This window comes from Verrucomicrobium sp. BvORR034, from assembly GCF_000739635.1.
Taxonomy (GTDB): Bacteria; Verrucomicrobiota; Verrucomicrobiia; order Verrucomicrobiales; family Verrucomicrobiaceae; genus Verrucomicrobium.
Window position 1 is genome coordinate 1 of record NZ_BATQ01000185.1, and the last position, 106,463, is coordinate 106,463.

General features: G+C 60.2%; 74 protein-coding genes. 27 read left to right on the forward strand and 47 right to left on the reverse strand.

What is annotated here, in order from left to right; translation table 11 throughout:
* Nucleotides 1-880 (forward strand): hypothetical protein (locus BV034_RS33415; protein WP_050031274.1); only part of this gene is annotated, 880 nt, incomplete at its 5' end.
* 1,007 nt (nt 881-1,887) lie between these two features.
* On the opposite strand, the gene BV034_RS36680 is transcribed toward BV034_RS33415, so the two are convergent.
* The 5 genes from BV034_RS36680 to BV034_RS36685 form a co-directional block, all read right to left on the reverse strand.
* On the reverse strand, nt 1,888-2,373 hold the full coding sequence (locus BV034_RS36680; protein WP_265593768.1) for a nucleotide kinase domain-containing protein: 486 nt from the start codon (nt 2,371-2,373) through the stop codon (nt 1,888-1,890).
* Complete coding sequence (locus BV034_RS36955; RefSeq protein ID WP_343123306.1) at nt 2,274-3,539, reverse strand: nucleotide kinase domain-containing protein; 1,266 nt, start codon at nt 3,537-3,539, stop codon at nt 2,274-2,276. Before BV034_RS36955 ends, BV034_RS36680 begins: the two co-directional genes overlap by 100 nt.
* Nucleotides 3,529-4,389, reverse strand: a complete 861-nt coding sequence (locus tag BV034_RS33430) for a hypothetical protein (protein WP_265593769.1) — start codon at nt 4,387-4,389, stop codon at nt 3,529-3,531. The genes BV034_RS36955 and BV034_RS33430 overlap by 11 nt, the downstream gene beginning before the upstream one ends.
* A gap of 831 nt (nt 4,390-5,220) precedes the next feature.
* The gene (locus BV034_RS35480; RefSeq protein ID WP_081888330.1) at nt 5,221-5,556 is read right to left on the reverse strand and encodes a helix-turn-helix transcriptional regulator; all 336 of its coding nucleotides are present in this window, start codon (nt 5,554-5,556) and stop codon (nt 5,221-5,223) included.
* Between the two features lie 337 nt (nt 5,557-5,893).
* Entirely contained in the window at nt 5,894-6,355 is a 462-nt protein-coding gene (locus tag BV034_RS36685) for a hypothetical protein (RefSeq protein WP_265593770.1), read from the reverse strand.
* A gap of 1,111 nt (nt 6,356-7,466) precedes the next feature.
* Between BV034_RS36685 and BV034_RS33445 the strand changes: the two genes are divergently transcribed.
* Nucleotides 7,467-8,198 carry a hypothetical protein gene (locus tag BV034_RS33445; protein WP_050031279.1) on the forward strand — a complete coding sequence of 244 codons (732 nt, stop codon included), beginning with the start codon at nt 7,467-7,469 and terminating at the stop codon, nt 8,196-8,198.
* A gap of 172 nt (nt 8,199-8,370) precedes the next feature.
* Here BV034_RS33445 and BV034_RS33450 read toward each other — a convergent pair whose 3' ends face one another.
* On the reverse strand, nt 8,371-9,054 hold the full coding sequence (locus BV034_RS33450) for a hypothetical protein (RefSeq protein WP_050031280.1): 684 nt from the start codon (nt 9,052-9,054) through the stop codon (nt 8,371-8,373).
* A 640-nt stretch (nt 9,055-9,694) separates the two neighbouring features.
* Nucleotides 9,695-9,955: a hypothetical protein gene (locus BV034_RS33455; RefSeq protein WP_265593771.1), complete on the reverse strand. Its 261-nt coding sequence runs from the start codon at nt 9,953-9,955 to the stop codon at nt 9,695-9,697.
* Between the two features lie 65 nt (nt 9,956-10,020).
* On the opposite strand from BV034_RS33455, the gene BV034_RS33460 reads away from it, so the two are divergent.
* From BV034_RS33460 to BV034_RS33470, 3 genes are all read left to right on the forward strand, one after another.
* Nucleotides 10,021-10,662 carry a hypothetical protein gene (locus BV034_RS33460; protein ID WP_050031282.1) on the forward strand — a complete coding sequence of 214 codons (642 nt, stop codon included), beginning with the start codon at nt 10,021-10,023 and terminating at the stop codon, nt 10,660-10,662.
* 77 nt (nt 10,663-10,739) lie between these two features.
* Nucleotides 10,740-11,390 carry a hypothetical protein gene (locus BV034_RS33465; RefSeq protein ID WP_050031283.1) on the forward strand — a complete coding sequence of 217 codons (651 nt, stop codon included), beginning with the start codon at nt 10,740-10,742 and terminating at the stop codon, nt 11,388-11,390.
* Nucleotides 11,387-12,097 (forward strand): hypothetical protein, encoded by a 711-nt coding sequence (locus BV034_RS33470; RefSeq protein WP_050031284.1) that lies wholly within the window; start codon nt 11,387-11,389, stop codon nt 12,095-12,097. The genes BV034_RS33465 and BV034_RS33470 overlap by 4 nt, the downstream gene beginning before the upstream one ends.
* A 263-nt stretch (nt 12,098-12,360) precedes the next feature.
* On the opposite strand, the gene BV034_RS33475 is transcribed toward BV034_RS33470, so the two are convergent.
* Nucleotides 12,361-13,014, reverse strand: a complete 654-nt coding sequence (locus BV034_RS33475; RefSeq protein ID WP_050031285.1) for an FMN-binding negative transcriptional regulator — start codon at nt 13,012-13,014, stop codon at nt 12,361-12,363.
* 173 nt (nt 13,015-13,187) lie between these two features.
* On the opposite strand from BV034_RS33475, the gene BV034_RS33480 reads away from it, so the two are divergent.
* Nucleotides 13,188-13,865 (forward strand): hypothetical protein, encoded by a 678-nt coding sequence (locus BV034_RS33480; protein WP_050031286.1) that lies wholly within the window; start codon nt 13,188-13,190, stop codon nt 13,863-13,865.
* A gap of 82 nt (nt 13,866-13,947) precedes the next feature.
* Here BV034_RS33480 and BV034_RS33485 read toward each other — a convergent pair whose 3' ends face one another.
* The 10 genes from BV034_RS33485 to BV034_RS33530 all read right to left on the reverse strand — a co-directional run bounded on the left by BV034_RS33485 (nt 13,948) and on the right by BV034_RS33530 (nt 25,589).
* Nucleotides 13,948-14,418: a type III secretion system chaperone gene (locus tag BV034_RS33485; protein ID WP_050031287.1), complete on the reverse strand. Its 471-nt coding sequence runs from the start codon at nt 14,416-14,418 to the stop codon at nt 13,948-13,950.
* Nucleotides 14,419-14,508: 90 nt separating this feature from the next.
* Complete coding sequence (locus BV034_RS33490; protein ID WP_050031288.1) at nt 14,509-15,639, reverse strand: hypothetical protein; 1,131 nt, start codon at nt 15,637-15,639, stop codon at nt 14,509-14,511.
* A gap of 883 nt (nt 15,640-16,522) precedes the next feature.
* Complete coding sequence (locus BV034_RS33495) at nt 16,523-16,951, reverse strand: response regulator (protein ID WP_050031289.1); 429 nt, start codon at nt 16,949-16,951, stop codon at nt 16,523-16,525.
* Nucleotides 16,948-17,985, reverse strand: a complete 1,038-nt coding sequence (locus tag BV034_RS33500) for a chemotaxis response regulator protein-glutamate methylesterase (RefSeq protein ID WP_050031290.1) — start codon at nt 17,983-17,985, stop codon at nt 16,948-16,950. Before BV034_RS33500 ends, BV034_RS33495 begins: the two co-directional genes overlap by 4 nt.
* Nucleotides 17,982-20,330: a hybrid sensor histidine kinase/response regulator gene (locus BV034_RS33505; RefSeq protein ID WP_050031291.1), complete on the reverse strand. Its 2,349-nt coding sequence runs from the start codon at nt 20,328-20,330 to the stop codon at nt 17,982-17,984. Before BV034_RS33505 ends, BV034_RS33500 begins: the two co-directional genes overlap by 4 nt.
* Nucleotides 20,327-20,938, reverse strand: a complete 612-nt coding sequence (locus tag BV034_RS33510; RefSeq protein ID WP_050031292.1) for a chemotaxis protein CheW — start codon at nt 20,936-20,938, stop codon at nt 20,327-20,329. Before BV034_RS33510 ends, BV034_RS33505 begins: the two co-directional genes overlap by 4 nt.
* Complete coding sequence (locus tag BV034_RS33515; RefSeq protein WP_050031293.1) at nt 20,935-22,230, reverse strand: CheR family methyltransferase; 1,296 nt, start codon at nt 22,228-22,230, stop codon at nt 20,935-20,937. The genes BV034_RS33510 and BV034_RS33515 overlap by 4 nt, the downstream gene beginning before the upstream one ends.
* Complete coding sequence (locus BV034_RS33520; protein ID WP_050031294.1) at nt 22,230-22,691, reverse strand: chemotaxis protein CheW; 462 nt, start codon at nt 22,689-22,691, stop codon at nt 22,230-22,232. Before BV034_RS33520 ends, BV034_RS33515 begins: the two co-directional genes overlap by 1 nt.
* A gap of 18 nt (nt 22,692-22,709) precedes the next feature.
* Nucleotides 22,710-24,425 carry a methyl-accepting chemotaxis protein gene (locus BV034_RS33525; RefSeq protein WP_050031295.1) on the reverse strand — a complete coding sequence of 572 codons (1,716 nt, stop codon included), beginning with the start codon at nt 24,423-24,425 and terminating at the stop codon, nt 22,710-22,712.
* 255 nt (nt 24,426-24,680) lie between these two features.
* Nucleotides 24,681-25,589, reverse strand: a complete 909-nt coding sequence (locus BV034_RS33530) for an AraC family transcriptional regulator (RefSeq protein WP_050031296.1) — start codon at nt 25,587-25,589, stop codon at nt 24,681-24,683.
* A gap of 152 nt (nt 25,590-25,741) precedes the next feature.
* On the opposite strand from BV034_RS33530, the gene BV034_RS33535 reads away from it, so the two are divergent.
* Nucleotides 25,742-26,503 carry an SDR family oxidoreductase gene (locus tag BV034_RS33535; RefSeq protein ID WP_050031297.1) on the forward strand — a complete coding sequence of 254 codons (762 nt, stop codon included), beginning with the start codon at nt 25,742-25,744 and terminating at the stop codon, nt 26,501-26,503.
* Nucleotides 26,504-26,605: 102 nt separating this feature from the next.
* Here the strand turns inward: BV034_RS33535 and BV034_RS33540 are convergent, their stop codons facing one another.
* Entirely contained in the window at nt 26,606-27,106 is a 501-nt protein-coding gene (locus tag BV034_RS33540; protein WP_050031298.1) for a hypothetical protein, read from the reverse strand.
* 235 nt (nt 27,107-27,341) lie between these two features.
* Here BV034_RS33540 and BV034_RS33545 point away from each other — a divergent pair, with 235 nt between their 5' ends.
* The 3 genes from BV034_RS33545 to BV034_RS33555 all read left to right on the forward strand — a co-directional run bounded on the left by BV034_RS33545 (nt 27,342) and on the right by BV034_RS33555 (nt 28,698).
* Nucleotides 27,342-27,740 carry a hypothetical protein gene (locus BV034_RS33545; protein ID WP_050031299.1) on the forward strand — a complete coding sequence of 133 codons (399 nt, stop codon included), beginning with the start codon at nt 27,342-27,344 and terminating at the stop codon, nt 27,738-27,740.
* A 65-nt stretch (nt 27,741-27,805) separates the two neighbouring features.
* Nucleotides 27,806-28,348 carry a metalloprotease family protein gene (locus BV034_RS33550; RefSeq protein WP_050031300.1) on the forward strand — a complete coding sequence of 181 codons (543 nt, stop codon included), beginning with the start codon at nt 27,806-27,808 and terminating at the stop codon, nt 28,346-28,348.
* Between the two features lie 23 nt (nt 28,349-28,371).
* Nucleotides 28,372-28,698, forward strand: a complete 327-nt coding sequence (locus tag BV034_RS33555; RefSeq protein WP_050031344.1) for a hypothetical protein — start codon at nt 28,372-28,374, stop codon at nt 28,696-28,698.
* 26 nt (nt 28,699-28,724) lie between these two features.
* Here the strand turns inward: BV034_RS33555 and BV034_RS35485 are convergent, their stop codons facing one another.
* Nucleotides 28,725-29,414, reverse strand: coding sequence for a DUF5329 family protein (locus BV034_RS35485; protein WP_050031301.1), 690 nt, complete (start codon nt 29,412-29,414; stop codon nt 28,725-28,727).
* A gap of 822 nt (nt 29,415-30,236) precedes the next feature.
* On the reverse strand, nt 30,237-33,194 hold the full coding sequence (locus BV034_RS33565) for a PQQ-dependent sugar dehydrogenase (RefSeq protein WP_265593773.1): 2,958 nt from the start codon (nt 33,192-33,194) through the stop codon (nt 30,237-30,239).
* A 233-nt stretch (nt 33,195-33,427) separates the two neighbouring features.
* Here BV034_RS33565 and BV034_RS33570 point away from each other — a divergent pair, with 233 nt between their 5' ends.
* From BV034_RS33570 to BV034_RS33580, 3 genes are all read left to right on the forward strand, one after another.
* Nucleotides 33,428-33,922 (forward strand): nuclear transport factor 2 family protein, encoded by a 495-nt coding sequence (locus BV034_RS33570; protein WP_063768980.1) that lies wholly within the window; start codon nt 33,428-33,430, stop codon nt 33,920-33,922.
* Nucleotides 33,923-34,006: 84 nt separating this feature from the next.
* Nucleotides 34,007-34,876 (forward strand): aldo/keto reductase, encoded by an 870-nt coding sequence (locus tag BV034_RS33575; RefSeq protein WP_050031303.1) that lies wholly within the window; start codon nt 34,007-34,009, stop codon nt 34,874-34,876.
* A 757-nt stretch (nt 34,877-35,633) separates the two neighbouring features.
* Nucleotides 35,634-36,689 (forward strand): alcohol dehydrogenase catalytic domain-containing protein, encoded by a 1,056-nt coding sequence (locus tag BV034_RS33580; protein ID WP_050031345.1) that lies wholly within the window; start codon nt 35,634-35,636, stop codon nt 36,687-36,689.
* Nucleotides 36,690-36,872: 183 nt separating this feature from the next.
* Here the strand turns inward: BV034_RS33580 and BV034_RS33585 are convergent, their stop codons facing one another.
* The 4 genes from BV034_RS33585 to BV034_RS33600 all read right to left on the reverse strand — a co-directional run bounded on the left by BV034_RS33585 (nt 36,873) and on the right by BV034_RS33600 (nt 42,015).
* Nucleotides 36,873-37,115 (reverse strand): hypothetical protein, encoded by a 243-nt coding sequence (locus tag BV034_RS33585; protein ID WP_265593775.1) that lies wholly within the window; start codon nt 37,113-37,115, stop codon nt 36,873-36,875.
* A 220-nt stretch (nt 37,116-37,335) separates the two neighbouring features.
* Nucleotides 37,336-38,541: a sialate O-acetylesterase gene (locus BV034_RS33590; protein WP_050031305.1), complete on the reverse strand. Its 1,206-nt coding sequence runs from the start codon at nt 38,539-38,541 to the stop codon at nt 37,336-37,338.
* A 36-nt stretch (nt 38,542-38,577) separates the two neighbouring features.
* Nucleotides 38,578-39,981 (reverse strand): DUF1552 domain-containing protein, encoded by a 1,404-nt coding sequence (locus tag BV034_RS33595; protein WP_050031306.1) that lies wholly within the window; start codon nt 39,979-39,981, stop codon nt 38,578-38,580.
* A 30-nt stretch (nt 39,982-40,011) separates the two neighbouring features.
* The gene (locus tag BV034_RS33600) at nt 40,012-42,015 is read right to left on the reverse strand and encodes a DUF1592 domain-containing protein (protein ID WP_265593776.1); all 2,004 of its coding nucleotides are present in this window, start codon (nt 42,013-42,015) and stop codon (nt 40,012-40,014) included.
* A 180-nt stretch (nt 42,016-42,195) separates the two neighbouring features.
* Between BV034_RS33600 and BV034_RS33605 the strand changes: the two genes are divergently transcribed.
* Nucleotides 42,196-43,668, forward strand: a complete 1,473-nt coding sequence (locus BV034_RS33605; protein WP_050031308.1) for a YdiU family protein — start codon at nt 42,196-42,198, stop codon at nt 43,666-43,668.
* 498 nt (nt 43,669-44,166) lie between these two features.
* On the opposite strand, the gene BV034_RS33610 is transcribed toward BV034_RS33605, so the two are convergent.
* The gene (locus tag BV034_RS33610; protein ID WP_265593777.1) at nt 44,167-45,537 is read right to left on the reverse strand and encodes an SGNH/GDSL hydrolase family protein; all 1,371 of its coding nucleotides are present in this window, start codon (nt 45,535-45,537) and stop codon (nt 44,167-44,169) included.
* 68 nt (nt 45,538-45,605) lie between these two features.
* A complete protein-coding gene (locus tag BV034_RS33615; RefSeq protein WP_050031310.1) occupies nt 45,606-46,904 on the reverse strand; it encodes a hypothetical protein in 1,299 nt (432 codons plus the stop codon).
* Nucleotides 46,905-47,449: 545 nt separating this feature from the next.
* Here BV034_RS33615 and BV034_RS33620 point away from each other — a divergent pair.
* From BV034_RS33620 to BV034_RS33645, 6 genes are all read left to right on the forward strand, one after another.
* The gene (locus BV034_RS33620) at nt 47,450-53,056 is read left to right on the forward strand and encodes a BACON domain-containing carbohydrate-binding protein (RefSeq protein WP_050031311.1); all 5,607 of its coding nucleotides are present in this window, start codon (nt 47,450-47,452) and stop codon (nt 53,054-53,056) included.
* A 1,355-nt stretch (nt 53,057-54,411) separates the two neighbouring features.
* On the forward strand, nt 54,412-56,085 hold the full coding sequence (locus BV034_RS33625; RefSeq protein ID WP_050031312.1) for a sensor histidine kinase: 1,674 nt from the start codon (nt 54,412-54,414) through the stop codon (nt 56,083-56,085).
* Nucleotides 56,086-56,089: 4 nt separating this feature from the next.
* Nucleotides 56,090-56,728 (forward strand): response regulator transcription factor, encoded by a 639-nt coding sequence (locus BV034_RS33630; RefSeq protein WP_050031313.1) that lies wholly within the window; start codon nt 56,090-56,092, stop codon nt 56,726-56,728.
* Between the two features lie 141 nt (nt 56,729-56,869).
* Nucleotides 56,870-60,373, forward strand: coding sequence for a ThuA domain-containing protein (locus BV034_RS33635; RefSeq protein WP_050031314.1), 3,504 nt, complete (start codon nt 56,870-56,872; stop codon nt 60,371-60,373).
* A gap of 1,282 nt (nt 60,374-61,655) precedes the next feature.
* Nucleotides 61,656-62,036 carry a BlaI/MecI/CopY family transcriptional regulator gene (locus tag BV034_RS33640; protein ID WP_050031315.1) on the forward strand — a complete coding sequence of 127 codons (381 nt, stop codon included), beginning with the start codon at nt 61,656-61,658 and terminating at the stop codon, nt 62,034-62,036.
* A gap of 6 nt (nt 62,037-62,042) precedes the next feature.
* Nucleotides 62,043-63,710 carry a M56 family metallopeptidase gene (locus BV034_RS33645; protein ID WP_050031316.1) on the forward strand — a complete coding sequence of 556 codons (1,668 nt, stop codon included), beginning with the start codon at nt 62,043-62,045 and terminating at the stop codon, nt 63,708-63,710.
* 31 nt (nt 63,711-63,741) lie between these two features.
* Here BV034_RS33645 and BV034_RS33650 read toward each other — a convergent pair whose 3' ends face one another.
* The 7 genes from BV034_RS33650 to BV034_RS36690 form a co-directional block, all read right to left on the reverse strand.
* Nucleotides 63,742-67,752, reverse strand: coding sequence for an autotransporter-associated beta strand repeat-containing protein (locus BV034_RS33650; RefSeq protein ID WP_050031317.1), 4,011 nt, complete (start codon nt 67,750-67,752; stop codon nt 63,742-63,744).
* 156 nt (nt 67,753-67,908) lie between these two features.
* The gene (locus BV034_RS33655) at nt 67,909-69,261 is read right to left on the reverse strand and encodes a right-handed parallel beta-helix repeat-containing protein (RefSeq protein ID WP_265593778.1); all 1,353 of its coding nucleotides are present in this window, start codon (nt 69,259-69,261) and stop codon (nt 67,909-67,911) included.
* A gap of 159 nt (nt 69,262-69,420) precedes the next feature.
* Entirely contained in the window at nt 69,421-71,478 is a 2,058-nt protein-coding gene (locus BV034_RS33660) for an arylsulfatase (protein ID WP_050031320.1), read from the reverse strand.
* A 194-nt stretch (nt 71,479-71,672) separates the two neighbouring features.
* Nucleotides 71,673-72,443 carry a hypothetical protein gene (locus BV034_RS33665; RefSeq protein ID WP_265593779.1) on the reverse strand — a complete coding sequence of 257 codons (771 nt, stop codon included), beginning with the start codon at nt 72,441-72,443 and terminating at the stop codon, nt 71,673-71,675.
* Nucleotides 72,444-72,646: 203 nt separating this feature from the next.
* Nucleotides 72,647-73,636 carry a hypothetical protein gene (locus BV034_RS33670; RefSeq protein ID WP_050031322.1) on the reverse strand — a complete coding sequence of 330 codons (990 nt, stop codon included), beginning with the start codon at nt 73,634-73,636 and terminating at the stop codon, nt 72,647-72,649.
* A gap of 223 nt (nt 73,637-73,859) precedes the next feature.
* Nucleotides 73,860-75,209 (reverse strand): hypothetical protein, encoded by a 1,350-nt coding sequence (locus BV034_RS33675; RefSeq protein WP_265593780.1) that lies wholly within the window; start codon nt 75,207-75,209, stop codon nt 73,860-73,862.
* A gap of 562 nt (nt 75,210-75,771) precedes the next feature.
* Entirely contained in the window at nt 75,772-75,960 is a 189-nt protein-coding gene (locus BV034_RS36690; protein WP_265593781.1) for a hypothetical protein, read from the reverse strand.
* A gap of 93 nt (nt 75,961-76,053) precedes the next feature.
* Here BV034_RS36690 and BV034_RS33680 point away from each other — a divergent pair, with 93 nt between their 5' ends.
* Nucleotides 76,054-77,484 carry an FAD-dependent oxidoreductase gene (locus BV034_RS33680; RefSeq protein WP_050031324.1) on the forward strand — a complete coding sequence of 477 codons (1,431 nt, stop codon included), beginning with the start codon at nt 76,054-76,056 and terminating at the stop codon, nt 77,482-77,484.
* A gap of 76 nt (nt 77,485-77,560) precedes the next feature.
* Here BV034_RS33680 and BV034_RS33685 read toward each other — a convergent pair whose 3' ends face one another.
* From BV034_RS33685 to BV034_RS33740, 12 genes are all read right to left on the reverse strand, one after another.
* Nucleotides 77,561-78,304, reverse strand: coding sequence for a hypothetical protein (locus tag BV034_RS33685; protein ID WP_265593782.1), 744 nt, complete (start codon nt 78,302-78,304; stop codon nt 77,561-77,563).
* A 141-nt stretch (nt 78,305-78,445) separates the two neighbouring features.
* Entirely contained in the window at nt 78,446-78,838 is a 393-nt protein-coding gene (locus BV034_RS33690) for a VOC family protein (RefSeq protein ID WP_050031326.1), read from the reverse strand.
* A 32-nt stretch (nt 78,839-78,870) separates the two neighbouring features.
* The gene (locus BV034_RS33695) at nt 78,871-79,293 is read right to left on the reverse strand and encodes an AraC family transcriptional regulator (protein WP_265593783.1); all 423 of its coding nucleotides are present in this window, start codon (nt 79,291-79,293) and stop codon (nt 78,871-78,873) included.
* Nucleotides 79,294-79,423: 130 nt separating this feature from the next.
* A complete protein-coding gene (rnhA, locus tag BV034_RS33700) occupies nt 79,424-79,930 on the reverse strand; it encodes a ribonuclease HI (protein ID WP_050031328.1) in 507 nt (168 codons plus the stop codon).
* Between the two features lie 241 nt (nt 79,931-80,171).
* Nucleotides 80,172-80,825 (reverse strand): hypothetical protein, encoded by a 654-nt coding sequence (locus BV034_RS33705; RefSeq protein ID WP_050031329.1) that lies wholly within the window; start codon nt 80,823-80,825, stop codon nt 80,172-80,174.
* Between the two features lie 181 nt (nt 80,826-81,006).
* On the reverse strand, nt 81,007-81,756 hold the full coding sequence (locus BV034_RS33710; protein ID WP_050031330.1) for a hypothetical protein: 750 nt from the start codon (nt 81,754-81,756) through the stop codon (nt 81,007-81,009).
* Between the two features lie 159 nt (nt 81,757-81,915).
* The gene (locus tag BV034_RS33715) at nt 81,916-82,677 is read right to left on the reverse strand and encodes a hypothetical protein (protein WP_050031331.1); all 762 of its coding nucleotides are present in this window, start codon (nt 82,675-82,677) and stop codon (nt 81,916-81,918) included.
* A 9-nt stretch (nt 82,678-82,686) separates the two neighbouring features.
* Complete coding sequence (locus BV034_RS33720) at nt 82,687-94,512, reverse strand: Ig-like domain-containing protein (protein ID WP_050031332.1); 11,826 nt, start codon at nt 94,510-94,512, stop codon at nt 82,687-82,689.
* Nucleotides 94,513-94,672: 160 nt separating this feature from the next.
* Nucleotides 94,673-95,053, reverse strand: coding sequence for a hypothetical protein (locus BV034_RS33725; RefSeq protein WP_265593784.1), 381 nt, complete (start codon nt 95,051-95,053; stop codon nt 94,673-94,675).
* A gap of 479 nt (nt 95,054-95,532) precedes the next feature.
* Nucleotides 95,533-98,157 carry a DUF1592 domain-containing protein gene (locus BV034_RS33730; RefSeq protein WP_050031334.1) on the reverse strand — a complete coding sequence of 875 codons (2,625 nt, stop codon included), beginning with the start codon at nt 98,155-98,157 and terminating at the stop codon, nt 95,533-95,535.
* 44 nt (nt 98,158-98,201) lie between these two features.
* A complete protein-coding gene (locus BV034_RS33735; RefSeq protein WP_050031335.1) occupies nt 98,202-99,473 on the reverse strand; it encodes a DUF1552 domain-containing protein in 1,272 nt (423 codons plus the stop codon).
* A 170-nt stretch (nt 99,474-99,643) separates the two neighbouring features.
* The gene (locus BV034_RS33740) at nt 99,644-101,077 is read right to left on the reverse strand and encodes a Gfo/Idh/MocA family oxidoreductase (RefSeq protein ID WP_050031336.1); all 1,434 of its coding nucleotides are present in this window, start codon (nt 101,075-101,077) and stop codon (nt 99,644-99,646) included.
* Nucleotides 101,078-101,344: 267 nt separating this feature from the next.
* Here BV034_RS33740 and BV034_RS33745 point away from each other — a divergent pair, with 267 nt between their 5' ends.
* The 3 genes from BV034_RS33745 to BV034_RS33755 all read left to right on the forward strand — a co-directional run bounded on the left by BV034_RS33745 (nt 101,345) and on the right by BV034_RS33755 (nt 104,052).
* Nucleotides 101,345-102,454, forward strand: a complete 1,110-nt coding sequence (locus tag BV034_RS33745; protein WP_050031337.1) for an endo-1,4-beta-xylanase — start codon at nt 101,345-101,347, stop codon at nt 102,452-102,454.
* 51 nt (nt 102,455-102,505) lie between these two features.
* A complete protein-coding gene (locus BV034_RS33750) occupies nt 102,506-103,426 on the forward strand; it encodes an alpha/beta hydrolase-fold protein (protein WP_050031338.1) in 921 nt (306 codons plus the stop codon).
* Nucleotides 103,427-103,656: 230 nt separating this feature from the next.
* Nucleotides 103,657-104,052, forward strand: a complete 396-nt coding sequence (locus BV034_RS33755) for a nuclear transport factor 2 family protein (protein WP_050031339.1) — start codon at nt 103,657-103,659, stop codon at nt 104,050-104,052.
* Between the two features lie 26 nt (nt 104,053-104,078).
* Here BV034_RS33755 and BV034_RS33760 read toward each other — a convergent pair whose 3' ends face one another.
* A complete protein-coding gene (locus BV034_RS33760; protein ID WP_050031340.1) occupies nt 104,079-104,591 on the reverse strand; it encodes a TetR/AcrR family transcriptional regulator in 513 nt (170 codons plus the stop codon).
* A 145-nt stretch (nt 104,592-104,736) separates the two neighbouring features.
* Here BV034_RS33760 and BV034_RS33765 point away from each other — a divergent pair, with 145 nt between their 5' ends.
* From BV034_RS33765 to BV034_RS33775, 3 genes are all read left to right on the forward strand, one after another.
* Nucleotides 104,737-105,180, forward strand: a complete 444-nt coding sequence (locus BV034_RS33765; protein WP_050031341.1) for a DUF5069 domain-containing protein — start codon at nt 104,737-104,739, stop codon at nt 105,178-105,180.
* 26 nt (nt 105,181-105,206) lie between these two features.
* The gene (locus tag BV034_RS33770) at nt 105,207-105,590 is read left to right on the forward strand and encodes a DoxX family protein (RefSeq protein WP_050031342.1); all 384 of its coding nucleotides are present in this window, start codon (nt 105,207-105,209) and stop codon (nt 105,588-105,590) included.
* A 151-nt stretch (nt 105,591-105,741) separates the two neighbouring features.
* Nucleotides 105,742-106,143 carry a VOC family protein gene (locus BV034_RS33775; protein ID WP_050031343.1) on the forward strand — a complete coding sequence of 134 codons (402 nt, stop codon included), beginning with the start codon at nt 105,742-105,744 and terminating at the stop codon, nt 106,141-106,143.
* The last annotated feature ends 320 nt before the right edge of the window (nt 106,144-106,463 follow it).

The window sequence follows — 106,463 nt, forward strand, 5'->3', positions numbered from 1 at the left end:
CGAAGGCAAGTCCTTGCCCAAAATAGATTCAGTCGAGTTTGAAATGGCTCTAATTGTCTTGGCTTCCGAGGTCGGCGTGCTTTTGGGGTGGCTCGCTCACCCCCGCGACAATATCTCAAGAGAAACCATTCTCGAGATTCTAAGAAACATACTCCATGCATTACTCTCTTCATCGAACGCCTATGGCATCAACCTTAACGACGCCGTATGGTCCAATCTGGTGAAGATCTGCGATCATAGACCACCAGTCCAACATCGACGAGAAACCCCTCTATTCGACGATGGTTTTTCTTATCTCGAGCAGTTCCCAGACTGTATTCGAATGGATATTTTCGACGTTTTACGTGGGACCAAACAAATTTCGTTTCAACAGTGCAATAGCATTAACATAGGCAAGCAACTTTCCGATAACAAGAGAGAGCGAGATGGATACAGATTTCATGATGTCTTCCACCTAGCATACGCCGCAATATTAGGTTGGTCCCCCACTCTTAGAGCACTTTTGCGCATCAAAAGGAAGAGCAACGGCGACATTGACGATGCCGAAGACGGGCAACGCGCTGGATTCCTGGAGGAAGGTTTGATTGCGTTAATTTTTCAATACGCTCAAGGTGTTAACTTTTTTGATGGCATGACAAAAGTCGACTATTCTCTACTTAAACTCATTCCTGATTTTGTTAGAGGGTACGAGGTGGAAAGATGCGCATTATGGGAATGGGAGAATGCGATCCTAAAAGGATTCGAAGTCTTCAGGCAACTCCGATCCTATGAACGAGGAACAATCGTAGCGAACATTAAGGAGCGGACCATCTCCTTCGAAGAGTTACCCGCCAACCATCTGCCCGAGCCACGGACAATAGCTTCGTCGATCACATCTTAAATTGGGTGCGTTCAAGCCATTTCTCGTACATCGTTCGGTAAGTCTCACTCTTGCAGGAAGCGAGAACATCAAGCACAGTTCCCGGCTCCTTCCGCCGACGGAGACCTTCGCATAGAAGGATTGCGCCAATATCATGAATGCTGTCAGGATTAGTAAATGAACTCCAAAATTTCAGCGCAGCCGCAGCCGTACATTTTGGGTCTATTAGCTTCAAGATTAGCGAGTCTAGCCGTCTAAACATTTCGTCTGAGACTTCTTTTCCAAAAGCCAAATTGCCCGACGATTGCGCTTTGCCAACTATTTGGGTTCTCTCAATTTTTTGAAAATGCTTTTGATAAACATGAAGACTGTCACTGTAGTGATAGTATGACCCAACCTCGACACCAAGCCAACCCGACACTATTTCCTGCAAGCACGTAAACTGCACGATATTGTGGACGAAGCCCAGGAACAAATCGTTGCTTCTCATTATCTGCGTCCACTCGAGTTTATCCCCTCTTATTTTTAACAGGGAAACTAGATTGCACGGCACATCCTTGGAAGACGGTTGGCCCTCAGAGTCTGGCAGATCGACTTGACCATTCCAGATCTGAAGTACGACTTGTCTTGACACTGGATTTGAACTAAGAGCATCATAAGCTCTCTGTAGCTGATCGAAGTTGAAACCAGACCTCAATCGATGACCGTAAGCTCCGGGGTAAGTTGGTGTTTCGCCTGCATACTTGGGAAGCTCTCTGTTGAAGTAATTAAGGTACTCAGCCTCATTTCTGCCTCGAACAATCCAAACTACTTCGGCAAGAGCAAAAGCAATGTTAATGGGTGGCCGTCTGGAAGTCACCCACCTCAACCGAGGATTTCGAAGCTCTAGGCAAGCATGCAGTATCTCCCTCGTCCCCCCCAACCTACTCGGTTGTGGAGCCTGATATTTCTCTTCATGGAATGCCTCAACAGCTTGACTCCATAATTCATCGGCTGAGTCTGCACTAAAAGTTCTAAACATAGTACGATCAGTATTTGATGCACTCGTTTATACCCCATTTTGGCGGATACCAGTAACTAATTTTTCCAGGTTGAGGCGTAAATTTCTGTTTGATTCTAGTTCGCCCGTTGCGCCCCGCAATATCAGGATGTGAAACACGAGTGTATTTGCTGACCTCACAAAACAAATTCTGGCAGTCAATAAGCTGAAGTCGTCGTCCCCAGAGATCTCTAAAATTTAGGCCAAGCCTCTCAAACTCAGATTCCTGCATTTTGGCCATCTTCCGTATTATCTCAGCCTCCGAGAAAGCTTCAGCGTTAGAAAAACATTTGTGTATTCCATCTACGGCGCCGGGACCAGCCACTACAAACTCCATCTCATCAAACTTAAGTGCACTTGAGTAGTTGAGATCCGTTATGTATTGATATGCCAGAAAATTCCCAATTGATGGATAGGAGCGTAGTGAATGAAACCCCTCCTCCATACTTGCACTTTCCAGGATTGGGGCAGACACTCCCCCATCATCCGTTGAAGCAGTCGAAGGTGCATCTGATGCTTTCTTGGAAACGAGGTTCCAGGCCCTCCTGTTGGCATAATATACGCCGCCGAATAGATCCTTTGCCCCTTCGAAAGTGCCCCTTCTAGCACTTTGTCATATCGCTCGAAACTAAAATCCCTCCAGGACAAAACGCCTAGCGCAGACTCAAGAAGCTGCCAAGTTTCAATCTTATTGAAAAACTTGAACAACAGGGTTCGGAAGAAAACTTCATTGAAATTTTGTTCGCCGCTATATATAACATTCTTAATCAGGAACTGGCTGACCCTATCAGACGCTCGGTAAGCATTCGTAAATTTGTGATTCTGTATGATATTGTCGTTCGTCCATGGAGGTTTGCGCCCCTCCAATCTCTGGAAAAAAACGTCTTGCCGTCTAGTCGCAAATGTCCAGTAAACATCAAGAATTTCAGTCGGACACAATGGCGCCCATGCGTTAGCGACTGAATCTGAAGATGCTTTCCTTGAACACAGCTGGCTTATCGACAATTCAAGCTGGGCTTGTGGCTTTTTCTTAACTTTTGTAATTCTGTTTACGATCATATTCTGCACTAGTGCCAACGTCGACTGAGAATTTGGAGAGTCTTTGACTATTTCAACCGGGTACTTACACTTTTCAAGCTCAGCGCAACTAAGATATTCCACCTTACACGACGCCCAAGTGTCCAAAGGCTCCTCGCGCAGGGGGCTCTCTCGATCAAGCAAAAAAACTATTGCTGGGCGCACCCCTGCCCATACCTGCTTTTCGGCACGTATCAATGCCGTAAGCACCTTCTTGTCAATTCCCGCAACTGCGCCGTATACAAAGGTCGACCACCAATATCGATCCAAAATCACGGTCACACCATCGTCGAGGGCGGGCAATATAACTGTCGAAATCGTTTCGAAATGTGCTGCAACATGCAAGCATTGGAGCGAAGTAGGCTCGACGCTAGATAGCCCCAGCTCGCCCGGAGAGTGGTGTAGTTTGTATACGAGACCTCCGAGGGAATTCGGTTTCCGCCCCGGAAAGGAGACCGAACTGACATTATGCCCCAATAAGCGAAGACTTGCCACCAAGCCCTCACATAGGGTGCTCTTGCCGGTTCCATCACAACCCTCCACTACAAAAAGGTTACCCTTCATTGAGGACAGCTTTTAATTCCATTTTCTCAGGAACTTTTTGCTCAAAAAGATCGGCAAAATCCTGCTTCAAAGAGTTTTTCGTGGACTTTGGCGGCTCGCCAAGTAGGGGATGAGCGCAGATGCAATTGACTCGAACAAGCTTCCGCTTCATTGCCCTGGCAATGTACCAGCCCAAGTGTGCGATTCCCAAGTAGTTGCCGTATGCCCTCGTAAAAATGTACTGTGTGGGATAGTACCCTGTAATAGCAATGCCTCCATGTGTGTCATAAGACAAACTCACTTGTTGCAGGCAGGGGAAGAATGGCCGCGGGTTGCGATTTAGGTCCACTTTGGGATGCCTAATGGCCAACTGGAGAGACGATTGAGCGATATGTGGATTCTCCGCCCAGATTTCAAGCATCCTGGCTAGTTGATTATCTCCTTCTTCGTCCGGGTGATTAAGGTTTCCCCCATAGTTTGTCAACCGCAGAAAATAAGTCCCGCGCCCATTTGCTTTCGCATTCTGTGCCTTTAGTTTCGGATAGACGCGACGACGATAATACTCCCCCAATTCCTTTGCTTCAACTTCCCGTTGAAGGCGCGATTCCATTAGTTGCAGTGTAGCGATCGGAAAAATGGTTGACGCGCAAATCTCGGTGTTCACTTTATTGTGACTTAGCAGCACTTCGTCTAAGCGTTTCCTAATTATCTCCACTTCGTCGGGGAACCCTTCTGTTCCAAACCCCGTAAAGCTAACCGTCAATGGAGATCCAGAATCCGTTCCCTTTGAGCATAACAGCTCAAACGCTCTCAACCAAGCTTCGGAGAGATTTGCCGCTTCAATAATGGGTCTAGGAGTCGCTGTAGACATTGTTGTGCGTTGGATATCTAAATTGAGCGTAGCCTCTAAATCCGGATTCGGCCACGCGAATTAGGGGAGTCCTACCGCTCGAAAGATTTGTAAGTTGACTCACTCCAGCCGCACTCGCGACTCCAGAGTTGCGCGACCGGCATTCAATCAAACCTGCACTATCTATCGCACCGGAAGGAAACATAAGAGCGTCACCAACCTCTAGGTCGATTGGTCGACTGAGCCAATGCTCATCAACTACGATCAGGTTTGGAGCGCTAAGCTCCGGGCATAGGTGCTTTCTAAGATCCTTCGGCTCTACCTCAGATAGTTTCTCAAATGCAGACTGCTCTAGCGAGCGGAGAGCGTAACACATGTGTCCAAGAAAACCAGCGTAGCTAACTCCGAAGTAGCTTGCCAATGCGTAGGCTTGCACTGCTGTTAGTTTGCTTGGAGACCACTTTCGAGTCTCCAGCGTGCTTGCAACCCCGCATGGTGGCATCAAAAGATGCCCTGCGAATTGATTTGCGGCATTTTCTTCCGGCTGGTTTCGGTCAGGCGTTCTAGTAGACACCAATTCGTCAGCTCTCGTTCCATGGTCGAAGTGCCAATGCCCTAGCTCATGCGCACACGTAAAAGCCCTCCGTCCAGCTGGACGGAGTGAGGAGAGCACAATTGCTTTCTTTTCGCGGCACCAGATGCCTTCCACGGAAGACAGATGCTCGATACTAACATGAATCTTCAGATGCATCGCGGCGTCGATAACCGCAATTGGCTCGGCCAGGTCGATTCCGAGGCTTTTGCGAGTTTGATAGGCACCACGCAAGGCGACCCTGGCAAGTTCATATGGGCTCACGGCTTTGAATCAGGCGCACGTAAGCTGTTTAATAGTTCGAGAATCTTGTCTAGATCATCGTCTCTGAGCTTCGACAAGCCGCGTGCCGCTATTTCCAATTTTGTGGAATTATCATTGGATTCGGTAGTCAACCATTGCATCGAGACATTATAAAGTTCCGATAAGAGCGCCAACTCGTCGGCCCTCACGCGGCGTCTGCCGGCTTCGATTTCAGAAATTGCTGGCCTTTTCAATCCTAGACGGCTAGCCACAACTTCTTGACTCAGTCCAGATTGTTCGCGAGCGGAGCGAAGTCTACGGGCGAGCAACTGCGTTGGGGCATCTTCTGGCATGAATTATTGGGAGGCTTCAATGAAGTTAAAAATTCTTTCCGCTGACTGTCTAATCGACAGCGCGCGATTTTCCTCATACAGCATAGTCTGATCAGAAGGAAGTTCAATTCCAAGAAGAACTTCGACCTCACATGCGATATTCACGTCATGCATGCTGTCCATGCCCAAGTCTGGATAGGGTCGTGTGCTGTGAGTGACCTCTTTCAATCTACATCTTGCGTATAGTGACGCATGTCTGCGCACTGCATCCCCAATTGCATTGGCGATTTCTTCGGTAGTCATTGGAGGCACCCACATTTAGTCCATCGGACGATTGCCCCCATTAAATGGTTTCACATCATCGATTGCAAGAATTTTTTCCACCGGCAGTCGTCGAAGCCACTCTCAAGGCTGGTTCTACTTCTGCCAGCAGATCAGCACGACTAAATGCTCCGCTCAGATCAGGAAGCGTGCTGGATGTTTTTTCAACACCCCATTCATCTAACTGACGACCTAGTGTAGAATGCAGCAGCATCCCCCCATCTTCGATCAGCACTCTCAATATCTGATTTGGAGGTGTGTTGAGAAGACTTAACCTCACATCCTCACTCACTCGAGAGGATTCATGCGTGCGTTGTGATTCAATTACAAGCGTTAGGGTTGTCGTCCCAATACTGGTGTCTGAGCAATTTTTTTCATGCCTGCCGATAAAGCACTTGTTCGGAAAATGGCAAGAAAGGCGTTCAACCAGCTGTATGGCGGGCGCACAATCGACTTCTGCGAACGTGACGAATATTCTTACGTGGTGTATTTTTTTCATGTCTCTAGTTTGCAGTGAATAATGTTCCTTGAGCCCCGCATTCAGGGCATAGCTTTAGGCGCGCCTTGCTTTTGCAGGTCCAGCCGCATTTGACACAAGCCCAAGTATCAGTTGCTGCAGAGTTGCTGACTCTTCTGATTGACGAGTGGACACCTAAGGATGTCATTTTCTCTGCCACCGACCAGTCGAACTGATCCCTCTTTCCAAAGTTGATGTATCTAAGGCCGTTCGCATTTCTTGCGTTAACCTTTTCAAGCCTGTGAATTTCTTCGATATACAATGTTGTTGCGTCTTCCTGTGCGTGTAAGATCTGAACCAACTTCTCACTCTCGGAGGGGGCCAACTTAGCGGTCAGCCTAGGTGAACGTGACGATAACCGTGTCCCCAAATGTCTATTTACTTCATCAAAACGAATAGGATGTTCAACAAAGTGAACCCGATCAGCAGCTAGACAATAATCGTCTTGATATGTCCCCCCATGAGAATACCACTTCAAACGATAGTACCCAGTGACTCCTCTTTTATTGCTTTCGACGGCATTGTTGCCAAAGAAGAAGAGATATGGAGACCTGTTTTTCACAGCCCCTCTGCGCGCCGCATCCTGACAGGTCGAAAACAATCCGAAAGTTTGCGTTTCCCAATTGGGGTCAGATTTACAGTCAGCAATGCAGTGCGTGGAGGATCCTACAACTCGGTTAACATCGCGTACGGGCAAGCGGCTGAGCAAACTACTATAATAGAAGCAGAGATAGGAATGAGCTTCCGAACTGGAGTTCAGTTCAAGCCAAGGAGGGCCTGGGGGAACTCCTTTCATGGTTTCGGGCATTTCTTGATGTGTCATTTTCAACATGGTAAGAATTTCTTACCTCACCGTAAGAATGTCAAGTTTTTGTTTTCCTTGAGCCTAAAGGTCATAAAGGACATTGTGTGCCCTGCAGAGCATGGGGCGAAGGCCGCCAGGATCCAAAGTGAGAGGCTTTCGTTTGTTTTTTTGCCTTTGGGCTTGTCTGTTGTGCGCCCTCTCACATCCTTTTGACACCTCCAATAGGCGCTTCTGCGCCCCAATCGTCACCCCCGGCCCCATTCACCTTCTCCCTTGTTCGTTACGACCATGAAACCCTCCCCCCTGGGCCTCATCTTTGGTGTACTGTGCACCATTGCGCCTTTTGCTGTGGCTGCGGACGATTTCGCGGCGCAGTTGGTGAAGGTGACCACGACGCGTGGCGAGACCTTTCACAATTGCAAGGTGTTGAACTTCACACCGGATACGATCACCCTCATGCATGACGATGGGGTGAAGAAGGTGAAGATGCACCAGCTTCCCGAGGCACTGCAGCAGCGGTTCCACTACAACGAAGACCGGGCCACGGCCTATGCCGATGCGGAGCGGGTACAGCGGAAAGCTCAAGAAGAGCAGGCCCGGAAGCAGGAGGCTGAGGGGGCACGCCAGGCGCAGATCGCAGCGGCTGACTACCTGTCCCGGATGCCGATCTATCAGGATCAGTCCTCCAGCGTCGCTGGCCTGGAGCGACAGGTGCTGGCGGCGGCCGGATACAACAACCGGCCCTACACTGGCAACAGCAGCTACTACGTCCCTGATTTCAACGACTACACCAGTCGGTACTATGCCCGGCGCAGCGCCAGCGCCTACCGGGCCTCGTCGTACTACTATTCCTCAGTGCGGCGGCCGGTGGTGATCTACTACACCGCGCCAAGCTGCTACGCCTATTCGAGCTACGTCAACACTCCCTGCCGGTCTCACTCCGGAGGGCGTTCGGCGTCGGTTCAGCGAACCTCACGGCCGCGGACGTCCGTGCAACGCTGGGTGAGTAGGCCGAGGTAGGAAGAAAGACACAAGACTGGAAGACGAAAGACAGAAGACCTGAGGTCGGGGATGGTTGGGCACTTGGCGGGGAATGGAGCTGGGTGCCCCAGTCTTAACGTTACCGAAGGTCTGTGTGCCCCCAAGGAGCGGATGAAGCCAGCGTCAACTCTATTCAATGAGGCCCGATTCGTCAGCGTTCCTGCGACTTGGCTACTTCGTCTTCCCCTTCCCCTTTATCCTCCTCCTCGCCCCAATGGGCGGGATCCTCGTCAATGATCCGGACGGGGCCCATGTGAAGGCCGTAGACGACCATGAGCTTGCGCTTCGGATTGCGGATGAAGAGCATGTAGCCGGTGTCGTTGGGCTTCTCAAACTCCTCCTTGCCGCCCAGCTGGTCCAGAAACCAGTTCAGCTTGCGGGAGCGCTGACGTTCTGTGCGGTTGAACTGGTCGGTCAGGTAGTTGGTGAAACGTACCCGCCCGTCCCAGATGCCCACGTCGATCCGCGTCTCTGAATTGGTCGCAACAAGGACGCGCTGACTGATCCTTTGATCGCCTTCCGGCTCCTCCACCGACACCGGACCAAGCTGCTCCAGCAGCTGCCGCGCCTCGTTCTCGGTGGCATAGAGCGGGATGATCGGGAAGCTGGGTTGGAACGGCTGGGGCTTCAGAATGATCACCACCACCACGATCAGGGCGCAGAGGGTGAGGAAGGAGACGACGAACTTCATGGGGCTGGTGCTGGTGCCAGGGATGGGGCGGAGGTCGGACGGACCTACTACTGCAAAGATGGACTGGCCTGTAAAGCTTGGATGCGGGGGCGCAAAAGAGGGTCGGAACAGGTGGCGCACCTTGACTCGCTGAACATAGCTCATGGCGGAAGCCCCACGCCGACGGCGTGATACACAACAGCCCGGGGTAAGACCGCGAAGCGGCCGCTACCCCGGGTATCGATGAAATAGCGTAGAACTCCAAGGGAGTTCAACAAACCGACCAGAACACCTGTAAACAACAGTTCGGCATGCACTGGCGGTGGATGCCTCACGTATGCTGCCACGTTCTGTAGAACTCAATTCGGGGTTCTGGTGCGCCCGCCCGTGTACCCAGGGTGGCGGCTCGTGCCTTGCCTTACCCTGGGCTGACTTGTTTGACACCCTTGGCGTCAGCGAGCTCGCGCGTGGCAACGGTGAAGCATTCAACTTGACGCAAAGGCGTGATGCGGGAGAGGCGGTTGTATCTTCTCCTGCTTCAACTGTTTTTCAGGCAGGTGGCATCGACCACGAGGATGACGATGAATGATGCTCATGAGTGCGAGGAGAGCCTACCAGAGAATGCCTGGGACGTGATTGGACCTTGCTGCCATCCCTTCAGGATGGAGCTGCTTATCTCATCTACCGGGGGTATCAGTCGCTACGCTCCTTCAACCGCCCGGCTACCTTCTGTGATGCCTTCGGCATCTTGAGGGACGTGTGCAAAATATGGTCAAGCAGCAACGGTCAAGGCGACGCGATGGTGCTACTGCCGCCTTTTGCTCTGGATGTCTTTCCACAGTACGGCAACGCACAGTCCGGGGATGGCCCCGATGACGAAGTTCAAGATGGCCACCGCCCCCATCACTGCGGGCGGCGAGTGCAGGGCGTAGAAGTAACTACTAAGGAACTGGAGATGGGAATAGCCGGAGCTGTAGTGAAACCCTTCCACCTTGAACAGCTCCAGGCCGAGGCCGAGCGTCATCGTGAGGAAACCGGAGATGGCGGCGGTGAGGAGAGGGTTCATGAGCATTTGGTGTTGTCGGGTTCACCGTGGTTGTCTAGGCTAAACACGACTTCTGTGGTACGACGATGAAAAGTACATACATCCCCTTCTGGTGTCTGCTGGCGGCAGGCGCATTCCAGTCCGTCTGTCTGGGGGAAGAAATCAACAGAGCCGTCGGAAAGACCGGCCTGCACCAGCTTGTGCTCAAGGAGTTCAAGGCTCAAGAGGTGCCATTTCTTGAGGTGTTGCAGAGCATTCGCACGAAATGGTTTGCCTCGCATCCGGATCAATCGTTTCCCGTGGTCATGATGGAGTCGGGCACCTACGATCTCATTGGGACGCTGACCTGCGAGCTGCATGACGTTCCGGGTTATTTCGTCGTTGAGTCCGCCGCTTTGAACGCGGGTTTCAAGGTGTCAGCGCGCCTGGATACTCTGGAGCTTAAGTCCGTCACAGCGCTGGAAGGTGAAACGGCGATTGGGACGGTCGAACTTTCGGATGCGATGCTCAAGAGACTCGGCTTGCCCATCCCATCCACCGACCAGGCCACTACTGAAACGACCTTCCAGGAGCGACTGGCATCGTTGGGGGTTCAGTTAGCAGAGGACTCACAACTCTACTGGGTGGGAAACGAGCTTGTGATGAAGCTGCGGATCCGCGAATTTGCAAAAATGCGGGCCTTGGTGAGCTACGCTGAAGAAGGCTACACCATCGTGAAGGCACCGTAAGAAGATCAATGCCAGTGAATGGGCTGACATTGGGGAATTGTCAGCGAGGTCTCGTTCTCCAAGAATCCTTGTCTCGTATGAATGGCACATTCATTTTCGGCCTGGCGCTCCTGATCGCCGCGTTGCCCGGTCAGGCCGAAGAGCGCGATCCGCATGACGGCATCCTCAAGCTCCGACAGCTGGTGCTAAGCGAATTCAAAGTCAAATCAGAATGGCTGCCCGAGGCGATGGACACGCTGCGAGCATCCTGGTTTGCGGTGTATCCCGACCAGTCCTTTCCGGTGATTCTGATGGAACCCGAAGACCATAGGGGAAGCATGCCCATGAATCTGGATCTCAAAGAGGTGACCGCGTATGAGGCCGTGGAAACGGTGGCGGTCTTGAACGGCATGAGCCATGTCATGCGGCTGGACATGCTTCACCTGCGCACGCTATTTAGTTTGGATGGTGACGTCTACACCTGGTCTCCCCGGATCCCTGCCTCCGTCTGCAAAAGTCTTGGGTTGCCAACCGGGGCTTCCGCAGACAAGAGCACGAATGCACAAGCGCTCAACCGGCTGAAGGAACTGGGCATCACCTTCGAAGAGGGCATGCACGCCTCCTGGTTGATGGACAACATGTTTCAGATCAGAAACCAGGACACTGAGATCATGAAACTCACGGAGCTGATCAAGTATGCAGAAGATGGTTACATCGTGAAAAAACTCCCTCGACCCTCACCCCCATGAACCGCCGCCATCCTGGACCCTGCATCCTGTTTTCCCTGCCCTGGGCTCTCGCTCTGACTCTGGCGCTCTTTGTTCATGCAGCCCTCGGGGCTGTTCCAGATCGCAATCCGGCCCGGCTTTTCCATGACCTCATATTGCCGGAGTTCAATTTGCGGAAGTCCACTTTTGAGAATGGAGTGGAGCAGATCAAGAAGGCCTGGGCGAAGCAACATCCCGATGTCCCCTTTCCAGTGGTGCTGGCTGAGCCTGTGAAACACACGCCTCCGATGTTTATCAGCATGGACCTGCGAAACGTCAGCGCGCTGGATGCGCTGACTTATCTGGCCGACTACTATGGTCTGGTCGTTCGTCATGCCTTGAGCGAGGTGATCCTCCAGCCCAAGTCCATGGATGATAATGGTATGTGGCGGGCCTCGCTCATCGACGTGTCACCTCGTGCAGCCGCCCATCTCGGGCTGGTGGCGGGGTCGGGACAGCGGGCGGATGACAAGGTGAACCAGGAACTGAGGCGAAAGCTGGAAGGTCTGGGCCTCAAGTTTGAAGGAGATTTTGAAGTCCGCTGGATGCCGGACACCAAACAGGTCTATTTCCGCAACACCCCCGCACAAGAGGCAAGGCTGGAGACCCTGCTCATGCTGCTGAATGCCGGCTACACGGTGGAAAAGGATCCCAACGCAGGGAAGGAGCGGAAGGCGGGGGACAAGTAAGGGGACGGATTGGGAGATTGCGCGTGAGATGAAGTCAAGGAAGAGGCGAACAGCTCTGCCATCCCTTCAGGATGGAACGTTTTGTCGCTGGTACCGGGGGTATCACTCGCTACGCTCCCTCAACCGCCCGGCTACCTTCTGTGATGCCTTCGGCATCGCGCCGGAAGCCATGCTCCAGATGATGCCACCGAAACAAGAACCGGGACGGTTCTTCCACAGTAGGGGCGCTGGGTGGAGTGAGGTCGTCTTGGCACATAGCCTCATCAGGCGGGCGAATCAGTTCTGGATTCAGACGCTCCGCCGATCAACCCTGCCATCACGGGACAACCACCCTCATAGGTCAGCCCCGCACGAACGCCGGCTTGATCGGCGTCGGAACGGTTCTGGCTGACCTTCCATTTGCCCTCAATGTGGGAGATGGGGATTTCGACCCCGACGATGGCGTTCAGTTGCGCGGCAACAAAAGGCTCTGGGGCATCCGCCACGGCCCAGGGCTCGGGGCGGGCTTGTTCTTGGAAAGTGGTCAGCAGGTCGATTTGATCGCGGATCCAGGCGGGATCATCCATGACACGTGGCACTCCGCGGGCCTGGACCATGGCGTAGTTCCATGTGGGGACGACCTTGCCGTGCTCAGCCTTGGAGGCGTACCACGACGGCGTGATATAGGCCTCGGGCCCTTGGAAGATCACCAGGGCTTCTGCGCCGGCGCGCAGGTCGTTCAACTGGGAATTGGCGCGGGCCAGATGGGCGAGGAGAATGCCCTGGTCACGCTCCCCGCCCTCCACGAGGACGAAGGGGATGAGATTGGCCTGGATCCCCTGCTCCCCATGCGTGATGAGCGTGGCCAGAGGGTGCTCACGAATCAGGGCGTGGAGCACGCTGAGCCGCTCCTCGCGGAACATCTTGGGGTTGTACATGGTGGTCAGGGGCCTTTGTCCGGCAATCATGCAACGGGAGATCCGGAGACTCAAGGCGGCACGGGCTGTGACTGAGATACGAAACTCGAGACCGGACGGGCGAGACGGGATGATTGATCGGACAGAATTGGAATTGTCAGAGCCACTTCCAGTCTCTAGCATCGGTCCTCTGCATGAAGCGCCTCGCCCCCACGGTGTTTTTGGGATTTCTGCTGTCTGGTCTGTCCCTGTTCGCCGGAGAACGGGATCAGGACGGAGCCAGGCATGATGGCATCGCCAAATTGAAGGAGCTGATCATCGACGATCTCACCGTGAAGGAGGCCCGCGCTCCGGAAGTCCTTGATCGGTTGCGGGCCATCTGGTTCGAAGCACATCCCAGCCAGTCCTTCCCTTTGGTTTGCCTGGAGTTCGAGGAGGCACGTAAGGATCGGTTGGACAGTTTCTCTCTCAGGAACATGTCCGCCTATGAAGCGCTCAGAGGGGTCTTGGATTGCTACCCTCTAAGGATGACGACGCAACTGGACATGATCCTGGCGACACCGCTTTACCAGTTGGACGGAGACGGGCCCATCGGTTGGGGGCACTTTATCGCCGAATGGCAATGCAAGGCGTTGGGACTACCACCAGCCGGTGCTTCGCGTGAGGACGACCAGGCTGCGGCTTTGCGGCGACGCCTTGAGGATCTGGGATTGGACTTCACCAGGAACGGCGAGGTGCTCTCCTATTACGTCGCTTCCGGTGAACCCATGATTCACATGCGAAACATGCTGGCGGAGCGGAAGAAATACTTTGGACTGCTCCAGTACGTCAAAGACGGATACATCGTCAAAAAGCTACTGGACAAGCCCTGACAGATGCTGGTGCCCCTGCGGACCGACACCCTTTCTCGATCCCGCCTTGCCCAGAATACAGGCCGAATTTCGACGCGTTACTCTACGCGGGAATCCCCACCGGATGCCCCAGAGTGGAGGCACTGTCCGCGGCATTGGGCAGAGCTTCCCCCTGGATCAGAGCGGTCCAGGCTTCGGCGGTGTCCACGAACTGACCGACCAGATCCGTGAAGCTCACGGGATTGAGGGCGGCCAGGGAAGCCTGCCGCCACAGGCACACATTGCCGGTCTCGGGTTCAAGGCTGAGAGTGGCTCCGTGGGTGCCGGTACCGAGCCAGTTGGCCTCCAGCAGACAACGTTGGAAAGCGGCACCTTCCACATCCGGACTGGGAGTTCCCAGGTCGCTCACCAGACGAATCGCTGCCTCCTTCTCGAGTTCCACGAGATACACGGTGATGCGGTCATCGAACTGCAGAGCACAAGCCCCGTTTTCATCGAGCCCAAGCTGGTCCAGGCCGGTCTGCTCTGCCAGCGCGGTGAGCAAGTATTTGAAGTCGTCGGAGATGGCGGTCATACAAGTAACGGATTGAGGGGTGCGGAGGGAGATCCAAAACCCATGCCGCTGAATGAACGGCATGGGTTTCAGGAGTCGGATGAGGTGGTCTTACTGAAGGGACTGGAAGAAGGGATTGTCCGTGAAGGTGGCCTTGAACTGGGCGTAGTCGGGGTCGAAGGGATCCACACGTTTTGTGGCCGGCTCACCGCGCACGCCACTGGGGCCCATGCTGCGCAGTGCAACTTCGTATCCTTCCTCACCGGGCTGGTAGGTCCGCGATCCGATGCGGAAGCTGGAGTACTCCATGTTCGGAAGAGGTTCGTCTGATTCCGGGCGATCGCTGGTGCGAATGCCGGCCTCACGAAGGGCGTCTTCCATCTCCCGGAGCACCGCGGCCACCTCCGGGCCATCCTGCCCGGGCATGGCGTAGAGGGTGAAATGGGCACCTTCGTGCAACCGCTCGGCATCGTTCAGCTTGCGCTGCAGTTCCTGCCGCTTCGCCGGATCCGTCTCCGTGCTCAACTGGTCGGTCAGTTTGATGATTTCAATGCGAGCCTCGTTGATGTCCACCACCTTCCACCGATGGATGGGGCAGTCGGGCCGGTTGAGAATGGGGGCCAGCACATCATAGGCCTTGCCCACGTCGTCCGGGTGCACGGAGAGGTGCACTTTCTCGTTCCGGGGGTCAGGAGGATTCATGCCGTACTCCATGCGGTGAAACTCGGCAAAGGAGCCGTCTCCCACGCTGTTCTTCACATACACGCCGTTGTTGACCTTTTCCGGCTTGAGCGTGCCTTCGTAAGTCTCGAGTTCCGTGGAGTTTGTCTCACCAAACTTGTTTTGGAGGGTGCTCTTCACCTTGTCCGTGATGGTGTCCATCCCGAAGTCCTCCTGGAACTTTTTGGCCTTGCCAGGATTGACCAGCACCTTCTGGAGGCGGTGCATGGTGAGCTCTTTTCCGCCTTCGATATAGCTTTTCAGGCGGGCGCTTTTGGGATTGAGATCGAGCGCTTCCGCCGCCGCCCTCCAGGCCTTGGCATTCTTCGTAGACCCGGTGGCGCCGGTGAAGAAATGCTTGATGCTGCGGATGACATCACGGCCGCCCCCCTGGCGGCTGGCGCGGAAACCGTGCTTGCCGAGCACGATCTTGTCCCGCTCACCGAGGTTGCCATCGGTGGCACCGGTACGATGAAGCAGGGTCTGACCCAGGTTGTGGACGGAATGACTGGTGGCGTTCATGGCGATGACTGGCTTTCTATCTCTGACACTGACAGGATGGCTTTTCTTTCTGCTCCATACTCTTGCCGGATGGGCGAGAAGGTTACAGAGAGGTGGGATGAAAATTTTGTGGGAAGAAGGCGAGGATCGGGGGCATGATGCCTGGAGGAGAGATGCGTTGAGGACAGCGCCACGAGTGCCAGAAGCAAAATCTAATGTTAGTTCCTGAAATCTCGCAATTAGACCACCCCTCCTGCATGAGCCCAGTACAAAGCGACCTGTGCCGGAGAAGCCAGGGGAGCGCACGCATCTTGCGTGCTGTTTCCGGCATCTTGCCGGGAACGTCAGTCAGCGGGTGGCCTCGCGCGGTGCAACCCCACATTCGTGCAATATCGCATTCGAGCGACGTGGAGGTGTTGATGGCAGTGAGGAGAAAGCAGATGCTGTTGGCCTTCCCACCTGATCACCCTGCGCGGAGGTACCCAACGTTGACTCGCTTAGGGCTCGTCCAACGTTGGGCTGTGTTAGAGATTCCCGCTGGGGATCAGCTTCGGACTGGGGCGGGCGCTTCAAGGTGGCTCCTTGGTGACCACCTCAAACGCTCAGTCGAAGTTCTTCCTCGAAGAGGATGCGGCTACAAGCCCAACGTTGACGAGCTTCCAGCGAGTCTATGTTGGGTACGGGTGTTGGAGGTTCTTACTCCGAAGGAGTTGTGGCGGTCTGAGAACCTTTCGCATCCAAAGTTCCTTGGCAGGCACTAGCTGAAGCTTCTGCAAGCTTCGCCTTCTGGCCGACGTCACCAAGTTTTCAGAGGTGCCAGACTGCGAAGGACAAGGATTCGTATCCTGAAGCGACGCTACGAGTCGTCCGACGGATTCCATCCGCTCAAACACCCCCTGACTTCTCACGCCGCGCCCAGCAGAGCACGAATGCGCTCGATGAGGGCGGCTTTTGGTGGAGGCTTGACCATGAACTCATTCGCCCCGGCTTCGGCAGCACGGGTGCGGGTGGCGGCATCTTCCGCAGCAGAGAGGACGATCACCGGGGTGGTGCGGGAGCACTCCTGGGCGCGGTACTGGCGGACGAGCTCAACGCCGTCGACCTCCGGCAGGACGAGGTCCTGGAGGATGACATCGGGCTTAATTTCCTGAACCCTGGCCACGGCCTGGGTGCCATCTGCACAGTAGTGGAAGGTGATGTCTGGCTGGTCCAGGAACATGCGGCGCACCACTTCCCCGATGATGCGCTGGTCGTCCACCAGCAGCACCGTGATGGTACTGGCGGAGGAGGGCGTATCGGGGTTCTCTGGCGGGAAAGCTTCAGTGCTCATCATGCGGGGGAGGGGTCTTTTACGTGAGAAAAGTGGCGGGTCAGGCGCGGGCCGATCTGGCTCAGAGGGAGGACCTCCACAGCTGCGCCGAGCGCCACCGCCGCCTTGGGCATGCCATAGACAATGCAGCTGGCCTGATCCTGCGCAATCGTGAATGCGCCGCGGTCGCGGAGGGCTTTCAGCCCCTTGGCACCGTCCCGCCCCATGCCGGTGAGCAGGGCGGCGGCAACATCGCCTTTCCAGTGGCGGACCACGCTCTCGAAGAACACGTCCACCGAGGGGCGGTAGGAGCAGTTGCGCGGCTCAGAGTGGTAGCAGAGCAGGCGGGGCCCATCAAAGACGAGGTGGTCATTCGTGCCGGCCAGGAGGGCCACGCCGGGCTCCGGGCGGTCGCCATCCTCTGCCAGACGCACGGGAATGCGGGACTGACCGTGGAGCCACTTGGCCATGAGGCTGGCGAACTGGGCGTCCACATGCTGCACAATGATGAGGGAGGCGGCAAAATCCCGCGGCAGGTTCCCCAGCACCTCAGCCAAAGCGGCGGGACCTCCGGCGGAAGCCCCGATGACCACCAGCCGGCTCTGCGCCATGGCCAGTGCTGGGGTCTCCGGCGGCGGGGCGGCATGGGCCTTGGGAGCTCGACCAGTAATGAGGCGGCTGAGCACGCCGATCTTCGCCAGCAGGGCGGGGCCACCGTCCCCCCGGCCATCCGGCCCAAGGACCGGAGTGGTCACCACATCCAGGGCGCCAGCACCGAGCGCCTCAAACACCTTGGACGTGTGGCTCTCCACACTGGCGGTGACGATGAGGATGGGGCACGGCGATTGCACCATGATCTGCCGGGTGGCCTCCACGCCATCCATTACGGGCATGAAGATATCCATGAGGATGAGGTCCGGCCGATCCTCACCACAGCGGCGCACGCCCTCCGCTCCGTCCCGGGCGATCCAGGCCACCTGATGCTCGCCGGACTTGGTGAGCACACGGGAGACGGCCTCCACCGCCATGGCCATGTCGTTGATGATCGCAATCCTCACGCTCCGGCCTCCCCGATCAAGTCTTGCAGCGCACGGAGCAGCGTCTCATCGTGGAAGCTGCCCTTCGTGAGGTAGTAGTCCGCTCCGGCCTCCAGGCCCCGCTGGCGGTCTTCTTCTCGATCTTTATAGGAAACAATCATCACAGGCAGGGAGTGCAAACGGGTGTCTTTCTTGATGTGGTTCACCAGTTCAATGCCATCCATGCGGGGCATGTCCACATCTGTCACCACCAGATCGTAGTTGCCCGTGCGAACGGCGTTCCAACCGTCCATGCCGTCCACGGCAACCTCCACGACATACCCCTTGCTGCTGATGAGCTTGCGCACCAGCTCCCGCACGGTGAGGGAGTCATCCACCACCAGCACCCGCTTGCGCGACTTCCGGCCCTGGGTGGCATCGCCACGGGACACGTGGGCCAGACGCCCGCCGGAGACGAGGAGCTCAATGGAACGGACCATGTCATCCACATCCACAATGAGCACAGGTGATTGATCCGGCAGGAGAGCCGCGGCACTGATGTCCTTGATCTTGCCCAGGCGCGGATCCAGCGGCAGCACCACCAGCTCCCGCTCGTTCAGGAAGCGGTCCATGACCACGCCGTAGCGGCTGTTCTTGTCCCCCAGCACCAGCACGGGCACCTCCTCCTCTGCAGCAGGCACGTCCGGCACGCCCAGAACCTGATGCGCCGTGACCAGACCCACCTGCTGATCGCCAAAGCGGAAGTGCTCCCGCCCCTCCACAGACTCGATCTGCGCCCGAGATACCTTCAATGCGCCGGCGATGCGGGCGAGCGGAAAGGCATACGTCTCCCCACCCACCTCCACGATCAGCGTGCGCAGCACGGACAGGGTGAGCGGCAGCTGCAGCTGGAACTGCGTGCCGCTGCCGAGGTTCGATGAAATGCGGGCACCCCCGCCCACCTCCTTGGCCATGGTCTGCACCACATCCAGCCCGACCCCGCGGCCGGAGAGATGGGTGACAGTGTCCTTCATGCTGAAGCCCGGGAGGAAAAGGAACTCCAGCAGCTCCGCGTCAGACAGCTCTGCGGCCAGGGCGGCGGTGGTGAGGTTCTTCCGCACCACGGCAGACCGGATCATCTCCAGATCGATGCCGCGGCCGTCATCGGTGACCTCGATCATGAGCATGCCAGCGCTGTGGCGCGCCTCCAGTCGGAGGGTGCTGAGAGCGGGTTTCCCGGCCTGAAGCCGGTCCGCCGGCGGCTCGATGGCGTGGTCCACCGCATTGCGCAGGAGGTGGCCCAGCGGGGCCTCCACGCGTTCCAGCACCTCGCGGTCCACGGGGGTGGAGCCGCCCACGATGTCCAGCCGCACCTCCTTGCCCAGCGAGCGCGCGGCATCCCGCACCAGCCGGGGGAAGCCCTGCACCCCGTCTGAGAAGGGGCGCATGCGGCAGTCCAGCACCTCCTGGTAAAGGCGCTTGGAGAGATTGTAGAAGCGGCGGTCAAAAAGGTCCAGGTCCGTGAGCTGGCCGGTCAGCAAATCCAGGCAATCCCCGGTGCGGCGCTGCAGCTCCATGCACTGGGCCTGCACCCGCTCATCCATGCCGGCACCGGCCAGCGTCTGGCGCAGGTTGGCGATGGACTGGCTGATCGTGTTCTGCAGCTGCTTCATCCGCAGCAGGTCGCTCGCGAAGGTGTTCACCCAGCGGGAGGCCACCACCGACTCTCCGGCGAAGGCGAGCAGGCGGTTGAGGTTCTCCGCCGTGACCCGCAGGGAACGCGCGGCCGCATCCGCTCCACGCACGGCACCGGGTGCCGCATTTCCTTGAACTGCGCTCCGGGCATCCGCGACCTCGACCGGCTCCAGCTCATCCGCCGCCACCACGGCCGCGGCCGGTTCCACGGGAGGCGATGAAACAACGGCCGCAGACGCTGATGCTTGAGGCGCAGGAGGCGCAGTGGCTGCCGGCGCCGCGATGGAGCTGGCGAGGGAGTCCAGGAAGGTCTCAATCTCCCGGTGGTGGGTGGTCTGCCACCTCTCAAGGTTCTCCTCCGCCACCTTGGACAGGCGGGAGAGCAGGTCCACGCCGTCCAGCAGCAGATCGATGCGCTCCTGCGGCAGGGAGATGTGGCCGTGCTGCGCCGCGACGAAGCAGTCCTCCATGCCGTGGGCAATGCGCGCCGCAGCCTTGTTGTCCACAATGCCTGCCGCCCCCTTCAGAGAGTGCGCACTGCGCATGAGCTCCTCATAGTGGCGGGCGACATCGGGCTCACGCTCCAGGGCCAGGAGGTGCTCCGTCATCACGACCGTCTGCGTCTCCACCTCCATGCGGAAGAGATCCGCCAGGGAGAAGTCGCCCAGGTCGCCGCCGTCAGTTGCGCTCATGAAAGACTCCGGTTGAGGGTGTAGAAGAGCAGTTCGTCATCCAGGCAGCCCACGGTGCGGTCCCGCCAGGGGAGCAGGCCCTGGGTATAGGAAACACGGCTCTCCGCCAGGGTGGAGGGCAGGGGGCGCAGGGCACCGGGATGGTAGCGGTGCACCCCTAGAACCTCATCCACGGGAAAGGCAAGGCGGTTGCCGCTCCGGTTGGCCACCAGCAGCCGGGGGTAGACCCTGCGGCCGCCCTCCCGTACGGTGGCGGGCTCTTTGTCGATACCTAGTACCGAGCCCAGGGACACGCACACCAGCAGCTCCCCGCGGATGTTCACCACCCCGCGGACGATGCCGTCCATGCGGTGCGGCAGGCTGTGCACGGGGCACTGGTCTGCCACCTGCTGGAAGATCTGCGTGGGCAGGGCCAGCCATTCCACGCCGATGCGGAAGATCAATGCGGAGGTGGTGCCGGTATCGGCCGCCCGTTTTTCACTGGCGATCCGCTCCGTCCACTCGCGCAGATAGTCCTCCGGCGGGGCACGATCCAGCAGGAACTGGGCGCCCGAGGTGCCGCCGCTGGGCGGAGGCGGAGCAGGCGCATCTGCGTGGGGCTGGGTCATCGGGCCACCTCCTCACTGCGGCGGGCGCGTTGTTGCAGGCGGCGGGCCTCAGCCAGATCGCCCTGGTTCTCTGCCAGCAGCGCGAGGTGCAGCAGGGCCTCGGAATGGTTGGGATCGAGGTACAACACTTTGCGGTAGCATTTGGCGGCCTCGGCAGTGCTGCCCAGCATGTCGCGGATGAGCGCCAGCAGGTAGTACGCCTCCACTGAGGGGCCGTGATCACGCAGATGGCCCTCACAGGCGGTGACCGCCTCCGCCAGATGGCCGGCATCCGCCAGCCGCGTGATGGCGGCAAGCCCGGGGGCTGCCGCTGGCGGCGCTGCGGCAGCCGTGGCGGGGGTGGGTACAGGAGCCAACTTCCTGGCGGCGGGCTTGGCCGCCGGGGCAGGCACAGGTTTCCTGGGCTCGGCGCGGAGCGCGGTCGGCGCCGTGAACGGACGGAAGGCGGGTGCCGCAGTGGACGCGGTCCCAGGAGCATGGACCCCGCTCTTCCTGGTCGAGCGACGACAGGCGAATGCGGAGGGAAAATCCACCGAGGTGTAGCCGACGCTGCGGGTGAGAAAGGTCTCCGCCGGACCGACAAAGAGCAGGCCCTGGGGTGCCAGCAGCCGGTCCAGCGCCCGGATCACGCGCTCCTGAGTCGGCGCATCGAAGTAGATGAGCACGTTCCGGCAGAAGATGGCGTCATAGCTGCCAGCCCCCGGCAGCGGGGCATCGGACACCAGATTGGCCTGGCGGAAATCCACACACTCCCGCACCAGCGGAGTGATCCGGTGCAGCCCCTTTTCCTCCCTGAAATACCGTTCACGGAAACTCACGTCGCTGCCGCGGAAAGCGTTCCGGCCATAGACAGCCCGGCGCGCCTGAGCGAGGGCACGCTCGCTGATGTCGATGGCATCGATCTGGAACCGCATCGCCGGCAGGCCGGCATCCAGCAGTGCCATGGCGATGGTGTAGGGCTCCTCTCCGGTGGAGCACGGGGCGCTGAGCACACGGAACCGCCCGGTGGCATGAGCGGGCCCCCACTCCTGCCGTACATGATGCACCAGCGCGGCAAAGGCCTCCGCATCGCGGAAGAACCAGGTCTCCGGCACCACCACCAGTTCCACCAGCTGGGCCAGCTCCTCATCAGAACGGCGCAGCACGTTCCAGTAGGCCTCTGTTTCCTGCAACCCACAGGCGGCCATGCGCTGGCGCACGGCATTCGTCACCACAGACTTCCCCATCGTGGCGGCATCCACGCCGATCGATTCCTTCAGCAGATTCGTGATGTGATTGTAGCTGTGGGGCATTACGAAATCTCAAGCGGTTGCCGGAACAGCACGGCGCGGACTTCCTCAGAGAGCAAGGCGGACACCTCCACGCGCTGGATCATGCCGCGGGCGTCATGCGTCACCGGCCCAAGATAGGGGGCGGAGTCGAGCGTCACGCCCGTCGTGGCAAAGTCGGCCTCGGTGCGACGGAGGGTCTCGGTGGTCTTCTCCGCCAGCAGGCCGAGCAGGTGGGTCTCCGCCCCATCCACATAATTCACCAGGATGATGCGGGTGCTCATACGCTGCTGGGAGGGCTCTCCCAGGGCGATGGCCGCCAGATCAATGAGCGGCACAGGCCGGCCATGGTAGGCAAACACACCTGCCACCCCGGCCGGAGCCTGGGGCAGGGGCCGGTGGTGCACCAGAGGCAGCACCTCCGCCACCTGGCGCGTGTCCAGCGCAAAGCGATGCTGACCCAGTTGGAAGACGAGAAGCAACATGATCACACCTCGCACTGCCTAGCTTGTCACCTTGAACCGTGACACCCCGCTCTGGAGCGCGGCGGTGACGTCCGTAAGCTGCTGGATGGCCAGATTCGATTGCGTGAGGGACTCCACAGTCTGCTGGGCCGCCTCGCCCAACTGCACCAGCGCCTCGCTGATCTGCTGCGCCCCCAAGGACTGGGACTGCATGCCCTCGTTCACCGTCTCGAAGCTGGGCGTGAGCGTCTGCACCTTCTCGATGATCTCCGTGAGCTGGGTGCCCACCTGGTCCACCACCTCCGCGCCGCGGCGGACTTCCTCAGAGAAGCGGTCCATGCCCATGACCCCGGCAGATACAGCGGACTGCATCTCCTTGACCATCTGCTCGATATCCGACGTGGCCACCGCGGTCTGGTCCGCCAGACGGCGGATCTCCGTGGCCACCACGGCGAAGCCGCGCCCGTATTCGCCCGCCTTCTCCGCCTCGATGGCGGCGTTCAGGGAAAGGAGGTTGGTCTGGTCTGCCACTTTCGTGATGGTGGTGACGACCTTGTTGATGTTCCCCGCCTTCTCACTGAGCACAGCGAGCCGGGCATTGATGGAGCCGGAGGCCTCCATGATCTGCGTCATGGTGGCCTCCATGCGGGTGAGGCCAGTCTGGCCGCTGGCGGCCAGTGTCGCGGTTTCCTCAGCCGTTTCCGTCACGGACTTCATGGCCTTCACCAGCTCCTTGGCAGTGGCGGAGATTTCCTTGGCCGTGGCACCGATCTCCGTGGTGGTGGAGGAAATCTCACTGGCCGTGGCCTGCTGCTGGCGGGCGGTGGCGGCGATCTCCGTACCGGAAGTGGTGACCTGGATGCCGGACTTCTGCACCTGGCCAATGAGCGCGGAGAGCTGCTGCACCATGGTGGCGAGGGCGTTGCCCACCACGTCCTTTGGAGACTGCGGCTTGATGGCCACCGTGAGGTTCCCTGCTGCCACCTGCTCTGCACCACGCGCCATCACCTGCAGGGAGGTCGTCATGCGGTCAAAGGAGGCTCCGAGCGTGCCGACCTCATCCGTGCGTCCTGGCATGGCCGTGACCACCTCCAGATCGCCCAGCGCGATCTGCTCTGCGGCACGGGAGATATTGCCCAAAGGTATGGCGATAATGCGGTTCAGCGTCACCGCCAGCACCAGCCCCAACAGCACCGCGACGATGCCCAGGATGACGACCGTGAGCATGGCACTGTTCACCCGGGCGTCAGCATCCCCGCGGGCCAGATTGGAAACCTCTTCCCCCAGGGTGCGCATGTGATCATAGCGATCTGACTGCGTCCCCGTGACCAGCGCGCGTGCCTCGTCCACCTTCCCGGCGAAGATGGCTGGGATGACCTGTTCATCCCGGATCTTGTTGTAGTCATCCCGCTGAACCACCCATTCATTGATCCGTGACTGAAGCTCCGGGTTGTTGCGTGCTTCCTCCTTCAGCGCCGCGATGAGCTGCGAGTTCAGCTCCGTGCGCTTCTTCAGTGCGGCGAGCTCGGCCTCCTGTGCGGCACGATCGGTCTCGTGCAGCATCGACAACAAGGAACCGCGCTGGGCGTTGATGTTGCTGTCCAGCCGCGCCACATCCGCCGCCACATTGTAGTCGAGTTGCACGACCTTCAGAGCCTGATAGGCCACCCCCACCACCAGCACCAGCAGCAGGAGGATGAAACCGAAGGCGAGCAGAAGCTTGGCACGCGTCTTGAGATTGGTGAACCAGTTCATAGATCAAGGAAACAGAACAATAAGAGCACGGAAAACACGGTAGCGAGGCAACACGACGCAGATCGGACCGGGCCATTACCCCGGTCTGCAGACCTGGAACCCAAAGAACTTCTCCACGTGAAACCACACGCTGCCTGCCACATACGCCGAAACTATGGCAAAAATAACGACTGCATACAAGCAGATCCCTGACAATGCCTTTCGCAACCTCTTGGCCGGCAGGCATTTGGCGGGAGGATTTGCCCTCTCCTCGTGCTACGCCAGGCGGACCAGCGCTTTCCTCAGCCGCTCCGCTTCGGCAGCAGGGCCTTCGCCAAACAGGCGCTTGAATTCCCGGCTGAACTGGGAGGCGCTCTCATAGCCCACCTGCAGGGCCGCCACCCCGGCGTTGGCCCCCTCATGCACCATGAGTTGACGGGCCTTGTGCAGGCGGATGTTCTTCAAGTATTGCAGCGGGGAGGACGACGTCACCGCTTTGAAATGGGCGTGAAAGGTGGAGACACTCATGCCCGCCTCCTGAGCCAGGAGGGTGACATCATGGTTCCGGGTGTAGTCGATGTGCAAGCGATTCAGCACCCGGCTGATCTGGCCAAAGTGGCTGTCCGGCGCCGCCAGCAAACGCAAGCTGTGACCCAGCGGCCCCTGGAGCACCCGGTAAACCACCTCCCGCACCCGTTGTGGTCCCAGAATGCGCGCATCCTCACCGGTTCTCAAGCTCTCCAAGAGGCGTACCGTGGCCTCGCTGAGCGATTCGTCGAGGCTGGCGGAATCAATGGCATGGGGTGCCAGATCCTCATCCTTGGTGGAGGTCATTTGCAGGAGCAACTCGGCCACCATCGCGGGCTTCACCTCGATGGACACGCCCAGCAGCGGCTCGCCCAGGCTGCCTTCCGTTTCACACTCAAAGGGCAGGGGCACCGCCAGCACCAGATAGTGGTTGGGGTCGTAGATGATCTTCCGCCCGTCAAAGGTGCCGGTCTTGCGCCCCTGGGCGATGATCACAATGCTGGAATCATAGACGATGGGACTGTTCGGCACATGCTGCGTGGAGCGCATGAACCTCACCTCCGGCAGTCGGGAGTCGCTGAACCCCTGCCCCGCCGCCAGCTCTGACAAGAGAGCGATGAGACGCGGGTTCGGACACGGAACGGAAAGATCGATCATACAGAACAGAAGAGCGACAGCGACAAGATGAGACAGGTGCAGCCAGCCTCCAAACAAAATACGTGGCCCACCCGTCCCATCGGAGGATCAGGCAAATCTCCCGGAGTTCCAGGTATGGTGCCGGCCGCCGGGCCGGGGTATCAATGGGGCGTATGAAACACACCCAAAAGATCGCCCTCATCACCGGCGGCAGCCGGGGCCTGGGCCGCAACACCGCCCTCAAACTCGCCTCCGACGGTGCAGACATCATCCTCACCTACCGCCAGGGCAAGGCGGAAGGCGAAGCCGTGAAAGCTGAGATCGAGGCCCTCGGTCGGAAGGCTGCCCTCCTGCAAATCGATGTGGCGAAGACCGCCGGCTTCGAAGCATTTCACCAGTCTCTGAAGGCGGTGCTGGAGGAGACCTGGCAGCGGAAGGACTTCGACTTTCTGATCAACAACGCTGGCATTGATCGCGCCTCGCCCTTCGCCGAGACGACGGAGACCGACTTCGACGACCTCATGAATGTGCACTTCAAAGGTGTGTTCTTCCTCACCCAGAAGCTGCTGCCTCTCATAGCCGATGGCGGTCGCATCGTGAACACCTCGACGGGCCTGGCACGATTTTCCATTCCCGGCTACGCCGCCTACGCCTCCATGAAAGGGGCCATCGAGGTCTTAACCCGCTACCTGGCCAAGGAGCTGGGGCCGCGCCGCATCAACGCCAACACCGTCGCCCCCGGCGCCATCGAGACAGACTTCACCAAGGACGCCCTCAGCCATCCCGGCCTGCGTGATTTCCTCGCCTCCCAGACCGCCCTCGGCCGCGTCGGCGTGCCCGATGACATCGGCGGTGTCATCTCCTTCCTCTGCTCCGAAGAAGGGCGATGGGTCAATGCGCAGCGCGTGGAAGCCTCTGGCGGGATGTTCTTGTGATTGATCGGTCAGCCGAAGTTGATCCCTGTAGGGGAAGTCGAGGTGGCGGGCAGGAGTGTCAGAGTTTTCCTTCGAACCCGGAGGGTTCTGTGCCCCTGCCGCCTACTCCTCAAACAACCGGCCGATCGCCGGGATGTCCTCCATCAGCTTCTCCTGCTTGCGCCAGAATAGGATGTGATAGTCGAACCGGGGATCGGCCTCGTCCTCCATGTAGCGAAAGGCGATCGGAGCGCCCTCCGCCTGCCAGTTGAGAATCTTGGCAGCGCTGATCGCTGCGTCCGGAAGCCGCTGCCCAGGTTGGCGAGGACACACGAGGGCATCGAGGACGTCCCCCGACTTCAAGGAGAGGTCGCCCGCCAGTAAGCACCGTAAATCGTAGCGCCGCACCACCGGCTCGCCCTTCGTCCGATCCTCGGCCTCGACCAACTTGCCGTTCACGGTTCGCACCCTGAGCGTGACCCGTTGCAGGCTCTTTTTGGAGACGACGCCGGGGCCCGACGGAGGCGCCTCTTTTGGCACCTGATTCCCCTGCCAGTATCCGAGCCCAGCCAACACGATCAATCCTCCAACAAAGACGAGCTTGAGAAACGGAGACAGCTTCATGGAGACACTCCATTCATGACATGAACGCACTCCTTACACAACCGCGCCTCCTTGTTTTTCCACTTGCCTCCGATGCTCCATGACGCAGCATGGCGATCCACGATCTGGATCTATGGACGTTCCACCCCCTCTTCCCCCTGCTGAACAAACCGACCCGTCGGTGTGCGCCAATTGCGGCAACCCCCAGTTGAGCGATCGCACCCCGCTGCCCGTCTGTGAACCTTGCCGGCATGCGATGGTGCGCTTCCCATTTCCCATGTGGGTGAAGGTCTGTGCCACATTGGTCATTGCGCTGCTGGCAGCAGCCCTCGTGCAGATCCCCGAGAAATGGCGGGCGGCGATGAACTATGCCGGAGCGGGTCAATTTGCCGAGACCAATGACTGGGATGCGGCCTACGCTTCCTACAGGCCCTTCGCCATCAATCATCGTGAAGACACCGACATGCAGCTGCGCTTTGCGGAGATCTGCGTGAAAAGCCACCACCTGCGTGAGGCCGAAGAGACCATGAACAGCCTGGAAGGGAGAAGGGTCTCGCAGTACCAGTTGGACAAAGCTGACCGTATCGGTTCGGACCTGGAATGGGCCATCAAGAAGGAGGCGAAGAACGCCGCATCCCGCCCCCTGCAAAACTAGAGTCGAGGCACCTCTCTCCAAGTGGCTGCCTTCTCACCCACCATCTTCAACGCCTGCCCTGACTTATGATCTTCATCCCTGCTCCCATCATCGCCGCGCTGACCTTCCCAGGCGTGATCGTGCATGAGGCCGCCCATCAACTCGTGTGCCGTCTCACCGACACACCCGTGCTGGACGTGAAATACTTCCAGATGGAAAACCCTTCCGGCTACGTCATCCATGCCCGGCCAGACAGCGCCTGGAAGCACTTCTTCATCTCCGTCGCTCCCTTCCTCGTCAACACTCTCCTCGCCATTGCCATCGCGTTCCCAGTCGGGTTGGGAGCGGCAGGCAAGATAGAGCCCGGCATCATCGAAATGCTGCTCGGCTGGCTCGGCATCTCCATCGGCATGCATGCCTTCCCCAGCACGGGAGATGCGAGCAGCCTCTGGCAATCCATCAAAGCACCCACCACGGGCTGGGGCCTGCGACTGCTCGCCACTCCCGTCTGTGGGCTCATCTTTCTCGGAGCCATGTTGTCCGTCGTCTGGTTTGACGCACTCTATGCGGTTGCGATCTGCTTTGGCACACCGCATCTGCTCGTGGACTATGCGGCGGCTCATCCGTAAGCATGGGTCGTATGGATCTGGTGATGGCTACGTCTCTCTTCCAGAACCTGAAGCTCCAGCTTGTCGCCTTTTTTGATCTGTCAAAAGACGCGCTGCACGTCCACATTGGCCTGCTGGCGTTTGTCATCACGCTCGCCCTCGTTCGTCGCAAGTCTCGTTTTGTCATCGCCTGGGCGGCAGTGGTCTTTATTGCGGCAGCTGGCGAACTGCTCGACATGCGGGATGATGTTGCCTCTCTCGGCCGCTGGCGCTGGGGCGCGAGCCTGCACGACATCGTGAACACCGTCTTCTGGCCCACGATGCTCATGGTACTGGGTTCGATCACAGGCCTCTTCCGTGCGAAGCCGTAGCGTGAATCGAACGGATCCAACGTGGCTCAATTCAAGCTCTGCAACTCAGATCGCAGATAGTCCGCCAGATTGACCAGCCTCCCATCAGAAAGACGCAGAGTATAGGGCTCATCAGTGAGTGACGATTGCGTGGCAACCTTGGCGACGAAGTCATCGGCAGACTTGATCTCACTCTTGGCGGCGGCGAGTTTCTTCCGCAGATGGCTGGCCGCCTCCTCGGCGCTGTGCTCCCCGCCATTGCGGAGAAACTTGGCTTCCTTGAGCCCGGCAATGTGCTGGATCAGATGCTCGATCTTGTCCTGCTCGCTCAAGAAGGCGATGGAGGCAGGCTGGATGACAAAGGTGGCAAAGTCTTCACCAATCAGCGCATTGTTGAGCTGTTTGAGCTTCAGACGATACGCCGCGCCTTGATAGTCGAAAGCGGCAGCCTCCCCCTGCGACATGAGTCGTCCGGCGAGCACGCTGGCCCCGTCCTTCATCGCCAGGGAAGTCATGACCTTGTCCGCCGTAATGTCATCGATGGTGAGGCGCAGCGCTTCATCAGTCCCTGGAACCGGAGTGGTGGAGCGTTGTTTCACAGTGATGATCACACTCTTGATGGCGGGCGCCGGCGCAGGAGCTGCAAGAGAATCTTCCCTCTTTGAGCAACTGGTGGCACCGGGCACCACCAGGAGGATGAGAACCCATACGGGAAGAACTCGAGGCAGGCAGTTCATGGCGTTGGCGTGTTGTGATTGAGAGCAGCAAAACACAACGGGCGACGGGGTGCAAGAGCGTGTGGGGAATGGTGGCGGCTTACCCGGCCACACACCAACAAGCCTTTATCAGCTTGCCCAAAGGCTCAACAGGCCCAGCGCATCACCCTCTGTCGTATGACTGCCAAGGCCGGTCGTAGTTGTCGACGTGAGGAGAACGAACCAACCGCCACGTTTTGGGGTGGCCGCCAAGGAACCACCTTGAGGTGCCCGCCCCAGTGCGAAGTTGATCCCCAGCGGGGATCTCTAACACAGCCCAACGTTGGACGAGCCCTAAGCGAGTCAACGTTGGGTACCTCCGCGGAGGAGGATCAGGTGGGAAGGCCGACAGCATCTGCTTTCTCCCCACCGCCATCAACACCTCCACGTCGCTCGAATGCGGTGTTGCACGAATGTTTGGTGCACCTCGCGAGGCCACCCGCTGACTGACGTTCCCGGCAAGATGCCGGAAACAGCACGCAAGATGCGTGCGCTCTCCCCTGGCTTCTCCGGCACAAGGCCATTTTGAGAAGTTGCCAGACCGCGTTACGCTACCCAGGTTCCTTGGCAGCCACTCACCGAAGCGTCTGCTGCGTGGTTCTTTCCGGAGACTTTTTTCCGACGTCAGAAGCGGTCTGCGCATCCATGTACCCAAGAACAACCTCCACCTGGATGCGAAGCATCTTTGGAGTGCGTGCGGGAACCGCCGCTTTCGCCAGACCTTGTGACGCCTCGAACCCTTCGCCATCCGCCGGATTCCACGCCCTTTTGCTCCAGGGCGCGAATGCGAAACCTGGTCACCTGTCAATTGTCCCTCAATCTCACCCTGAAGAACTGCCGGCTACCAGCCGCGGGGCCGGTCAGGGTGACGGTACCGCCGGCCTGGGGAAGGCCGCTGTTGCCGGGCACATCCCAGTAGAACCAGTCAGAGAGGTTTGTGGAGGTTTCCACCACGGCGGAGCGGTTGGGCGGGACGCTGAAGGTGACCGTGATGGTGTCCCCGGAGGGGCCGGTCACGGCTGGCTCCACCTTGAAGAAGCTTGCCCCATCCAGAGGCGAGGTGGAGGCCAGATACTCCGCGGTGTTGTTCACGCCATCATTGTCCGGGTCAGCAAGCGGATCCCCGTTGGTCGAGTTCGATGAGCCAAACTGCTGCAACCGCCAGTCAGAAAAAGTCTGCCGGGTGGGCAGGCTGCTGCTGATCCAGGTGGTCAGCAGGTCGATGGCCTGGGTATCCAGTTGATTGCTGCCGATGGGAGGCATGCGGGTGAATCCATTGGTCACGGCGACGCGGTTGAGCAGCACCGAGTGAGCGGTATCGCCCGGCACGACCAGCTTGTTTGCCGTACTGCCGCCGTTGTTCACCGCACTGCCGTTGATGAGGCCGGTCTGGTCGAGCGTCAGTTCCATGCGGCCGTCCCAGGCTGCGGGTGCGGCGGAGCCACCCGCCATGTGACAGTAGGCGCAGTTCACCGCCAGGTAGCTGCGCACGCGGGATTCCACCGGCTGACTTGTCTCGTCGAGACGCACGTGCCGGGGCAGGACGTTGGGCGGCTCCGGGGTATTGCTGAAATAACCCGCACTGCTGAGCAGCGAAAGAAAGTTCCCGCTGAAGCCATTCACCGTCTGGGATAGGTTGAGCTGCCGGGTGTTGAAAGAAAGGGAGTGCCCCGCCTGGGGAGTATGGCAGATCATGCACTCCGCGCGACTGGGGATGCGCCAACGCTGCACAGCGGGGCTGCCGCCAGCGGTGATATTGACATCAAACTCCACGCCCGCATCCGGCACCAGCGTGGCTTCGGTGCCCGCGTCATTCCAGCGGTAACTCACGCCATAGGCTCCTGCAGCATTCTTCACCAGCACCCGGGTTTCCAGCCGCTTCTTCGTGGTGGGATTGTCGCGATTCAGCGGCAGGTCGAAGTGCTTCACCCAGATCTGACCGTTGGGGAAGGTCCACTGCCCGTCCCTGCTCCAGGTCATGGTGGCCCCGGCGGTGGGAATGCTGAACCAGCGGCTTTTCAACGCGTGATCACTCCAGAAAGCCAGATTCGGAGCATAGGGCAGCAGACCGGGCGAGGGGGCGAGATCGGTCAGATCTGCAAACAGGCCCGTGGCACTCAAAGTGTCGGGATAGGTGCCCGTGGCCGCGGTGGAAGTCAGGCGCAGCAGGCGGCCGTCATTGTGATCCACCAGCAGCACATCCTGATTGGAGGGATCCTTGCCGAAAGCCACCACGCTGCCTTCGCCGGCGATGCGGGTGACCGTGGGGGCACCCGCCCCATTGCGCACCAGGCTCCAGATGTGTCCTGACACATGATCGGAGAAGATGTACGCACCAATGAGGTTGGAATAGCGCGTGCCACGGTACACCACACCGCCTGAAACCGAGTTCCCCTTGAAGTTCGCGTCCCCGCCGCTCACGCCGGTGTGCACATACTCATAGAGGGGAGGCGTGTGGTACAAGGAGTCAAAATTCGCCGGCGCCTGGCCGGACTTGAAGCCGTTGTGATTCCCCTCCCGGTAGGCCCAGCCGTAGTTGCGCCCCTTGGTCACAAGGTCGATTTCCTCATACGTGTCCTGCCCTACATCCGCCAGCCAGAGTTCACCGGTCAGGGAGTCAAAGGAGAAGCGCCACGGGTTGCGAAAGCCCACGGCCCAGAACTCCGTGCGAATCGCTGAGGTGTTGGCGATGGTCACCCCGTTGAAGGTCGTCGCCCCCACATAGGGATTGTCCGGGGGAATGGCGTAGCTCGCCACGCCTCCCGTGAGAACTACCGCGGCATGCGCGTTGGGCGCCAGGCTGCCGGGTTTCTTGTCCACATCGATCCGCGCCACAGCAGAGAAAAAGTCCTTGGTGATGGTCTGGCTGTTGTTGAGCGAGTCGTTCTGGTTTCCTTCATCACCCAAGGAGATGTAGAGATAGCCATCCGGCCCGAAGTGAAGGTCGCCGCCATTGTGATTGGGCGCATCATCCCGCTGCTGGATGAGCATCACCTCACTGCCGGCGTCAGCCACATTGGGGTCCGTGGCACTGGCGGTGAAGCGGGAGACACGCTCGTAAGTGATACCGCCCGTGGTGACAGAATAGAAGATGTAAAAATAGCGGTTGGTGGCGTAGTTCGGATGAAACGCCAGCCCCAACAGGCCCTGCTCGCTGGAGGTGCTGAGGGTTTCACTCCGCGGCGTCAGCACATTGGGAAGATTCAGAAACGTGGATACGGTGGGCGTGGTGGATGTTATGTCCTGAACCACACGCAACAGCCCGCCTTTTTGACAGACAAACACCCGGCGTGTGTCCCCTGGAGGTGAAGCGATCGCAGTCGGCGAAGAAAGCCCGGTCACCACCGGCGTGAGCTGCACGGCCAGCGGAGGCGGCGTGGCCGGGACATTGTAGCTGCCGGAAATGCGCAGACTGTTGGAAAACGCCACCGTGACCGTGGCCGTGTTGGAGGTGCCCTCGGCGCTGGTCACCCGATAGGTGAATGAGTCACTGGTCGGGGAGCCTGACAGATGAGTGTAGAGGATGCGCCCACTGCTGTCCACGACAGCACTGCCCGACTGTGGAAGCTGCATGATGGTGAGAGTCGGGCTGCTCACGTTCCCCGTGTCGTTCGCCAGCACGGCTATTCTCGCCTTCTGGGAATGATGCATCACCACCGAGTCGTTGACCGCCACCGGCGGCGCAGCCTGGATCTGGAAGGAGGACGCGAACAGCCCGACCGATGCCAATCCGTAGCGAAGAAGGAGCCGGGAATATCTCATGGCAGCAGGGGGTGTGCGGCAGCGGGTCGAGTATACGGATGCAGGCTCTCCGAGCACAAGTTCGGTTTCCATGTGGATTTGGATGTAGGGGAGTTACAACAGCCGTCACCCGGACCCTCGCTTCCCGCGAAGAAAAAGGGCGCTGCCCCTGTCACGATTTCGCGACACCTCCCAATGGGCCTCTAGCGCACCCGCGCCCTGAAGAATACACCTCCCACCCCTAATCCAAAGATATGAAAACCACTCTGCAACGTCTCCTCCTGGGTCTCCTGCTCTGCACGGGTCTGCGAGTCGCCGCCACCCCAGACAGCGCTGGGGCAGCCAGCAACAAAGCGGCAGTGCAGGCCGCCTTCGATGCCTGGCGCGCCGGTACCGGCGGCCCCTTCGCCCTGCTGGCCCCCGACGCCACCTGGACCATCACGGGCAACTCCATTGCCGCCAAGACCTACACCTCGCGGGACGCCTTCATAAACGAGGTGATCAAGCCCTTCAACGCCCGTCTTTCCAAGCCTCTCGTGCCCACCATGCGAGGTCTCTATGAGGACGGGAACACGGTCATCGCCCTCTTCGACGGTGAGGCTCTCGCCCTGGACGGCAAACCCTACCGCAACACCTATGCGTGGTTCATGGAAATGCACAAGGGCCGCATCATCAAAGTGACGGCGTTCTTTGACGCGCCCGCGTTCGACGACTTCTGGAAGCGGGTGGCTCCCAGACCAGTTCCCTGAGCGATATCAAAGGGAGAATACCGCCCACACGCCGTCCGTACACGTAAGACTGCTTGCCCCCCTGAGCCTATCCTTCTTCCAACCATGAACCTTTCTGACCAACCCGCCGTCCAGAGCGGCACCTTCCTCATCGGTGGCGATCTTCCCGTCCACCGCCTCGGCTTCGGTGCAATGCGCATCACCGGTCCTGGCATCTGGGGTCCGCCCGCAGATCATGCAGGGGCGCTGGCTGTCCTGCGCCGCACCGTGGAGCTCGGCATCACCCTCATCGACACCGCAGACTCCTACGGGCCGTTTGTCTCCGAGGAATTGATCGCTGAGGCCCTGCATCCCTATGCCGATGGTCTCGTAATCGCGACCAAAGCCGGGCTGCAACGCCCCGGCCCCGATATCTGGGAACCCGACGGCCGCCCCGAGCACCTGCGCTCCCGCTGCGAAAGCAGTCTCCAGCGCCTGAAGGTGGACCGGATTGATCTGTACCAACTCCACCGCATCGATCCCAAGGTTCCGCTTGCCGACCAAATCGGCACGCTGGCGGAACTCCAACGGGAGGGCAAAATCCGCCACATTGGCCTCTCCGAAGTTTCGGTGGAGGATATCATGAAGGTGCAACAGTACGTGACGGTGGCCACCGTACAGAACCGCTACAACCTCGGGGATCGTCACTCGGAGGACGTGCTGCAATACTGTGAGCAGCAGAACATCGGCTTCATCCCGTGGTACCCACTGGCCGCCGGGGACATGGCCTCCAACCCCAACGGTCCGCTGCAAAAAGCTGCCCACCACTATGACGCCACTCCCGGGCAGGTCGCCCTGGCCTGGCTGCTGCAGAAGTCACCCGTCATGCTGCCCATCCCCGGCACCTCCAGCGTGGCCCATCTGGAGAGCAATACTCACGCAGCGCTGTTGCATCTGGATGATGAGACCATGCATGCGCTCAGCCAGAGTGTCTGAGACTCCTTCAAAGAGATTGGCCAGCCCTAACTGGCCTTGCGCAAAGGAGCGGCGGTTTGTGATGGCACAAACCGCCGCTCTTTGATTTTCCACAGATGTTTGGTCATGCTTGTCACTGTCTCTCTAATCTTGGATGTGAAAGGCAGTCAGACCGCCACAACTCCTTTGGAGCAGACACTTCGAATGCAGTATTCCCAATGTAGACTCGCTGGAAGCTCGCCAACGTTGGGCTTGTAGCCGCATCCTCATCGACGAAGAGCATCTACACTGCGCAGGTTCCCCGGCGGCCACCTCGAGCGTGCGCAGTTAATCCCCGAAGGAATTGTGGCACAGTCCAGTGGTTGGACGAGTTCCGCAAGGCCGGACGAGTCAACCTTGGGGACCTCCGCGGAGGACGATCAGGTGGGAAAGACGACAGCATCCGCTTTCTCCCCACCGCCTCCATGTCGCTCGAATGTTTGGTTACACGTCGCGAGGCCACTGACGTTCCCGCCAAGATGCCGGAAACAGCACGCAAGATGCGTGCGCTCCCCTGACTTCTCCGGTCACCAAGAAGCGAGGCTCCATGGTCACGAGACCCAGGAAGAAAAAAGTGCGGTCTGTCTGTCACGATTTTCCGCAGCCTCCCAATGGCGGTGTGGCGACTCGCCATTCCCGTGGGCCTCCTGTCCAAGCCGCCCGCCTTTGCAGGCATCCGCTTGGCCTTCATCCACCCAGTACAAACACAATTCAATCCTACATCCCTATGAAGACCACCATGCTCGCCGCCCGCATGCACGCCTACCACCAGCCGCTCACCCTGGAGGAAGTGGCCGTGCCTGACATCCAGCCCGATGAGGTGCTCGTCAAAGTCTCCGCCGCCGGCATGTGCCGCACGGATGTGCAGCTCCTTGATGGCTACTTCCGCCCCTATGCCGAGTCCACGTTCCCGCTGACACCGGGCCATGAAATCGCCGGTACCATACACAAGATCGGCAACCTCGTGCCGGCATCCTCAGGGTTCGAGGAAGGTGACCAGGTCGTCGTAGTCGGCGGCTGGGGCGATGGCACGTGCCGTCACTGCCAGAAGGGCAACACCCAGATCTGCGGTCACGGCCGCTGGCCGGGCTTTGGCCTCTATGGCGGTTATGCCGAATATGTCCCCATCCCCTCCCGCTACATCATCAAAGTGGACAAGAATCTGGATGCCGCCGAGCTGGCCCCGCTCACCGACGCTGGGCTGACACCCTATCGCGGCATCAAGAAGCTGCGTGATGCCGGAGCCCTGGGCCCGGATCGCGTTCTCGGCGTCTTCGGCGTAGGCGGCCTGGGTTCCTATGCGGTACAGTACGCAAAACTGCTCGGAGGCGGGGCCAAGGTGGTCGCCTTTGCCCGGAATTCCGACAAGCTCGCCGTGGCCAGCGAGTACGGGGCCGATGCCGTGATCAGCACCAAGGACAAATCGACGGCCGGGATCCGCAAGGAGCTGGAGAAGGCCGTGGGCCAGGGCGAGCTGGACGCGGTGATTGACTGCGCCGGAGCCCCGGAATTCATCCGCACCGGGTTCGAGTTGTTGTCCATTGCCGCTCACTACACCGCAGTTGGGCTGGTGGGCGACCGCATTGACATCCCCCTCTTCCCCCTGGTGGCCCGCGAGTACACCCTGCACGGCTCCTTCTGGGGCAACTACACCGACCTCAGCGAGGTCATGGCCCTGGCAGCGGCCGGCAAGATCCGCCACACCGTCAAGAAGATCGGGTTCAAGGACATTAACGAGAACCTCGAACTGCTGCGCACCGGTGACATCGTGGGACGCGCCGTGATCACGTATTGATGCCCCTTATCGCCGTGCCCCGCCTGGTTTTGATGCAATAGACGCATCGGGCCTGACGGGTTGTGGATCTGAGGGCAAGAGACCCTCGACATCTCGCTCGGAGGCACTGTTCGTAGTACAAACTTTAGTTTGTACTACGAACAGCTTCCAAAGCTTCGCCTGTGAAGTCGGTCCATTACCAGTTTACTTCCTGCCCCGAACCCTAAACTGAGGATGAGCCTCTAGATCGACCTCACTGTAGCGCCCCCCTTTCTCCACCGTAATGACCTTGTAGGGGGCAGGCCTGGAGTGCCTTCCCGGCACCTCGTAAACAATCACCACGTAGGTCCTGCCGCCTACCTCCTCTTTCACCCAGGCTTCCTTCACCAGCAAATCGAGATGGAGCGATTGAAAGTGCTGGGTGGCCTGTTTCGCACGGGGGTTCATGCTGGAAATTCCCAACCATCTCCTCAGCCATTCCCATGCAAGCATGCTGTATCTTTGCACCTGCGGACGCTGTACTTCCAGCATATTTCGTTGTGCCCGTTGGCATCAAGCCACGAAACCAGAGGACTCGCAGGCAAAGTAGTGCAGCACTTTAGTGCGTCAGTCGAACGGCTCCCGTATCTCAATACCGAGCTAAAGCTCTGGACTACATTCAGCTGCCTCAACGCTGGTCACCCGTCCGCAACAACACCTCCGCGAACGCCTTGCCCATCAGCGCAAAGGTCTTCGCGCAGCCGAGGTAGTGGTAGCCTGCGTTGGAAGCGCCCCGCTTCCACAAAGCCTCTTCCGCGGGCGAGATCAGATCCGCCTCGAACTTCTTCAAGTACTCCCGCTGCTGCACTTCGCTCATGGAGCCATCGGCATTGGCGTGCCTGGCGCTCTTCGTCTTGAGGTAATAACCCATCTGCCGCACTTCATCACGCTTGTCGGCGATGGCCCCGAGTTCCTCGGACCAGAATGGGGCGGTCGGCACGGCGATGACGTTGCTCTTGAACTCCGGCAAGGCCGCCGGAGCCGCCATGGCCTCACGGAAGGCGGCAATGTGTTCGTTCGGTTTGCTGCCTCCTATGCCCATCACCCCGATGACAAAGGGCATCTGCGGGGCGCTGATGTCTTTGCGCACATCGCGAATGAAGTTGGCCAGCAGGCGGCTGTATTCCGCGTAGCGCGGGGTGGCATTGTCCGGCTTCGGCAAGGGATACACATCCCGGTTCACCATGTCGTTCCAGCCCTGAAGCCAGACCATCCCGGCGATCTCGTAGCCCTGCTTGTCATCATAGGCCGGGCACACGCGCTTGAGGTCGGACAGCACGTGCTTCACGTGCCCGATCATGAGGCGGTAGTACTCGCCGGACTGGGCCTCCGCATACTGCCCCTTTTCGATGTCCTTGGCCGTGCGCGGGTACACGCCGGAGCTTGGTGAACGGAAGTCGTGGTACAATGACTTGCCACCCCACGCCGTTTTGATGATGAGAACGGGTTCTTGGAGCGCCTTGTCCAGCGTCAGCCCAAAGGTGAATTCAGGCCCGATCTTGCCTCCGTCTTTCGCTGGATCCTGGCGGGAGCCAAAGCCTGCGGTCAGCTTTCCCAATCCCTCGCCGTTGGTTTTACCGGCGCCCGTGAAATAGGAAATCCAGACATGATCGCAGCCGGCCGGCCTGCCATCCGCGCCCCGCATCTGCTTGAGCAGCGGTGCGGTGGCGGCATCGTCCCCGATGTAGTCAAAGGTCTCCACCTTGGCGTGCCCTTCCATATTGGACTGGCCCGCCAGGATGTAGATCTTGAGCTTGCCCGGAGGAGCGGCGCTGGCGTTGGTGCAAATCGCCAGCGGCACGAACAGGACCGCGAGGAGGAGGAAGAGCTTCATGGCGTGTAGGTACGCGCCACTTCACCCCTCCTTTCTCTATACCTTCACCATCATCTCTGTGATCTGCCTGGTTGCATTCCCAATTGGACGGTCCAGCGGCACGCCCGCGCAGGCGAGGAGGGTCGTGAGCAGATCTCCCTGAGTGCCCTTCGTCTCGGCGAAGAAGCGGCCAGTATTGATCGAGCCACCACCTTTGCCGGCGATGATGAAGGGCAGGTTCTCGCGGGAGTGCTTGTTGCCATCCTCCAGGCCGGAGCCCCACATCATGATGCAGTTGTCCAGCAGCGTGCCGTCCCCCTCCTTCAGACTGGCCATCTTCTTCACCATGTGGGCGAACTGGGAGATGTTGAACGCGGTGATGGCGGCCACCTTGCCCACCTTGTCACCCTGGTTGTTGTGATGGGTCTGGGAGTGGTGTTCGTCCTTGAACCCGAGCTCGGGATAGGAGACGCCGTTGGGCGTGGAACCGATGTAGGTGCTCACCCGGGTGGTGTCCGTCTGGAAGGCCAGCACGTTCAGGTCACACATCACCTGCATGTACTCGCTGCGTCGGTCGCCCTCCGGGATCCTGATCTCAATGGGCGGGGAGTCGGCATCGTTGCGCCGCCGGGTGCTGACGCCCGCCTTCTCCAGCGCGGCCTCCTTCTGGCGGAACTCAATGGAAGCGATGCGGCGCTCCAGGGAGCGCACGCTGTCCAGGTACTCGTCCAGCTTGTGCTGGTCGTTCTGTGGCAGGGTGCGACGCAGGTCCTTGGCCCCGCCGATCACCAGATCCAGCATGCTGCGGTCCAGCGCATCCGACTGGCCGGCACCGCGACCACTCCGCTCCTGGCCGCCGAAGTCATTGCTCTTGAAGAGCCGGTTCAGCACGTTGCGCGGATTGATCTCCGCTGGCACGGCCTGGGTGGGGGAACGATAGCTACAATGCGAGTAGTACCCCTCATTGAGCCCCTCCTGGTTCTCCTTGTGCGTCTGCGGCATGGTGGCCAGCTCCAGGGAGGGCAGGGAGGTGAGCCCGCCCACGTAGTTGGCCGCGATCTGGTCCGCCGAGATGGCAATGTTGATCTGGTTGCGCCGGTTGGCATCCGGGAGCGTCGCGGTAAGCCAGGTGGAAAGCTCCAGCGCATGAGGCGCGCCGTTGAAAGGGGCGATGGGGACACCGGAGATGCCCTTCATCAACAAACACTGATCCAGCACCGGTCGCAGTGACTCCAGCGCCGGAGGCGGCGATGTGAGAAAGCTCTCCGGGGTCGCAGGCCAGAACTGGTCCATGATCACGCCATGCGGCATGTACATGAATCCGATGCGCACTGGGGGCTTGTAAGCGGCCTTGCCCTTGAGGGCATCTGCCCAGCCCATCGTCTCCAGAAGAGGCAGCGCGAGGGAGGCACCGAGCCCTTTCAGACACGAGCGACGATCAATCAGGAATCTACTTCTCATACGACAGGAAAGGTCAGCTTGCAGGCGGTGTTAGTTTTGCACGCGGCGATTCAGGAAAGGATAACTCGTCACCACCTCAGTGATGAGGGTCTGCATGCGGTAGCCGTCCTTGGCAATGTTCTCCATCATGCGGTCCACCACGATTTCATCGTACCCTTCGAGCTGCCGGCACAGGGCGTAAGCGAGCAGCTTCTCTGTCAGGTTACGTGCCAGCTCGCTCGAACGGGCGGCGATGATAAGCTTGAGTTCCTTGGGCGTCGCAAAGCGTTTGCCACCAGGGAGTTCACCGGCTGCGTCAATGGCCCCGCCTGTATCATCCTGATCGCGCCAGCGGCCGATGGCGTCGAAGTTCTCCAGGCCAAATCCGATGGGGTCCAGCACCTTGTGGCAGTTGGCACACACGGAGTTGGTCAGGTGCATCTCCGTGCGCTGACGCAGCGTCATGTTGGCCACCGCCTTTTGATCCTGCTTCTCCAGGGCGGGCACATTGGGCGGAGCGGGCGGCACGTGCTGCCCCAGCACCTGCTCCAGCACCCACACGCCGCGCTTCACCGGACTGGTGCGATTGGGGAATGAAGTGGTGGCCAGCACGCCGGGCATGCCCAGGATGCCGCCGCGGTTTGCATCCGTCAGCTTCACCTTGCGCATCTCCGGCCCGGAAACGGTCTTCTCCATGCCGTAGAGCTTCGCCAGGGTCCCGTTGAGGAAGGTGTAGTCACTGTCCACCAGGCTGACCACGCTGCGGTTCTCCCGCACCACGCTCTCGAAGAACAGGCGGGCTTCATCATACATGGCGGTCCGGAGTTCACCCGTCATCAGGGGGAACTTCGTGGTGTCAAAAGTCTTGCTCTCCAGCTCCCCAAGCTGCAACCATTGGGCACCAAAGCCGTCAAACAAGGCCCGCGACCGGCGGTCCAGCAGGAGGCGCTTCACCTGCCCCTTGAGCACGGCGGGTTCGTGGAGTTTACCGCTGTCTGCCAGCTCCATGAGCTCCGCATCCGGCATGGTGGCCCACAGCAGGTAGGAGAGACGGGAGGCGAGCTGGTGATCATCCAGCGGCACGATCTTGCTCCCAGCCGGGGCCTCCGTCGCCGGGGTGATGAAGAGGAACTGGGGAGACACCAGCACCGCCTTGTACATGAGGCGCAGCGCGGCGGGATAGGCGAGCTTGCTCTGCGTGGCGAGGTCAAACACCCCCACCAGCGTGTCCAGCTCGGCTTCGGTGGGTGGGCGGCGGAAAGCATTGCGGGCCAGCGAGCGCGCCACCTTCCGGGCGGCTGCCCGTGGGTCCGCTCCTTGAGCTGGCGCTTCGCCAAAGAGGCGCGCTTGTGTTTCCGTGGGCGGCGCATCCAGCGGCGCAAGCACCTTGTCCAGCACTTCGTTGGCGATCCCGAGATACTCCTCCAGATGGAGCGGCGAAAGAGTGTTCATGTACCCTTCACCGAAGACTTCATCCGGCAACGCATGCGCCACCGCCGGATCCACCCCATAGAGATCCCGCAGGGTGTTGCCGTACTCCACCTTGGTGAGGCGACGGATCACAAAGGGACCGGGATCTTTAGGGCTGAGAAACTTGAGCTTGGCAATCCAGTCCGCAAACGCCTGGCGCTCCGCCTCAGTGGGTTGGGCGTCCTCGTCGTCCGGCGGCATGTCCTTGCTCATCACCGTGGCGATGGCCTGCTTCCAGTGCTTGCTGAATCCCGCAGCACCCGGGTTCTTCAAGGCGGCTTCAAAGTTGATCCCGCCCTTGGATCGCCGGTTCCCATGGCACTGCTGGCAGTAGTCTTTGACGAATGGAGCGACGCTCTCGCGAAACGACTTCTTAATCTCTCCCTGGAACGCCACCAACTGGGCCTCCTCATCAGAAAGAGCGGGCTTCGGTGCTGGTGGCGGTGGAGAAACGGGTGAAGGGGGCGCTGTTTGCACCTTGGCAGGGACAGCTCCTGCTGGGGTCGCAGACGCGATCTCCTGCCCGGCGCAAGGAAAAGCCCATGCCGTCGCCAGGCCCGCGCTGAGCAGGAGCTTGGCCTTCATACTACGTTGAAAAATCTCGGAGACGGTCATTTTGAGCTTCAGAAAGAGCACCGTGGTACAAACGGACCATCTCAGGGGGCTCTATCTGGCCCGACGCGGCCACCGGTGCCCCGCTTATCCGTTGGCGGCGTAAGTTCTCTCGCGTAAAGCTGACGTTCCGCCCCCATCCTGCACCCCGTTATGTCCAGCCCTGCCTCTGCCTCATCTCCCCACCCTGCCCCCGCAGGCTGGCACCTGGAACACTCGTACGCCCAGCTCCCGGAGGCCTTCCACGTCGCATTCAACCCCACCCCGGTACGCGAACCCAAGCTCGTCATCCTGAACCGCGCGCTGGCGGATTCCCTGGGTCTGGATGCGGACCAGCTGAATCAAGCGGGATGGTTTGCAGGCAACGAACTCCCTCCCGGCGCGCGCCCCCTGGCCCAGGCCTATGCAGGCCATCAGTTTGGGAACTTCACCATGCTGGGGGATGGTCGGGCCATCCTGCTGGGCGAGCAACTCACCCCTGACGGCAGGCGCTTCGACATCCAGCTCAAAGGCTCCGGGCAGACCCCGTTTTCACGTCGCGGAGACGGCCGGGCTACGCTGGGCCCCATGCTGCGGGAGTACATCATCAGCGAGGCCATGCACGCGCTGGGCATCCCCACCACCCGTAGCATGGCCGTGGTCACCACCGGGGAGCTGGTACGGCGCGATGGGATGCTACCCGGAGCCGTCCTCACCCGTGTGGCCGCCAGCCACATCCGGGTTGGCACCTTCGAGTACGCGGCAGCCCGCGGGGAGAAAGCGCTGTTGCAGGCGCTGGCAGACTACACCCTGCAGAGGCACTATCCTGACGCGGCAAGCGCTCCCCAACCTTACCTGGCCCTGCTGGAATCTGTGATCGAGCGACAGGCCGCGCTCATCGCCCGCTGGCAACACGTGGGATTCATCCACGGCGTCATGAATACGGACAACATGGCCCTCTCCGGCGAGACGATCGACTATGGACCCTGCGCCTTCATGGATGCGTACGATCCCGCCACGGTGTTCAGCTCCATCGATCACCAGGGCCGCTACGCCTACAGCAGGCAGCCCTTCATTGCCCAGTGGAATCTGGCCCGGTTTGCCGAAGCCCTGCTTCCCCTGCTCGATCCCGTGGAGGAGAAAGCGGTGGAGCTGGCCAACGATGCCGTTGTTGGGTTCGAACTCATCTTCAAGCGCCACTGGCTCGCCGGTATGCGGGCCAAGCTCGGGCTCTTCACTGACGAAGGCGATGACCTGGCCCTGATCGAATCGTTGCTTCAATGGATGCAGAAAACGGACGCCGACTTCACCAACACCTTCCGGGCTCTGTCTGCTCCTGGCTCCCGATCCATTTCCTCTGACCCGGTCTTCCTTGACTGGCACCAGCGCTGGCAGGATCGCCTGGCCCGCCAGCCGCAACCAGCACAAGCGGTTCAGGAAAGCATGCGCCAACACAATCCGGTTATCATCCCGCGCAACCACAAGGTGGAGGAGGCCCTCGCGGCTGCCGTGGAGCGCGAGGATCTGAGTGTGATGGAACGCCTGCTGGCCGTGCTGGCGAAGCCGTATGACCATACGCAACTGCCGCCGGAGGAGTACCTCGCTGGTTTGCCGTCAGGTGACTACCAGACCTTCTGCGGCACGTAGGAGAAGGGGCGTTTGATCTTACGCCTCTTGGTAGGCGGTTGCATTCCGCGGGGTGAACGTCGCTTACGGGGAGATTTGTGCCTCCTCACGTCGAAAACTACGGCCGGTGTTGCTCACCACGAGACAGAAGGCCTCGTCAAACATCTTCCGCATCCGCACTCACCCCCGATGGCTCACGTCTCTGAACCCACCCACTGGTGTTTGATCACCAAACACCCAGCGCCCTGTAGTTGTCGATGTGAGGAGGCACTCGCTGAAGCGTCTGCCATCGTCGCGCACGCTCTATGCCATCAAGATGCGACTGACGCAGATGCCGGAGACCCCGCCCCCTCTACTCCGCGGTCATGTGACCTTGCAGCTTGTACACAATCAAAGGAGGCGGGGGTTCCCAGCCCCGCTCAGTCGCCGCCCCCAGTCGTTCATCTACCTATCAACGCCCTCCTCTCCTGATGCTGTAGGGCAAGCGCTCCGCTTGTCACGCCAATCCCCTCCGTCCCCTTACATAGCCCCCTTCGGCCCCGCCCCTTCCACGATGACCAGTTTCTGGATGTAGAAAGGCACCTCAGCGGTGGGCGGCTTCGCAAAGGAACGGAAGATTCCCACAAACGCGAGGCTGGCCTCAGGGGGCACGACACATCCGGCCATGACGATCCACTTCCAGTTGTCGCGGGCGAACTGGGTCGATCCGGTGACTTGATCGCTGGAGTTGGTGGTGAACTTCACCTGAATGTCCTGCTCGGCCTCCTTTGGGACGAAGCACAGCACGGCGATACTGACCGTCTTTCCTCGAACTTTCGCCAGCGCCTCCCCAGTAATGCTGATCTGCAGGCCGTCGTTCTGCGTGGTGCCGGTGAGCGCCAGGGAATAGGGAGCGTCGCGAAAGGTGCGCGAGGTGTCCTTCTGCACCTTCGCGTTGTGGATGGTGCGCCACTTGTCAGGCATTTCCCCTGCCCAAGTGGCCAGGTCCCCATTGGCAACAAGCGGCTCCGCCAGAAGAGTCGCCCAGCAATCGGTAAGCACATCCATCTGCGGCGTGGTGGATTCCCAGGCGGCGATCAATGCCTGGTAGATCAACTCGTACCCCTTGGCGTTGGGATGCACATTGTCCTGGTAGAGATCGGCGGCCTTGTTCCGCGCCAGGAAAGGCGCGTGGCCATCCACCAACGTCAGGGACGGCATGGCCGCGGCGGCCGCGAGCCACCACTCGCGCACACGATCGTAGCCATCGTTGTCCCGCCAGGGGTTCTGAATAATCGCGGCCTGGGGTGTCTTGGGAAACTCAAGTCCCACCCGCCCGATGGGGGCGAGGAAACTGCCGCGGCCATACGGATGGTCCTTGGGCTGCAGATTGGCCTGATGATTGTGTCCATGATTCCAGAGCACGAGATCGGGTGCCTGCCTTTGCAGCGGCGCGATCATGTTGTTCCACCGGGAACCGTCGATCATCGCCTGCGCCACCGCCCCAGGCAGCACGGCGTTGTAGAGGGTAAGGGTGGGCTTGGAGGCTCCTTGACCTTCCGAAATCACGATCGGCTCGCCATAGTTTCGCGGCCCGGTCGGGGCATTGGTCACCCATTCCGCCCAATACCACTCGGTCACCCGGTGGGAGGGATACTGGGTGGCCAGCCACCGAATGAACCGGCGGGTCCCGGCATCGGCCCGATAGCCGGTGCTGTCTGAGATGATGAGGAGCGTGGCCGATTCACCACTCGCCAGCTTTTGTTTGAGCCGCGAAAAGGCGTTCACGGCAGGCACTCCGGCTACAGCGCTCGTCGCGACGTTCTCCCCCAGCAGACAGCCAACAGACGCGGCCAAACCAGAGGTCAGGAAAGTGCGGCGGGGGAGCAATGGAAGGGAACGTCGGCTCATGGGAAACAAGGTGGATGCGCAAAACATACAGGATGCGATGCCGGCCTCATGCAAATTGAACTCGCCTCTTACTTGGCCGGCGACAGGGGCGGCCGGTGAACCCGGATCTCCTCAATCGAGCCGGCATCTTGGGTGATCTCCAGCGTGTGCTTTTGGTTGGGGAGTCCTTGCACCAGCCAGACCCAGGAGGGTCCGTGCACATCCGAGATCATTTGCAGGCCCACCTTCTCCAGATAGCGAGGCTCCGCCTTCCACTTGATCGTCAGGGTCTCGGGCACAGGCTTCACATTGGCCAGCATCAACGCATAGGGGATGCCCCAGCTCTCAGGTTCGATCACCACGCGACCAGAGTTCGAGACAAAACGCTGATCGCTCCTGCCACTGCCATCCGGCCCGGTCTTGGAGCCGGTGAGAGTGAAGGTGAACTTCATCTTCTTGGGATCCTCCTCTGCATCCGCCCGCTTCACCTCCAGCGTCCAGTCCTCCAGCAGCAGTGGAGCCTGGGACCGGATGGGGGCAATCGCGGGCCACTTGACCGGCCCCTTCCATTTGCCTCCCGGCCAGGCGAGGGCTCGTGTGAACCCTCTCAGACTGGGAATCTCCGCAACGGGCTGACCGTCAATCCGCAGCTTCTCCGCTGTCAGGTTTGACGCCCCCTGGATCGGCACTTCCACCGCTGTGCCCTCGAACTCCAGCTTCAGTGAATCGCCGTGACGCACTGGCTGACCTGCGCTCACCCAGCCCTCGGCAGGAGATGGGCCCAGTTTGGGGTCATAGCGCAGGTACGCCTTCACGCACTCCGCCATGAGATACTCCCCGTGGGCATTGAGATGCACGTTGTCCCTCAGCAGAGCCTTGGGTTCCAGCCGGTTGTCTGCGAGATACTGCTTCCAGATGGCCCGCTGGTCGCAGAACGCCGTGCCGTACTTCCTGGACAGCGCCGGCAGCCAGTTGTGGTTCATGAAAGAATCCCAGTTCCCGCTCTGGATCGGCACCTTGGCAGGATCCATCTCCTCGGTGAGATGCTCGGTCTTGGTCACGTGATCATTCTGCTGCAGGATCTCCGCCGTGGTGCGCTCACGCACCATGCGGAGGATGTCCTCATACTTGTCGTGCGCCCCGTACACGTGAAAGATGAGCAGATCCGGCTGGAAGGGCACCACATCCGTCTCCACCGTGCGAGAAAGCAGCTGCGAGGCGTACCCTGCCAGCGCGAGATTTTCCACCACCAGATTGGCATGGGGAAAGCGGGCCTTCAGGTCCTCCGTCACCAGCCGGGTCCAGCCCTGCTCGGTGATGCTCTGTCCGTAGAACAGGATCCGGACGTTGTTGCGCTTCACCGGGGTGCTCTCCGCCAGCAGGCGCATCGTCCGCTGGATATGTGGCCTTTCCCCGTCATGTCCGGCAGCTTTACGGGTGGGTAGTTCTCTGCCGCGAGCGCCCCTCCCACCGACAGGGCGGCAAACCATGCGGCAGCAAATCCCGCCAGGGGGCGGATGGACCAACGGGGAACAACGCGGGAAATCATGGAACCCACAACGCCCGGCCACCCTCAGTCCTTGGAGAAATTTTTGACCCTTCGATTGCACCTCCAACTCCATCAGGGGCGGCCTGATAGACCTCTGGTGAGATACGAGGTTCTGCCATCGCAGCGAGCAACGCCGCGTTGTCTAGGTTTGAGCAAGACAGGGCAAATTTTGCTCATCAAGTCCGCCACCAGCAGACTTTCATCGGCCTTTTCAAGGGCACCCGACAGGATGATCACTGACAACTATGCGATGGGCGAGGTAACAACTTTTCACCTTGCAACCATTCAATAGCCAAACTAATCAACCCGCCTCCTGCGGCCACGATGCCCGGGCAAATTGTCGAAGCATGCCTCGGCAATTTGTCTCATTCAGAAAGAATCCCCATGAAATCCCTCCGCCATTGGCTCCTCATACCTTTGCTGCTCAGCGTATTTGCCGCCCTGAGCTCGAACCTTGCCCGCGCGAATGCGCTGATCTATGCGCCCAACACCTCCAACAATCGGATCGACGCCTTTGTGGAGGGACAGGCAGGGGTGGGCATGACCATCGACCTCACCGTTCAGCCTTCCGGTATCGCACTGGACAGCGCCGGAAACTGCTACGTCTCCTCCGGCAGCAACACGATCAGAAAGTTCTCTCCCACAGGAGCGGATCTGGGCACGCTTCCCAGCACAGGGCTGAGCTTTCCGGCGGGGATGGCCTGTGACAGTGCGGGCAATCTCTATGTCATCAATTCGGTCAGTCGCTCCATCCGGAAGTTCTCTGCTGCCGGTTCTGACCTCCTCAACATCGTCGCGGATACCGGGCTCGTCGCTCCCAGAGGCATGGCCCTCGACGGCTCCGGCAACCTCTACGTCAGATTCAGCGGGAGTGGGGTTGTCAAAAAGTACAATTCGTCGGGAACCGAATTGCCCGTTTTCCTCAACCTGAGCGCGACCGTCATCAACGGCGTGGCCGTCGATGCGGCAGACAACGTTTATGTCAGCTACGGCAGCACCATCCGGAAATACTCTTCCGCCCAGGCGGATCTGGGGACCTTCGCCACCCTCCCCTCCAGCGGCGTCGCTAATGCGCTGGCCATCGACAGTGAAGGCAGCGTTTACGTTTCCGATGGCGTCACCCGGACCATCCGGAAATTTTCCGCCGCCGGAGTGGATCTGGGAGTCGTCGCCGATCCCAGCACCTACCTCGCGCAATATCTCGCACTCCGTCCGTTGAGTCGGTCACTGGCTGCCTCATCGGTGATCGTGGGCCCTTCCGCCGGTTCAGCGAGCGCCCCCCTGGTTTCCTCCCCAGCGACCGCCCCGTGGACCGCTGTGGCCAACGACGGGTGGCTTCATGTGGATCATACCGGCTCGGGCAGTGGCCCCGTACCTGTAGCCTTCGATGCCAACCCGGGCCCCACCCGTACCGACACCGTCACCATCGCCGGCCAGACTTTCACCGTCACCCAGGCAGGAGCCGGATATGTGGAAGCCCAACCCCTCATCCCCCTGGCCTCCACAGGGCTGAAGTACCCTTTCACCGTGGCGGTGGACGGCACAGGCAACGTGTACATTGCTGATGCCAACAACAACGCGATCAAGAAATGGACCCCGGCCACCAACACCGTGACGGACGTGGTCACCACCGGACTGTTGACGGTCGATGGTGTGGCCACTGATGCCGCAGGCAACGTGTACATTGCGGATACAGGCAACAACGCGATCAAAAAATGGACGGCTCCGGCTGGTCCCGTCACCACCCTGGTCTCAACCGGATTGCACAATCCCTACGGAGTGACGGTGGATGCACTGGGAAATGTGTACATCGCAGACACCTCTAACAACGCCATCAAGAAGTGGACCGCCGCCACCCAGACCGTGAGCACGGTGGTTTCATCGGGACTCAGCTTCCCTACGGCCGTGGCGGTGGATGTCTTTGGTAATCTGTACATTGCCGACACTGGAAGTAACAGCATCAAGAAGTGGACGGCCACGACAGGCACCGTGACGTCCCTCCTTGCTTCAGGACTCGACAACCCCAGCGGTGTCGCCGTGGATGTCTTCGGCAACGTGTACATTGCCGACAACGGTCACAACGCGATCAAAAAATGGTCTTCCGCGACGCAGGCCATCACGGTCCTGGCAGCCTCCGGTCTGAACAGTCCGCAGGGCCTGGCGGTGGATGCCGCAGGAAATGTCTATGTGGCGAACTCCGGAAGCAACGCCATTGCGGCCATTCCCCGCGCTTTTGTGGATGTCTCGGGGAGCAACGTCCCCGCCACATCGGGGACAGGTGCCTTGTCGGTGGTCCTTCCTGCTTCCACGAACCTGCAGGCCCCCTTCACTCCTACGAGTGATCAGCCATGGCTCACCATCACTGGCGTGACCGCGGGCGTGGTGAGCTACAGCTATACCGCCAACGCCGGGAGCAATGGCCGGACGGCCCACATCAACCTCCTGGGCCAGCAGGTGCCGGTTCATCAGGCAGGCCCTACCCCCACTATCATCGCCAGCAGCACCAATGTGGACGCCGATGCCAACACCTTCACCATCCAGGGCACTGGCTTTGACCCGGTGGCCAGTGGAAACATCGTCATACTGAGCAACGGGGCCATCGGCGTCGTCACCTCCGCCACCCCCACCAGTCTCACGATCACCCTGACCACCAAGCCCACCAGCACCGGCCCCATCACCGCCTCCGTGGTGGTGAATGGCGTGGCCAGCGCCGGCAGCGTGCAGGTCGCCACCATCCAGGCCGTGAACACGCTGACCGCCCCCGCGCTGCTGGTGGGCGCAAGTGGCGGTGCCAAAAGCATCACCCTCGTCACCACACCCAGTACCGCCGCGTGGTCAGCCACGCCCAATGCGGCCTGGCTGCATCTCACCACCGCCAACGGCACTGGCTCCACGAACGTGATCTTCACGGTGGATACGAACGGAGGTGCCCCCCGCAGCGGGACGCTCACCATCGGCGGCAAGACCTTCACCGTCACCCAGGCAGGGGCCAACTATGACCTCACCACCGTGCCCTTCACTGTGACCGCGACCGGACTGGCTGATCCCAGCGGCGTGGCCCTGGACAGTACCGGCAATCTCTACATTGCCGACTACACCAACAATCAGGTGAAGAAGTGGACACGCTCCACCAAGACGGTCTCCATCCTCGACACCACTGCCGCCGAGCTCAACGGTCCCACCGGAGTGGCCGTGGATGCATTGGGCAATGTGTACATCGCGGATTCCAGAAACAACCAGATCAAGAAGTGGTCCCCGACGACGCAGACGGTCAGCATTCTCGACACCAGCGCCTCGCCCCTGCTCAGCCCCTATGGCGTCGCAGTAGATACAGCGGGCAACGTGTACATCGCCGACAGCGATCACAACGCCATCAAGAAATGGACTGCGGCCACCGGAGCCATCACCACGCTCGCCGGAGGCCCGATCAGTGAGCTCAACGGCCCGCAAGGACTGGCGGTGGATGCAACCGGCAATGTCTTCATCGCCGACACGCTCAACAACGCCATCCAGGTCTGGTCTCCACAGACGCAGTCCCTCACGGTGCTGGCCACGGGCGTGAATCTCCCGCGCGGCATCGCGGTGGACATCTCTGGCAACGTGTACGCGTCCACCTTTGATCACACCATCTTCAAGTGGACCGCCGCCACCCAAACCGTGAGCGCGCTGGGCACCGGGCTGAACCGCCCCTTCGGCATGGCCACCGATGCTCTAGGCAATCTCTATCTCGGCGATCAGGGAAACAACGCGGTCAAAGAACTGGCAAACGCCTATGTGAGCGCCGCGGCGATCTCCAAGGGATCATCCGCAGGATCCGATACCCTGGTGTATCTCCCGCTGAACCGCGACCTCACCGGCCCCTTCGCCCCCACCAGCAGTCAGGCATGGCTGACCGTGGACAGCGTCGCCAATGGCGTGATCTCGTACAGCTACACGGCCAACACCGGTGGCCCACGCACCGCCTACCTCAGTGTGTTGGGTCACCAGATCACGCTCACCCAGGGCCCCGACATCATCGTCAACTACAACAGCGGCACCCTGGCGGCCAATGCCACCACCCTGACGATCCAGGGCAGCGGTTTTGACTCCACCACTCCAGGAAACAACATCGTCTATTTCAACAACGGCGCGACGGGTGTTGTCACCGCTTCCACCGCCAACTCCCTCACCGTCACCCTGACCTCGCCACCCACCAGCGCGGGGGCACTCACGGTTGTGGTGGAGTCGGGCGGCAGCTCCAACGGGGCGCCGGTGCAGGTCGGCATCGTGCCCCTGGCGCTGAGCACCTACAACCTGCTGCTGGACAATGCCGCTGACTCCGACACCGTGGTGCTCTCCACCGCCGCGACGGAGACCGCCTGGGCTGCCTCCGATGACGCAGCCTGGCTTTCCCTCCCACTCACCAACGCGTCAGGCAGCACGAGTTTCAAGTTGAGCTTCAGCCCCAATGCTGCGGCCACCCGCACAGCGACCGTCACCGTCGGTGGTCTGACGCTCAGCGTGACTCAGCCGGGTTCGAGCCATCAACCCGCCACCGCCGTGCCTACACTGGTCGATACAGAGGGGTTGAACTTCCCCGCCGGAGTCGCCGTGGATCGCGCCGGCAATGTGTACATCTCTGACTACGGTGACGATGTGGTCCGCAAGTGGAATCCCGTCACCGGAAGGCTCACCACGTTGAACACCTCTGCCGCCCCGCTCGACGGTCCGCAAGGGCTGGCGGTGGATCATGCTGGTGCGGTGTACATCGCCGACTCCTTGAACAACCAGATCAAGCGGTGGTCTCCGGTGAACAACTCGGTGAGCATTGTGGACACCAGCGCCTCGCCCGTCAATGAACCGGTGGGCGTGGCCGTGGATGGCACGGGGAATCTCTACATCGGGGATTCCGGAAACGGTGCCGTGAAGAAGTGGGATGTCATCACCCACCAGATGACCGTTCTGGCCCATAGTCTGAATACCCTCCAGGGCGTGGCCGTCGATGCAGCGGGCAATGTGTACTACACCTATGGCAACACGAACGGTCAGGTGGCCATGTGGAAGGCGCAGACTCAGACCATCACCCCGCTGATCACCACCGGCCTCAACGTACCGCGCGGGCTGACGGTGGATGTGTCCGGCAACGTGTATGTGGGGGACACCTCCAACAACGTGGTCAAAGTCTGGCAGGCCCGGAACCAGACCGTAACCACGGTGGTACCGGGACTGAACTCACCCTTCGGCGTGGCGGTGGACGGGAATCGCAGTGTGTACGTCGTTGACCAGGGAACCCAGTCCATCAAATCGCGCCCGCGCGCCTTCGTGGACACCACTCCGCAGAACCTTGCCGCCGCGGCGGGGGCTGGCACGCTCTCCCGCGTGCTGCCGCTCAACCAGAGCCTGCTGGGCCCCTTCGCCCCCACGAGCAATCAGTGGTGGCTGCAGGTGGACGGCACCGTGAACAGCCTGATCAACACCTACCAGAGCATCAACCTCACCGGCACCGCACGTTCTGCCCAGATTGGGGTACTGGGAGTCAACATCCCCGTCACCCAGCAATCCGGTGGCACTGGCATCGGGGCCTGGCGCACCCTCTGGTTCGGCAGCTCCGCGAACTCCGGCGACGGTGCCGACACCGTTGACCCCAATAACAACGGCGTCCGCAACCTGGTGGAGTACGCGCTGGATGGCGACCCCACCGGCAACACCACCGGAGGAGATGTCCTGCCAGTGCTCTCCATCAGCAGTGGCAACAAGCTGCAGATCTCCTTCTACCGGTATCTGGATCGCACGGACCTCACCCTCACGGTGCAAGCCAGTGAGAACCTGACCACCTGGACCGACCTCGCCCAAAGCGTGAACGGAGCCGCGTTCACCGTGATCACCGCTGGCACGACGATCCATGAAACCGGCACCGATGGCTTCCGCACCGTCACTGTTGAAGACCTCTACCAGATCTCAGATCCTGCTCATCCGCGCCGCTTCATGCGGTTGAAGGTGACAGGGCCTTGATAGGGGCGGCCTGTAGCGGGCGATGGGAACTCCAACTTTGTGTGGCCCCCATCGCCCCGTTGCCAAGCCCATGCCCACATCTTGACGAAGGTGCTGATAGCTGGCAGGTTTGTAAGCACATAGAACCCAAGCGCGGCAGCACAGCCCCTGACACCCAACAACGGTCAGCCTGCCTGCACCCGCAACAGCCCCCGGCACATCCCCTCTGCCCCAGCCCGAACAATCCCGGTCGTAGTTGACGACGTGAGGAGACACTAATTTCCCGGTCTATCACGCCGCGGCAGGATACGAAACCAAGTGGCCAAGGTATCCGCTGGGTCGGGCGGCAGCAGGGCGTTGGACAGGCGGATATCTGTCGCGTCATCCGCACCATAGACGCTTCAGTTAGTGTCTCCTCACGTCGTCAACTACGGTCGGCTTTGACAGTCGCTCAGCAGAGGGAGTATCACTAGAGCCGTTGAAGCTTTAGATGCGCTGAGAGGTACAAGCTGGCGCCCAGGGAAAGTGCCAGACACGACAAGCCATCATCCATCATTGAGCGACCATCGTCACCCCGCATCCGAAAATCTCGCGAAGCGTCTTGGAGTGCGTGTGGCTCGACACCGCTTTGGCACCCCTGGTGATCACCTAGAACCCAGCCCCAGCAGCAGAACCCCTGACACCGCCATCCATCAGCCCCCTATGCCCACAACAGTCCCCGCAAATCCTCTCTGCCCCAGCCCGAACGATCCCGGTCGTAGTTGACGACGTGAGGAGGCACTAATTTCCCGGTCTATCACGCCGCGGCAGGAAGCGGAGCCAAGTGGCCAAGTTATCCGCTGGGTCGGGCGGCAGCAGGGCGTTGGACAGGCGGATATCTGTCGCGTCATCCTCACCACAGACGCTTCAGTTAGTGCCTGCCAAAGAACCTGAGGAGCTGACGTGGGGGTGTTGATGGCGGTGGGGAGGAAGCGGATGCTGTCGGCTTTCCCACCTGATCATCTCCTGCGGAGGTCCCCAAGGTAGACTCGCTTAGGGCTCGTCCAACCTTGGGCTGTGCTACAGATCCCATACTGGGATCTACTTCGGTCTGAGGCGGGCATCTCAAGGTAGTTCCTTGGCACCCCCGCAAAAGTGCACGTTTGGTCCGTTCTCCTCACGTCGACACCCACAACCGCCTTTGGGAGTCTCTCTGCAGAAGACATCACCTTGGAACCACTGCCACTTGAGGCAAACTCACGAAACCTCCCCTCTTCCCCGTGCACCCAACCTCGCATTTGAGACGGCTTCCAGATACAGTAGCGTCTGTGGTGCCTTCACTTCTCTCGATCCTGCCCCGACCCGCCCCACTCCAGCGGCGTGGGGGCTCGTGGCGGATGGCACCCATCCTCTGGGGTATGCTGGCCTCGCCCTTGGCCCTGCCCTCAGTCCGTGCTGAATCCCTCCCCAACCCCGCCCCGGTGGTCTTGCTGGTGGATGGCAAACCGTTCTCTGCGGGTCCAACTGGCTTTCGAGTTCCAGCATTAGCCAAAACGGTCAGCTTCCGCCTGGGCAAATCCGCCCAGGAGGATCCAGAGAACTGCCGCCGCATTCGCTTCAAGCTGGATGGAGTGGATGAATCCTGGCGTCAGATCGAGAGCGAGATGTGCCTCATCGTACGGTTCGCCGATGCGGCGGGAGACCAGGTGGGGCAGCGTCTTTTCCCGGTGGATGGCATCAGTGCAGGATGGCGGGGTGAGACCGGGACTTCCACCTTCACCTCGCGACGGGAATCCTTACGAGTGCCACCGGATGCCGCCACTGTGACGGTGGCTATTTCCTCGTCCGGCCCTCCCACGGCCATGGGACTCTATGCCGTTCGAGACTTGAAGCTCTCGAGCCCGGCCACGCCGGCAGCAAGGCTCGTCTATGAAACGGCCTCCGGTCTCGATGAGCAGCACTCCATCGCCACTGGCTGGACGCGCAGTGGCACCCGCCCTTCCATGGCCAGGCTGGTGACCACCCCTGCGGGAGAAGCCTTGTGCATCCTGGATGATGATGCTGGAGCTCATGCAGAGTGGAATCTTCTCCGCACGGGTGCGCCACGCGTCACTCCCGGAGCGACCCTCACCGTGGAGTGGTCCGAGATGTACAACATCGGCATGGGCAACCGCTTTGATGTGAACTACGGGCGTCTGGGCGCTGGCACCCACACGTTCTGGAGCGATGAACTGGATGCCACGGGCAACTCCCTCCATGGGCCGCGCCAGCTTCAGTTTGTGGTGCTGAAGCCGTTGTGGCGCAGCGTCTGGTTTTGGATCAGCAGTTCCACCATCGGCGGGCTGGTGCTCTGGTGGGCCTGCCGGGTCATCATCCGGCGGCGTATCCGCCAGCACCTCGCCCGGGCCGAGCAGGAGCGGTTGGTCGAGCTGGAACGCCTGCGGATTGCGCGGGATCTGCATGACGACCTCGGGGCGAGGCTCACTCACATTTCGCTCATGAGCGGGCTCGCCGAGAACGAGCCCCAGAGCGAGTCCTCGCGGGAGAGCTTCCAACGCATCTCGGCCATGGCTCGCGAGCTGGTTGGCGCGCTCTACCAAACCGTCTGGACCGTGAATCCCGAGCACGATCACCTAGAGGCGCTGGTGAACTACATCTGCCAGCTCACGCAGAACTTCTGCGACACTGCGCGGATCCGCTGCCGCATTCATTCCTGCGAGGTGCCGGGCCAACGCCGCGTCACCAGTGAGGTGCGCCACAACATCACCCTGGCCGTGAAGGAAGCGCTGCACAATGCCATCAAGCACGCCGCGGCCACCGAGATCACCGTGCGCATGGAGTTCACCGATCCGACCCTCACGATCACCATCACCGACAATGGGAGCGGATTCGATTCCGCAAACACGACGCCAGGGCACGGTCTCAACAACATGGAGCGCCGCATGAATTCCCTGGGAGGCACCGTTTCCTTCCAGAGCGTGCCCGCCAAGGGCACCACCGTCCGATTCGAAGTGCCCATTCCTGCCACGCCCTCCAGGCGGCCATCACCATCCTCTTCTCCTGCGACCTAAGCTGATGAAAGACAAGAAAACGGTCGTGATTGTGGAGGATGATCCGGGGCTTCGGGAGCAGCTCCTCCTGGTGCTGAAAAGCGCCCGCGATATCGAGTGCCTCTACGCCGTGAAGTCTGGGGAAGAAGCCGTCCGCCAGATCCCCACCAACCCACCCGATGTGGTCTTGATGGACATTCAACTGCCAGGGATGTCGGGCATTGAATGCGTGGCGGTGCTCAAGAAGCGTCTGCCAGACATGGAGTTCATCATGCTCACCGTGTACGAAGATGCCGAACGCATCTTCCGCGCCCTCAAAGCAGGGGCGAGCGGATACCTCGTAAAATCGAGCGCCCCGGAGAAACTGTTCGAGGCCATCCGCGATGTCCATTCCGGCGGAGCGCAATTCTCCGCCCACATCGCCCGCCGGGTGGTGCAGTACTTTCGCGGGCCCACGAAGCCGGTGGATGAGAACGAAAAACTCTCGCCGCGCGAGGGGGAGGTCATTGAGCTGCTGGCCTCCGGATACATCTACAAGGAGATCGCGGACAAGCTGGGCATCGGCACGGAAACGGTGCGCACCTATGTCAAAAACATCTGCGTGAAGCTGCGGGTGAAGAACCGCACTGAGGCAGTGGCGAAGCATATTTCCGGCGAATCCTGACCCTCTGCGGGCAGGGGGTGACCTCCCCGCTTTAGGGGATGCGGCGGAAAGTGACGAGCCGCGGGAGTGCGTGCAACTTGAATGGGGACCCCGGCTTTTCGGGATCATCGCGCTTCAGTTCAACCACCGCTCCTCATCTCCGTGATCAAGTTACCGCCATTCACCCAAGGCCTCCGGCTGGCTGTGCTGCTGCTGACGTCCGTTTCGCTCGCCCAGCCTCGTGCCGCACAACCTTCCACGCCCGCTCCGGCCCCAGTCGTAGCGAAATCGAAGGATGCCATCTCCGTGCTCGTCATTGGAGGACAGAACAATCACGACTGGAAAATCGGCAATGAGTTCCTGCTGACTCTCCTGAATGGGCTGCCGGGTTTCATCGCCGAGGAGTCCAACACACCCGCCAAAGGCGCGCCAGCGGCGGAGTGGGACAAGTGGGATCCCCAGTTCCAAAAGTACCAGTGCATCGTCCTGGACTACAACGGGGACATGTGGCCGCAGCGGGTGCAGACGGCTTTTGAGAAATATGTCGCAGACGGAGGCTCCGTGGCGCTGGTTCATGCCGCCAACAACAGCTTCACCGGCTGGAAGGAATACGAAAAAATGGTGGGCCTCCTCTGGCGTCACACCGTCTATGGTGCAGGGCTCTATCTGGAAGATGACGGCACCGTGGTGCGCGAGCCCGCGGGCAAAGGCCGCCCGTCCGGCCATGGCAAACAGTGGGACTGGCAGGTCACCGTGCGCGATGCGCAACACCCCGTCACCGCCGGCATGCCCCGTGTGTGGAAGCATGTGAAGGACGAGCTCTACCACGGCCAGCGCGGACCGGCCGAGAACGTGAACATTCTCCTCAGCGCCTTTGACGATGCGAAGTACCAGGGGACGGGCAAACATGAGCCGGTGCTCTGGTGGGTGCCCTATGGCAAGGGCAAGGTGATGACCAATGTGATGGGCCACGTGGGAGACAGCTCCGGCCCGCTGGCCTGTGTTGGTTTTCAAACGACATTCCTGCGTTCCATCGAATGGCTGGTGACCGGCAAGTGCCCTACAGCCATCCCTCAGGACTTCCCCACGGAGGAGCGCACCAGCCGCAACTTCCCCGGTGGCGTGCCCAAGGTGCCTATGATGGATCTCACCACCCAGCAGGCCATGGACCGGATCAAGGTGCCGGAAGGTTATCGCCTTGAACTCGTCACCGCAGAGCCCACCATCGTGCATCCCGTGCTCTGCACCTGGGATGGAGACGGGCACATGTACGTGGCGGAGATGCGCAGTTACATGCACGATCTCAAGGCCACCGGCCAGGACGAACCGGTTTCACGCGTGTCCCGCCTCACCGATACCAACGGGGACGGCATCCTCGACAAATCCACGATCTTCGCAGACAAGCTGGTGCTGCCGCGCATGGTCCTCCCCCTGGACGGGCGCGTCATCATCGCCGAAACCTACACCGGCAAGTTCGCCACTTATCAGGACACCAACGGCGATGGTGTTGCAGATGAGAAGAAAGACTTCTACAGCGGGGAACCGACCAAGAACAACCTGGAGCACCAGGACACCGCGCTGCAGTGGGGCATCGACAACCACCTGTACAGCGGCAATCTCTCCCGCCGTTTCCGCCTCACCCGCGAAGGCAGTGCCATGGAGCCGGTGCAGATCTTCGGCCGCACCTCCCAGTGGGGCTTGGCCATGGATGATGAAGGGCGCTTCTTCTGCTCCGCAGCGGGCGGGGAAAACCCGGCCTTTGGCTTCCAGCAGTTTCCCACCTACGGGAGCCTGACGTTGCCAGACGAAACCGAGCCTGGATTTGCCGAGACTTTCCCCGGCGTGCAGACGGTGGACACCCAGAGCGGCCTCAACCGCATTCACAACACCAAGGGGACGCTGAACCACTTCAGCGCCTGCTGCGGGCAGTCCATCTTCCGCGGCGATCAACTGCCGCAGGAAATGCGGGGCGACTACATCCTGCCGGAGCCGGTGGGCCGCCTCATCCGTCGGGCCAAGGTGAACAACGTGGATGGCAAGCGCGTGCTCACCAATGCCACCCCGGGCGACGAATTCATCACCTCCACCGACATGGCCTTCCGCCCGGTGTGGACCGCCACCGGGCCCGATGGCTGCCTGTATATCGTGGACATGCATCACGGCGTCATTCAGGAGAGCGCCTGGGTGCCTCAGGGTGGCTACCTGCACAGCGCAATCGTGAACGAAGGCTATGACAAGTATGTGGGCCACGGCCGAATCTACCGCCTGGTGCACAAGGACTACAAACCCGGCGCGCAGCCCCGCATGCTGCAGGAAAAACCGGCTGAACTGGTCCGGCATCTCTCCCACCCCAACGGCTGGTGGCGGGACACCGCCCAGAAGCTTCTGGTGCTCAAGGGGGACAAGAGCGTGGTGCCGGCTCTCACCGAACTCGTCCGCAAGGGTCAGGAACCTCTGGGCCGCATGCACGCCCTCTGGACTCTGGACGGACTGGGCGCCACCGACCTGGCGCTACTCATGGACGCGTTCAAAGACAAGGATGCACGCGTGCGCGCCGCCGCCATCCGCATCAGCGAACCCTATCTGCAAAAGACCGACAAAGAACTGCTGACCAAGGTGGAGGCGATGGTCAAAGACCCGGCCCCCGACGTAGTGGTTCAAGCTGTCAACTCTCTGCGCTACGTCCCCGCCAAAGGCGGACACACCGCGATGCAGGCGGCCGCCACCTCCCATCCCTGGAACGAGATCATCACCGCCTCCGCCCGACAGAGCCTGCAGTTCGATCCGGCCAGACCCAGCGGAATCTCCGTCAAGATCGATCCCGTGGGCATGGCGCTCATGCGCAAGGGCAGCGAGCACTACGCCCAGATCTGCTTTGCCTGCCATGGCCCGGACGGCAAGGGCGTGGTGACCTCTGATGGTCTCCACCTCGCCCCGCCGCTCTCCGGTTCACCCCGCGTGGCAGGCAGTCCGGATGCGCTCGTGCGCATCCTGCTGCATGGTCTCATGGGCGAAGTGGATGGCAAGAGCTACCCTGGTGCCATGGTGCCGATGAAGGCCAACGATGACCAATGGGTAGCGGAGGTTCTTACCTATATCCGCAACAACTTTGGCAACAATGCGCCCACCATCACCCCTGCGGAGGTGGCCGCCATCCGCGCCGAGTCCGACCGACTGGAACCCTACACCCTGGCTGAGCTGGGGCCCTATCTGACCGTGCCGCGCGACAACATGAAAGCCTGGGCCTTCAGCGCCTCCCTCAAGGAGAAGGACACCAAACACGCGTGGGACGGCGACGCCAAATCCCGTTGGTCCACCGGCACCCCGCAGCAGCCCGGCCAGTGGTTCCAGTTCGACATGCAGCGGGACTATCTGCTCACTCGGATCACCCTCGACTCCCTGGCCTCCAAGGACGACTACCCTCGCGGGTATGAGGTCCGGGTGAGCGCCGACGGTGAAAAGTGGTCCGAGCCCGTGGTCTCCGGCAAAGGCGCCGCCATGACCACCGTCCAGTTCCCACCCAATACCGTCACCCGCTTTGTGCGCATCACCCAGACGGGTTCCGACAAGGGCTGCTTCTGGTCCTTCAATGAGATGGCGGTGTATGGCACGGATCAATTCGCGAAGGATAAAGGTAAAACCGCCGCTGCCTCTGCGGCGCCCTGACGTGTGAAATTCAAGAGAGCCGGGTGTCGAGTCTTGTGACGTCGACACCCGGCTTTTTGTTGCCGACACTACGTAGTTTTCATGAACCTTCGACGAGAGGCAGGGCGACACGTGCCGCCTGCTCTGCACCGCATCTCCTGGCGAAAGCGGCGCTTCACGCCGCACTCCACAGCGACTTCGTCGCCAGGTGTTGGAAGCTCTGGTAGGTCTGGTCACCGCCAGGCTTCAGACATGGGAGGCCATGGAGACGCCCTGAAAGACTATACACCCTCCACCTGGATGCGAAGCATCTTTGGAGTGCGCGCGGGAACCGCCGCTTTGGCTACGCCTTGTGAGGTGCTTGAACCCTTCGCCATCCGCCGAAGCCCGCCCCGTCGACTCTCAACACCGGCCAAAGTTGTCGACTTAGGGAGAACCGACCAACCGCGCGCATTTGGTGGACTCCAAGGAACCACCTTGAAGAGCCCGCCTCAGATCGAAGTTGATCCCAGTATGGGATCTGTAGCACAGCCCAAGGTTGGACGAGCCCTAGGCGAGTCAACCTTGGGTAACGTCGCAGGAGATGATCAGGTGGGAAGGCCGACTGCATCTGCTTCGTCCCCCATTGCCATCAACACTTCCATGTCAGGCCCCCAGGTTCCTTGGTAGGTACAAATTTTCCGGTCTGTGGCGCAGTGGCAGGAATCCGGACCAAGGAGCCAACGCATACGCTGGAGCAGGGCGAAAGCGCGGCGCTGAACAGCCGGATGTCTGGCGCGTTGTCCAAGCCACAGACGCTTCAGCTAGTGCCTCCTCACGTCGACAACTACGGCCGGTGTTGAGAGTCGGCGGGACAGAGGGAAAGGCTCTGGGGCCTCTGAAACTTGAGGCAAGCTGAAGGAACATGCCGGCGAAGATGCTGGATAGGCAGGAAATCCATCCCGCAGGCGAAAGCGGCGCTTCACGCACGCACTCCACAGCCCCGCACGCGGGGCCAGGTGCTGGGGGTTTGCACGTGAGAAGCAGGTACCATCGGCCTGACTTCCTGAAGGAACGCTCGACTGAGCGGGGCTGGGAACCCCCGCCTCCTTTACTCTGCCAAGCTCGCGAGTCGCACGAACCGACTCAACCCCTCCGGCAACCATGCCGATTGCCAATCGGCGGCACAGCAGATTAACAATCTGCGCTACATTCCCGCTGCACCCCTGACTTCATGTCTTGCGTCTTGAGTCTTGCAGTCTTTTGCCATCTCCCACTACATTTGTAGTTGCCACATCACGACAAATGTAGTGAAACTGTGCGCATGACACCCGCGCCTGATATTTCTGAATCCGAATGGACCGTCATGGAGGCGCTGTGGGACGCCTCACCGCAGACGGCCTCCGAGCTCACGAAACTCCTCCGCCCCACCACGAAGTGGGCGGAGAATACTGTGCGCACACTGCTCACCCGCCTTGTGGAAAAAGGCGCGCTCAAGACGGCAGAAAACAGCTCCGGCACCCGCACCTATCTGCCGGCGGTGAAGCGCGAGGCCTGCGTGCGGGCCGAGGGCGAGTCCTTCATGCAACGGGTCTTTGGCGGGGCGGCAAAACCGCTGCTCGTCCACTTCGCCCAGAACAGCAAGCTCACGGCTGAGGAAGTACGTGAGCTGAAGAAGATCCTCGATCAATCCCTGAAATCCTGACCTGCCATGGACACCCTCCTGCACCTCTTTGACTGGATTCTCGCGACGAGTGCCCGCGCCTCCGTCCTCGTGATGGTGGTGCTCGTCATCCAGGCGGCAGTCGGGCATCGTGTCTCTCCGCGCTGGCGCTATGCATTGTGGCTGCCGGTGCTGGTGGTCCTGCTTGTCCCGGTTTGCCCGGAGAGTCCGTGGGCCGTCAGCTCCATCATCAATCTGGCTCCGGAGTCTCCGCTCACCGTTTCCTCTGTTATACAACCCACCGGGGTGTTGCTCACCCACACCACCCAAGCTGAGGCCCCGGGGATTCCCGTGCCGACCTCATGGGCGCTCCTGCTGTGCTGGATATGGCTGGGTGGAGCAGCAGGCATGGTCATCGTGGGCCTGGGTGCTTATCTGCACACGCTGCGCCAGTGCCAGCGCGGCCTTCTTCCCGCCAGCTCCGCCTTGCTCAGCGAGATTGACGGACTGACCCAAGCGATCGGCCTGCGGCGAGTGCCGCGCGTCTGGGTGTCCTCAGGGGTTCACAGTCCTGCGGTCACCGGTCTGTTGCGCCCCACCCTATTGCTGCCCGCTCATTTTGAGCAAACGCTCGCGCCGCAGGAAAGGCGCTTTGTCATTAAACACGAACTGACGCATCTCAAGCGAGGTGACCTCCCCGTCCATGCGTTGCTCTGCCTGCTGCTCGCTGTGCACTGGTTCAATCCCGTGCTCTGGCTCGCCTTCTTCAAACTCCGCCTTGATCGCGAAGCCGCCTGCGATGCGCAGGTGCTCGACCGCGAAAGCCAGGCCGGACGAGTCGCCTATGGCCACACGCTGTTAAAGGTCGAAACCGCCTTCAGCCCCGCGGGATTCAGCCTCGGTTTTGTGGGCATCTTCCAGCGGGGCACTGCCTTGCGTGCTCGCATTCAATCCATCGCCACGCCACCCACGCCCCATCCTCTCATGAAGACCGCCCTTTGCCTCACCATGGCATTCCTGACCTTCCTCGGCATCACCCGAGCAGCCTCCCCGGACCCGAAGGCACCGCAGATCCTCATCCACGCCAAGTTTGTGGAGGTCAGCGAACGCAATCCAAGATCATCCAGTAGCACTCCCCTGCCTGCCCCGCTGGACAAGCCGGATCAGAAAGTGCCCGGCCACATTGCCACTCTGACCGATCCAGAGTTCCAAAAACTCATCCGGAACCTCAATCAGCGGAAGGGAGTGGATCTCCTCACGGCGCCGCAAATGATCACCAAAGACCGCCAGCAGGCCCGGTTCGAGGTGGTACGCGAATTTTCCTACAAAGACGAAGCCGAGCGACAGGCGACCAAAAAGCCCGGCGTCACTCTCAGCGTCACGCCCAAGCTCAAGAAAACCGGCGAGATCGCACTCGATGTTTCCTCCCAGGTCATGGAGTTCGAAGGGTTTCTCCCCCACAAGAAGAGCGGCTGGCAGGAGCCGATCTTCAATGTGCGCAAAGCCAGGCTGAACGCGGCGGTGCTCCCCGGACAGACTGTGGTCCTCGAAATGGAACCGAGGACCGACAAGCAGAGGGTGGAAGAGACTGACGGCGCTGGACGCACCATCAAATCAGAGACCGTGAGCCTGCGGAGGCGTTTGCTGGTCTTCGTCACGGTTGAGCATGTGGCCCCTCGCTCCTTGAAGAAGACACAGCCACAGCCTCCGCATTGACGAGATTCCAGCAGGACTGTTCGGCGGGAGACTACCTCCGCCGCCGCCTCAGCAATCCGAGTCCCAGGCCCATCACAATCAGCATCACCCGTCCCGGTTCGGGGGCCACATAGATGATGCCATCCGTGAGGAACTGGTTTGTTTCCCAGTACCATCCATTGGCCGTCATGGTGTCGCTCACCTGGAGATTCAGGTCTGTGGCTACATTGAAGGTGCCTGCGTTGAGGCTGCCGGTCACCGTGGCCCAATCGAGGAGGTTGAAGACATCACCCCACGCCGGGGTGTAGACATCCGCCAGCACCACCTTGATCACGCTGCCACTCGTCAGGGTCAGGGAGCCCTGCACCGACAGGTGATCGTGGTTGCCGGTACCGCCATTGAGCCATCCGGTGGTCTGGATGCCATCCATGGGATTGGTCTCATTCCCAGTGGCACCCCCGAGGGTGAAGAGCGCGCGCGGATCCAACGCCGAGCCGCCACCCGCCAGCACCAGGCTGCCGGAGGTCACATTGCTGAAGGTGAGCTTGCCCATGCCGGTGCCACCATTGTCTCCGGCGCTCAGCAACCCATTGACGGTGGTTGCTCCTTGAACCACGCCGGTGCCGGAGAGAGTGGCCCCTGCATTCACCGTGACCTGGCCTGTGCCCGTCTGTCCCGCACCGGACACCCCCACCTGTAGATTCCCCGCCGTGACAGTGGTGGTGCCGACATACGTATTCGCCCCGGTAAGGGTGAAACGCCCTGTGCCCTGCTTCACCAGACCACCCGCGCCGACCATCTGGCCGGAGTAGGTGGTGTCCGCCGTACCGCCTGTAGTAAGTCGCGTGCCGGGCGTCGCCACCGTGTCTGCGGCGGCGATGGTGCCCAGATTGACCATGCCACCTCCTGAGAGGGACTTGATGACCTGCGAGAAGTCCGCAATGCCGTTGGTGAGCGCGAGGATCACGGTGGCATCATTCTGCAGCACCACATCGGAGTTCGCGGAAAGCGTGTTGACTGCCCCGGCCTGGAGGATGCCCTTGTTGATCTGGGTCACGCCAGAGTAGGTGTTGGCCCCGCTCAAGGTCTGAGTGCCCTCGCCCACCTTGGTCAGGCCCAGAACGCCCAGACCGTCCTTCAAGGCCCCGCCGAAGTAGGTGCTGTAGGCGGCGTTTGTGGCAACAAGCGTGCTCGTGTTGTTGTCCCCCAGGGTGAGGGTGGAGGTGGTGCCCGTGGCGTTGTTGATCACAAAGGTGTTGGAGTGCGTGCCATAGGAGATCAGGCTGTTGATGGTTTCACTGAACCCGTTGAGATCCAGCGTGACCGCTGAGGAGCCGCCCGAAAGCACTACATTGCCTTTACCAAAGCCGCTGGGGATGACTTCTGATGCGCCCAGCCGCACCGTCACCAGCGCCGAGTTGAAGGCGGTGGTGCCGTTGAGATTGGTGTTGAGCGAAAGGTTCCCGGTAAAATCATTCGTCGTGTTGCTGAGCACGATGATGTTGGTGCCACCGGCGCCGCCGGAGAGGTCCAGGGCATAGTCTCCGGTGATCTTGCCCGACAGGGTGCTGGCGGTATTCGCATTCACGGCTCCGATGCGGGTGTCACCCGTGAGGGTGATGACTCCGCTGAGCACCTGCCCACCTGCAAGGCGCAGCGCCCCGGGGACGCCCGACTCCCCATAGCCCGTACCCGACAGTGAAAACGCCTGGGCGTACGTGCCCGAGGCATTCATCCAGAGCTGCCCCCCTGTGGTAACGGTGACCCGGCCGGATCCTAGGCCGCCCACACTATCCACACGGGTGCGGCCCTGAGTGAAGACGCTACCACCCGTGTGGGTGTTCACCCCGGAGATGATCACCTGCCCGCCCGCGCCGGTGCGGATGAAGGTGACCGCACCGGTGCCGTTGTCCCGGATGGATGACCGCAGGGTGACCTCTCCCGCACCCGTCTGATGCAGAATGATCTCCCCTGCCGTGTTATCCGCACCGCCAGCCGTGAGTACCCCCACATTCGCAGCAGTCCCGATCGCCAGCGTCCCGCCCCCCTGATTCCAGATGCTGCCAGATTCCCCCAGGCGGAGGGTTTCCCCTGCCGCGATGTCGATCGTGCGGTTCACCACGCTGTTGTCGGCGGCCAGGTTTCTGACCATGACCGTGTTCACATCCGTGGTTCCCGTGCCGGTGGAGACGGTGGTGGACGCGTCATTGATCAACACATTGGTGATGGCTGTGCCCACCACATCGCCACCTGCATAGGCGGTGTACACCCCTGCGCCGGCAGCAACGATGTTTCCGATGTCATTTCCAGCGGTATTCTTCACCGCCCACTCGTTGCCCACGATGGCCCAGCCACCGAGGATGCCACTGGCCCCGTTGGCCGTGGTGGTGGTGATCCCGTTGGTCAGGCTCTGGGTGCCCGTGGGCAGGGTGAACTCCAGAATACTCGCCACCTCCCGGGTGATAGTGCCCAGATTCACCACTGTGGGGCCGGCCACCGTCCCCTGGGTCACCGTCACATAGCTGCGACCGGTCAGGAGCCGGGTGTTGTTGAAGGTCTGGCTGGCCGTGCCGCCGGCGTTGTTTCCCGCCACCCACAGGCGCCCGGTACCGAGCACCAGGCGGCTGGAGCTGCTGATGATGTTGCTGGTCGCCGCCGTCGCGGTGGTGAGGTAGGTGGTGCTTCCGCTGACGGTGGACACGTCTGCCAGAGCATTGAAGTCCAGCTTCAACGTGCTGGCACTGGTGGAGTTGACGCCGCCGTTGGTGTGCGGGCCGGACAGGATGGTGGTGTCACCCGTATAGGTGTGCGAAGCCGCGCCTGGAGAGGTCAGCGTGGTCGGGACTCCGCCCGTCGTGGCGGTGACGGTGATAAACTCTCCGGTCAGGGTCAGCGTACCGCTGCCGATCTTGGTGAGTCCGCCACTCCCGCTGAGAGCGCCCCGGTACACCGTGGAGGCATCGTTGTTCCCCACCTGCAAGGTGATGGCGGCACCGGTTGTGTCCTGCAGCAGCAGCTTGCTGATGCCCTCCAGACCACCCGTCACAAAAGTGCCGATGCCGGTGGCGAAGCTGATGTTGATCTTCGATGCGTCGTAGTTGTTGAGCCTGAGTGTGGCATTCTGCGCCGCCCGATTGTGCCCCAGCCGGATGCTACCGGAGTTCGTGATGGTGGTCTGGGAGGTGATTCCGCCAGAGAAGGTGTTGGCGTTGGTCAGGGTCAGGCTGCCGGTGGAGTTGTTCACCTGCAGGGTGCCATTGCCGGTGATGAGGCCGGAGAAGGTGGTCACGTTGGCCCCCATGGAGAGATTGACGGATCCGTTTTGCACGGAGATAAGACCGCTCCCCTCGAAGGTGCCAATCTGGTCGTTGACCTTCGTGATCAACGTGCCTCCGGTGTTGATGGTGAACTTGGCACCATCGCTGATGTTGTTGACCCCGCTGCTCCACAGGAACGTGCCGCCGGAGTTCACGACAATGCCATTGGCGGCATTCAGCTGGTTCGCGCTGGCCCCCGTACCGGCCAGCTCCAGCGTACCCGCGTTCACTGTGATGGCACCACCCGCCAGGTTAAAGTAGCTGGCACTGCCCGAGGTGCCGTAGTTGAGCGTGAGCTTGCCCAGCCCGGTCTTGGTCAATCCTGACGAAGTGAGCCTGCTGGAGATCACCGAATCCATGTTCTGCACGTTCACACCGGGCGTCGCTCCCGTGAGGGTCAGCACCTGGGTGGAGGCGAAGTCCACCGTCGTGGCCGGGGCCAGGGTGACATGCCCCTCCTGAAAATTGAGCCCGGCAGCACTCTGATTGCTGGACAGGGTGACGGTGTAGGTGCCGATTCCATCCGTGCCGGCGGCGAATACCACCTGATTCCCAGCGACATACGCACCCGTCGCCGTCAGGCCATTGGCGTTGCTCGACCAGAAGGCATCCGTCCCCCACACCCCACCGAGGTTCCCCGAGCCAGAGGCCACACCGTTGGTATCCCAATAGGTCTGGGCTCGCACAGCAGGGAGCGAGGAAAAGGCCAGTAAAGTGAAAGCAAGTGCGGATCGGAAACAGAACATGAGCTGGGGGAAGCGAAAAAGGGGGCCGGGACCGTACTGCCGGACCGCCCAATGAACAAGGCGGTTCGAGACTACGCGCTCAGCCGCATCTTTTTTGGGCGATTATCAGGTGATGAATCCCCCGTCGCCCTGTGGCTTCCGCGGTCCAGGAGCCGCTCAGGGCGTCCCCAGGCTCGTGATCTTGACCTCCTTGCCCTTGTTCTCCTTCACCGGGCCGAGCGTTGTCACCTCACACTTGGCCGCCCGGGATCCAATGACCACCGGTAGTGACGTCTCATTGCGCAGGGTGATGTCGCGGGCATCCCGCTCACTCACTGGAGACAAACCAGTACCCATGCCGGGCGGTGCAAAGCCAAGCAGGATGGGCAGAAGACGCGCCGGCTTGCCCTGGGCGGTGATCGTGACCTTGTTTCTGCGTCCGTAGATGGCAGCCGTTTCGTGCACCTTGAAGTTGTTTTCCTCCGAGGGCACCAGCTTCACCTCCACAGTAGCGTCATCGCCTTCTACAAAGAGCAGCGGCCCGTATTGAACATCGCCTTGGCACTGCAGGATCGCGGCTCCGTTGGAAACCCAGAAGCCGCGCTCGCAGCCCAGCGCAGTGCAGCCCTCCACCCTGGGCGCAGTCTTGGTGCGCAACTCGAACCCGCCGCGCATGTTCCGGGCGGTGCAGTTCTTCACCGTCAGGTTCTTGTGCTGGCCATAGGTGCGGAAGGCGTCCTCTCCCAGTGCTTTCATATAACCTGGAAGGATCTGGCAGTCTCCGGCATGGGTTTTCATCACGGTCTGAAACTTGCGCTTCACCGCGAGGCCGTCCGTCTCCCTCAGAATCTCGTCGGTGGAGCGCATCACTCCCTCCACGTGGCAGTTCTCGAAGCGGATGTCGTTGCAATCCTCCTGCAGGTAGAAGCCGTGGCCGAAGGAGCGCGAGTAGATCCTGCACCCGATGAGGGTGGTCTGGCTGCCGGTGATGTGCACCCCGCTGTGCTTGAGCCCCCCTTTGCCGAACAGGTCGCCATAGCCATACGGTGCCGATCCCTGCACGTGAACGGTGCAATCACGCAGGGTGGTGCCTTGTCCCACCACCCCGAGAACCGCCCCGCCATTCGCCTTGCCATCACCCACACTGGTGATCGTCAGCCCCTTCAGAGTGACATTGCTGCCGTTGATGAGGAACTCATCCGTGTGGATGGGTGAACGGAGGGCTGCTCGCAGAGCGGTGTCCAGCTTGATGGTCACGCCCGTGAGGTCGAAGGTGTTGTTGCTCCCGCTGAAGGTGATGAACTGCCACTCCTTCCGCTTGGCCCGCTCCCGGATGGTCGCCAGCGGGATGAAGTCCGCCAGGCGGTACACCCCGGGCGTCATTTTCACCTTCTGGCCGCTTTCAGCCGCCTTTTGAGAGAGCTCAGCCAGGCTTGAGATGGTGATCGGGTCCGGGTCGACAGGAGCAGCGGAGATGGCGGGAGCAGCACCCCACAGGATGAGCAGGGCGGGTAGCAGGAGGTATTTCACGAACACAGGAGGAGAATGGGACGGTCTCTCTCCTACGAACCTCTGGCATCTGTTCTGCCCCCAACAAATGTAGGGGGAGGAAAGCTGCTGCACCGCGGGCGCCCGGTAAAGAGCGCCAGCAGGCAGGCAGACGGTCTAATCGACCGTCATCACTGGCGGCTAGTTCTTGGAGAGCACGATCTCCACGGAGTCGATCTTGCCATTGAAGGGAGCCGCCTTCGCATAGGGGCCGACGGGGGCACCAAGGTCGTTGCCGACATCGAGCCCGTCTTTGGGATTGGCCTTGATGACGCCCTCCGCTTTCGCAGTCACCGCACTCCCACCGACAGAGAGTGAAATTGCGCCATCTTCGCCGAGGGTGGCGACGGCGGTCTGCGGTCCTTTGACGGCTTCCGGCAGGGCCACCTGGGTGATCTTGCCATCACGGCGCACCGCAAAAGTCAACTTGCCCTGCTGGAAGGAGAGCGAATACCCGTGGGCCGTGCCGCCATGAGCGACGAGGACGCCCTCACTGTCGCCATCTGCTGCCTCGAACTTCGCGGTGAGGGTGAATCCCCTGCCCCCCACACCGGGAGCTTTCTCACCATCGAGGTGGTCACCGCTCTTCAGGGCAAAACGGTTGGGCCCCTTCTTACGGGGGCCAGCCCGCCACCCTCCCAGCGGAAGCACATTCGAGTTTGCCGCCCAGGTTTGCCACTTGTCCGCAAGAGCCTTCACCACTTCAGGGCGTGCGGCCGCAAGGTCGTTCTGCTCACTGCGATCTGCTGCCAGATCGTAGAGACGCCAGGGCTGATTCTCCAGAGCGACGAGCTTGAGGTCGCCGTCACGCACCGCACGATTGCCTTCATGCTCCCAGAAGATCGGCTGGCTGCGGGCCAGGGATTCGCCTTTCAGCGCGGGAAGCAGACTGGTGCCCGCTTTGGGCGTGATGGCTTTGCCGTTGAACTCCTTCGGGTATTCCGCGCCGGAGGCATCCACCGCCGTCGCGAGAATGTCGATCAAATGGCCGGGTTGCTTTTCCAAGACACCACGGCGTGCCGCGGGAATACCATTCGGCCAGTGGGCGATCAGCGGTGTGGAGATGCCCCCCTCGTCCGTGTAGTGCTTGTAGCGCACAAACGGGGTGTTGTTGAGCGTGGCCCAGCACTGGCCAATGAAGACGTCAGAGTCCACACTGCCCAGATTCTTCCCGCTGGAGCGCCCCTGAACGCCCGCTTCCGCATTGCCCCCGTTGTCGCTCAGGAAAAGGATGAGCGTGTTGTCCAGCTGGCCGCGCTGTTTCAGCCCGTCCACGAGTTGCCCGACAGCCCGGTCCATGCGCTCGATGACGGCGGCATAGATGGCCATGAGGTGATCATATCGGTCCTGCTGCTCCGGCGTGAGGCTGTCCCACGCAGGCACCTCTGCGGGGCGGGGAGAGAGCGGCCACTTCTCATCAATGAGCCCAGCGGCAATCTGGCGGCGATAGCGCTCCTCGCGGAGTTTGTCCCAGCCTGACTTGAACTTGCCACGCCAGCGGGCGATGTCCTCCTCCGGAGCCTGCAACGGGAAGTGCGGCGCATTGAAGGCGCTATAGAGGAAGAACGGCTTCTTCGCAGCGAGAGCCTCATCCACGAACTTCAGGCCGAAGTCTGCCCACAGGTCACTGGAGTACCATTCTTTGGGCACAGGCCCACCCTCTTTGGCAACCTCCTCGCCATTGTAGAAAAGGCGCGCGTTCTTCGCCTGGGGGAAGTAGAAGCCACCCGCGGCGGCTGTCAGCGTGCGCTGGAATCCGCGCTTGTCCGGCACCACGCCAAAGTTCTGGCCCACATGCCATTTGCCCATCATGGCGGTGAAGTAGCCCGCCTGGCCCAGCACCTCAGCAATGGTGACGGAGGTGTCATTGAGCCGACCAGAATACCCTGGGAGGGCGTTGCCCTTGTCATCGCGTCGTTCATCTGTCATATGCCCCACGCCTGCCTGGTGCGGATACAGCCCGGTGAGGAGGGAGGCACGCGTGGGGCAACAGCGTGCGGCATTGTAGAACTGGGTGAAACGCACCCCGTCCTTGGCCAGAGCGTCCAGATTGGGCGTCTTCAGTTCACCGCCATAGCAGCCAATGTCCGACCAGCCCATGTCATCGACCAGCATGACCACGACGTTGGGTCTTTCAGAGGGTGTGGCAGCGACGACCGAGCAGGCCGTTGCCAAAAGAGTCAGGAGAGAGATTTTCATGTAAACGGGGGGCACAAGCCATCCGGTACAACCATCGGTGGTGGTGGCGTGTTGACCGGGGCAAAGGGACGACGGGCAGTCTTCCTGAGGCAGCAGGGGTGGTGGTCAATGGCTGCCAAGGAATCAGGCGCACCTGGACGGCGCGCCCCTCGTGAACGTCTCACACGCGTCAATCCTTCAACCTTTGTATCAGTTCATCGTCCACCCCGGCTCGTCCGGTTCACCATGTCCTCGTAGATGCGTCGGCGCTCCTCCATGCTCATGCCGCGATTGCGAATGCCGATCATCTCACGGTTGATGGCCTCGCGCTGCTCCACACTCATCCGGGAGAGCTTCTCCACCGTCTCAGGCGGCGGCTGCCGGGGATAGCCGTCCGAGGAAAACCCTTCACGATAGTTCACGGCGGCTTGCTTGGCCTCCGCCTGCTCAGCCGGGCTCAGGGGTACTTGGGTGCCTCCCGGACCGCCGCCAAAGCCTCCACCACCGCCGATAGGGCGCTTGGGCTTGGAGGGTGGCTTCCCATAGCGAATCACTGCGACCTCACCTCCCTTGACTTGAATCTTGGCCGTCCAGGTGTGCATCACTGCTGGGTCGCCACCAATGCCCATCAGCTGCCACCCTTCGCGATTGGGCTTCTGCGAGACCACTTGGGACTCCATCGTCTTCGTGTCCAGGAGCGTGGCATACACCTCGTTGTCGAAGCGAGCGACCCCCGTGAGGATCAGCGTGTCTGACAACCCCAGAGAGCGGGTGAAAGGAGGATTTGTGAGAAGCCCCTCGAAGAGCTCATGTTTCAGCGGCTGCGGCATTCCTTCAGCGTCATTGGCTGCCGCGGCGGGTAAAGGTGCGGGCGGCATATCTGCTGCCAGGGCTCGTTCGACTCCCGCCCATGCCCACACACCCAGCAAGAGCGCCTTGAGAACCAGCGTCGACGCTTTCTTCAGTGGGTGCGGCAGTGGGATCACAGGTCGGATTACGGTCCCTGTCGGGCTGAAACTTTCACCCAATCATAAAACGCCCCCAAAGGCCCTGGGACTCCGGTTGTTGGCACTGCGAACAGCAAGTGTTTGCCAAGGAGGCAATGGGATTGCCTGCCGTGTCATTGAGGGTGAGTGAGTCTCTGACTTGCTGGAGGTTTATCCGGCTTGCATGCGCCAAGCATGGCGCTTCAGTCGGCGAGTACTACAGGAGTGTATTGCAGTCCTGGAACCTTCAGCTCATCTAGCACCTGTCGGAAACGCTGAGAAACAATTACACTGGGGAATGCTATTTTCGGACCATTGCCCGTTCTCTCAGCTGTAATTCCCACATCAAATTCCCCCAGAGCTTCAACTTGTTTCCTGGAGTAGCTGAGCACCTGCAATTCATAACCTTCGTCATAAAAATAGGCGCACTCCCAACGGTCCTTCCAATCATCGAAGGGTGTTTTCTCAAAGCCGTGTTTGTTGATGTACTTGGTCAAGCATCTGGGGAGTGTGACCGTACTGGTCAAGTGCCAGAGAGGCTTTTTCACAGGACCGCTTTTCCTTCTTACATGAATTGGGTTGAGTTTCAATCCGATCAACGAGCGGACCTCGAGCTCGTCTTTCAACCTTTGATCGACTCCTATGGGAGGGAATGGCGAAAGGAACCCCAGCTGCACCTTGGAATTCTGTTTGGAATCATTTTTCACTGCAAGCTCACCTCGGATGAATTCCTCATCAGTAGGTTCGGTTTGGGTTCCGATCTGGTATTGGTAGGCATGGAGCCAAAGGTAAGAAGCGCTGTTGAGTTGCTCGTCATCAAACTCCCGACGCTTTAATACATGGAAGAAGAACCGGCTTTCGTTGGTGATCAAAGAATCACGGGCCAGGTCTATTCCCAACAGCTCTCGCAATGCAGCCACAATTTCACGGAGAGGCACTGAGTCCTCAGCTTGTTTGACCTGAAGATAGGTCTCGATGGGAGGTACTCCATCTCTCTCAACTGTGCCGCGGTCAATCTTGTACTCTTTAGCTACTAGGCCGCTACGATTTGCGAGCTCGCGGACTTGATCCGCAGAATCGACGTAGATAACCGAACCACACGCTCGAATACCTTCAGGACGAACCCCGTCTGAAATGGTGAACTCCCAGATTGCAGACTTTGCACATGGAACCGCCGATTTGCTAAAGTTCATCCTGCACCCTGAAGTGATGTTGGGCCAGGGTCAATTCGCTATCAGATGTAGACAGGATAATTCACGCCAGCCATAACCGCCCGTTTGTCACCCCGCCTGTCCTCACCACAAAAAAATGTGGTCAGCGTGTTCCCCCTCTTTGGAACACATCATCATCGTGGCCCCTCCGACAATCTACCCTAGCCCTACGCAGGTTATACACAAGTGGGGAGAAAGGCCCCCTTCAATTGCCCCTCGCCGGCAGCAGGCCGATGCCGGGATTGAGCATCGACCGCGCGCGATCGGCGACGGTCCCGGCGGTGAAGATGGGGATGTTCTTCAGTTCCAGACCTCCGATCTGCCCTGTGATCTTCTCTGAGAAAGCCCTCATACGTTCCATGTCCTCTTTGTCGGGCTTGCCGACGGTGAAGAGGGGCAGAATGGGAAGATCGTAGTCCGTCTTCTTGTACTTCTCCTTCCGGTTCTCCACGAGCAGGAGGCCACCGACCTGTCCACCGGGGCGTTCACCGACGAGGATGTCGATCTTGAAGTGGCCGTTAAGATTGACCCACTTGCCAACCATGCACTTGCCATTGAGCACGCCCCGCCCGCCCCAGGGCTGGCGAAGATCCATGTCAGGCTTGGACTCTCCCAAGTTGACCAGATCATCACGGGAGGCATCCAGCACGGGTTCGCCGTTGATATACACTGCCAGCAGATCGTCAAAGTAACCTATGAAACGCCACTCCCCGTTCTCCGGCGGAGTCACCATGCCGGTGTAGTGCACCAGCCAGCCGCGTGGCTGCACGTCCTTCTCTACAGCGAAGGCCTTGGGCCCCTCCTCCGCCGCCAGCAAAGGTACGGCCAGAAAGGTGAAGTTCATCTGCTGCGGGGCTTGGAAATAACCCTTCATCTCCGTGGCGGAGAACTTCTTGTCCGCGAACGCCTTCACGAGCTGGAAGTATCCGTTGGCGTTGTAGGGCTGCGGTTTCCCTTTACGGTCCTGCTTGAAATCATAGAGCACCCCTGGCACGCCCCCAGTTCCACCCAGGTTGCCAAAGACCGTGCGCGCCACAAACCCCTTCATGCCGCCGGTGCCAATGCCAGAGCCAAAACCGCCACCGGCCCCGCTGTTGCCAAACCCGCCCGATCCCATGGAGCCCGCGCCCATGACACTGCTCATCTCCGGCATGTCCAGGCTGTCCATGGGCATGTCAGGCAGTGAGATGGCGGCGTTGACCGAGCTGGACACCACCTTCCTCATGGGAATGGATTTGTTCAACGTCTGCTTCTTGTTCCGGATCTGCTGGCTCAGCTGCTGAGAGGCATCCTGACCAGCCTTGCTGCCACCGCCCGGAAGGAAGTCCACCTTCTTTTCCTGCACAATCGTCTGCACCATGAAATAGGCCGCCACCAGCAAGCCCACATGGATAAGCAGGCTCACCAGGAAGGAGCCGCCGCCGATCTTGTTCCAGTATTTCCTGAATGCTCCTGGCGGCTTCGGTTGGTCGTACAAGGTCGTAGGCAAAGCGCCGCCCACGATGGCCTGTTGTTGCAGCAGGATCGGTGGAGCCCCAGGCCCACTGGTGTGCATCGGGGATGACTCCACTTCATGCGAGTGCGTCGGTGGATTGTGTTCCGATTCGGCCATACGAGAAAGCGGGAAAGGTGTTTGGAGTGGAATCGTCCGGGAAGCGAATTCCGACAATGACAACAGACCTTGGCGAAGGCGTGAAGGGTCATTCTATGAGACCCGGGTATTTTTTGCACGCCCTAATGTGTCGACCTAGACAAATGGATAATTATTGGCCTCGATTCGTCACAAGGAATGAGGTTGATGGCAGAATTTATCCACACTGAACAGGGATTGGTGGTGTGGACACAAGAGCGAAGCAGCAGACGCTTCAGCTAGTGCCTGCCAAGGAACCTGGGGGGGACTGACATGGAGATGTTGATGGCGGTGGGGAGAGAGCAGATGCTGTCGGCTTTCCACCTGGTCCACCTCCGCGGAGGTACCCAGGGTTGACTCGTCCAACCACTGGGCTTTGCCACAAATCCCCTTCAGGGATTGACTGCGGACTGAGCAGGAGTTGGTTCCTTGGCTCGCTGCTGTAGCGCCGCGGTTCGAGGCGATTACATGATCCGCGAAAGCGGTGTCAAGCCACCGGCACTCCAGGACGCTTCGCGAGGTTGGAGACGGTGAGGTTGTTGGCAGGCAGGAGTTCAGTGATGGTCTGGCGGTCTGCCCCCTTCTCGCGGCACGTCAGGAGCCACTCAACTGAGCGGGGATTGAATCCCGGACCGTTGCACCCTGGTAGAAGCCTCATCACCGAAAGAAACCCCATGCACACGCGTAACTCCCCACCGTACGCAGCCGACGCTTCCTGCTCGGGAAGTCATCGGCCAATCAATTCCCGCACCCTCCAGAGCAACAACCCATGCCCTCCGAGTCCTCCTCCCGCCGCCATTTCCTCCGCGCAGCTCTGGTCGGCAGCGGGGTCGCGCCCCTTGCTTTGGGAGCTGCGGCGCAAGAGACCACCGGACTCAAACCGGGACAATTCGTCGAGCCTGCGTGCGATGTGCCGCTGGTGGAAGATGCGGACGTGATTGTCTGTGGCGCAGGGCCAGCGGGAGTGACCGCGGCGATCACTGCAGCCCGTGCAGGAGCACGGGTGCGATTGTTCGAATGGCGTGGCTGCCTGGGCGGTGTGTGGACGGCGGGATTGCTCGGGTACTTCCTCGACTTCGACAAACCGGGTTTTGCGAAGGAACTGCGGGACAGCCTGGACAAGCGAGATGCGCGTGCGAACACCAAGAGTGCGAGCGCCTTCTGCTATGACCCCGAGGCGTTGAAGCTGTTGCTCGAAGAAATGTGCGTGGAAGCGGGGGTGAAGTTTCAGTTTCACACCAAGGTATCTGCGGCCTTCAAGGATGGGCGTCGGCTGACCACGGTCGTGACGGAGTCCAAGTCCGGCCGGCAGGCCTGGCGGGCCCCGGTCTTCATCGATGCCACCGGCGACGGCGATCTGGGCGCGCTGGCAGGTTGCACGTTTGAAATCGGCGAGTCTGCCGACTGCCCCTGCCAGCCTCTGTCTCTCAATGCTCTGCTCATCGTGAAGGACGTCGAAGCCCTGCGGAAGTTTGTACGATTCGGTGAGCCACTGGCGGGTGAAAACAGCAAGGGCGACAAGAAGAAGCAGATCAAGGACGCCATCGTGAAGACGGGGCACTTCCCCTCCTACGCTAACCCGACCATGTTCCACGTGCGGGACAATCTGATTTTCGCCATGTTGAATCACGAATATGGCGTCAAGCCCTGGGACGCGGCGGAGCTCACCGCGGCAACGGTGCGGGCACGCGCCGAGATGAACAAGATGGTGGCGGGATTGCGCGGCCTAGGTGGCCCCTGGGAGGGCTTGCAACTGGTCGCGACCGCGGAGCAGATCGGTGTGCGCGACGGGCGTCGGCTGGCAGGACGCTTCACCGTCACCAAGGAGGATGTGATCAAGGGTTCGAGGTATGATGATGCAGTGGTACGCGCGACCTTTGGCGTGGATGTGCATGCCACCTCAGCGGATCACAACAAGGATGGCTCCGGCCATCGCGCGAACATGAACATCAAAGTTGCCCCCTATGACATCCCCTTGCGTGCGATGATCGCCCGTGATGTGGACGGGCTGATGATGGCGGGACGCTGCATCAGCGGCGACTTTATCTCGCATTCAAGCTATCGGGTCACAGGCAACTCCGTCGGCATGGGCGAAGGTGTCGGGGTGATCGCCGCCCTGGCAGCACAATCAAAGCGACTGCCTCATGAAGTGCCGTGGAGCGAAGGGGCTGCCAAGCTTGCGGAGATCCGAAAGGCGTGACGTTGATCCAGGCCCGACGCAACGTCAGACCCGCCAGCTACTCTGCCATCGCCCATTCCGGCCTCGCCCAGCGCACCTACTTGGCAGAATGCGTTGGACGATTTTCTGCCGCCTTTGATCCTTTGGATGAAGTCACAGGAAGCACCACTCTAGTCAAACGCTCCTTTATCCACGGAGCGTCCTGCAGGGATGCGATCTGCTTCGCGACAGCTTCTTTCAAGACTGCTGGATTCGCGGAAGATTCGGCGACCCTCAATGCCGCTCCTGCGCAGTAGTCCCCTTCTTGAAGCTTGTACATTTCTACCGATACCCGGCCCAAAAGCTTCTCATGATCCGCGAGTGCTTGCTCGTATGCAGCCCTGACCCTGGGGTCGGTTATCGATTGGGGGTCGGTGCCTGCAAAGATAGGCTTGCCGCCCAGCTTGGTCGCGTCGAAGTCCGGCCACCGCCCAATCATCCGCTCTATGGGGACACTCACGTCGCGTGTTCGATAGATGAACGCCGCCAACTTCAACGCCTGCAGGATTCCAGGCAACTTGTTTGCTTCGGGCCCTTCTCGAAGGTCGTTCTCAATCCCGGACATTGCCACAGACAACTCGTGCGGGTTTGCCTCCTTCTTCTGACGGGCCAGCAACGTGTTTATGTCCTCCGTTGAAAGCTGGGCACTCAGGCGGCACGCGCAAATCAACATCAGCAACAGCACGGCGACCTGCCCTGATGTCCCGTTTGCACATCGAGTACCGCCAGTTTGATCGTGAACCATTGACATTGCCTTTGCCTCCTTTTTCAGTGCAACCGCCGCCCCTTTGCCCTGGGACAATCTCCATTCATTCCACCACAGATGCGAACGGGGCTCCCTGGATTCCATTGGATGTTCCCGCCCTGCCTTGCCGATGGAAGGAAGCTCCTACGTCCCCTGCGGATTTCATAGGGATGCTCAGATTCACATTCCCGCATGGCCCTACGCGTCTATCACCTGGTAGATCTGAATGAGGTTGCCGCAGGTGTCGGCGAAGATGGCGATCTTCACCATGCCTGCAGCAGTCGGATCTACGGTGAACTTCACCCCGGCCTTCTTCAGGCGCTTCGTCTCGGCCTCGATGTCGTCCGACTCGAATGCCGTGCAGGGAATCCCCTGCTGAAAGAGGGCCTCCTGAAAGACTTTGGAGGCGGGGTTGGCATTGGGCTCGAGAGCGAGTTCGACATCGGGATGTCCGTCAGGCGCGACGACTGTGATCCAGCGGAACTCGCCCACTGGGAAGTCCCTGCACTTCTTGAACCCGAGCACATCGGTGTAGAAGGCGAGCGCGCGGTCCTGGTTTTCGACGACAACACTGTTCAGTTTGATTTTCATAGGATAAGGAAATCGAGCTTATCCTGCCGCCACTAAACCGGCTTCTCGGAAATTGCCTTTTCGGGCGGAAAACCGCCCATCAGCGTGAGGCAACCAGGAATGAGCTCGGGCGGCATTTTCCGCAAGGGGCTCGAAGCAGACCTGTGTCGCCGCCGCCATGTGGAGGGCGACATCCCGATGCGACGCGTGAACAGGGTGCTGAAGCTGCCGAGGCTGGAAAAGCCCACCTCCAGGCAGATCTCCGTCACGGAAAGATCGGTCAAGATCAGCAGGTGCTTGGCGCGCTCGATCTGCGCAAGCGAACGATATTGATGCGGCGTCTCGCCGAACACCGCGCGGAAGAGCCGGATGAAGTGATGAGGTGCGAATCCTGCCCGTCGGGCAATTTCATTCACCGACGGTCGTGCGTCATCCTCCGCCCGCAACAAGTCGCGGGCGAGGCACAGACGGCGCAAGACTTCAGGGTGCAACATGGATGCGGGTACGCCCCAAAGATCGCAGAATGCTGATCAACAGCAACTGGGGGAAACGTTTTGGACCCCGCCTCTGCCGAGGGCCCTTCGCTGATCCGCAATGCAGAAGTCATCACCTGCCTTCGTCCTTGAAGGCCTCGAGTGCAGAGGCGAGTTGCTGACGGGTGTGCTGCATCTTCACGGTTTCCATTGCCTCTCCACAGAGCTGGTCGCAGCGCTCGTTGTCATCGTGACCGGCGTGCCCCTTGACCCAGTGCCAGGTCACTTGATGCCGTGATGCGGCGCCATCCAGCATGCGCCAGAGATCCTCATTCTTGACCCGTTGCTTGCTGGCCGTTTTCCATCCATTGTTCTTCCATCCGGCCAGCCATTTCATGATGCCGTTGCGGACGTACTGGGAATCGGTGTGCATCTCAACGACGCAGGGCTTCTTCAGGTGAATCAGCGATTCGATGGCGGCGCGCAGTTCCATACGGTTGTTCGTCGTGGCCGGCTCGCCCCCGCTGATTTCCTTGCGCCGTCCGCGCGACTCCAGCACCGCCGCCCATCCTCCCACGCCGGGATTGCCGAGGCAGCCGCCGTCGGTGTGAATGATGACTTGGGGGAGGACCGATTCCATCGTGATCCATAGTCAGGCAGGAGTCGAAAGACAAGGTTCAACCTCCGCAAGTCATGTTCAGGATTTCGGCCGCACAGGTGTCCTGCCGAAACAACGGCGCTCGAAGGGAGCCAACCTCTTGTCAGTATTCCTGGATACACGGCCGCCGGACAATCTACTTCTTTACCCTCCAAAGTATCAACCCGGCCCCCAGTAACGCGCCAAGGGTGCCAATGACCCACGGCAGGTACGAAGAGTTACTTTAACCTGGAGCTGTCACTTGTGATTGCGGAACTTCCAGATGCGCCGCAAAGGGAGTCTTTCCAGGTGTCGCAGCGGTGGCAGCCTCATCAGGAGTAGCGGCGCTCGATTGCGACGCCCCGGAGCCAATCCTCAACGTGCCTCCATAGGGCCAAAAAGGTTTACCATCCACATGCAATTCCCCGTCCGGCATGACCATGGCCGTGACGGACTCCGTAAACGAAGCAGGGCGGAAGACAATCTCGCGAGGCGAGATGAGCCGCACTATCCCGTCTCCTGAATTCAAGGTCGTCGCAAGTGCCTGGGAGTGGACTCGCTGCTGGCTCTCCAGCATCCCATCCTTCGGCCCCTGCAAGAGGATGAACGACCCAATTTCGGTGGCCACCAGAGCGGTGACTTTCCCCTCTGACTCCAGCGCATCGAGAAGACTGAGCCATTCCGAAGGCTTCCCCGTCTCCTTGGTGACCTCTTTGAAGTAGAACTCTATTGGCTGTTGGCCGGATTTTCGAAGCTGCAACCTGTACGTGGTTTTCGCATCTGTCTGATCATACTGCAGCACCAGTTGGGAAGCAGGAGTCAGCTTCTTCTCGACAATATCTTTGGCCACACACTCAGCACAGGCGAAGAACAAAGCTGTAAAAATCGCCAACTTCATATCTTAGCAAGGATCCTTAGTGAGCGTGGTCTCACTCGTATGTTGGAGGATTTGCCTGCCCCTATGTGGCACCGCCCGACGCGGTCAGAGGCACATAAGATTAATGCGAAACCAGTCCACACCTCCTCGCAGCGACACCCGGAAGCCTCATCGGGTCAGACCTCACCCCATCGCAGAGACTCTACCTCTTCACCAGCCAAAGTAACACCCCCAGGCCCAGCAAGGCGACTACTGCCCCGATCCCCCACCGCGTGTACGACAGGCCATTCGCCTCGGGAGCTGTCGCTTGCGATTGCACCCCCTTCTGACCAGCCGCGGTGGGAGCCTTGCCCTGTGCCGCAGCACCTGTGGCAGCTCCATCAGGTGTGGCCGCGCTTGATTGCGACACCCCACCGCCAACCGTCAACGTGCCACCACTTTGCACCATCGGTTTGCCATCCACCAGCAGCTCTCCTTTGGGAGTGATGGTGGCCGCCACCGGAGCCGGATGGGATATGGAGGTAATCACCACCTCAGTGGGAGACTTGAGCTTGATGCTGCCTCCACCAAGGTTCTCAGCAGCTTCAAGGGCACTGGAAAGGAATGAGACTTCACTTTCCACCTGACCGTTCTCCCCACCCTGGAGCAGCACAAAGCTCGCAATATAGATCTGAACCAGCACGGTCACCCTGCCATTGACATCAATCCCATCGACCATCTTCACCCATTCCTGAAGCTTCCCGGGAACCTTCTCCGTCCCCACTTCCTTTCTCCAGAACTCAGCAGGAGCACTCCCCTCCCGGCGGAGCTGCAGGCTGTAGGTGATCTTCTGGTCGGCTTCTTCCGATTGCAGGACCATGCTGGCAGAATTACCCATCGGCAATTCCTTGATATCTTTCGCATAACTGGACGCAGGCACCAGAAGGAGCAGGGTCAGAAGGGCAGTTTGCATGTTTTATAGTTTCCTTAAACTCCCCCAACAGCCCTCCAAAGTCGGCGTGGACTTGAGGCCGCATCCCGCTGCCATTCATCGCCTGATCGCTGCCGCTGCTTCTCGACCAGCTAGACATCAAGCCAGCAGTATCGAACTTGCACGAGGCACCCGAAAACGCTATCTCTTCATCAAACGCAACAACAACACAATGCCCACCAGGGCGACCACTCCCCCAGCCACCCATGGAATGTATGGCTGGGGGCTGTTCTGACCGGTCGTCCCAATGCCTGGCGCATCGCTCTGCGAAGACTTCACCGGGGAGCCTGATGCTGACGTCGCATCTCCCGCTGACGCAGCACTGGATTCCCCGCCGAGCCGAGGAGCCTCTGCCGGTTGATTAGCCCCGGACGCAACCGTCAACACCCTGTCACTTGAATCCAAGGGCTTGCCATCTGCCTGCAGTGATCCATTGGGCAAAACAGAGGCGGAAACCGGTGCAGGAGACAATGCCGACGTCACCACGATTTCCGTTGGAGTTTTGAGCTTGATCTTGCCTCCTCCTGAGTTCTCAGCCATCGCAAGGTAGCTGGACCCTATGAAAAGCTCTGACTCCAGCTTACTGTCACCGCCTCCTTGGAGAAGCAGATAGCTTCCAATATCCACCTGCATCAAGGCCGTGATTTTCCCGTCCGTTTCCAAGACATCGACCACTCTGGCCCACCCCACCGGCCTGCCCGGTGATTTCTGTGCCGTCTTTTTCCAGAATTCCACAGGGCTCACACCGTCGCGACGGATTTGCAGGCTATAGACGAGCTGCTCGGCAGTTTCGTCCGATTGCAGCACCATCCGAGCAGAATCCAACAATGGAACCTCCACGATGTCTTTGGCCACCCCGAAGGACGGCAACAAAATGGCCAGGAAGAACAGTACGGCTCTCATATCTTATTTCTAGGGTACGGGTGCGTCATATGGAACAGCGACCTTCTGTGTCTCGGTAGTGCCTTTTGGATCCGCCTTCCATATCCAGCAGTATCCGTTTACGCTATTTTGCGGCACAACAAAAGCCCCAAATGCGTCCAATGCAGCGTCTTCCCATTCTTGGTGGCTCGCGTAGGGAGTCGCCGTTCCATAGGAAGGATCGTAGTACTTCCCGCCATACTCCACCAGAGAATGGTCTGCAAAATGAGCTATTGGATTTCCATTCCCTTGAGCGCCGACACCGTTGTTGTCCGTAGGAAAGAACGGGTCGGCATTGAGCGTCCAGCTTTTCACATACAGCCGGGGGTATCCGACAGGGTTCAAGGTGCCAGGGTAGTGCGCCAGTATGTCAGCCTGGAATTGAGCCTGGCTGGGAAGCGGCGCAACGAACATGAAGATGTTTGCATCGATACCCTGGGTACGAAGGATATCTGTGAACAGCCTGTTCCAAGCACCACAACTACCATCGCCTGTCGAGATCAGCACCAGTGAAGAGGCGGAAATGCTATTGGGATTCCCCCAATACTTCATGGCAGTCCCGCTTAGCTCACCCGTGCCGGGTTTCACAGTTTGAACGTTTTGATCCGTGAAGTCCGCATAGATGGCATCTACCACCGCTTGCGCGTTCGCCCCCTTGCCTTGCGCATTGCGGCAACTGATGTTGAAGAAGCCTTCTCTCTTCTCCGCCGCTGCCGTCTTGATGGGGTCTGCCATCACGATGTAGACCGTATGCTTGGTGCTGCCGATCGCGCTCCAGTCGCCGTTGCCAACCTTGACCTCCCAATCAATCTTGAAGGCGGAACCCGCGTCCGCGCTGTGGAACTGGATGGAGTTCGTCAGGTTGTTTTGTGCCGTGGTGAGCGACAGATTGAGCGTGCCGCCGCTGCCGGGCGTCACGGAGGTCTCAGGGATCTGCAGGCCCTGGGCAGACGTGGCCTTCACCATGACGGTATGGCCAGACGGCAGGTCCTTGATCTGCAGCTCCGCCCCCACCTGCGGCTTGGTATTGCGGGTGTACGCCACGGGATAGTTCTTGTCCCCTCCGGCAGCATTGATGCCCGTGGCGGCGACGCCATCCGCATTCCCATCCACCCATTGAGGCGCGCTGTAAGTGGTCGTACCATTGTCAGATTTCAGCTCGTGATACTTGGTGCCGCCAAAGCTCACCTTCTTGACATCCGCGGGCAGCAGGTACGCCTTCTTGTTCTTGAAGGCAGGGCTGTCTGAGAACGAGGTCAGCAACCGGTCAGGATCCACCTTCACCACCCGTGGGTTGGGCAGCGTGCTGCCACCTTCCGATGTCAACACGTCCACATAGAGGGTGCCGTCATAGTCCGGCCCTTCCTTGAGGGTCGTGCTCTTGTGGTTCAAGGTTATTTCATAAGAGATCTGGCGGTTCAGCGTGATCGTATCCTTGGAAAGTTCGCCAGGCTTCGACTCACCCAGCGTTTGCCCCCCCTTGAACGTCACGGAGTAAGACTCCGACTTGCTGCCGCTGTCATCGCCCCAGGTCACTTTCACCTTGTACTGATCACTTGGCTTGGGATTCCCCTGGCCACCCGGATCGGGGTTGCCACCGCCACCACCGCCACCACCGCCACCACCGCCACCACCGCCACCACCGCCGCCACCGCCGCCACCGCCGCCACCGCCCGGTCCCCCGGGTCCTGGGTTGCCGCTGCCTGGCGGATTGCCAGGCTGGCCGCCGCTGCCGTCTCCTCCTACGGTGCCACCCCCAGTAGAGCCACCGGTGCCCTGGCTGGCCGCCTTGGTCCGGAAGTGGAGCTCCCATTCCTCCGATTGCTCGAAGTTCGCGCCTGCCTGGCTCTTCACATCAACACTCACGCGCACAATGTAGGCCGTGTCATTCGCCAGCGCAGCCAGCGGGATGATGTCCAGCCGCTTGAGCAGGCTGTTGTAGCTGAGAACCGCAGGCACCGGCTGCCCCGTCCATCCGGTGATCAGCTTCACATTCGCATTGGTCAGGGTCGAGGCGTCCATGGCCTCGTTCCAGGTCAGCTTGATAGCGATCTGCGGGCTGACATTGATGTAGTGGTTCACCGGGTAGGTGGCAGTGACGTAGGGCCCCGTCAGCGGCGGATCCAGCGGAGGATCCACCGTCTTGAAGCTCCAGCGATGCTCCGCTGCCATCTGCTCACCTCTGAGGTTGGTCACACCCGTCTGGATGACCACTTCATACACTTTGCCCAGGGTCATCGCCGCCACCGGCGTCACATCCACGCGGTACCAGTAGGGGTCATAGGTGACCGTCGCTGGCACCACGTTCTGCTGGTCATCATACACCGTGAAGGTGCTGCTGGACACTGTGGACGCATCCAGAGGCTCGCTCCAGTACGTGGAAACTACCGCCGTGGCAGACACATTGATGTAGTCCGGCCCCGGCAGAGTCTGCAGCACATCCGGCTTGCTCACCGCCGTGCTGTTGGCGCTGGTCTCGAAGATCTGGGGCCCAAAGGGTGCCACCACGAAGTCGTTCACCAGGTCAGGCGCCACCTCCCATTCGTAGAGGGTGTTGGCATCCAGCGGGGATGCTGGCACGAAGGCCACCAGCTGACGTCCGTGCAGGATCTGGGAGGAGCCAGCCACCACCTGCCCGTCCGAAAAGCGCTTCAGCAGGAAGTCGGGTGCCACCGCCCCCACGGGCAGAGGACGGCTCAGGCCGATCACCAACACCTTGTCCACAGGCACATTGCTTTCCCCCTGCACAGGACGGCTGTAAGTGACGGCGATCGGGACAGACGCACCATCGTTGGGGTCGGTCCCCATCAAGTACTCATCCAGATTGCTGTGGCCGTCGGAGTCATCGTCCATCCAGCTGTCATCCACCAGCGGGTTCGTGCCGTGGGCAATTTCATAGCCATCTGGAATGCCGTCCCCATCCGTGTCCGCCAGAGCCGGGTCTGAGTGGTGCAGCGTGACCTCATTGCCATCGCTCACGCCATCCCCGTCACTGTCCGTCTGCCCCGGATCCGTGCCGTGGGCGGCTTCAGCCAGATTGTCCAGCCCGTCACCATCGCCATCCCCGGTGCCCGTCTGGCCGAGCCCACCGAAATGCTCCGTCTCCCACGCGTCAGAGAGACCGTCACTATCCGTGTCCACAGAGGCCTCATAGGCACCCAGATCTGGCGGCACGTCGCGCAGCTTCGCTTTGATATCACGTGTGATCTTGGATCCCGTGGCGACCACCCCGGCATCGACCGCCGGACTGGCAGGGTCAGGCACACCTGCGCCGTCCAACAAGGGGTCCGCCCCGGAGGCACCGTACTCCGCACCCTGGATGATGCAGCGCTTCACCACCACTTGGGCCGTCTCGCTGGGGGCATACACCTGGACCTCATCCGAGCTGTACTCCGGATTCCAGACAATGGAGTTAAGCAGGCTCAGTTTGCCGCTGCCATCCACATGGATGCCCGTGCCTCCATACTGATAGGTGTTCTCGTTGTTGATGATGGTGCAGTGCTCCACCGTCAGGTCGCCCGTACCCAGGTAAATTCCCGCACCGCCGGACAAATAGTTTTCCTTGATCACGCAGTTCACCAGGCGGACCTGGTCATTGCTTTCCGGCGTATAGACGTAGACGCCGCGCCCCTCATAGACACTCGTGGTGTGTGAGATCACGAGGCCGTCCACCATGGCGTGCTCGCTCTGCAGGTAGAGGCTGGCATAGCTGTTGGAGCTGGCGATCGCCGGCGGAGTGGCCCCCGCCTCCCCGAGGATCAAGATGGCCTTGCTGCCAATGTAGACAGACTCATCGTAGGTTCCGGATTTTACAAAGATGATCTTATGGGTGCCGCTCGCCGCATTGGCGGCATTGACGGCGGCCATGATGGTCTTCTTCTGCGTTGCGTTCTCCGTCACGAATGCCGGGTTCACGGTAATATCCATCGCAGGCAGGCTTCCGGCCACACTGGCCTGCGTCCCGCGTTTGAACTCATAGATGTTCGGAATCCGGTCGCCGTCCTTGTCCTTGAGCGCGTCCTGCGGATCCAGGGGATCCAGCCCGTGCGTCACCTCATACAGATCCGTCATGCCATCACCATCGGAATCCGACACCGCGGGATTGCTGCCAGCCCCAAACTCCACGGAGTCGCTCACGCCGTCACCGTCTGAGTCGGTCAGGCCGGGGTGACTGCCGTACACGAGCTCCTGCGCATTCGTCAGCCCGTCGGAGTCACTGTCAGCCGCGCCGTTGGCGGTGAGATTGCCCAGGTGGGCCGTCTCCCAGGCATCCGGCAGATGGTCGGTGTCGCTATCTACATACTCATCCGCACCCAGATCTGGGGTGGAGCCGCGGGCCTCACCATGGATGTCTTTGGCAGACACCGGCAGCACCGGCGTGTTGGCCGCATTGATCGCCGGGCTGCCATGGCGCAGGAAGCCCGTGGGGGTGAGCACGGGATCAGCGAAGAGCCCGCCCCATCCACCGCCATACACCACGGAGTTCAAGACCTCACAAGACGCACCCTGACCCTTGTAGATCTGTGGATGCAAGGCCGGCAGCGCCGGATTCCACACGATGGAGTTGCGCAGGCGCAGGGCACCACCGCTGATGTGGATGCCCCAGCCCTGGGTGGCGGTGGAAGCAGGCAGCCCTGCGTTGTCCACCACTGTGCTGTGATCCACCGTGGCCAGGCCATCAGAGATGAGGATGCCAGCCCCTGAGAGGCTGCGGTTGCCCCGGATGATCGTATTGACGAGTCTGGCATGCCCCTGATGGGCGCCGATGGACACCTCTACCCCGCCGCTGTTGGTCGTCACGGAGGAGTGCGTCAGCACCAGGCCGTCCACCACGCAGCCGTCCTGCACGACCGTCAAACTGTAATCTCCTGAACCAGAGGACACCACCGGTGGGGTATGCCCCTGCTCACCAAGGAGAATGATGCGCTTGCCATGGAGATAGACCTGTTCCGCATAGCTGCCCTTCTTGACCAGGATGATCTTGCAATCGCCCCCGGTGTTGTTCGCCGTCGAGATCGCCGCACTGATGCTGGTGTGCGATCCGCCCGTGGCCGCCACAGTGAAGTCCGCCGCCTGCACGCTCGCAGCACTGCTGGGGTCCTTCCCACGCACGTACTCAAAGAGGTTGGGCAGCCGGTCACCGTCCTTGTCATCGAGCGCGTCGCGATAGTCCAGCGGGCTCAGCCCATGCGTCACCTCATAGCCATCCGGCATGCCGTCCAGATCCGTGTCCGTCACGAGCAGCCCCGTCCCGGCGGCCACTTCGTCACCATCATCCAGGCCATCGCCGTCCGTGTCAGCCACTTGAGGGTTCGTGCCATACAGGCTGTATTCACTCAGGTTGTCCAGATCATCGCCATCCGCGTCTCCACCAGGCGTCGTGACCCCGAGCGCCTCCAGCCAGTCCGGCAGACCATCGCTGTCGGAATCGACAAACTCATCCGCACCGATGTCCGCAGCGCCAGAGCGCGATTCCCCCTGGATGTCCTTCAGCAGGGAGGAGCCCACCGCCGTGTCGAGCGCAGGTGAAGCGGCCTTTAGATAGCCCCTGGGGTTCAGGAAAGGATTGGTCGCCAGACTGTCATATTCACCTCCGGCAATGATCGAGCTGACCACCGTCACCGAGGCGGGGTTGGACGCGTAGACTTCCGTCTCGCCATCACCATCTGGATTCCAGACAATGGAATTCGCCAGTTTGAGCCTGGACGAGTACCCCACGTAGATGCCCCGGCCATTGTTGGCGGCCAGGTTGCCAAAGACGGACACGTGCTCCGCCTCCAGCCTCCCGTTGCTCACATAGATGCCAGCCCCCTGATTGGCACCATGGTTGTGGATGAAGCAGTTCACCAAGCGGGCACGAGTCTGCGCCGTAGGCAAGGAGACCTGCACGCCACTGAGGCCGTTGAAGGGATTGCCATCCACGTCATTGATCCGGGTGATGCGGAAACCGTCCACCACAGACTCCTCGTTCAGGCTCACCGCATAGGTGCCAGAGTTCACCGCTCTGATCTCCACCGGCGCCGCTTCCTGGTCTGCCAGCAGCAACACCTTGCGCCAGTTCGAGATGCTCACACTCTCCTGATACACCCCGCTCTTCACGCGGATGATGCTGTAGTACGGGCTGCTGGAGCTCGCCGTCGTACTGTTCACCGCCGCCTGGATCGTCGTGTGGGAGCCCCCGCCCGCCTGGGCCACCACATAGTCATCCGCCGGGCGCAGGCTGCCATTGCTGGCAGAGGTGCCCCGCTTGTACTCCCACAGGTTCGGCACCCGGTCCCCGTCCTTGTCTTCCAGGGCGTCATCCAGGAGCGGGTTCAAGGTATGCACAGACTCATAGCCATCCGGAATGCCGTCGGAATCCGTGTCATTGTCAAAGGGGTTGGTATGGGCCAGGATCTCGTCACTGTCGTCCAGCCCGTCCCCGTCCGCGTCTGCCAGCAGGGCATCCGTCCCGTACAGGGAGTATTCGTCCAGATTGTTCAGGCCGTCTCCGTCATTGTCCCCGCCGGGGTTGGTCACGCCCAGCGCCTCCAGCCAGTCCGGCAGGCCGTCACTGTCGGCATCCCGCCACTCATCGGCACCAGCATCCGGCGTGGAGACACGGGTCTCCCCCTGGATGTCCCGCAGCACCCCGGCTGCAGTGGAGCCAGCATTCACCGCAGGAGACGCGCTCGTCACGTACCCCAGGGGATTGATGAGGGGATCCCCTGTCGCCCCACCGAAGGCCCCGCCCCGGACCACAGAGCCGATGACAGACACCGTCCCGGTGGAGTCCTTGGCGATCTCGGCATACCCGGCCGCATTGGGATTCCACAGGATGGAGTTCACCACCCGAATAGAGGCACTGTAGGACGCGTAGAGGATGGAGCCCTCCGCCCCCGTCTTGTTATTGTACAGGGTGGAGTGCGAGATCTCCAAACGGCCCTGGCCAAGGTGGACTGCCGCCGCACCTGCGCTCCCGTGCCCGTTGATAAAGCAGTTCACCAGCCTCGCCTGATCGTCCGGCTCGGAGAGGGATACCGTCACCCCGGTGTAGCCGTTCAAGGCATCCCCGTCCACGTCCTTAGTACGGGTGATGCGGAATCCATCCACCACGGCTTCGCCATTAAGCGAGACCGCCTGGTAACCGATGGCACTGGCGCGGATCTCCACCGGGGCGGACTGCAGATCCGCCAGCAGGAGGATCTTCTGCCCCCCGTACACCGAGATCTGCTCCTGATACACGCCCGGAGTCACCCGGACAATGCTGTAGTACGGAGTGCTCCAGTTCGAGGTCATACTATTGAGCGCGCTCTGGATGGTGGTGTGCGTGCCCCCGGAGGCCGCCACCACGGCATCAGCCGTCGGCTTGTCAGCGGCATTGCTTGGGGAATGGCCGCGCTTGTACTCCCAGAGGTTGGGAATGCGGTCCCCGTCCTTGTCGGCAAACGTGTCATCCGCCAGCGGATCGAGGTTGTGCGTGAGCTCATAGCCATCAGGCATGCCGTCGCGGTCGGTATCCGGGTGATTGGGGTCACTGCCAGCAGCGTATTCCGCGGCATCCCCGGCCCCGTCCCCGTCGGTATCTGCCACACTGGGATTGCTGGAGATATCGTACTCCTGGGCATCCGGCAGGCCATCGCTGTCAGCATCGCCCAGACCGTTCCGGCTCAGGTTGGTGAAGTGCTTGATTTCCCACCAGTCCGCCATGCCATCGTTGTCGGCATCCACCCATTCATCAGCCCCGATGTCAGCGCCCACGCCCGAGGGGCGCAGCTCGCCGTCCATGTCCAGGTTCGATGAATTCACCAGCTCTCCAGCATTGATCGCTGGCGAGCCTGCCCTCAGGTGCCCGTCAGGCCGCAGCAACGGGGCCGTGCTGATGTTCCCCGCCCCGGCATGACCACCGCGGATGCTGGAGTGCGTGACCACCGCGCTGCCGTAGCCAGCGGTCAGCTCCGCCGCGCTCCCTGGGTTCCAGAGGACGGAATTCGCCACGGTAAGGTTGCCACCGTACACATACACCGCCTCCCCGCTCGACGTCGTGGTGTTGCCAGTGAGGGTGCAGTGCACCAGCACCACATCACCACCACTTGCATAGACCGCCGCACCATTGGCGGAGGAGTGGTTGTTCGCCAGTACGCAACCGATGATCCGCACATTGGCGTAGCTGATCCCCAACGCGGCTCCATAGTACCCTTCCGCATTCTTAAAGGTGAACCCGTCCACCACAGACTCCGTGCTGAGAGTCAGGCCCTGGGAAAGGCTTTCACAGTCGACGGTGGTCTTCGAGGCCCCGTCCGCTGAGATCAGGAGCATCTTGTAGCTGTTGATCTGCAGCGCGGTGTTACCCGTGCCCGTGTACACGCCCGGCCCCACCTTCACGATCTGGAAGTCCTGGGAAACCGCATCGATGGCCTCCTGGATGGTCGTGTGGCTGCCCCCACCCAGCGCATCCACCACATAGTGCGGCGTAGGCACGGAGGAAGCCAGATTGGGATCACTGCCGTTACGCAATTCATAGATGTTGGGATAGCGGTCCCCGTCTTCGTCATCATAGGCATCAGCCAGCAGCGGGTTCAGCCCGTGGTCGATTTCATCGCCGTCCGTGATGCCGTCCCCATCAGAGTCATTGTTGCCAGGGTTCGTACCTGCCTGGAACTCCTCCAGGTTCGTCGCCCCATCGTTGTCATAGTCCCCCGTCTCATCTTCGCCCAGGCCCCCAAAGTGGACCACCTCCCAGTCATCCCCCAGATCGTCTGAATCCGAGTCTGCCTGCACGATCACTGTGCGCGGGGCGGAAAAGCCCTCCGCATCCAGATCATCATAAGCACGCGCCGTCACGCTGTACGTTCCCGCTGGCACGCTGTTCCAGGTCCACTGGTATGGCGGAGACGTCAGCTCCTGGAGGAGCGTCGCTCCTGAGTAGAACGCCGACTTCGTGATGACTCCGCTCTCGTCCACGGCAGAGGCAGACAACTGGATGTTGGCCCCCTCCAGATAGATCTTGCCCACAGGGGGCGTGAGCATTTGCACCACAGGACGCGGGTTAACGGAAAGCACCACCGGCAGATGGAGTGCATCCTCACCCGGGGCATCAGGAGTCACCACGATCGTGCCCTCCAGTGGCACTGCGGAATAGGGTGGTGCCGTAAAGGTGGCCGTCACATTCACGCTTTGGCCCGCCGGGATCTGGCCAGAGAGAGGGCTCACCGCCAGCCACGGAGCCAGGGACTTGATGGAGACAGCCAGGCTGTCCTTCAGATACGCAGCATTTGAGACCACCGTGAGCCCTTGATCGCCCAGTAGATTCTGCACCCCGACCGTGGCACTATCCACAGCTCCGGTCAGCGTTTTGTAATACAACAGGATCTCACCGTCCGGCTTCAGCACGATCTGGAACGTGACATTCCCCGATCCACTGTAGAAGGCCACTTCTTCAAACTGGATGACGAACTCCGTGCCGTTGTCCTGATAGTAGATGTCGCCATTGCTGCCAGGATGCAGGTCGTCAAAGAGCGCGGCAATGAGATTGACCGGAAGGGAGGCATTGGGAAGTGCCCCATTGGAAGGCGTCGAGTTGCCACTGCCAAATGTGACATAGCCATTGCTTCCCACATGGAGCTCCGTGAAGGTCTGGCCGTAGAATGGGAACGGGAAACTCAGGCTCACTGGGGCAGAGGCATCGTCCTCACTGGAGAGTCCCACGAGGTGGGTGCCCGTGGTGCGGATGTCATTCCAGGCAAAGACAGGCCCTCCCGGCGCGTCAGAGTCCCGGTACTGATAGTCGCCCCCACCAGGGATCTCTGTGTTTAGAAGTTCGATGTTATAATCCAGCGGTTGAGTGCCGCGGTTCGTCAGCGTCACCGTCTTGGGCCCGCTGGTGCTGTTGGCAGTCACGGTGGCTTCCAGGGGATTCGGACTGCCCGTGATGATGGTGGCGTACACACTCAACTCCACGGCAGTGCCCGTGCCTGAGCTGGCGGCAATCTGCGACTCAGGCAGCGTTGTTGCCGGCTGTTTGTAGTAGGCTTCCACCAGTCCTGCACTGCTGCTTCGCACCTCCAGCACATCGCTCAGGGTAGGAGTTCCCGCATTGGTCGGGGCGAGTTTGCCTTCCCCCTCAGTGACGGAGAACTCCACCGGGGCATTGACCAGCTTCACACCCGTGGCCAGGTTTTTCACCTTCACCACCAGGGGGCTGCTGGTAAAATCCAGCGCATTGGCATGCTGGTGGTTGCCGGAAACAATCTCCAGCACCGGCACGATCAGCGCCCCACCCTGGCTGTAGTAGTCCGCGGGATCACTCCCTGCCTGGAATTCACTGCGGTTGCTCAATCCATCACCGTCAGGATCTTCACCAGCATCGTCAGGATCATTGGTGGCGAGGCCGTGGGCTGTCTCCCACCAGTCAGGCATTCTGTCCCCGTCCGTATCGACAGAGGCCCCGCTGACGTCCAATGTGAACATTCTCTCCGTATGGGCCCCATCACCGTCTGCCACGCTCAAGGTCAGCGATTGCAGCCCGTTCGCCACCCATTGCAGGCTGTCTCCGGCCAGGAGCTCCCCGGTAGGCGTCAGGGAGAAGTGGGAGCCATTGGGATTGTCCAGGGTTGGAATCGAGAAAGTAAGGGGGTCGAGATCGATATCCATGCCGAACACATCCCCCACGCGGAAAGGGGTACCCGGCACGCCGGGCTGCACCTGGACCGCAGCCACGGCATAGTAGTGAACAGCCCGGTTGTCCGTGTCACGGATGGAGGTACTGACACCGAAATCCATCGAGCCATTGGCCGTTTCCACGTATTCGCCGAACCGGTCACCCGGCACCATGGAGCCATGAGAAAAGCCGTTGATATTGAAGGAATAGTTGTCCACCGAGCCATTCCAGTTCATCACCATCACCAGGCCGGAATCCCATCCCGTCATGTTGTCTAGGGGTGTCCATGAGGAATCCGGCATGCTCACCGCCACCCGCAGCTTGTCATCTACGGCTACAGACCAGCCGAAGTGCGATCCGCCCAGCCCCTGGACATTGGCTTGCACTGCCCCAAACAGGGAAAACAGGTTGTAGAAGCCCAGGAGGTCATTTGGACGATCCCACTGCCCTACATGGATGGTGCCCACCTCACCCATCACATACGTGGTGTTGCCCACGGTAATCCAGCCCTGCTCATAAGGAGCACCGATCGCCAGCACCCGCTCATTCAGCGCCACGGAAAAACCGAAACGACCATCCTGATGCCCGGCGAGGCTCCAGGCCGTATGCACCAGGGACCAGGAGGAACTGCTGTATTCATAGAAGAAGACAGCCCCGGCATCGGTCATGGTATAGGGCGTGGTCCGGTCCCGCCCGGGGGAGCCAACCAGCATCCTGGCGCCATCCACTGCCAAACTGAAACCGAATTGGTCTCCTGCCACGCCACTGGTCGGTTCGACGGTATCCACCAGGGACAACGAGCTGCCACTGAGTTCGTAGATGTACACGGCGCCGCTGGCCACAGAAGAAGAGTCAAGCGCCCCTGGCGCACCGATGTAGATCCTTGAACCGTCGGCTGTAATGCTGGTCCCAAAGCCCGAGGTGCTGCCCGCCGCCAGAGGAGGCTGGAGGGTCGTCTGGTAGGTCCAGCTCCCGTTGCTCCCCTTCAGAAAAACGTCCACTTCATCCAGAGGCAGTGCCCCAGAGGGAGTATCAGGAGTATGCCTCTTGAACCAGTAGGTCCCTGCAGAGGAAGTTGCAAATTCGCCGTCTTTGGAGCTGTCCGTATCCACCCCGTCGAAGCTGGTGACGTCGTCGCTGGTGCTGTCACTATAGTACACGCCGAGGTAGTCAGGCACAATCCCAAGGGCATCGGGCGCATGATTGGCAGACTGCGCTCTCGCGACCTGCGAGAAGGCACACGCGAACCCTATTAACATCGATATCGAAAAAATAAGTTGGCGATGTTTCATGGCAAATTTGGGGCGGGAAAATTTGAGGAGCGGGTGTACCTCTGGACTAGCGGGGTTTTACGGTGAGTGCGTCCATCAGCTCCCGATTCTGCTTGTCGATGATCACGGGAGAGACTTGCACTGCCTGGTCGGCTTTCACATCCTGGGCGCTCAGGGCCTTTTCGCCAGATTTAGCCTCACGGCCCGGGATGATGCTGGATCGTGCCTCGAGGGTTCGAGACTTCATCAAGGGCGAGGTTTGAACCACGAACACCGCATCTGACGGGGCCGCTGAGTCCTGAGCCAAAGGTTGGGGGGCTAATGCGACTTTTGATGGCTCCACCTTGGATTGGACGTCCTTGTCTGGCTCAGACTTGGGGGAGCAGCTTCCCACCATAAGCATGGTGAGGACAGCCAGCACGCCACTTAGGAGCGATGTCACGGACATACTCTCCCTGCTCCCGGGAAGGGGACGCAGAGGGACTTCTTTCTCCAGAGAACTGAAATTCGAGGAACAAACGCCACTCCTTGTCTCGTTTACGAGGTCGCGGCTGACATGCTCCTGCATTATGCAGAATTTATGATGCATGGGTTTGTTATTTTTAACGATGTATTTAACAAACGCGCAATCAAAAAACTGTGAATATTGTTTTGATGGATATTATAGCTTTTGCAATCAATTATCCTTTTGGATAGGTGTTGAGGTTGGCTGTTTTGTCCATACCGGACTCGAGCACTGACCCAACCCGAGTTGGGCACCTGTATTTCGGCCCGTGGGAATAGGATGGTCGATCACCTCAACACGTACTGGGGTGGACCTCGTCCGCTGCGGTCAGAACGACCAAGGGCCGGGACAAAAATGTCCCTCCCTTGCTGTACGCGTCCTCCCGCGCCAGCTCATGTCTTGTGTCTCCCGCGCAGCGGGCTCTACCTCGAACGGAAGATCTCACTCGTCAGGCATTCAGCGACGATGGAGCGCAGGCCGAGGCCCTGTTGCTTCGCCTTGTCGTGAATGTCCTGAATGACGAAGTCATCTGTGGATTCCATGAGGCGGCCGGTGCTGTAGCTGAGCATCTCACCTATGAGGTGGCGGATGAAGAGATCTTCCCGGGTCTTGCGCAGGATTTCTTTGAAGCCTGCGAAGTCTTGGTAGGTCTCGCCAGAGGGGAACTCCCCGGTGGTATCGATCACGGGCGCCGGTGCATCTTTCTTCTTGGGCTTGGGATAGGTGGTACGCCATCGTCCGATGGGGTCGAAGGCCTCCAGGCTGAAGCCGAGGGGATCGATCTTGTGATGACACTCCGCGCAGGTCTTGTCCGTGCTGTGTTTCGCAAGGCGCTCGCGGATGGTGGTGGCACCGGAAACATCGGGCTCGATGGCGGGCACTTCATCCGGCGGCGGCGGCGGATGAATGCCGAGGATGTTCTCACTGACCCACACGCCGCGAGTGACGGGAGAGCTCTCAACCCCGTTGGCGCTCACGGTGAGCACGCCCGCCATGCCCATGAGACCACCGCGATGCTGGTTGCCCTGAAGGCTCACCTTCTTGAAACCATCGGCAAGACGCAACGATTTCGCCTCGGGCAACTCGTAGAGTTTCGCGAGCTTCTTGTCCACGAAGGTGTAGTCCGCACTGATGAACTGCGCCGCAGAACCATTGTTCTTGAGCAGATAACGGAAGAAGAGGCGCACTTCCGCCTTCATGGAATCTGGCAGATCCTCGGCGTAGTAGGAGCGGTTCGTCTCACGCGGGGGCGGTTGGCTGCCCAGGTCGCGCAGGCTCAACCAGCTGTCGAGGAAACCATTCACGAACGCGGTGCTCCTTTCATCGGAGAGCATGCGTTGTACTTGCTTCTTCAGTTCCGCATCCTGGGTGAGCTGACCTGATTTGGCAGCGTCGAGCAGCGCCCGATCCGGCGGCCCTGCCCACAAGGCAAAGGAAAGGCGGGAGGCGAGATCGTAAGGCTTCAGCGCCTTCGAGGATTCATCGGTGATCTCACTGAGATAGAGGAAGGACGGCGAGCACAAGATGAGCTTCACCACATCCTGCGCAGCCTGGCGGGGTGCGGCCTTTTCCCCCAGGCGCTTTTCATAGAGCGCGCGGAGAGGTTGGCGGTCGCTGTCAGTCAGTGGTCGGCGATAGGCCTTCTCTGCGAATGCCAGGAGCTGGTCCACTGCACGATCTTCCTTGAACCCTTCCGGACCGAAGACCGCGACTTCTTCCGCGCTGCCGCCCTTCTCCTGCACGGGCCCCTTGATCTTGACTTCACTGATGCGGATGTGCGGCAGCTTGCCCTCCCGCAGGATGTGAGCGCGGCCCACGAGGGAGGTCGGAATCTTTTCCTTGAACTCGTCTTTGTACCTCTGATTGATCGTGATCACCGAGGCGCGCGATTCATAGGGGCCATTGGGGAAGATGAAACGCGGTGTCTGCCCTGCCTCCAGCCACACGCGGAAATAGAGGCGCGTGGGCTTGTCGTCAGGCACGGTCTTCGTCGCGAGCACGGGCTCGATGGCCTGGGGATAGTGGATGTGGCCCTTGGTCACGTCCCCGGGCACGATGCCCAGGATGAATGGCTCGGAGAGATCGATGCCGAAGATCGCGGGATCGTAGTGCGTGTCGCGGTGCTTGGCCTGCGCCTCCACTTCGATGTCGTACATTCCAGACACGGGCACCCCGTTCAGGAAGTCCTCGATATGGCCGTAGCCGCCCTGACGCGTGTCCGTGTTGGGCTGCTCGTAGAGGTTCAGGAAACCAAAGTTGAAGGCGTCCTTGTGGGAGCCTTGCAGTTCCTCATACTGGACGAAATGGCCGTTGAAGCGCCATTGCTGCGGCTCCATCACGGGCTTGCCAAGCCGCGTCTCCACCAGCCGGTTGGCTGCCTGGAAATACTGGTCCACCAGGAATCCGGAAGTCACCAGTGTCTGGCCGATCGTATCGATGTGGCGGCTCGTTTTCTCCTTTGGGAAATCGGCGGTTAGTCCCAGCGTATCCACGCGGCGGCCGAAGAGCGTGGCGATGGTGTTTTCATATTCGCGGCTCGAAAGGCGACGCATCACGGTGCGCGAGCCGGAGCTTTCCAGTTTGCTGCGCGCCGCCACGGTGCCCTCTCGCAACGCACGCAGCATGGCAAGACGCTCTTCGTCGGACGGCTGGTCCGCCTTCTTCGGCGGCATTTCCTTCAGGGTGATCTGGTCGATGATCTCCTTGGCCGAGATCAGGTCCGCGATGGACTTCAAGGGCAGGCCGAAGGACTCGAAATCCCGGTCGCCTTTCTGAAGGTTGGAGTCATGACACTCGATGCAGTACTTGCCCAGGAAATGATTCACCTGTTGCGGTGAAGTCAGGGCAGGCTGCGGCTTGGGTGCCGCCACGACGGGCTGGGCCGCAGCGGCGGGTGTCGGCGTCACGGGTGCCACAGGTGCCTGAGATGGCGGCGTGGGAGCGGAGGACGTGGCGGCAGCGCCTTCTGGTTTCGCCGCAGGCTGCGGGTTCGGTGAAGGAGCCGGTGATTTATCGTCACCTTGCGCAGCGGCACCACAGAAAGCCATCGCCGACACTCCGGCGACGAGACAGAGAGAATGAAAAACGCGCATCAAGCAAAACGGCCAGTGCTGCTGCCAAAGCGGTCGGTTTCCACGCCCATCTTCTGCGCGATATCTACGAAGAGATTGCACAGCGGCACCTTGTTGATGCCGTCACGCGGCACCTGGCGGTACTCACCGTGCTTGTAGCCACCACCGGCGAGGATGATGGGCAGATCCGAGTTCTTGTGGGAGTTCCCGTCCCCCATCCCACTGCCGAAGAGCACGGTGGTGGAGTCCAGCAGGGTGCGATCCCCGTCGTTCACCTTGGACAGGCGGGCGACGAATTTGCCAAAGTGCTCGATCTGATACCTCTCCAGGGCGATGAGGCTTGCGATCGATTCCGGATCATTGCCGTGGTGGGACAGACCGTGGTAGTCCTTCTTGATGCCCAGGTGCTGCGGCATGAAGTCGCCACCGATCTCCAGCGTGGCGATGCGGGTGCTGTCCGTCTGCAGGGCGAGCGTGATCAGTTCATACAACAGCGGCAGATCCTCCACCGCATTGCGGTTCGCCGGCTTGTCAAACGGCGCGGCGGGCTTGGGCTGCATGGTCCAGCGCTTGCGGAGTTCCAGGCGCTTCTCCACATCGCGCACAGAGGTCAGGTACTCGTCGAGCTTGTCCTTGTCCTCCTTGTTCACCTGGCCGGAGAGGCGGTTGGCCTCCTCCCTCACGGAGTCCAGGATCGAGGCCTGCACCCCATTCTCCTGCACGCGGCGTTCCTGGCGCTCTTTCGAGTCGCTGATGAAGAGCTTCTCAAACAACTCTGCCGGATTCGTGATCGGGGGCACCCGCACGCCGGATTTCGTCCATGCGATCTGGCAGCCACCGTGAATGCCCCCTTCAGAACCAACGGTCAACGAGGGGAACCGGGTCTCAAAGCCCACCTCTTCCGCGAGGTATTGGTCGATCGTCACATTGCCATCCGGACGGTTTTGCGCCTCGGAGTTCAGCACCCCGGAAAGGAACGAATGCACCGCGAAGTGCCCGCCCTTCACGCCGTGATCCAGCCCACGATAGACCGTCATCTGGCTGCGATTGTCCCAGATGGGCTCCAACAGCGTGGTCTTCTCGTATGCCGCACCCGTGGTCGTCGGGAAAAGCTGTTTCACCTGGAACCCAAGCAGGTTGCCAATCGCCACGAACCGCCTTGCGCCCATGCCTGCCCCTTTGGCCATCTGGACGGCCGCATTGCCCCCCACAGCACTGGCCTTGAGGGAGGTGAGCCCCGGCAACGCAAGCGTGGCACCGAGGGACTGGAGGATAAAACGACGACGATTCATGCGGGTTCAGTGAGGGGGTAATTACTAATCGCCCGAAAATAGGGCGATTTTGCAGGAAAGTCGGGTTCAAGCCTTTGAGCAGCGTGGTCTTGTCGCAGACAACGCTGTCTCAAAGGCAAGGGCAAAGGCCGCTTTCTCGTCAGTGTCGGCCCTCTCCAGGAAACAGAAGCCTATGCCAGCTTGTAGCAGTCGGCCCACTCAGCCCGTGGAGGTGCTCCAGCCAGCAGAGCGTTGGCGGCATCATTGCCAATGAAGCGCTTCGTCTTCGGGTCGAAATTCAGATCGACGTTTAAGTACTCGGCGATCATGCCCAGATTCAACACCTGGGTGAGCTCGCCTGAGATGCTGAAAGGTGACTCGGTGGTGGCGTTGCCCATGCAGGCCTGTACGAAGCTCTCAAAGTGGTTCAGCTTCGGCGGCTTCAGCCCCATGGCTTCCTTGAATTCCACCATCTGCTTCCGCGGGTACACCAGGGAGTGGCTGTCATGCGAGCCACGTTGCACCAGGTAGTCGCCCTGTTTGCGATGCAGCAACGTGCCCGCCTTGCCCGGCTTCGGTGCCACCAGCTTGCCGTCCTTGTCGGGATCGCCGTATTTCTCCTCGATCTGTACCTTCACCTCGCCCGCCCGCCAGTGAAGCTCCACCGCAGGCAGCTTCTCCCCACGAGCTGCGAATTCAAAGCGGATGTCGGAAGTGAGCGGGAAGCTCACCTGGTTGTAGTCCGCCAGCTCCAGCGGCGTGATCTTCGTAGGCAGGCCCAGCTTCAGATGATGATGGGCAAAGTCGATGATGTGAGCACCCCAATCGCCGAACATGCCGCCACCATAGACGTGGAAGCCACGCCAGTTGAAGGGGTGATACATCTTGCTGTACGGCTTCACCTCGCGAGGGCCGCACCACAGGTCCCAGCTCTTCAAGGATTCCGGCATCGGCTCCGCCGCTGGATAGCCGGGGATGCGCTCGGCCGCATTCATGAACCACAGCGAGGGTGACTTCCACGCTTCGATCTTCACGATGTCATCGACGATTCCCGCCGCGAGCATCTGCTTGAACTGATCCGCCCCCGCGGAGGTGTGCCCCTGGTTGCCCATTTGGGTGACCACCTTGAACTTCTTCTCCGCACGCATGAGGATCTCAGCCTCCTCAAAGGTGTGCGTCAGCGGCTTCTCCACATACACATGCTTGCCCAGAGCCATCGCGTGAATCGCGGCGGTGAAGTGGGTGTGGTCAGGCGTGACGACACTGACGGCATCAATATCCTTGCCCATCTCGTCCAGCATCACCCGGAAATCGTTGAAGCGCTTCACATCAGGAAACGCTGCCAGATTTTTCTCAACGCCTTTGGCCGTCACGAAATCCACATCCACGAAGGCGACGGGTGTGGCAGAACCGGCGGCCGTCAGCCCGGGAATGACGCTTCCGGCACGGCCGCCGACGCCAACGCAGCCCAGATTGAGCCGGCGGCTCGGTGGGAGTTTAGGATTGTCGGCAGCCCGGGCGCTGGTGAGGTAGGCAGGCAGAAAGGTAAAGCCGAACCCCGCAGAGAGCGAATTTTGGACGAAGCGGCGGCGGGATGGCTGGGGGGATGAGTCGGGTGATTTCATGATTTCTGTAACGGGCGATGGGCTCACCGTAGGCAACGGAACAAAAGACGTCGGTTGCGAGCTGACGGGGCGCATGATCAGTAACGGCATCAGGGGCTCCTGTTTTTCGGCCAGCGACCAATCAAGCCCCAAAGGGTGACGACACGCGGTTCCCCACTGGCCGCAGCCTGCTCCTCGCGAACCTTGTCTGATTTGCCACAAAAAAAGTCAGCCGGCCGATCTCGCAAAGCCCATCCAAACAAGGGTGAATGGGATAACGCGCTCACTATGAAACCTGCCTCACCATCCCTGGGAAACCTCTTCCTTTCGACCGCCCTTTGCCTTGTCGGCGTCACGGGCTTCGGCGCTGAAACGTTGAAAACAGTGGTGCCGTTCTCCATGGGAGTGGGAATCAGTGATCAGATCTTTGAGCGGCCGCAAGACTGGCCTCTGCTCACCTCCCAGTTTTCCTATGTCACTCCGGAGAACAGCATGAAACCCGCGGCCATTCAGGCGCAACCGGGCGCATGGTCTTTCGCCGTTCCCGATCACTTTGTGGAGTTTGCCCGGGCTCACGATCTGAAGGTGGTGGGGCATTGTCTTGTCTGGGCGAAAGATGACCGCACCCCTTCCTGGTTCAGCAAAGAGGGGGACCAGCCCGCTTCCCGTGAGCTGCTGCTAGAGCGCATGAAAGCCCACATTGAGAGCGTCGTGGGCCGCTATCGCGGGAAGATAGCGATGTGGGACGTCGTCAATGAGGCGCTTGACGATGGGGCGGGCTACTTGCGCGACTCGTGCTGGAGCAGGGCTTGTGGGGAGGAGTTCATCGCAAAGGCCTTCGCCTACGCTCATGCCGCAGACCCCGAGGCAATGCTGATCTACAACGACTACAACAATGAACTGGAGGGGAAACGCCAGAGCATGATCCGGCTGATCGAATCACTCCGCGCCCAGAAGATCCCCTTGCACGCCATTGGACTGCAGGGGCATTACGAACTGGACTCGGTCCCGTTTGAAGCCCTTGAAAAAACCCTGCAGGCCATGCGTGCCATGAAGATGAAAGTCGTCATCTCCGAGCTGGACATCGACGTCATTCCACGCGGGCGCTGGTGGGCGGACAATGGTGCAGAGCGGGAGGCGCTCTCCAAGCACAATCCCTATGCGCAGGGCTGCCCTCCGGAAATCCTGCAACGACAGGCCGCGCAGTATGCCCAGCTCTTCCGGCTCTTTAACAAGTACTCCGATACCATCGCGCGCGTCTCTTTCTGGAACCTCCACGACGGACAAAGCTGGTTGAACGACTTCCCTTGGAAGCGTGACAATCATCCACTGCTGTTCGATCGAAACGGGGTGCCCAAGCCTGCCTACCATGAAGTGATGCGGGTGTTTCAACCTTGAACCTTTCATCGCTTCCAACTGCACTCTGCCAAGCTGGGGACACCTGACGCCATGAAGCCGCTTTTGCCTGTTCTGCTCGCCCTTTGTGTGCCCTTGGTGGCGCAGGAGCCCACCGATGCCACCGGGGGCAATCCGCCTCAGCAACCGAGGAAGGCCTGGGGGCCCATCGTTTTGAAAAGCGATGATGTTCCCGCTTTCCCCGCACCACCGGCTGGCTGGGACAAGGTACGCCCAGGCATAGCCCGGGGCAGACTTGAGAGCGTGGAGTATGACTCGAAAACGGTCGGAACCCGACGCAAAATGAACGTCTACACGCCGCCCGGCTACACCGTGGGCAGAAGATACCCGGTGTTGTATCTTCTCCACGGCATCGGCGGTGACGAGAACGAGTGGCAGCACTTTGCGCAGGTGGACACCCTGCTGGACAACCTCATCACTGATGGCAGGGCCGAGCCCATGATCGTGGTGATGCCCAACGGCCGGGCTCAGAAGGATGATCGTCCCACTGGCGATGTGTTCCAACACGCTCCCGCTTTCACGGTTTTCGAACAGGATCTCCTTCAAGACCTCATTCCAGCGGTGGAATCGCGCTACAGCGTTCTGGCCAACAAGGAGAACCGGGCCATTGCCGGCCTCTCCATGGGCGGCGGGCAGGCACTGAACTTCGGGCTCGGTCACCTGGACCACTTCACATGGATCGGTGGATTCTCCTCGGCGCCGAACACCCGCAAGAGTGAAGAGCTTCTACCGCATCCAGACCAGGCAAAGCAACTCAAGCTGTTGTGGTTGTCATGCGGCAGCCGGGATGGCCTCATCCACATCAGCCAGGACGTTCATGCCTGGCTGAAGCGGCATGGCGTGTCCCACGTATGGCACGTCACAGACCACGCGCACGACGCCGCGGAATGGAAGCAAGCCTTCTACTGGTTCCTTCAGGAGCTTTCATTCTCCAGCTCCAGTCCCGAACATTGAGGCTAGCCGTAGTTCCGGGCAGGAGTGCCAGGATTGATGCCACCACCAGCACGATCAGGACTCCATCCGTGATGGAGCTGCGTAAAGACCCTATTGCTTGTGATACATGGAGTTTACAAAGGAGCGTAAAACTCTCGTGGACGCTCAACAAGCACCCAACGTTCTCCGCGTTGCCAGTTCATTGGTCGAATGCTCTTCGTCTCTCCCCCCAACAGCCCATCACTTACGCCATGCCAAGCGCACCGCTAGACCAGTCTTCACCTGAAGCCAAACTGCTCCGCGCAGCCTACGCGGCCTTCAACTCGCGGGACATCGTCACTGCCGCTTCACTCATGACGCCGGACGTCACCTGGCCACGTGCGTTCAAAGGCGGTTTTGTTCGTGGCCCGGAAGAGGTTGGCGAGTACTGGAAAGAACAATGGAGTGAGATTGATCCCAAGGTGGAACCGTTGGCGTTCTACCCCGAAGACTCAGGACGGATCCTGGTCGAGGTGCATCAGGTGGTTCGTGATCTCGCGGGCACCGTTCTTGCCGATGACCGGGTGGGCCATCGTTTCACCCTTGAGGATGGTTTGATTCAAGGGATGGAGGTTTGTGCTCTGCCATCAGCCAGAGCTGTAAACTAGGCGAAGACAAAGGCACAGGCGTGGATTCAATCTCCCGCCTCCAGTGCAGTCAGAATGGTCGGTAACACGGCGTCGGCCAGCTCCTCCGACGACATCTTTTTCTCACGGACGCCCTGAATGGCCGCCCCCGTGATCGCCCAGCTGACCATGGTCGCCTTGAGCCCCGGGTTCTTCGCGCCGTGAGCTTCGAGGCCGCGGAAAATTGATTCGCGGAGAATGGTTCTCACACAGGATTCCGCGATGGGTTCGAACTGGCGTCTGTGGGTGTCGCATCCCGCCGACAGATCAGCGATAAAATCGCAGGCGGCCAGAATCAGCGCCCGCAGACCCTTGTCACAAGTCGGGGCCTCGCCACCCGTCCGCGCCTCAATGGCCATGCCGAACCGTTCCCCAATCATCGCCTCGAGCAGAGCGAACTTGTCCGGGAAATGATCGTAAAACGTCGCCCGATTCAGCGTGGACCTTTCAGCGATGTCCTGGACGGAAATTTGGTCAAAGCCTTTCTCCCCCAGCAGTTCCTGGAACGCCTGGAAAAGCATGCGCCGCGTCCTGCGAACGCGGGGATCAAGTTTGGGGCACGGGGAGGGCACTCTGCAAAATAGCAGTTGACTGTCAAAACGTCTAGTGATGTACTGACGACAGTTGTCGTTTAAGCAACTAGTGACGTAATCACACCCTGAGAATATGAAAAACACAATCGACCTGACCAAGGAAGCCCCTCGCAGTCCCCGCCACCGTCTGGGCGGCTACTCATTGATGGCCCGCATGATCGACAAAGGTCGGGCATCGCTCGACAACAAGACCGGCGAGTACCACTATGCCTGTCCCCTCGACCAGGCACTTTTCGGCTTCAAGGCCGTAGCCGTAGACGAAGTCCTGGCCCTCCTTCGTTCCGGTGCGACCGACGAGGAAGTGATCGCATGGTTTGGAAGCCATGGAGACAGCAAATCTGCCGAAGAAATCTCCAGTTGGTCGGACCAAGTGGACAACTGGACCATGTACGGCGATCCGGAAAAGGGAGAATGGTTTGCTGGGGAATGCACCAAGCTCGGTCTTGATCCAGCAACCACGACGCTGGCGGAATTTCTGGAGGCAGACGATGCCGTGACTTTCGCGATTGCCGCCTGAGCACCCTAGCCCCAAGCGAACCACCCATGAAAATCGCCCTCTGGATCGTACAAAGTCTCCTGGCGTTTGCCTTCGGTGCCTCCGGGTACATGAAGGTTTTCGCCTTCCATCAATTTGTCGCGTCCGCGCCTGATCTGGCGAACCAGCAAGGCCTCTTTACCTTCATTGGTATTGCGGAACTCGCCGGAGCGGTCGGGTTGATTTTGCCCGCACTAACGGGTGTTCTTCCAGTCCTCACCACTTGGGCGGCGGTGGGACTGGGCACGATCATGGTCTTGGGTACGGGCTTGCACATCATGAAGGGAGAGTGGTCTCACGTGCCGGTCACCGTCATCCTTCTGGCACTGAGTGCCTTCGTCGTCTGGGGCCGCGGATTCGGCTCCCAACGCAAACCCATATCGGGAACGTAGGTCGCCATTCAGAGGAGCTAGGCAACTGGGGAAAGTGAGAAAAGTTGTCCTGGAGCTTTGGGGACGTTCGTCGCTGTTTTGACGGGCTGCTTCGGCAGTCCTGCACAAGCAGCTTCGAACTCCAAACTTTAACTCCAAGCCCAAACTTCTCATGAGCCGACAGATCTTCATCTCCCTGCCTGTGGCGGATCTCCCCAAATCCATGGCCTTCTACAAGGCACTGGGCTTTGACCACAATGCTGACTTCACCGATGAAACCGCTTCGTGCGTCGTCATCAGTGAAGTCATTCATGTCATGCTGCTGACGCACCCGAAGTTCACCAGCTTCACGCCCAAGGCGATCTGCGACACAAAGACGAGCACCGAAGTGCTGTTGTCGCTGAATTGTGCAAGCCGCGAGGAAGTGGATGGACTGGTGGCGAAGGCCTTGAGCGCCGGCGGCTCGACCCAGGGGAAGCCGGAGGACAACGGGTTCATGTATCAACACGACTTTTCCGATCCCGATGGGCATCAATGGGGGCTCTTCCATATGAGCGGCATGCCTCCGCAATAGGTGCGTTGCTGGCCCTTCAAGGACGTCGGCGGGGAGGCGAAGCTTGCAGACGCTTCAGCTAGTGCCTGCCAAGGAACCTTGGATGTGAAAGACTCTCAGACCGCCGCAACTCCTTCGGAGTAAAAACCTCCAACACCCGTACCCAACGTAGACTCGCTGGAAGCTCGTCAACGTTGGGCTTGTCGCCCCATCCTCTCCGAGGAAGAACTTCGACTGAGCGAGTGGATGGCACCGGTGCCTTGGCGGCCACCCCAGTCCGAAGCTGATCCCCAGCGGGGATCTCCCAACGTTGGACAAGCCCTAAGCGAGTCAACGTTGGG

Excerpts from the sequence above, each read along its gene's own strand:
- BV034_RS33770 (WP_050031342.1), top strand. The coding sequence starts at position 105,207 with ATGAAAATCGCCCTCTGGATCGTACAAAGTCTCCTGGCGTTTGCCTTC.
- BV034_RS33490 (WP_050031288.1), bottom strand. The coding sequence starts at position 15,639 with ATGAACGCCACCAGTCATTCCGTCCACAACCTGGGTCAGACCCTGCTT.
- BV034_RS33470 (WP_050031284.1), top strand. The coding sequence starts at position 11,387 with ATGAACCGCCGCCATCCTGGACCCTGCATCCTGTTTTCCCTGCCCTGG.
- BV034_RS33755 (WP_050031339.1), top strand. The coding sequence starts at position 103,657 with ATGCCAAGCGCACCGCTAGACCAGTCTTCACCTGAAGCCAAACTGCTC.
- BV034_RS33600 (WP_265593776.1), bottom strand. The coding sequence starts at position 42,015 with ATGAAGGCCAAGCTCCTGCTCAGCGCGGGCCTGGCGACGGCATGGGCT.
- BV034_RS33570 (WP_063768980.1), top strand. The coding sequence starts at position 33,428 with ATGAAAACCACTCTGCAACGTCTCCTCCTGGGTCTCCTGCTCTGCACG.
- BV034_RS33465 (WP_050031283.1), top strand. The coding sequence starts at position 10,740 with ATGAATGGCACATTCATTTTCGGCCTGGCGCTCCTGATCGCCGCGTTG.
- BV034_RS33615 (WP_050031310.1), bottom strand. The coding sequence starts at position 46,904 with ATGCGCCTGCTGGCGGAGAGCACCCCGGTGAAGCGCAACAACGTCCGG.
- BV034_RS33620 (WP_050031311.1), top strand. The coding sequence starts at position 47,450 with ATGAAATCCCTCCGCCATTGGCTCCTCATACCTTTGCTGCTCAGCGTA.
- BV034_RS33610 (WP_265593777.1), bottom strand. The coding sequence starts at position 45,537 with ATGAGCCGACGTTCCCTTCCATTGCTCCCCCGCCGCACTTTCCTGACC.
- BV034_RS35485 (WP_050031301.1), bottom strand. The coding sequence starts at position 29,414 with ATGAACTGCCTGCCTCGAGTTCTTCCCGTATGGGTTCTCATCCTCCTG.
- BV034_RS33725 (WP_265593784.1), bottom strand. The coding sequence starts at position 95,053 with ATGTCCGTGACATCGCTCCTAAGTGGCGTGCTGGCTGTCCTCACCATG.
- BV034_RS33565 (WP_265593773.1), bottom strand. The coding sequence starts at position 33,194 with ATGAGATATTCCCGGCTCCTTCTTCGCTACGGATTGGCATCGGTCGGG.
- BV034_RS33745 (WP_050031337.1), top strand. The coding sequence starts at position 101,345 with ATGAAACCTGCCTCACCATCCCTGGGAAACCTCTTCCTTTCGACCGCC.
- BV034_RS33535 (WP_050031297.1), top strand. The coding sequence starts at position 25,742 with ATGAAACACACCCAAAAGATCGCCCTCATCACCGGCGGCAGCCGGGGC.
- BV034_RS33715 (WP_050031331.1), bottom strand. The coding sequence starts at position 82,677 with ATGAGAGCCGTACTGTTCTTCCTGGCCATTTTGTTGCCGTCCTTCGGG.
- BV034_RS33545 (WP_050031299.1), top strand. The coding sequence starts at position 27,342 with ATGGTGCGCTTCCCATTTCCCATGTGGGTGAAGGTCTGTGCCACATTG.
- BV034_RS36955 (WP_343123306.1), bottom strand. The coding sequence starts at position 3,539 with ATGAAGGGTAACCTTTTTGTAGTGGAGGGTTGTGATGGAACCGGCAAG.
- BV034_RS33630 (WP_050031313.1), top strand. The coding sequence starts at position 56,090 with ATGAAAGACAAGAAAACGGTCGTGATTGTGGAGGATGATCCGGGGCTT.
- BV034_RS33625 (WP_050031312.1), top strand. The coding sequence starts at position 54,412 with ATGGCACCCATCCTCTGGGGTATGCTGGCCTCGCCCTTGGCCCTGCCC.
- BV034_RS33430 (WP_265593769.1), bottom strand. The coding sequence starts at position 4,389 with ATGTCTACAGCGACTCCTAGACCCATTATTGAAGCGGCAAATCTCTCC.
- rnhA (WP_050031328.1), bottom strand. The coding sequence starts at position 79,930 with ATGGAATCGGTCCTCCCCCAAGTCATCATTCACACCGACGGCGGCTGC.
- BV034_RS33750 (WP_050031338.1), top strand. The coding sequence starts at position 102,506 with ATGAAGCCGCTTTTGCCTGTTCTGCTCGCCCTTTGTGTGCCCTTGGTG.
- BV034_RS33595 (WP_050031306.1), bottom strand. The coding sequence starts at position 39,981 with ATGAGAAGTAGATTCCTGATTGATCGTCGCTCGTGTCTGAAAGGGCTC.
- BV034_RS33480 (WP_050031286.1), top strand. The coding sequence starts at position 13,188 with ATGAAGCGCCTCGCCCCCACGGTGTTTTTGGGATTTCTGCTGTCTGGT.
- BV034_RS33555 (WP_050031344.1), top strand. The coding sequence starts at position 28,372 with ATGGCTACGTCTCTCTTCCAGAACCTGAAGCTCCAGCTTGTCGCCTTT.
- BV034_RS33735 (WP_050031335.1), bottom strand. The coding sequence starts at position 99,473 with ATGAATCGTCGTCGTTTTATCCTCCAGTCCCTCGGTGCCACGCTTGCG.
- BV034_RS35480 (WP_081888330.1), bottom strand. The coding sequence starts at position 5,556 with ATGCCAGAAGATGCCCCAACGCAGTTGCTCGCCCGTAGACTTCGCTCC.
- BV034_RS33605 (WP_050031308.1), top strand. The coding sequence starts at position 42,196 with ATGTCCAGCCCTGCCTCTGCCTCATCTCCCCACCCTGCCCCCGCAGGC.
- BV034_RS33640 (WP_050031315.1), top strand. The coding sequence starts at position 61,656 with ATGACACCCGCGCCTGATATTTCTGAATCCGAATGGACCGTCATGGAG.
- BV034_RS33690 (WP_050031326.1), bottom strand. The coding sequence starts at position 78,838 with ATGAAAATCAAACTGAACAGTGTTGTCGTCGAAAACCAGGACCGCGCG.
- BV034_RS33460 (WP_050031282.1), top strand. The coding sequence starts at position 10,021 with ATGAAAAGTACATACATCCCCTTCTGGTGTCTGCTGGCGGCAGGCGCA.
- BV034_RS33580 (WP_050031345.1), top strand. The coding sequence starts at position 35,634 with ATGCTCGCCGCCCGCATGCACGCCTACCACCAGCCGCTCACCCTGGAG.
- BV034_RS33515 (WP_050031293.1), bottom strand. The coding sequence starts at position 22,230 with ATGCCCCACAGCTACAATCACATCACGAATCTGCTGAAGGAATCGATC.
- BV034_RS33575 (WP_050031303.1), top strand. The coding sequence starts at position 34,007 with ATGAACCTTTCTGACCAACCCGCCGTCCAGAGCGGCACCTTCCTCATC.
- BV034_RS33730 (WP_050031334.1), bottom strand. The coding sequence starts at position 98,157 with ATGGCTTTCTGTGGTGCCGCTGCGCAAGGTGACGATAAATCACCGGCT.
- BV034_RS33455 (WP_265593771.1), bottom strand. The coding sequence starts at position 9,955 with ATGAACCCTCTCCTCACCGCCGCCATCTCCGGTTTCCTCACGATGACG.
- BV034_RS33670 (WP_050031322.1), bottom strand. The coding sequence starts at position 73,636 with ATGAACTTTAGCAAATCGGCGGTTCCATGTGCAAAGTCTGCAATCTGG.
- BV034_RS33740 (WP_050031336.1), bottom strand. The coding sequence starts at position 101,077 with ATGAAATCACCCGACTCATCCCCCCAGCCATCCCGCCGCCGCTTCGTC.
- BV034_RS33710 (WP_050031330.1), bottom strand. The coding sequence starts at position 81,756 with ATGCAAACTGCCCTTCTGACCCTGCTCCTTCTGGTGCCTGCGTCCAGT.
- BV034_RS33450 (WP_050031280.1), bottom strand. The coding sequence starts at position 9,054 with ATGAGCTATGTTCAGCGAGTCAAGGTGCGCCACCTGTTCCGACCCTCT.
- BV034_RS33660 (WP_050031320.1), bottom strand. The coding sequence starts at position 71,478 with ATGAAAATCTCTCTCCTGACTCTTTTGGCAACGGCCTGCTCGGTCGTC.
- BV034_RS33525 (WP_050031295.1), bottom strand. The coding sequence starts at position 24,425 with ATGAACTGGTTCACCAATCTCAAGACGCGTGCCAAGCTTCTGCTCGCC.
- BV034_RS33585 (WP_265593775.1), bottom strand. The coding sequence starts at position 37,115 with ATGAACCCCCGTGCGAAACAGGCCACCCAGCACTTTCAATCGCTCCAT.
- BV034_RS33505 (WP_050031291.1), bottom strand. The coding sequence starts at position 20,330 with ATGAGCGCAACTGACGGCGGCGACCTGGGCGACTTCTCCCTGGCGGAT.
- BV034_RS33650 (WP_050031317.1), bottom strand. The coding sequence starts at position 67,752 with ATGTTCTGTTTCCGATCCGCACTTGCTTTCACTTTACTGGCCTTTTCC.
- BV034_RS33495 (WP_050031289.1), bottom strand. The coding sequence starts at position 16,951 with ATGATGAGCACTGAAGCTTTCCCGCCAGAGAACCCCGATACGCCCTCC.
- BV034_RS36690 (WP_265593781.1), bottom strand. The coding sequence starts at position 75,960 with ATGGGGTTTCTTTCGGTGATGAGGCTTCTACCAGGGTGCAACGGTCCG.
- BV034_RS33485 (WP_050031287.1), bottom strand. The coding sequence starts at position 14,418 with ATGACCGCCATCTCCGACGACTTCAAATACTTGCTCACCGCGCTGGCA.
- BV034_RS33760 (WP_050031340.1), bottom strand. The coding sequence starts at position 104,591 with ATGCTTTTCCAGGCGTTCCAGGAACTGCTGGGGGAGAAAGGCTTTGAC.
- BV034_RS33645 (WP_050031316.1), top strand. The coding sequence starts at position 62,043 with ATGGACACCCTCCTGCACCTCTTTGACTGGATTCTCGCGACGAGTGCC.
- BV034_RS33765 (WP_050031341.1), top strand. The coding sequence starts at position 104,737 with ATGAAAAACACAATCGACCTGACCAAGGAAGCCCCTCGCAGTCCCCGC.
- BV034_RS33540 (WP_050031298.1), bottom strand. The coding sequence starts at position 27,106 with ATGAAGCTGTCTCCGTTTCTCAAGCTCGTCTTTGTTGGAGGATTGATC.
- BV034_RS33510 (WP_050031292.1), bottom strand. The coding sequence starts at position 20,938 with ATGACCCAGCCCCACGCAGATGCGCCTGCTCCGCCTCCGCCCAGCGGC.
- BV034_RS33680 (WP_050031324.1), top strand. The coding sequence starts at position 76,054 with ATGCCCTCCGAGTCCTCCTCCCGCCGCCATTTCCTCCGCGCAGCTCTG.
- BV034_RS33445 (WP_050031279.1), top strand. The coding sequence starts at position 7,467 with ATGAAACCCTCCCCCCTGGGCCTCATCTTTGGTGTACTGTGCACCATT.
- BV034_RS33530 (WP_050031296.1), bottom strand. The coding sequence starts at position 25,589 with ATGATCGATCTTTCCGTTCCGTGTCCGAACCCGCGTCTCATCGCTCTC.
- BV034_RS33550 (WP_050031300.1), top strand. The coding sequence starts at position 27,806 with ATGATCTTCATCCCTGCTCCCATCATCGCCGCGCTGACCTTCCCAGGC.
- BV034_RS33775 (WP_050031343.1), top strand. The coding sequence starts at position 105,742 with ATGAGCCGACAGATCTTCATCTCCCTGCCTGTGGCGGATCTCCCCAAA.
- BV034_RS36685 (WP_265593770.1), bottom strand. The coding sequence starts at position 6,355 with ATGAAAAAAATACACCACGTAAGAATATTCGTCACGTTCGCAGAAGTC.
- BV034_RS33675 (WP_265593780.1), bottom strand. The coding sequence starts at position 75,209 with ATGCACACCAGTGGGCCTGGGGCTCCACCGATCCTGCTGCAACAACAG.
- BV034_RS33475 (WP_050031285.1), bottom strand. The coding sequence starts at position 13,014 with ATGTACAACCCCAAGATGTTCCGCGAGGAGCGGCTCAGCGTGCTCCAC.
- BV034_RS33705 (WP_050031329.1), bottom strand. The coding sequence starts at position 80,825 with ATGAAGTTGGCGATTTTTACAGCTTTGTTCTTCGCCTGTGCTGAGTGT.
- BV034_RS33590 (WP_050031305.1), bottom strand. The coding sequence starts at position 38,541 with ATGAAGCTCTTCCTCCTCCTCGCGGTCCTGTTCGTGCCGCTGGCGATT.
- BV034_RS33520 (WP_050031294.1), bottom strand. The coding sequence starts at position 22,691 with ATGTTGCTTCTCGTCTTCCAACTGGGTCAGCATCGCTTTGCGCTGGAC.